Source organism: Erythrobacter litoralis (assembly GCF_029760855.1).
Taxonomy (GTDB): domain Bacteria; phylum Pseudomonadota; class Alphaproteobacteria; order Sphingomonadales; family Sphingomonadaceae; genus Qipengyuania; species Qipengyuania litoralis_A.
This window is the reverse complement of the sequence record NZ_SOSI01000002.1, coordinates 285850-398553: the sequence shown is the minus strand read 5'-3', so window position 1 is coordinate 398553 and position 112704 is coordinate 285850. Positions and strand designations below refer to the sequence as shown.

Below are 112704 nucleotides of genomic sequence, written 5' to 3'. Positions count from 1 at the left end.
TGATTCTCGGGGCGGGAGCTCTCATCGCGCCCGTGCTGATTCACCGGACGGTCCTGTGGCGCGACGGGTTGGTCGGTCTCGGCGGTGTCCTGCTGCTGATCGTCGCTTCCGTCACCTTCGGCCTCGACCGTATCGTCGGCAGCGTATTCCTCGTCATTCTCGCCGCCTATCTATGGATCGCCTATCGGCAGGAAAGGCAGGGGGCGGAGCAGACCGCCGCGTCCAGCCGTGCCGCTGCCGTGGAGGAAACGGATGGCTCCCTTCGTCCGCATGAAGAACCCACCGGCTCGTTCGCGCTGGCGGTGGGGACCTTTCTCGGCGGCCTCGTGCTGATCGTGGCCGGCGGGGTTGTGCTGATCGACGCCGCGGTCGCGATTGCGTCCGATCTCGGCGTGTCGGACGAGGTGATCGGCCTGACCATCGTGGCCGCCGGCACGAGCTTTCCCGAACTCGTCACCACGGTCGTTGCGGCGGTTCGCAAGCAGGGCGACATCGCACTGGGCAATGTGCTCGGCTCGAATATCTTCAACATCTTCTTCATCGGCGGCATCACCGGCTTGGTGGCCCCCGGCCCGATCCCCGCATCGATCGCGGCGGTCGACCTGTGGGTCCTCTTCGGCGCTACGGTTGCGGCGTTGATCTTCGCCTTCACCGGCGGGAGACTCGGCAGGCGCGAAGGCGGCGTCTTGCTGGCGGCTTACGTCGCCTTCATCGCGTCCACCGTCGCCTCGGCATAAGCGGGAAACAGCCGCGGGTTGGTTTTCGCGGACCGCCAGCGCGTACAATCGCACTCGCATTTGTTTGATTCCGTCTTTGATGCACGACCGATAGCGTGCTAAAACCTACGCTGCGTTCCTGTCTGATGGAGGTGGGCCATGGACGCGGCTGCGAAGTATCATCGATACGAACTGGTCTTCGACGAGCGTGGGTTGCACCGCAAGGTCGCGTTCGAGTCTGCCGATCGCTCGGCGCTATTCACCGAACATTGCCGCGTAGGCGGGACCTACGAGATCGTCGAGGACGGCGTATGTATCGGGCGCGCATCCTATGACGAGCAAGGCGGCTTCTGGGTGCTGCACGGGCAAACCCCGGCTTAGCTGCATTCCGGATTGACGACGCGCGGTCCTGCGGGATGGAGATATGCGGGGTCGAAACTGGAAAGCCGTTTCATTGCCTCGAAATCGTCGATCGAGAATGTGCGGCCGATCGAACTGATCATGCCGTGTTCGCGCAATTGCTGAAGCGACCGGTTGGTATGAACCGCACTCAGTCCGACGGCGTCGGCAAGATCGTTCTGGGTGATCGGCATGACGAATTTGTAGCCCTCGGTCCGTCCGATTCGCGACAGTTTGTGAAAGATTTCCAGGATGAGATGGCCGACCCGCCCAACCGCCACGCGGCGCCCGACATTCAACATCCATTCGCGGAAGACGGCGGCATCGACAAGCGTATCGAACCAGAACGCATGGGCCCATTCGGGTTGATCGATCGTGAGTTGCAGCACCGCATTGCAGTCGATACGCAGGACCGTGGTCGGCGAATGCGTGCGTATCCCGTGATCCGATACGAGAAGAAGCGCGGATTGGAGATCGACCATATCGTTGTCGAAATGGAACGAGTTGATCTGGCGCTCGCCATTGGGAAGGGTCTTGAAGCGGCTGACGCATCCCTGAATAATCAGGCAGCACCGTGACGTGCGGTCGTCCTCGCGCACGATCTCTCGATAGATGTCGTAGTGTTCGGGCTCCACCGGCAAGGCAAGAAAGGCGTCACGCGCGTCTTGGGATAAGGGCCGCCTTGATTCAATTTTTGCGAGATAACCTTCGAGCGGATTGTCGCGTTCAATCAAAATGTGCTCCTCACGAAGGGGGGGAGCGCAATTCAGTCTCTCAGCCACCGGTTCCCGCGTAGATGCCCGATGATGGGGCTGGAATATACTGATCCGGGTTTGAATCCAACAAAGGTTGCGAACTTCAAGGCAACGCACGAAAGCAGGCTGCGCAAGGGTGACGCTGGGCCTGCTCGGCACGTCGCAATTGACTTAAGCGTAATAAGCGACCACATGCCCTCCAACCGAAGCGCTGTACGCCAGCGTGAAGCGGCGGATTCAATGATCCGCCCCGGCGCGCGCTTCGACCGATTTTCTCAAGCTTCCCTATTCACGCGGGCGGTTTCCACCCCCGCGCCGCGCATGGTGCGATTGCCCATGCGCGCCGCATGTAATGCGAGTTTTCATGACCACGACATTCAACGACCTCGGGCTGTCGCAGCCCGTTCTCCAGGCGCTCGACCTCAAGGGTTATACCGAGCCCACCCCCATCCAGGCGCAAGCCATTCCCCCTGTGCTCGAAGGGCGCGACCTTCTCGGCATTGCGCAGACCGGTACCGGCAAGACCGCCGCCTTCATGCTTCCCAGCATCGACCGGCTGCGCAATGCGGATAAGCAGACGCCGTTCAAATCCTGCCGCATGCTGGTGCTCGCCCCGACGCGCGAGCTTGCCGGGCAGATCGCCGACAGCGCGAAGGATTACGGCGCGCTCGCCGGCCTCAAGGTGCACAGCATCGTGGGCGGCACGTCCGTTAACAAGGATCGCAACAAGCTGCACCGCGGAACCGACATCCTCGTCGCCACGCCCGGCCGCCTGCTCGATCTGATCGACCAAAAGGCGTTCACGCTGGACAAGGTGGAAATCCTCGTCCTCGACGAAGCGGACCAGATGCTCGATCTGGGCTTCATCCACGCGCTGCGGCAGATCCACAAGCTGGCCCCGGCCGATCGGCAGACGCTGTTCTTCAGCGCCACCATGCCCAAGCAGATCAAGGAACTGGTCGGCCAGTACTGCCGCAATCCGGCGCAGGTTTCGGTAACGCCCGAAAGCACGACGGCTGAGCGGATCGAGCAGTATCTCTTCATGGTCCAGCAGGACGAGAAGCAGGACCTGATTGAGCTGATCCTGTCCGGTCGCCATCAGGTTCCGGGCAAGATCGAGCGTGTGCTCGTTTTCACCCGCACCAAGCACGGGGCGGACCGGGTGGTGAAGAAGCTCGCCCAGAAGGGCATTCCCGCCAACGCCATCCATGGCAACAAGAGCCAGCCGCAGCGCCAGCGCGCGCTCGACGAGTTCAAGCGGGCGAAGACGCCGGTGCTCGTGGCGACCGATGTCGCCGCGCGCGGGATCGACATCCCGGGCGTCAGCCACGTGATCAATTACGAGCTGCCGAACGTGCCCGAGCAGTATGTCCATCGCATCGGCCGTACCGCGCGGGCCGGGGCGGACGGCGTCGCCATCGCCTTCTGCGCCGAGGACGAGCGCGCCTATCTGAAGGACATCCGCAAGACCACCGATGCCGAGTTCGAGCGCCTGCCGCTGCCGGAGAATTTCCGTGCGGTGGTGGAAGGTGTCGGCCCGACCAAGCGGGAACAGAAGCCGCGTCTCGCACGCCCGAAGGTTCGCCCTGCCGGCAATGCGGCGGCGAAGAAGGGCCCGCCGAAGAAGAAGCATCCCGCACGTGCCGGCCAGCCGAAGCGCGAAGGCGGACAGGGCGGCGCGTCGCAAGGCAATGGGCAGGGCGGGGGCCAGGGCAATCGCCCCGCGCGCAATCGCAGCCGCAGCCGGCGTAGCGCGGCGCGGTAAGCACCGGTTGCCCTGAAGCGGCCCCGTCGCCATATCGCGCGCTCACAACGAAGCGGAGCGCGCACATATGGCCGACGAATACGATTACGACCTTTTCACGATCGGTGCCGGCTCCGGCGGGGTTCGCGCCAGCCGCGTATCCGCGGCGCACGGCGCGAAGGTCGCGATCGCGGAAGAACACCGGATCGGCGGCACCTGCGTCATCCGGGGATGCGTGCCGAAGAAGATGCTCGTTTACGGTGCACAGTTCGCCGAGGATTTGGAAGACGCGCAAAAATTCGGCTGGACAGTCGGTGAGACCAAGTTCGACTGGAAGGTCCTGCGCGACAACGTGTTCGAGGACGTGGATCGCATCAACGGCGCGTATACCAACACGCTCGAAACCCACGACGTCAAGATTTTCCACGAAAAAGCGCGGTTGACCGGCCCGCACGAAATTACACTGGATAGCGGCAAGGTCGTCACTGCGAAGCATATCCTCATCGCCACGGGCGCGACGCCGCATGTACCCGAATGCCCGGGGCACGAGCTGGGCTTCACCAGCAACGAGGCCTTCCATCTCGACGAATTGCCCAAGCGCATCCTGATCGCGGGCGGCGGCTATATCGCCAACGAATTCGCCGGCATCTTCAACGAGTTCGGCACCCACGTCACCATTATCAACCGCAGCGACAAGATCCTGCGCGGTTATGACGAGAGCCTGCGCGATCGTCTGCTGCAGATCAGCATGATGAAGGGCATCGAGTTCAAGTTCCACGCGGAATTCCGCGGGATCGAGAAGACCGACGAGGGTTGCCTGCGCGTCTCGATGACCAATCACGACGATATCGAGGTCGATGCCGTCATGTTCGCTACCGGCCGCGTACCGCACACGAAGGACTTGGGCCTCGAGGACGTTGGCATCGAGATGGGCGAGAAGGGCGAGATCAAGGTCGACCGGTTCTCCAAGACCAACATCGATCACATCTACGCCGTGGGCGACTGCACCGACCGGGTGCAGTTGACCCCCGTCGCCATCCGCGAAGGGCAGGCTTTTGCGGATACCGTGTTCGGCAACGATCCCACCAGCGTCAGCTACGATCACATCCCCAGCGCGGTCTTCAGCCACCCCCCGATGGCGGGTGTCGGCATGACCGAAGGCGAAGCGAAGAACCAGCTTGGCAGCGTCAAGGTCTACCTGTCGGACTTCAAGGCGATGAAGAACGTCGTCGCCGGACGGAACGAGCGCAGCCTCTACAAGATGATCTGCGACGGAGATTCCGGGCGCATCGTCGGGCTGCACATGATCGGGCCGGAAGCGCCGGAAATCATGCAGGCGGCGGCGATCGCGGTGAAGGCCGGGCTGACCAAGAAAGATTTCGACGCCACCGTGGCCCTGCATCCGACGATGGCCGAAGAACTGGTCCTGATGCGCTGACGAAATTGATCGCTCCGGCGGACAATTGCTCCGCCGGGGCACGGTTTTGCGCGGCGGATTGCGCGCAAGGCAACCCGCCGCCAAAAGGCGGTCTGGGCGAATCGCAGGGGGATTGCGGACATGAACATGCTGGCATCGCGCGCGCAATTGCGCGCGAGCTTCATCAGATGGGCGCTGTTTACCGTGCCGCTGTGCGTGTTGCTCGGCTTTCTGGCGGGACAACTCGGCGGTCCCGATACGGAGTGGTTCCGTAGCCTGGAAAAGCCGGCGATCTATCCGCCGCCCGCGACATTCGGCATCGTGTGGACCATTCTGTACATCATGATCGGCCTTGCGCTGGCGATGATTTGTGCCGCTTGGGGCGCGAAGGGGCGTGGGGCGGCGATCGCGGCGTTCGCCGTACATTTCGCCCTCAACCTCGCCTGGACGCCGACCTTCTTCGGGGCGCAGGAAATCACCGCCGCGCTCGTCGTGCTGCTGCTGGTCGACGTGACGCTGCTGGTCGTGATCGCGCTGTTCTGGCGTATCCGGCGCGCGGCGGGGCTGCTGCTCCTGCCGTATCTCGCATGGGTGCTGTTCGCGACCGCACTCAACTGGCAGTTCCTGCAGCTCAATCCGGAGGCCGATGGTGGGCTTCCCGGCGGCGCGCAGGATCGGGTGCAGATCGGCGCCTGACGCGCCTACTGGACAAACGGGGCGCGCCGTCCCATTTCTGCCCCATGCAGAGCCAGAACCCCCTCATCGCCGACTTCGTCAAACTCGCCAATTCCGCCGCCGGTACGCTGGCCGGCATGACCCGCGAAGCGCGCGAGACGGCGCGCGAGCGTGCCAAGGAAGCGTTCGGCGGAATGGACTTCGTCACGCGCGAGGAATTCGATGCGGTGAAGGCGATGGCTTCGCGCGCTCGCGAAGAGACGGAAAAGCTTGGCGCCCGCGTCGCTGCTCTGGAAACGGCCACTGCCGCGAAGGGCGACCAACAAAGCTAAGTTCTGAAACGCAAACGCTTTCCGGTCGTCTGGCCGGTGAAAGGCGTTTGCTATGTTCACACAGCTCGACACTCCCATTCCCCTCCACGTCCTCGGCAAGGGCGATGGCTATGCGCTTGCGGTCATCGATTACGGACAGGAGCACAACATTTTGTGGGTCACCGCGATCGACGAGACCGGCGAGATATGGTGCGCGCCCAACCCGCAAGTGCGGATGCAGGCGAACTGGTCGATGAGCCGGGGCAAGAGCCTCGCCGTCGCCGCGTCCAAGGAAACGATAGCCTGATCCGCTGGCCGCGCTAAGGCTGCGGCCATGCAGCTTCGCGCGCCCGCCATTCTCGTATCCGCCCGCTCGCATGGCGAGACGGCAGTGATCGCGCGCCTATTTAGTGAGGAAGCGGGCATCGTCGCCGCCTATATCGCCGGGGGACGGGGGCGGCAGCTTCGCCCCGTCGTCATTCCCGGCAATCTCGTCGCGGCGGATATTCGCGCGAAGAGCGACAGCCAGTTGCCGTTCGCCCGGCTCGAACTCGTGCGAAGTCGCGGGCCTTGGCTGTCCGAACCGCTGCCTGCCGCCGCCATCGCCTGGGTCTGCGCGCTGACCGCCAGCGCCTTGCCCGAACGCAACGTCTATCCGCGCCTCTATTCCGCGCTCCTCGCGCTGCTCGATGCGATCTGCAACGCGCCCTCGGCACGGGGGTGGGCGGGCGCGCTGGCGAGCTACGAAGTGCTGCTGCTGCGCGAACAGGGCTATGGCGGCGAGCGGCCCGAGATAGCGGACCTTGACGGCGCCTTGGAAATTCTGGGCCGCAGCGAACCCCTGATCGCCCGCTATCTGCTTGCGGACACCCGCGCCGACGTTCTAGCCGCGCGGACGCTGCTCGTGCAGCGGCTGAATCGGATGACGGCATGAAAATCGCGATCTTTCCCGGAGACGGCATCGGGCCCGAAGTGATCGAACAGGCCCGGCGGGTGCTCGATACACTGTCGCTGCACGGCCTTACGCTGTTCGAGGGCGATGTCGGCGGTATCGCCTATAAGCGCCATGGCCATCCGCTGCCCGCCGAAACGCTGGAAATGGCGAAAGCGGCGGACGCAGTGCTGTTCGGCGCGGTGGGCGATCCCGAATGCGACGATCTGCCGCGAGAACACCGGCCCGAACAGGCGATCCTCGGCCTGCGCAGCGAACTCGGCCTGTTCGCCAATTTGCGCCCCGCCGCCGGGTTCGCAGGGCTGGAAGACCTCTCGCCCCTGAAGCCCGAACTGGCGCGCGGGATCGACCTGCTGGTGGTGCGCGAACTCAACGGCGACGTTTATTTCGGCGACAAGGGCGAACGACAAAGCGACGGCGGGCGCGAGGGGTGGGACGCCATGTCCTACAACGAGGCCGAAGTGCGCCGCATCGCCCATCTCGGCTTTCAGGCGGCGCAGAAGCGGCGCAAGCGGTTGACCAGCGTGGACAAGGCCAATGTCCTCGAAACCAGCCGCATCTGGCGCGAAACGGTTATTGAGGTGGCGCGCGACTACCCCGATGTCGCGCTCGATCACATGTATGTCGACAATGCAGCGATGCAGATGGTGCGCAGCCCCGGCCAGTTCGACGTGATGCTGACCGGCAATCTGTTCGGCGACATCCTCTCCGACCAGGCGAGCGCGGTGGTCGGCTCCATCGGCCTGCTCGCCAGCGCCAGCCTCGGCGAACGTAAGACGGAGTATGGCACGTTCGGCCTGTACGAACCGATCCACGGCAGCGCGCCGGACATTGCGGGGCAGGGCGAGGCGAACCCCATCGCCACCATCCTCAGTCTCGCGATGCTCCTGCGCCATTCGCTGGGGCGCGAGGAGGATGCCCGCCGGATCGAGCGAGCCGTTTCTCAAGTCATTGCGTCGGACACGCGCGGCGCCGACCTCGGCGGCAGCGCTACGACAGCCGAAATCGGGGATGCGGTGCTAAGGGCGCTGCAATCTGCTTGAGGTTTGCGCGATATAAGGCATGAGCGCCCGCGATGACGCCGGACGCCGATCTTTCTCGCGACACACGCCGCCAAACGCTCGAACTCGCCATCGTCCTGCCGACGCTGAACGAGCGCGACAATCTTGCGCCGCTGATGACGCGGATCGAGGACGCGCTCGGACCGCAGGGGTGGGAAGTGCTGGTTGTCGACGATGATTCTTCCGACGGTACGGCCGAGGAAGCCCGCCGTCTCGCCCGCACCGATCCGCGTATCCGCGTGTTGCACCGGATCGGCAGGCGCGGCCTTTCGAGTGCCGCAATCGAAGGCTTCTGCGCGACCGCAGCCCCGTATGTCGCGGTGATGGATGCGGACCACCAGCACGATCCCGAGCTCCTCGTATCCATGCTGGACGCGGTGCGCGCGGGCGGGGCGGACGTCGCCGTCGCCAGTCGCTTTGCCGAAGGCGCAAGCATGGCGGAATGGAACCGGCCCGACCGCGAAAAACTCTCCGGCATGGCGAACACATTGGCGCGCAAGCTGACGGGCGTCGAACTCAGCGATCCGATGAGCGGCTTCTTCCTCCTGCGGACCGAGACCGCGCGCAGCCTTGCGCCGAAACTATCCGCTATCGGCTTCAAGATCCTGCTCGATCTCCTCGCCACCTCTCCCGCGCCGCTCCGCGTCAAGGATATCCCGATGAACTTCTCCGCCCGCCGCTCCGGCGAATCCAAGCTCGACCGCGCAATCGCGCTCGATTTCCTTGCCGGTCTTTACGACAAGAGCTTCGGGCGGTTCATTCCCACCCGCTTCGCCTTGTTCGGTACGGTCGGCGGGCTGGGCGTGCTGGTCCACATGGCCATCCTCTATGCGCTGATGGCGGCGACCGGATCGCAGTTCGGCTGGAGCCAGACGGCGGCCACCTTCGGCGCGATGACGTTCAATTTCTGGCTGAACAACTGGCTGACCTACCGCGACAAGCGGCTGACGACGCCGGGCAAACTGTTCGTCGGCTGGCTCAGTTTCATCGCGGCCTGTTCGATCGGCGCCTTCGCCAATGTCGCGGTGGCCACGACACTGTACGATAACGGCATGCATACCTTGCCCGCCGCCCTGGTCGGCATCGCGATCGGGTCGGTCTGGAACTTCGCGCTGTCGAGCCGCTTCGTCTGGGGCCGGTACAAATAGTCAGCGCCAGCCCGGCAGCCAGGTCCAGAATTCGAAAGCACGCGGCCCGGAGAGGGGCAGGGCGCTGAGGATCGGGAAGAAGACCGCAAACAGTCCCACGCTGAGAATTAGCACCCCGCCGCTCGTCTTGCGCCAGCCCGCGTTGCGCAAATCCGCCAGTGCCAGAGCCAAAGCGGCAAGCAGGAACATGCTCGGCAGGCTATAGTGATAATAGAACTGGATCGGCTTCGGGGCGACGACCCATAGTCCGAGACTGGCAACGTAGAGGAAGGCCACGGCGCCGTGTGCAGGCCAACGTTTCCAGGCGCCCGTCACGGCGCACCATAGCAGCGCCGGCAGGCCGAGCCACATCGTCAGGGGATTGCCGACGAGAAGGACGCCGCGCTGCGCCCCGTCGACGGGTTCGTAAAGGTACCAGATCGCCCGCGTGTTCAGCACCCATTGCTGCCACGTCGATTGATAGGGATGCGCCTTCTTTACCTGTTCCTGAAGGTCCAGCATGAAGCGGTGATGCGCGATCAGGCCTTCGGGGATCGCTTCGCGCGCATACAGGAAACCGGGAATGAAGGTCGCGGCATAGACTGCGAGCGGAACGACGCCGAGCCAGAGAGCCGCTTCCACCAAGGTTATTCCCGGCACAGGCATCCCGCGGCGGCTGAGCAGCAGGCGTCGCCGGCCCGCGCGCCATCGCAGCACGAGGAAGGCGAGGCTCGGCACCATCGCCAGCGGTATCGCATTCCATTTCGCACCCATAGCGAGACCGAGCGCGATACCCGCCAAAGCCAGCCGCCAGCGGCCCTTTTCCGGTTCGCGCATCGCCGCAGCCAATTGCCAATAGGCGACGGCGACGGCGCAGAGCATGAAGATATCGAGCATCGCAATGCGCGAGGCGACGAACAGGTGGAAGCCGGAGGCGATCAGGAGGCCGGTCGCGACCGCGGCAAAGCGGTCGAGCGTTCCGAACCAGATCGCGCGCATCGAGGCGAACAGAGCGAGCGTGCCGGCGAGCGACGGTATAAGGCGCCAGCCCCAGGGGTTGTCGCCGAACAGCGCGATGCCCAGTGCAAGCATCTCCTTGCCGAACAGCGGATGTTCGCGATTGGCGAAGCGGTTCAGCGTGAGCATTTCGCGGGCGGCGGGCAGGTAATGCACCTCGTCGAAATAGTCGGTCGACGGAATGGCGAGGTTCCACAGGAGCAGTGCCCAGAAGCCGAGCGCAATCGCCCAGCACCAGATCAGGGGATCGCGAGGTTGCTCTGGTGCGCGGGTCATCGGGCGGGGGGATTAAGCGAGCGTTTGCAGCGAGACAACAGCCTTTCCTTGCCGCTCGCTGCGCATGTGCCTAACCGCGTCTGCCATGAAGAAGACAACCGGAACCGACCGCACGATTACTTCCCGATGGCGCCCTGCGACGCAAGCCGTGCGCGGCGGCACCTGGCGCAGCGAGCATGGCGAGACGAGCGAGGCGCTGTTTCTCACCTCCGGCTATACCTACGACGATGCGCAGACCGTGGCCGACAGGTTTGCCGGCAACGCGCAGGGCATGACCTATTCGCGCCTGCAGAACCCCACCGTGGGGATGCTGGAAGAACGTATCGCCCTGATGGAAGGGGCGGAGGCGTGCCGCGCGCAGGCGAGCGGCATGGCAGCAATGACGACCGCGCTTCTGTGCCAGCTACAGGCGGGCGATCATGTTGTCGCCGCGCGTGCGGCGTTCGGTTCGTGCCGCTGGCTGGTCGACAACCTGCTGCCCAAGTTCGGCATCGCGACGACGGTGGTCGACAGCGCGGTGAACGAACAGTGGGACGCGGCGATCCGGCCCGAAACCAAGGTCTTCTTCTTCGAGACGCCCGCCAATCCCACGCTCGACGTGGTCGATCTCGAATATGTCTGCGGCCTCGCGAAAGCGCATGGGATCACCACCGTAGTAGACAATGCCTTCGCCTCGAGCGCGCTGCAGAAGCCGATGGACTTCGGCGCGGACGTCGTCGCCTATAGCGCGACCAAGCTGATGGACGGGCAGGGCCGTGTGCTCGCCGGCGCGGTCTGCGGTTCGCAGGAGTGGATCGACGAGGTGCTGCTGCCGTTCCAGCGCAATACCGGCCCGAATTGCGCGCCGTTCAATGCGTGGGTCGTGCTGAAAGGCCTCGAAACGCTTGAGCTGCGCGCGATGCGGCAGAGCGAGAACGCCGTCGCGCTGGGCCGGTTCATCGAGCCGCGCGTGCCGGAAATCCGCCACCCCGGCCTGCCGAGCCATCCCTCGCACGCGCTCGCCATGAAGCAGATGCGCGCCACTGGGCCGATCTTCGCCTTCGATGTCGGTAGCCGGTCCAAGGCGTTCGCGCTGCTCGACGCGCTGGAGCTGATCGACCTGTCCAACAATATCGGCGATGCGCGCAGCCTGATGTGCCATCCGGCCAGCACCACCCATGCCGGGATGAGCGAGGAGGCACGCGCTGAAATGGGCGTGACCGAGGGCCTGCTGCGCATCAATGTCGGGCTGGAGGATGTCGAAGACGTGAAGGAAGACCTCGACCGGGCGCTCAAGGCCGCTGGGTTCTAGACCGGGCAGCAATCCGTGATCGCCGCGCCCAGCGCCTCGGCGGTTGCATAGGCGGAGCGGCATTCGGAATCGTCGGTCAGCGCGGCAAGGGTGGCCAGGCCGCCGCCGCCGATGAGGTCTACGATCAAGCCTTCGTCGCGCGTCATGCCGAGCGCGCAACAGGGCGCGAGCTCGATCCGCCGGCCCGACGTGCGTGCCAGTTCCACGACGAGACTGCGGGTGAGGAGAAGCGGCCGCTGGAATTGCGGCCCGAACACGTCGAGCGCCAGCATCGCGGCGCGCGCATCGCGCAGGCCGTGCGCCGCCATCCGCCGGATCATGACCAGCACGATGCGCGTCGCCGTATGGGTGGGTAGCGCCAGCGGCAGGGGATCGGCGTCGCGGTTTCCGGTCGGTTCGGTCATGGGCAATTCCTCGATTCGATTGCCCCAAGATATGCTATTGAAAGTCATTCGCAAGTGAGAATACTGGCGGAGCGATCCTTTCGTACCTAATCTTGGACGATAGGCAGGAGAGCGTATGACGCAGACGGTGGAATTCATTCTCGATGTGGGCGCACCGAACGGGTATCTTGCATGGTATCCGCTTCACGACCTTATCGCGCGGACGGGGGCCGAACTGGTCGTCACGCCGGTCTTTCTCGGCGGAATGCACAAGCTGACCGGCAATGCGCCGCCCATGCATCGCGATGCCGAGGTGAAGGGCAAGGTCGAATATGCCGAACTGGAGTTCCACCGTTTCATCGCGCGCCACGGGCTGACGCATTTCCGCATGCACCCCGATCTGCCGTTCAATTCGATCCTGCCGCAACGCTGCCTGGTCGCCGCCGATAGCGAGCAGGAGCGACAGACGATGGCCGACGCACTGCTGCGCGCGATATGGGAAAGCAACATCGACTGCCGCGACCCGGATGCGGTGCGGGCGTGTCTCGACGAAGCGGGCTTCGACGGGCTAGCCCTGATCGCACGAACGCAGGACGACGCGATAAAACAGACGCTTGCCGACAACACCTCGCGCGCCGTCGAACGCGGTGCCTTCGGCATCCCGACCTTTTTCGTCGGTGACGAGATGTGGTTCGGGAAGGAGCGGCTCGAACAAGTCGAACGCTACCTAGATTGCGGCAAAGCCTAATCCGCTACGGCGGGACCGTTTCGCTTGCGCCGCGCGGGCGAGGCACTAGGTTGGAGGGGTGATCAAAGAGCTTTTCCAGCATAGCGCGACCACCGAAGGGATAACGGTTCGGGTTTCGGTCAATTACCTTCCCGAGCAGTCCCGCCCCGAAGCGGGCAAGTGGTTCTGGGTCTACCATATCCGGATCGAGAACAGCTCGCACGAAACGGTGCGGCTGATGCTGCGGCATTGGCGGATCACCGACGGAAAGGGTCTCGTCGCGCATGTCGACGGGGAAGGCGTTGTCGGCGAACAGCCGGTGCTCCATCCCGGCGAAAGCCATGATTACGTTTCCGGCTGTCCGCTCGATACGCCCTACGGCTCGATGGAAGGGTTCTACACCTTCCACCGTGACGACGAGACGCCGTTCGAAGTGCGCATCCCGTTCTTTCCGCTCGCCGCCCCGGCAACCGCGGACTAGCGCCTACTCGTCGTCCAGTTCGTCGAGCGGATCGTCGAATTCATACGCACCGATCTTGATGCGCGGCTCGTGGCCGAGCCATTGTGCAAGGCTGTCGAGATCCTTGGTCAACGGATAGGTCGCCAGCGCGGCACGGCTTTCGTCGAGATACAGCGCCAGCGTCTTTTTCTTAAGGCGCATCCGGCTGTTGGCGAGCGATACCTGGCTTCCCGCGCCGAGACGCCGTGCGAGGCGGAAGCTCAAGCCCCAGGTCGTGCCTTCGCGGATATCGCCTTCGTTCGCCAGCGCGGCCAGCGACGCGGGCGGATCGGTCTTGCCGATGCTACCGTAAAGCGCCGCGCAGATCATCGCCCGCTCATGCGCTTCGCAAGCGATCCAGCGCTTGTCGAGTGCCCATTCCGAAGCGTGACTGGCACGAAGGTTCGGCTCCACCCGTTGGAGGGCAAGCGAGAGATGCGCTGCCGCCAACCGCAACCGTTCGTTCCTCGCACCGTCCCCGCGTGCGACATCGGCCGTCCATCCGGCCATCCGCGCAGCATCGGTGACATGCGCGTCCCGCGGTTCGGCGAAGGCATGCACACTTGCGAGCAGCGGATCGATCGAGAGAATGCCGGACGAAAGCCGGGACACGAGAAGCCCCTCGCGCAGCCCCCAGCTCGAGAATACCAGTTCCGTAGGCTCCAGCCGTTCGATCAGGTGCCGCAAAAGAGCCGCTGCATCTGGAAGGTAGCAGGCGCGCATCGACGAAATACCGGATATCGTTTCCAGTTCTTCGGCGCTGGTATCGGCGACGGCCTTGGCCAGTCGTGCGGCGCTTTTTACCGAAATGCGGAATTCGTGCGGATCGGTCAGGGGGAAATCCGTGCGACGCATCGCGTAATGGGCAAATGCACGCCATGTCCCGCCGATCATGTAAAGCGGGCCATGCGCCTGCGTTTTCCAGTCGGCCGCATCGAAGGCGGCGGCGATGCCCTTACCGATCTTGCCCCGTTCGCGAAGTTTTATCAGCCGCAATGTGCCAAGGGGTAAGCTTACCGCTTGATGAGAGGTGCCGTCCCCGATTGAAACCAGTTCGAGGCTGCCGCCGCCAAGGTCTGCCACCACGCCCTTCGCTTCGGGGAACGCTCCGATCGCACCCATGGCCGAAGCTCGCGCCTCTTCCTCCCCGCTCAACAAGCGCGGTTGCAGGCCGAGTTCGGCTACGCGGGCCAAAAATTCCGCGCCGTTTTCAGCCTCACGCGCCGCCGCGGTGGCGACGACCTGGACCTCTGTAACGTTACGGTCGGCGACCAGAAGCTTGAAGCGAGCAATGGCATCGAGCGCTTCGTTCATGGCCTCGTCGGGAATGCGACCCGTGGTATTGAGATCGCGGCCAAGGCGCGCCGCGACCTTCTCGTTCCATACGACTTCCGGCGCACGGGCCGGGCCTTCGTAGATCACCAGCCGAACAGTGTTCGATCCGATATCGATCACCGCGCGCGGCGGGTGGATCAGCCGGCGCTGCCATTTGGCGCTGCGGATCTTCGCACTGCTCATTCGTTGATCGTCGTGAGTTTCAAGTGTGGGACCTCGTGTTTCTGCAAGGCAGAGCCGCGCCCGGACAGCGAGGGGTTCGACATGAAATATTCATGGCAATTGAAGCCGTCGCCGCCGGTGCGGATACGCCGATACTGTCCGTCCGGATCGAGCGACCAGCTTTGTTCGGTGTCGAGAATGTTCGCCAGCATCACCTGCCCCAGAACCTGATCGTGCACCGTCTTGTTGAGTATCGGGACGAGGACTTCAACCCGTCGATCGAGATTCCGGCTCATGGCATCGGCACTGGTCACGAACAGCCTGGCCTGCCGGCTCGGCAGCGTCTTGCCGTTGGCGAAGGCCCACATCCGCGCATGTTCGAGGAAGCGGCCGATGATCGATTTGACGCTGATATTCTCGCTCAGGCCCGGGATACCGGCGCGCAGCGAACAGATACCGCGTACGATCATGCGGATTTCCACGCCCGCCTGGCTCGCTTCGTAAAGCTTGTCGATCAGGGCGCGATTGGTGATCGAATTCAGCTTCGCCCAGATGCCCGCCGGCTTGCCCGCCTTCGCATTCGCGATTTCCGCATCGATCAGCTCGTAGAGTTTCTCGCGCAGGCTGAGCGGTGAGATTGCGATGCATTCGAGATCGTCGGGTTCGATATAGCCGGTGATGAAATTGAACATCTTGGCGGCATCCCGGCCGAGCGCGGCATCGGCCGTGAAGAAGCTGAGATCGGTATAGATCTTCGCGTTGATCGGGTGGTAATTTCCGGTGCCGAAGTGACAATAGGTGCGATAGCCGTCTTCCTCGCGCCGGACGACAAGGCTGACCTTGGCGTGCGTCTTCCATTCGGTGAAGCCGTAGATAACCTGCACCCCCGCGCGTTCCAGTTCGTTCGCCCAGTGGATGTTGCGCTCTTCGTCGAAGCGCGCCTTCAATTCGACCACGGCAGTCACGGCCTTGCCGTTCTGCGCCGCCTCGATCAGGGCGGCAATGACAGGGGACTGGTCGCCCGCACGGTACAGCGTCTGCTTGATGGAAACGACGTTGGGATCGACCGCCGCCTGGTGCAGGAAATCGACCACCACCTCGAAGCTCTCGTACGGATGGTGGATCACCATGTCCTTCTCGCGAATGGCGGAGAAGCAGTCGCCGTCATGCGCCAGCACCCGCTCGGGGAAGCGGGGCGAGAAGGGCTTGAACTTGAGATCCGGCCGCGGTTCGCCGCAGATCGCATCGAGATCGCGCACGCCCAGCATGCCGCTGGTCTTCACGATCATCGCCGCATCCACGTCGAACTGTTCGCGCAAAAGGGTTTCGGCTGCCGCGTCGCAATCGTCGTCCAACTCCAGCAGGACGGCGCGGCCCCGGCGGCGGCGCTGGATAGCGGTGCGGTAAAAGCGGACGAGGTCTTCGGCTTCGTCCTCCACTTCGATATCGCTGTCGCGCAGGACGCGGAACAGGCCGTCGCCCAGGATCTTGAAGCCGGGGAAAAGGTGTTCGGCGAAGGCGACGACCAGCTGTTCGATCCCGACATAGATCGCGCGATCGCCCGGCACACGCACGAAGCGCGGGGCACCGCTCGGGATGAGGACCATCTCGACGAGGTCGGGCTGGCGCCGGCCGCGCTTCAGCCGGAAGAGCGCGCCCATCCCGCCATTCGCCACGAAGGGGAAGGGGTGGGAGGGATCGATCGCCTGCGGCGTGATTAGCGGGAGGATGTCGGTGTTGAAATAGTTCTCCAGCCAGCTGCATTCGTCGGCGGCCAGATCCTCCATCCGGGCGATCAGAATGCCTTCGTCCTTCAGCTGCTGGCGCAGCCTGTCGAGGCTGTCCTGCTGGCGGTCTTCCAGAGTGAGAACCTGCTCGCGGATCGCTTCGAGCTGCTGGCGGGGGGAGCGGCCGTCGATCCCGGTGGTCTCGATCCCGCGCTGCACCTGTCCTTCGAGCCCGGCGATGCGGACCATGGTGAACTCGTCGAGATTGCTGCCCGAGATCGACAGGAAGCGCAGGCGTTCGAGCAGGGGATAGCTCTCGTTCTCGCTCTCGGCGAGGACGCGGCGGTTGAAGCTGAGCCAGCTCAGCTCGCGATTGACGTAGCGGTCCTGCGGGTCTTCGGGTTCCGGCAGGTCGGCGGGGCCGGTGTCGGTATCGTCCGCCTGCGAAGGGGGCTTGGCAGTCTCGAAGTCCACGAAACGTCTCTCTATAGCATTGAGCGGCAGGAAGGGATGCTAGGTCAAAGCGCCGCGTCCCGCCAGCCGTTCCAGCCGAATGTTACGTCTCCGTGGCAATCCGCGGCCCAGCGAGGCGCTTGTCTATGCGCCGTGCATTGCCTAATCGGCTGGCATGAAGCGCACGCACCTGCCCCTCAACGCCCTCAGGGTTTACGACGCCGCCGCCCGGCATCTCTCCTTCACCCGCGCGGCGGACGAGCTGGCGGTGACGCCCGCCGCCGTCGGCCAGCAGATCCGCGCGCTGGAGGAGCATCTGGGCACCGTCCTCTTCCGCCGCACCAGCAAGGGGCTGGAGCTGACGCAGGAGGGCGCCGCTGGGCTCGATGCCTTGCGCGAAGGGTTCCTCAAGTTCGAGGAAAGCGTCTCCGCCATGCAGGCGGGGCAGGCGTCGGACAGTTACACTATCGCCGCCCCGCGCGAATTCTACGCCCAGTGGCTCGCCCCGCGCCTCGCCGAATTCGCCGCCGAGAGGGCGGACACCAGCTTCACCTTCGTCGCCGACGAGAATGCCGACTTCACCGAAGTCAATCTCGACTGCGCGATCCGCCTGGTCGACGGGCCGGGCGACCTCGAAGGCGTCGAGCTTGCCCCCGCCAGCCGCGTCACCGTGGCGCGGGCGGAGGCGATCGGCGGGGCGCCCGCGCGCTGGATCGACTGGGGCGTGCCGCTGCCCGAGGGCGAGAAGCCGGTCGTCACCGTGTCCAATGCGGGGCAGGCGCTGTCGGGCGCGTTGGCGGGGCTGGGCCGTGCCATGCTGCCGGAACTGCTGGTGAAGGACGCCATCGCGGAAGGCCGGCTCGATGCGCTGGACGGCCCCGAACCCGGCCGCCGGGCGTACTGGCTGGTCGCCCCCACGCCGCAATGGCGCACCCGTAAGGTGAAGGCGCTGGTGGACTTCCTCACCGCATAAAATGAAGCCCCGCCGGTGGAGCGGGGCTTCAAGGGTGGAGGCGGCGTTATAGGGAAGAGACGCCGACTCCGGGTCGAGGCCGCCTGTTTGCACGGATCGCCGCCGCCCACAACTAAAATGTGACTATATATCGTCGCCCACCGTATCGTCCTCCGCGATCAGCCGCCGCTCCTCCTCGGTCGCGGGCTCGATCTCGCCCGCGATGATCATGCGGTTGCGCATCAGGGAGAGCTTGGCGTTGATGCCCTCGATAAGCTCGTCCTCGTCGGGCCGCGCCGCCTCGATCTCGGCCAGCACCTCGGCGCGGATGCTTTCATACAGGGGATGGCCCGGCTTCACGTCCTGCACGCCGTAGCGGGCCGGCAGACGATGCTGGAGGAGGAAGCGTAGCAGCGTATTGTCGGGCTTGTCCCACGTGCCGAGCAGCTTGCCGGCCGAGACGATCGGCGTCGGCGTGCCTTTCAGCGCGCGTTCGAGCGCGCAATCCTCCAGCCGCTGCACCCCGCGCTCCAGCGCCGCATCCCACGCGCCCGCAAACCCTTCCGCCCCGGGCCGCGCGCGCAGCTTGTACAGCGCCTCCATGCTCTTGCCGATGGAGCGGGCGGCCTGCGTCACGATGCCCGTGGCCGCGAGCGTGGCGACGAAGCGACGCTGCAGGTTGGGCGTGATCGAATTGCGACGTGGCGCGGTGTGGAGATAGGGGTCGAAGGCGAGCAGCGGATCGTCGTCCTCCGGCGCTGGTGCAACATAGGCGACGGCGGAGGTGGCCTGGCGAGCGATCTTGCGGGTGGGCTGGGTCATGGCCCCGCGCAGGGAGCAGGTTTTGGCGGGGTAGGAAAATGGGAATTGGGGTTTGCCGCCCGCGGGTCTATAGTTTCAAATGCCACCGGAAATAATGTAACTCAGGCGTAGTGGGTATTGTATGCAGCGTTCTGCACCAATTAGACGGATTGATGACGACGAACTTGGATTGTCAAATTTGGCGATCCATTTGGCTACGACACTTGACAACCTTAATGCGAAATCAGGTTTCGTTCTAGGTATCTCAGGAGGTTGGGGAACCGGAAAAACAAGCCTTTTGAATATGATTTTTGCTTATCGCGAACGGATAACCTCAAGCAAAGACGCTGTTATTACAATCAGCCCGTGGGCGATCCCTCCCGGAGACGATGTAGTAGGTTTTTTTCTCTCTGAATTCGCTCGACAGCTTCGCGAATTCGCTAACGATAATGGGGGGAAAGCGGAGGGCGCGTGGTCGGAACTGCGTAACGTTTCGCACAGCCTAAGCCGGTTTGCACAAAAACTGCGTCCAGCGACTAATCTTGCCAGGTTCGCTGGAAAAATGGGTGTTCCAGGTGGTTCCCTTGTAGCTGACGCTATGGATGTATTTTCAGAGAACGACAAGGCTCCATCGTTTGCGAAAATGAAGAAAAATATATCTGACGCTTTACTCCTAATCGACAGTCCAATTTTTGTAATTGTGGATGATCTTGATAGAATCGAGCCTGAAAGGGTTTCTGATATTTTAACAACAGTCCGGGCAATTGCAGATTTTCCCAATCTGATCTATATCCTGCTTTATGATAGAGATAAGATCAGCCATTCAGTAAGGGAAACCTTGAAATACAAGGACGGCCAAGATTTTCTCGAGAAAATCGTGCAATTTGAATTATTGATGCCAGCGCCTGAAAGTTTTGCACTTCGCAGAATGTTCCGAAAAAAATTAGCTTTACGACTTGCGGAAATTGGGTTCGATATCGCTATTTCGGATAGCCAGCTTATCGAAAGCGTTATAGGAAGATGGGGGAGTCGATACATAACTAATCCGCGCCGTCTTGATCAAGCAATAGACTATGTACTCTTTCTCTTAGGAAACCATGACCTATATCTCCCCGATGCAATTTTTGTATCTATTTTGAAAGCGGGTTGCAGTCCCTACTACGAATGGTTGGAGCAATATCTAATTTCCTTCTCCGTAGTGGCAGTTGGTAAGGCTTCACTTACGGACAATCATGAAAAAAACGCATTCGACAGGTTGAAAGAGATACTCAGCAAGGAGAACTTGGACCTTAATCACGAGCTCCTCGCTTTGAGTTCCATAGTTCCGGGTATCAATAGGCTAGATGCGAATTCCGATACTCGGAATCATTTATTTAATACGGAAGTAAGAGTTCTTGATGCTGGTCGTCTTCAGAGGATCGGTTCTCCTGACCATTATCGAATTTACTTTGCAAATACATTTTCTTCTGATGCTCCAGATCAGGAACTGTTCTCGTCGCTCATTTCATCCATGGAGTCTGAAGAAACAATATCGGATTTATTGCTTAGCGCCTTTGATCAAGAGAAAGTCGATCAAATTGAAGCTTGCTTCAACCGCCTTGCAGGCGAAAGACAATACTTGATGTCTGAGAAGGGGGCGGCCTCCCTGTTTAAAGCGATGACAATAGTGGGAGACCATTCTGCGGTGACTTCCAAAATTGACGAACTGTTCCGTGAGCCTTTATTGTGGCCTGAAGCGAGGCGAGTTTTCAAATACAGCCATCCGAAGATGATAAGTCCTGCAGAATTACAGAATTTGTTTAGGGAAAGTCCATCTATCGGATGGATGACAAGCGTTTTGAGGTCAGAAACCTTCTCTCATGGGCGCGTAAATGATCAGAAAGATTCTGAGAAAGTTTGGATCTTGTCGGAAGATCAACTTGATTATGCGCTAAACGGATTCAACGAGAGATTGAAATTATCAAAAATTGATGATCTTATTGGGTCACCTGTCTTCAATCAAATAATATTCGCGTGGGCGCAGGGCGGATATGCGCACAACGTGCGCGCGTTTATTAAAAGGGAAACAGCTAAGATCGAAGATTTTTTTAGGTTTCTTGAGGCTTTTGATACGGGAGGGTCTGGTGATCACCGTGTTATCACTCGAGAAAGTTGTTTGGACATACTTGATTTTGACAAAGTTGTAGAGAGACTACGTAAATTGCAACGCATTCGAAAGTTTTCTGCGAGGTCCGAAAAGCTTCTGAAAAAACTTCGGGTCGCGCATTGACAATGCTCCCTTGACCCACACTCCCTCTCCCTCTAATAGCGCACCCATCCGGTGTAGGATTCGTCCAACATCGGGCAGATAGAGCTGAACATTGCCGGTTATGTCCCGGGAGCCTGTCGCGCTTGCGATTGGGCTCTTTTCTATTGGACCTCCGGCTTCGCGCGTCCTTCGGGGCCAGCGGGGCGAGGGCGTTCGGGGCAGCCGTCAAAGTAACCCGGTGGCCGTGTGGGCCGATGGGTGGAGCGTTTCAGGCTCGTGCGAACAGACCGCCCCGGTGCTTCTTTGCACCGCGCGCGTCGCAACCGCATGAACCCGACACACCACCTTGTCACCCGCTAGTCGCCGCCATCACACGGTGAAGAGAAAGAACTCACATGCCGACGATCAACCAGCTGGTCCGCAAGGGCCGCACCCCGCAGAAGGCCAAGAGCAAGGTCCCTGCGATGGAGCAGAACCCGCAGAAGCGCGGCGTCTGCACCCGCGTCTATACGACGACCCCGAAGAAGCCGAACTCGGCATTGCGCAAGGTTGCCAAGGTCCGCCTGACCAACCAGCGCGAAGTCATCTCCTACATTCCGGGCGAAGGCCACAACCTGCAGGAACACAGCGTCGTGCTGATCCGCGGCGGCCGTGTGCGCGACCTTCCCGGCGTTCGCTACCACGTCCTTCGCGGCGTGCTCGATACGCAGGGCGTGAAGGACCGCAAGCAGAGCCGTTCCAAGTACGGCGCCAAGCGTCCGAAGTAAGGTGCTGCCTCGCGGCAGGGCCGTCATCCTGAACGCGGTTCAGGATCCATGGCTCCGCCGATGCAGGTTCGGTTAGTTCAGAGCGCCGCCCGTTCCGCCCGATGGACCCTGAACCGAGTTCAGGGTGACGGTGTGGGAAGGGTGCAATGCTCCAAGAGAAGGAATTCGTGCCATGTCACGTCGTCGTCGTCCCGAGAAGCGGGAAATCCTGCCCGATCCCAAGTTCGGGGATCTGGTGCTGTCGAAGTTCATGAACAACCTGATGTATGACGGCAAGAAGGCCGTCGCAGAAGGTATCGTCTATTCCGCGCTCGACGTGGTCGAGGAAAAGGCCAAGGCCAATCCGGTCGAGGTGTTCCACGCCGCGCTCGACAACATAAAGCCGCAGGTCGAAGTGCGCAGCCGCCGCGTCGGCGGTGCGACCTACCAGGTGCCGGTCGAGGTTCGCCCCGAGCGTGCCCAGGCGCTGGCCATCCGCTGGATGATCACCGCCGCGCGCGGTCGCCCGGAAACCACCATGAGCGCGCGCCTTTCGGGCGAGCTGATGGATGCCGCCAACAATCGCGGCAACGCGGTCAAGAAGCGCGAAGACACGCACCGCATGGCGGACGCCAACCGGGCGTTCAGCCACTATCGCTGGTAGGCGTTAGCCTGCGGCATCGGGGCAGGGCGGGGCCGCGCGGCGCTATGGCGTTGGCGTTCCCGTCTTAAACCCGTCACACAAATCACCATATGGGGGGTGAGACGTCTCACCCCTTACACCTCGAGGAAATCCTTATGGCCCGCGATTATCCGCTGGAGCGGTACCGCAATATCGGCATCATGGCCCACATCGATGCCGGCAAGACCACCACGACCGAGCGTATCCTGTATTACACCGGCAAGTCCTACAAGATCGGCGAAGTCCATGACGGCGCCGCCACGATGGACTGGATGGAGCAGGAGCAGGAGCGCGGCATCACCATCACGTCGGCCGCGACGACCACGTTCTGGACCGCCGAAGACGCGACGATGGATCCGATGTCGGACCCCGAAGCGCTGCGCGCCGACCAGCCCAAGCACCGCATCAACATCATCGACACGCCCGGACACGTGGACTTCACCATCGAAGTCGAACGCTCGCTGCGCGTGCTGGACGGCGCGGTAGCCGTTTTTGATGGAGTTGCCGGGGTCGAACCCCAATCGGAAACCGTATGGCGCCAGGCCGACAAGTACGGCGTTCCCAGAATGTGCTTCATCAACAAACTAGACCGCACCGGCGCAGACTTCTATTACTGCGTACAGTCGATCATCGACCGCCTCGGCGCGACCCCGCTGGTGCTGTATCTCCCGATCGGCGCGGAAAGCGACCTCAAGGGCGTCGTCGATCTCGTCAACAATCGCGGCATCGTGTGGCAGGCCGAAGATCTCGGTGCGAAGTACGAGTTCGTCGAAATCCCCGCCGACATGGCCGACAAGGCTGCGGAATATCGCGAGAAGCTGATCGAGACCGCCGTCGAGCAGGACGACGATGTCATGGAAGCTTATCTCGAAGGCACCGAGCCCGACGCGGCGACGCTCAAGCGTCTTATCCGCAAGGGCACAATGGCGCGCGCCTTCGTTCCGGTGCTGTGTGGTTCGGCGTTCAAGAACAAGGGCGTCCAGCCCCTCCTCGACGCAGTGGTGGATTACATGCCGTCGCCGCTCGACGTTCCGGCGATCAAGGGCGTCTTGCCCGATAGCGATGTGGAAGAAACCCGTCCGTCTTCAGACGACGCGCCGTTCTCCGCCCTCGCGTTCAAGATCATGAACGATCCCTTCGTCGGCTCGCTGACATTCACCCGCATCTATTCCGGCAAGCTCGCCAAGGGCACGGTGATGAACTCGGTGAAGGACAAGAAGGAAAAGATCGGCCGCATGCTGCTGATGCATTCCAACAACCGGGAAGACATCGATGAGGCCTTTGCCGGCGACATCGTTGCGCTGGCTGGCATGAAGGACACGACCACGGGCGACACGCTGTGCGATCCGGCAAAGCCGATCATCCTCGAGCGGATGGAATTCCCCGAGCCGGTTATCGAATTGTCGGTGGAACCCAAGACCAAGGCTGACCAGGAAAAGATGGGCGTCGCGCTCAATCGCCTGGCTGCCGAAGATCCGAGCTTCCGCGTCACCACCGACCACGAGTCGGGTCAGACGATCATCAAGGGCATGGGCGAGCTTCATCTCGACATCCTCGTCGATCGCATGAAGCGCGAGTTCAAGGTCGAGGCGAACGTCGGCGCACCGCAGGTTGCGTATCGCGAATATCTCGGCAAGCCCGTCGATGTCGACTACACGCACAAGAAGCAGTCGGGTGGTTCGGGTCAGTTCGGCCGCGTCAAGGTAAAGGTCACCCCGGGTGAGCGCGGCCAGGGCTTCGTGTTCGAAGACAGCATCAAGGGCGGTAACATTCCGAAGGAATATATCCCCGCGATCGAAAAGGGCTTCCGTGAGCAGGCCGAAAGCGGTCATCTCGTCGGCTTCCCGATCATCGACTTTACCGTCGAGCTTTACGACGGTGCGTACCATGACGTCGACTCGAGCGCGATCGCGTTCGAAATCGCGGGTCGGGGTGCGATGCGCGAAGTGGCAGATCGTTCGGGCATCAAGCTGCTCGAGCCGATCATGAAGGTCGAGGTCGTGACGCCCGAGGATTATCTCGGTGACGTAATTGGCGACTTGAACAGCCGTCGTGGCCAGATTCAGGGCACCGATACGCGTGGCAATGCGCAAGCGGTCGAAGCGAACGTGCCGCTTGCGAACATGTTCGGCTACGTCAACGAACTGCGCTCGTTCACGCAAGGGCGTGCGCAGTATTCGATGCAGTTCAGTCACTACGACGAAGTGCCGGCAAACGTGGCGCAGGAAGTCAAGGAGAAGCTTGCCTAAGGCGGCTTCACCGTTTAGGGGCGGCGCCTGATTCCGCGGGCGCCGTTTCCTCCCCGCAGAAATTCATCTTCAAGACAAAGGTTATTGGAAAATGGCGAAGGAAAAATTCGAGCGTAACAAGCCGCACGTCAACGTCGGCACGATCGGCCACGTCGACCACGGCAAGACGACGCTGACGGCGGCGATCACGAAGGTGCAGGACGCACCGGTTGATTTCTCGAACATCGATAAGGCGCCCGAAGAGCGTGAGCGCGGCATCACCATCTCGACCGCTCACGTCGAATACGAAACCGATGCGCGCCACTATGCGCATGTCGACTGCCCGGGTCACGCCGACTATGTGAAGAACATGATCACCGGTGCCGCGCAGATGGACGGTGCGATCCTGGTCGTGAATGCCGCCGACGGTCCTATGCCGCAGACTCGTGAGCACATCCTGCTCGCCCGTCAGGTCGGTGTTCCGGCGCTGGTCGTGTACATGAATAAGGTCGATCAGGTCGACGACGAGGAAATCCTCGAACTCGTCGAACTCGAAGTTCGCGAACTGCTTTCGAGCTACGACTTCGACGGCGACAACATTCCGATCATCAAGGGTTCGGCACTTGCCGCTCTCGAAGGTCGCGATCCGGAAATCGGCGAAAACTCCATCAAGGAACTGATGGCGGCCGTCGACGAGCACATCCCGACTCCCGACCGTCCGGTCGACAAGCCGTTCCTCATGCCGATCGAAGACGTGTTCTCGATCTCGGGTCGTGGTACGGTCGTCACCGGCCGTGTTGAAACCGGCGTTGTGAATGTCGGCGACGAAGTCGAGATCGTCGGCATCAAGGACACCAGCAAGACGACCGTGACCGGCGTCGAAATGTTCCGCAAGCTGCTCGATCGCGGCGAAGCCGGCGACAATATCGGTGCCCTTATCCGCGGCGTTGCGCGTGAAGACGTGGAACGTGGCCAGGTTCTCGCCAAGCCGGGTTCGGTCACGCCGCATACCGACTTCAGCGCCGAGGTCTATGTCCTGTCGAAGGACGAGGGTGGCCGTCACACGCCATTCTTCGCCAACTACCGTCCACAGTTCTACTTCCGCACGACCGACGTGACGGGCGAAGTGGTTCTGCCCGAAGGCACCGAAATGGTGATGCCGGGCGACAACGTCACGATCGACGTCAAGCTCATCGCGCCGATCGCGATGGACGAAGGTCTGCGTTTCGCTATTCGCGAAGGCGGCCGTACCGTCGGCTCGGGCGTCGTCAGCTCGATCTCGAAGTAAGCCGCTTCGCGCTTCGGCGCGTCGCTCCAGAGATGGCCCGCTCCCTTTATCGGGGGCGGGCTTTCGCTTTTTGTGGAAGGACGAACCTGCCGTCGACACGGCTCGACGTATCTTCGGCGGATTTTACCCAAAACGGGGGTTGTCAGGCGGAAATGTCCTCCGTATAGGCCCTCCAACAGACGCGGGATTCGTCCGGCGTCCTTCGAATTTCCAAAAGGCCGCCCGTACCGGGAAACCGGACATAGCGGGGCGGGCCTTTTCTTTTTGTTTGCGGGCCACCCGCTGGTTCGCATGGCTCTTTCGCATCGGTGTAGGTAATGGAAGCTCAGAATATCCGCATTCGCCTCAAGGCGTTCGATCATCGCGTTCTCGACCAGGCGACTGGCGAAATCGCCGACACGGCCCGTCGTACGGGCGCGCTTATTCGCGGTCCCATTCCCATGCCGACGCGTATCGAGAAGTTCACCGTGAACCGCGGCCCGCACATCGACAAGAAGTCGCGCGAGCAGTTCGAGGTGCGTACCTACAAGCGGCTGCTGGACATTGTGCAGCCGAACGCCCAGACGGTCGATGCTCTGATGAAGCTCGACCTTTCGGCCGGCGTTAACGTCGAGATCAAGCTGGCTTGATATTGATTGGTCCGCGGCGGGACTGAAAACCGCCGAGAGTTCTGGGGCTCTCGATTCCCCCGCCGGTTAGCGATAATCGGCAAGACATCGGGATACCGCCGGATCTGATCCGGGTCTGCGTCCCCCGTCTCGCTTCCCTTCTCTTCGGATATGGGAGGCATTTTGGCCCGGGCGGGGCGACGCATCACAAACGGGCCAAGCACGCACCTCGGATGGGCCGGGGTGCCTCTGTCGAGGAGTTTGACGATGCGCACAGGCGTTATCGCAAAGAAAGTCGGGATGACCCGCCTCTTCCAAGAGGACGGTCGGCACGTGCCGGTAACCGTTCTGGCGCTGGAAGATTGCCAGGTCACCGCGCACCGCACCGGCGACAAGGACGGCTATTTCGGCGTTCAGGTCGGCTCGGGCGAAGCGAAACAGAAGAACGTGAGCAAACCGCAACGCGAAGCTTTCGCCAAGGCGGAAGTGGCATTGAAGATGCGCGTCGCGGAATTCCGTGTCGAGAACGAGGAGGGTCTCCTCCCCGTCGGTGCGTTCATTTCTGCCGAACATTTTATCGCCGGCCAAAAGGTCGACATCACCGGACACACGCAGGGCAAGGGCTTTGCCGGCGCCATGAAGCGTTGGGGCTTCGGCGGTTTGCGTGCGACGCATGGCGTCTCCATCTCGCACCGTTCGCACGGTTCGACGGGTAACCGCCAGGATCCGGGTCGAGTGTTCAAGGGCAAGAAGATGGCCGGCCACATGGGCGACCGTCAGCGTACCCAGCAGAACCTTGAAATCGTTCGCACGGATGCCGATCGTGGCCTTCTCTTCGTCAAGGGTTCTGTGCCCGGTGCGAAGAATGGCTGGCTCTTGGTCCGTGACGCCGTAAAGGCAAAGTCGAGCGACGACCTGCCGTTCCCCGGTGTAATGCGCCGCAATCGCGATGAATTCGATCATCAGGAAGCCGATGCCGGCTTGGTCGAGAGCGGCGCGGAGCATGAGGTCGGAACCGAGGTTTCCACCGAAGAGCAGGAACGTCTGCTCAAGGAACAGGAAGCTGGCGCCGAGACCGAGAACACCACCGATACGCCTGCCGCCGATACCGGCGACGGCGAGAGCAAGGAGGGCTGATCGCCATGAAGGTGAAGGTCCAGAAAATCGACGGAGCCTCTTCGGGCGATATCGAGCTGAACGACGACGTGTTCGGTATCGAGCCGCGCGCCGACATTCTCCACCGGGTTGTCACGTGGCAGCTCGAGAACCGGCGCGGTACCGCCCGCCCAACGCGCGAGCGTTCGGATGTGGCGCGTACCGGCAAGAAGTTCGGTCGCCAGAAGGGTTCGGGCGGCGCACGTCACGGCGATCGCGGCGCTCCGATCTTTATCGGCGGCGGCAAGGCGCACGGTGCGCGCAAGCGCGAGTTCGAGCAGTCGCTGAACAAAAAGGTCCGCGCCCTCGGTCTGAAGATGGCGCTTTCGAGCAAGGCGAAGGACGGCTTGGTCGTCGTCGACAACCTCGACCTCGTCGAAGCCAAGACGAAGGCGCTTAAGGGCCATTTCGAGAAAAATGGCTGGAGCGGCAAGATCCTGGTGATCGACGGCGACAGCGTGAACGACGGCTTCAAGAAGGCCGCCGGCAACCTTCCGGGTGTCAACGTGCTCCCGGCGATGGGCGCCAATGTCTACGACATCCTGAAGCACGACACGCTGGTCCTCACTAAGGATGCGGTCGAGAAGCTGGAGGGCCGTTTCAATGGCTAAGAAGCAGAAAGCCGAGATCGACGCGCGTCATTACGACGTCGTCCTTGCGCCGCACATCACCGAGAAGAGCACGATGGCGTCGGAAAACAACGCCGTCGTCTTCAAGGTCGCGAACACCGCCACCAAGCCGCAGATCAAGGAGGCCGTGGAGGCTATCTTCGATCGGAAGGTCGCCGCGGTGAACACGATCGTGGTGAAGGGCAAGACGAAGCGCTGGCGGGGTAAACCCTACACGCGCAGCGACATGAAGAAGGCGATCGTCAAGCTGGCCGAAGGTCAGGACCCGATCGACGTGACAGAGGGTGTGATTTAAGATGGCACTCAAGAACTACAAACCGACGAGCCCCGCACGCCGCGGCCTCATCCTCGTCGACAAGTCGGGCCTGTATAAAGGCAAGCCCGTCAAGTCGCTCGTGGAGGGTAAGCGCAAGACCGGCGGCCGGAACAACAAGGGCCACGTCACATCGCGCGGCATGGCTGGCGGCCACAAACAGAAGTATCGCTTCGTAGACTTCAAGCGCCGCAAGTGGGACGTCGAAGGTACGGTCGAGCGGATCGAATACGATCCCAATCGCACCGCCTTCATCGCCTTGGTGAAGTATTCGGACGACGAGCTTGCTTATATCCTTGCACCGCAGCGGCTTGCCGTCGGCGACAAGGTAATCGCGGGCGAGCGCACCGACACGAAGCCTGGCAATGCGATGCTGCTCGGCCAAATGCCGGTCGGTACGATTTGCCACAACGTGGAAATGAAGCCGGGTAAGGGCGGCCAGATCGCCCGTGCCGCCGGCTCCTATGTCCAGCTCGTGGGTCGCGACCGTGGGATGGTCATCGTGCGTCTCAACAGCGGCGAGCAGCGTTACCTGCGCGCCGATTGCATGGGTACGGTTGGTGCGGTGTCGAACCCCGACAACCAAAACCAGAACTTCGGCAAGGCCGGACGCAAGCGTTGGATGGGCGTGAAGCCGCTAACTCGCGGCGTCGCGAAGAACCCGGTCGATCACCCGCATGGTGGTGGTGAAGGCCGGACCTCGGGTGGCCGTCATCCGGTCACTCCTTGGGGCAAGCCGACTAAGGGTGCTCGCACCCGCAACAACAAGCAGACGGACAAGATGATCATCCGTTCGCGCCACGCCAAGAAGAAGAGGTAATTCGGACATGGCACGTTCCGTATGGAAAGGTCCGTTCGTCGAACTCAGCCTTCTGAAGAAGGCGCAGGACGCACAGGAAGCGAGCAATACGAAGCCGATCAAGACCTGGTCGCGCCGGAGTACGATCCTTCCCGACTTCGTCGGCCTGACGTTCAACGTCTATAACGGTCACAAATTCATTCCCGTATCCGTCTCCGAAGAGATGGTCGGCCACAAGCTCGGTGAATTCGCGCCTACGCGCACCTTCCCGGGCCACGCCGCCGACAAGAAGGGTAAGCGCTGATGTCTAAGCAGAAAGCAACCCGTCGCGTCGCCGACAACGAGGCACTGGCGACGGGTACGATGATCCGTGGTTCGGCGCAAAAGCTGAACCTCGTCGCGGAACTCATCCGCGGCAAGAAGGCAGAAGAGGCGCTGAACATCCTCGCCTTCTCGAAGAAGTCGATGGCTCGCGATGCGACCAAGGTTCTCGCCTCGGCGATTGCCAATGCGGAAAACAATCACAACCTCGATGTCGATGCGCTTGTCGTCGCGGAAGCGTCGGTCGGCAAGTCGATCACGATGAAGCGCTTCCACACGCGGGGCCGTGGCAAGTCCACGCGCATCCTGAAGCCGTTCAGCCGGCTGCGCATCGTGGTTCGCGAGCAGGAAGAGGCGTAAAGATGGGCCATAAGAGCAATCCGATCGGTCTGCGCCTGCAGATCAACCGCACCTGGGACAGCCGCTGGTACGCCGAAGGGCGCGACTATGCCAAGCTGCTCAGCGAAGACATCGAAATCCGCAAGCATATCGTGAACAGCCTGCCGCAGGCTGCGATCTCCAAGGTCGTAATCGAGCGTCCGGCTAAGCTGTGCCGCATCTCGATCTATGCAGCGCGCCCCGGCGTCATCATCGGCAAGAAGGGCGCGGATATCGAGAAGCTGCGTACGAAGCTCGCTAGTATGACCGAGAGCGAAGTGAAGCTGAACATCGTTGAAATCCGTAAGCCGGAAGTCGACGCGAAGCTCGTCGCCCAGGGCATTGCCGATCAGTTGATCCGTCGTGTGGCGTTCCGCCGGGCGATGAAGCGCGCGATGCAGTCTGCCATGCGTCTGGGTGCCGAAGGCATCAAGATCATGTGCGGCGGCCGTCTCGGTGGTGCGGAAATCGCACGCGTCGAACAGTATCGCGAAGGTCGCGTTCCGCTCCATACGCTGCGTGCCAATATCGACTATGCCGAAGCCGAAGCGCTAACCGCATACGGCATCATCGGCATCAAGGTTTGGGTCTTCAAGGGCGAGATACTCGGCCACGACCCGACCGCGCAGGATCGTCTGATGATGGAATCGCAGACCTCCGGCGTGCGTCCGGCCCGCTGATTGCAGATATAGGAAAGAACCATGCTGCAACCGAAGAAAACCAAGTACCGCAAGGCGTTCAAGGGCAAGATCCATGGCAACGCCAAGGGCGGCACCACGCTGAACTTCGGGTCGTACGGCCTGAAGGCGCTGGAGCCGGAGCGGATCACCGCGCGTCAGATCGAGGCGGCTCGTCGTGCGATCACACGCCACATCAAACGTCAGGGCCGTCTTTGGATTCGCGTATTCCCCGATGTGCCGGTATCTAAGAAGCCTGCTGAAGTCCGCCAGGGTAAGGGCAAGGGTTCGGTCGAATACTGGGCCGCGCGCGTGAAGCCGGGTCGCATCCTGTTCGAGCTCGATGGTGTCGCGGGACCGCTTGCCGCCGAAGCGTTCGAGCGTGCGGCGATGAAGCTGCCCGTGAAGACCAAGGTTATCGCCCGCTTCGGCGATTCCAGCCACCTGGGAGGCGAATGATGGCCGCCAACGAAACCAAGATCGACGATCTTCGCCAGAAGAGCGACGACCAGTTGACCGAGCAGTTGACCACTTTGAAGCGCGAGCAATTCAACCTGCGCTTCCAATCGGCCACCAACCAGCTCGAGAACCCGTCGCGCATTCGCGAAGTGCGCCGCACGATCGCCAAGATCAAGACGCTGCAGACTGAACGCGCGAAGAGCGCGACGGCCAAGGCGTAAGGAGTAGACCATGCCCAAGCGTATCCTGATCGGGACCGTCACCTCCGACAAGACCGACAAGACAGTGACCGTGCTCGTCGAGCGCAAGGTGAAGCACCCGCTTTACGGAAAAATCATCCGTCGCTCGAAGAAGTACCATGCCCACGATGAAGCGAATGAGTACACGCTCGGCGATATCGTGCGCATCGAAGAGACAAAGCCGATTTCGAAGACCAAGACCTGGACCGTGAAGGACCGGGTGACGGCCGGCGGAACCCAGGCGGTCGAAGCCGATCTCGATGTCGAGGCGGCCGGCAACTGAGCCGCGCGGCTCGGAACTGAGTTAGACGAAGGAACTGCCGGGCGGGTCCCGGCAAGCCAATGAGAAGGAACCGGATCGATGATCCAGATGCAATCCAATCTCGACGTCGCGGACAATAGCGGCGCCAAGCGCGTCCAGTGCATCAAGGTACTGGGCGGCTCCAAGCGCCGCACCGCGTCCGTCGGCGACGTGATCGTGGTTTCCGTAAAGGAAGCACAGCCGCGTACGAAGGTGAAGAAGGGCGACGTGCACCGCGCCGTTATCGTTCGCACCAAGAAGGACGTCCGCCGTCCCGACGGCAGCGTCATTCGCTTCGACAGCAATGCCGCCGTCCTCGTCAACAAGAACGAAGAGCCGATTGGCACGCGTATCTTTGGCCCGGTGGTGCGCGAGTTGCGTGGCCGCGGTTTCATGAAGATCGTCAGCCTGGCTCCGGAGGTGCTGTAATGGCGTCCGCAAAGATTAAGAAGGGTGACAGCGTCGTCGTCCTGTCCGGCAAGGACAAGGGCAAGACCGGCACTGTGTCGCGGGTGATGCCGAAGGACGGCAAGGTCGTCGTAGAAGGCGTCAACGTGGCTGCCCGTCACCGCAAGCCGACCCAGCAGAACCCTCAGGGTGGCATCGACCGCTTCGAAGCGCCGATGAACATCTCGAAGGTCGCGCTGGCCGATCCGAAAGACGGCAAACCCACCCGCGTCCGCTTCGAAGAGAAGGACGGCAAGAAGGTGCGTGTGGCCGTGAAGTCCGGGGAGACCATCGATGGCTGATTATACGCCTCGCATGAAGACCCGCTACGACGACGAGATCGTCAAGGCGATGACCGAGAAGTTCGGCTATAAGAACCGGCTCGAAGTCCCGCGTCTGGAAAAGATCACGCTCAACATGGGTGTGGGCGAAGCCAGCCAGGACAAGAAGAAGGTTCAGACCGCCGCCGAAGAAATGGCACTGATTGCTGGCCAAAAGCCGGTTATCACCAAGGCCAAGAAGTCGATTGCTCAGTTCAAGCTGCGCGAAGGCATGCCGATCGGTGCGAAGGTCACGCTACGCCGCGAACGGATGTACGAATTTCTTGACCGTCTCGTGACCGTCGCCATGCCACGCATCCGCGACTTTCGCGGCCTGAACCCGAAGAGCTTCGACGGGCGCGGCAACTATGCTATGGGCCTGAAAGAGCAGATCATTTTTCCTGAGATCTCCTATGACCGCATCGAAAAGGTCCGCGGCATGGACATCATCGTAACCACCACGGCGAAGACCGACGAGGAAGCGCGCGAATTGCTGCGTCTCTTCGGTTTCCCGTTCCCTGCCGACCAGCAGGCCGAAGCGAAGGAGGCGGCGTGAGCCGCCCCGTCGCAGACAGTTAAGAAAGGAACTTAAGTCCAATGGCGAAACTGAGTTCAATCAACAAGAACGAGCGTCGCAAGAAGCTCGTCAAGCAGTATGCCGACAAGTACGCGAAGCTGAAGGCTATCGCGGACGATAAGAGCCTCGATGAGGGCGAGCGTCTGATCGCGCGCCTCAAGATGGCCGAACTGCCGCGTAATGCGAACCCGACCCGGGTGCGTAACCGCTGCTCCACCACCGGCCGCCCCCGCGGCTATTACCGCAAGTTCGGCCTCAACCGCATCGAACTGCGCGACCTCGGCAACAAGGGCCTCATTCCTGGCCTGACCAAGTCGAGCTGGTGAGGAATCGATAGATGGCTATGACCGATCCTTTGGGTGACATGCTCACCCGTATCCGCAACGGCCAGCAGGCGAAGAAGGACAGCGTCCTTTCGCCCGCCAGTAAGCTGCGTGCGAACGTCCTCGAAGTGCTCCAGCGCGAAGGCTACATCCGTGGCTACAGCGACGATGCTTCGGGCAAGCATCCGCAATTGCGGATCGAACTGAAGTATTTCGAAGGCGAGCCGGCGATAAAGCATGTCGCGCGCGTCTCGAAGCCCGGCCGCCGGATTTATGCCGGTTCGAAAGAGCTGCCGACGGTCCGCAACGGCCTCGGCATCACCATCGTTTCGACGCCGCGCGGCGTGCTTTCCGACGCGGAAGCCCGCAGCGAGAACGTCGGCGGCGAAGTGCTGGCGGAGGTGTTCTGATGAGCCGTATCGGTAAACGTCCGGTCGCGATCCCCAACGGGGTGACCGCTAACATCGAAGGCGATACGCTGAGCGTGAAAGGCCCCAAGGGGACTCTCACCATGGGTATGTCCGACCTTGTCGACTACAAGGTGGAAGATGGATCGATCGCCGTGAACCCTGCGAACGACACCAAGGCAGCACGCAGCCACTGGGGTATGCAACGCACGCTGGTTTCCAATCTCGTCGAAGGTGTGACGGAAGGCTACACCAAGGTTCTCGAGATTTCAGGTGTCGGCTATCGTGCGCAGGCGCAAGGCAAGAAACTCAAGCTTCAGCTCGGTTATTCGCACGATGTCGATCTCGACGTGCCGGAAGGCATCGAGGTGAAGACGCCGGATCAGACCACGGTCGAGATCAGCGGGATCGACAAGCAGGCGGTCGGCCAGTTCGCCGCCAACGTCCGCCGCTGGCGCAAGCCCGAACCCTATAAGGGCAAGGGTATCAAGTATCGCGGCGAGTACATCTTCCGCAAGGAAGGGAAGAAGAAGTAAGATGGCAAAGCTTTCTCTTTTCGAACGTCGCCGCCGCCGCGTGCGCACGGCGCTTCGCAACCGCGCCGCCGGCAAGCCGCGCCTGTCCGTGCACCGCACCGGCAAGCATATCTATGCGCAGGTCATCGATGATGCGCAGGGTAAGACGCTAGCTTCCGCTTCGACGCTCGGAGCCGACAAGTCCGGTGCGAATGTCGATGCCGCAAAAAAGGTTGGCAGCGAAATTGCCGAGGCGGCGAAAAAAGCTGGCGTGACCACCGTGGTGTTCGACCGCGGCGGCTTCCTGTTTCACGGCCGCGTGAAAGCGCTGGCCGACGCCGCCCGCGAAGGCGGGCTGGAGTTCTGATGATGGCTGACGAAAACAAGACCCCCGAAACCGAAGGTACGCCCGAGCAGGCGCCCGGCGTTCCCGAAACTCCCGAAGTTGCCGCCGCCAAGGCATCGTCCGGCGTCGCCGAGGCGGAAACCGATCACGGCGTGACGAACGAGAAGCCGGCGATTGCCGATACTCCGTCCGAAGCTGCCGACAACCAGAGTGCAGCCCAGGGTGCCGAAGGGCAGCCGCGTCAACGCGGCGGTCGCGGCGGCGGCAGCGGCCGCGACAATCGTGGCGGCAACGATCGTGGCGGTCGTGGCCGTGGCGGACGTGACAACCGTCGCGGTGGACGCCGTGAGGAAGAAGATGATGGCATCATCGAAAAGCTGGTCCACATCAACCGCGTCTCGAAGACGGTGAAGGGCGGTAAGCGCTTCGGCTTCGCGGCTCTCGTGGTTGTCGGCGACGGTTCGGGCCGGGTCGGCTTCGGCAAGGGCAAGGCCCGCGAAGTGCCGGAAGCGATCAGCAAGGCGAGTGCCGCCGCGCGCAAGCACATGGTTCGCGTTCCGCTCAAGGAAGGACGTACTCTGCACCATGACGGCAATGGTCGCTTCGGCGCAGGCAAGGTCACCGTTCGTACGGCACCTCCGGGTACCGGCATCATCGCCGGCGGTCCGATGCGTGCCGTGTTCGAAAGCTTGGGCGTATCCGATGTGGTGACCAAGTCGGTCGGCACTTCGAACCCCTACAACATGATCCGCGCCACCTTCGATGCGCTGACCGACCAAACGTCGCCGAAATCAGTGGCGCAGCGCCGGGGCAAGAAGGTCGCCGATCTTCTGGGCCGTGGCGGCGCGAGCGAAGCCGAGGCGGAAGCCGACGCTGCCGCGATTGTGGAGTAAGACAGATGGCCAAGAACAGCACCATCAAGATCAAGCAGACCGGATCGCCGATCCGACGTCCGAAGGATCAGCGCAAGATTCTCGTCGGTCTCGGCCTCGACAAGATGCACAAGGTCGTCGAGCGCCAGGATACGCCGGAAGTTCGTGGCGCGATCGCGAAGATCCCGCATCTCGTGACCGTCGTCGAGGATTGATCGACACTTTATTTGACATCGGGCGGCCTGCTAAGCTAGCGGGCCGCCTTCTTCTTTTCAGCGCGAACAAAAGCGAAAGCGAGTGCAAGACATGACTATGAAACTCAACGACATCCGTGACAACGACGGTGCGCGCAGGGGCCGCATTCGTGTGGGCCGGGGGATTGGCTCGGGCAAGGGCAAGACCGGCGGTCGTGGCCAGAAGGGTCAGAAGAGTCGTTCGGGCGTCGCCATCAAGGGCTTCGAAGGTGGTCAGATGCCGCTTCACATGCGCCTGCCGAAGCGTGGGTTCAACAACCCCTTCGCGAAGGATTACGCCGAAGTGAACCTTGGGATGGTCCAGAGGTTTATCGATGCGGGCAAGCTCGATGCGAAGGCCGACATCGATCATGAGGCGCTGAAGGCAGCGGGTCTCGCGCGCGGCGGCAAGGACGGCGTGCGTCTGCTCGGTAAGGGCGAACTGACCGTGAAGGCAAAGTTCATCGTAGCCGGCGCGTCGAAGGGCGCGATCGAAGCGGTCGAAAAGGCCGGTGGTAGCGTGGAAACGACTGCGCCGAAGAAAGCCGAGAAGACCGACAAGGGCGAATAAGCCTTAGAAATAGGGCGGCGGGGTTCGACAAGTCGAGCCTCGCCCCCTATCTAGCTTTCCTGTGCCGGGAGGGACCGGCGTCACACCAGGACCGAAACGCAAGCAATGGCTACACGCGCCGACAATCTCGCGAGCAATCTGAGCCTCGCCAACTTCTCCAAGGCGACCGAGCTCAAGAAGCGCATCTGGTTTACGATCGGCGCGCTGATCGTCTTCCGGTTTCTGAGTTTCGTTCCCCTTCCGGGCATCAATGCCAGTGCGCTCGCGCAACTGGCCGATCAGACCCGAGGCGGCGTGCTCGACATGTTCAACATGTTCACGGGCGGAAGCCTCGAGCGCATGAGCCTCATCGCGCTTGGCGTAATGCCGTACATTACGGCGTCGATCGTGGTCCAGATGGCCTCGGCGCTTCACCCCACCCTCGCAGCCCTCAAGAAAGAGGGCACGGTCGGTCGGCAGAAGATCAACCAGTATACCCGTTACGGTACGGTCTTGCTGTGCACCATCCAGGGCTGGTTCCTTGCTGCGGGCCTCGAGAGCTTCGGTTCGTCGAGCGGCATCGCCGCGGTCGTCGATCCGGGGTACATGTTTCGTGTGGGCGCAGTGATCAGCCTCGTCGGCGGGACGATGTTCCTTCTGTGGCTGGGCGAACAGATCACGAGTCGCGGGATCGGCAACGGTGTGTCGCTGATCATCATGGCGGGCATTGTCGCCCAGTTCCCGACCTTTGTGACCAATATGACGGCGGGATACAGCGAGGGCTCGATCGGCACGGGCGTCCTGCTCGGCTTCATCCTGATGGTCGTCGGTTTGATTTTGCTGATCTGCTTTTTCGAGCGAGCGCAGCGCCGGCTCCTGATCCAGTATCCCAAGCGGGCGACGCAGCGCGGGATGATGCAGGCTGATCGCTCGCATCTTCCGCTCAAGCTTAACACTGCGGGCGTTATTCCGCCCATCTTTGCTAGCTCGTTGCTGCTGCTGCCGCTGACGATCACGCAATTCGCAGGCAACTCACTCGACACCGATAGCAGTCTGGGCGGGGGCCTGCAGACGACGCTGCAGTATCTGCAGCACGGGCAGCCGCTCTACATGACGCTGTATGCCGTCGGCATTATCTTCTTCTGCTTTTTCTACACGGCGGTGGTGTTCAATCCCGAAGAAACCGCAGAGAACCTGAAGAAGAACGGCGGTTTCATCCCCGGCATCCGTCCGGGCAAGCGGACCGAACAGTATCTGGACTATGTTCTGACCCGCATCACCGTGATCGGTGCGATCTACCTGACATTCGTTTGCGTGGTGCCGGAATACATGATTGCCCAGACAGGCGTTCCGCTGTTCCTCGGCGGGACCAGTCTGCTGATCGTCGTGAACGTGACCGTCGATACGATCAGCCAGATCCAGTCGCACCTTCTGGCGCACCAGTATGGCGACCTGATCAAGAAGGCGAAGCTCAAGGGCCGCATGCGCTAGGGCCGCGCGAAAAAGGGGACGAGCGCGATGGACATCATTCTTCTTGGCCCCCCGGGCGCGGGCAAGGGCACGCAGGCGCACCGCTTGGTCGAGCATCACGGCATGCGCCAGCTTTCAACCGGCGACATGCTGCGCGCCGCGGTCAAGGCGCGCACACCCGTGGGCATCAAGGCGCAGGCGATCATGGAAAAGGGCGAGCTCGTTTCCGACGATATCGTCTCTGAATTGATCGACGCCGAGTTGACGGCGATGGGTTCTGCGACTGGCGCGATCTTCGACGGCTATCCCCGTACGGCGGCGCAGGCCGAAATGCTGGACGATATTCTCGCCAAGCACGGTCGCAAGCTCGATCATGTGATCGAGTTGAAAGTCGACGAGGATGCACTGGTCGAGCGGATCACCGGTCGCTTCACCTGCGCCGAATGTGGCGAGGGTTATCACGACACGTTCAAGCTTCCCGCGAAAGAGGGCGTATGCGATGTTTGTGGGGCGACCGAATTCAAGCGGCGTCCCGACGATAACGAGGAAACCGTACGGCACCGCATGGACGTCTATCGCAGTGAAACGGCGCCGATCCTGCCCGGATACGAGAAGCGCGGCATCGTCCATCGTGTGGATGGCATGGCTTCGATCGAGGATGTGACGGCCGCCCTCGACGATATTCTCGTCTGAGGGCGCTTTTCTTCGAACTCATCGCTGGATAGTCTATCTTCCCATTCAGGGGGGAAAAGATCATGCGCTGTTTATTTTTTGTGTCGGCGTTCGTGGCGGCGGCGGCGGTGCCTGTAGTGGTTCATGCCGAAGTTGTGGCGACGTCCGAAGACGGGTTCGTAACCCGCGATACGGCCACGGTCGCTGCTTCGCCCATGCAGGTCTGGCTTGCTCTGACCAAGCCTTCGGGATGGTGGAACGACCGGCACACCTGGTCCGCCGATGCGGGGAACCTGACCCTCGTCCCGCAGGCCGGCGGCTGCTTCTGCGAGCGCATGCCGGGCGAGGATCGGCAGGACGGATCTTCGCTCGACGGAAGCGCGCAGCATGCGGTCGTCGTTCTCGCCGATCCTCTCAAAACGCTCCGCCTGCGCGGGGGACTCGGTCCGTTGCAAGGTGAGCCAGCCGAGGGTGTGCTGACCGTAACCCTCAAGCCGATCGAGGGCGGCACAAAGATCTTGTGGGAATACAATGTCGGAGGTCCGATGCGGTACGAGGTTGCGGAAATTTCGCAAGCTGTCGACAGCGTGATGAGCGAGCAGCTCGCCGGTCTGCGGGATCTTCTCGGTGGATTGGATGAGGCGGAAGGGGAAGGTTAGCGACCTTTCGGTGAACGATTGCGCCATCTGCGCGTAGGAAGAAAAACCGACGCATTCCTGCGCGTGGGGTCCTCTTTCAGCGGAGCGAATATTTTGGCGAACACCGACGTGCCCGATCTCGATACGTTTCTCGAAGGCTTGCGCAAACGCAATCCAGGCCAGGAAGAATTTGCGCAAGCCGTAGGTGAAGTGGCCGAAGACATCCTGCCTTTCATCGCTGATAACGAGAACTACCAAGAGGCGGAAATTCTCCGCCGCCTCGCCGAGCCCGATCGCGTTGTTTCGTTCCGCGTGTGTTGGGAGGACGACGACGGCAACATTCACGTCGAACGTGGGTGGCGCGTGCAGAACAACAACGCCATCGGTCCGTACAAAGGGGGTTTGCGCTTTTCCGAGAGTGTTACCGAAAGCGTGCTCAAGTTCCTGGCGTTCGAACAGACTTTCAAGAACTCGCTTACTGGCCTGCCAATGGGCGGCGGTAAGGGCGGCTCGAACTTCAACCCCAAAGGCAAGAGCGATCGCGAAGTGATGCGCTTCTGCCAGAGCTTTATGACTGAACTTTACCGCCATATCGGCCCAAGCGTGGATGTGCCCGCCGGCGATATCGGCGTCGGCAGCCGCGAGATCGGTTACCTATTCGGCCAGTACAAGCGCATCACGGGCCGCTGGGAAGGTGTGCTGACGGGCAAGGCGCTCGAATATGGTGGCTCGCGCCTGCGTACCGAGGCGACGGGCTACGGCGTCGTCTACTTCCTGCGCGAGATGCTGAAAAATGCGGATGAAGAACTGGATGGCAAAACCGCGGTTGTCTCCGGCTCCGGCAACGTGGCGCTTTATGCGGCGCAAAAGCTGATCGATTGCGGTGCGAAAGTTCTAACGCTGTCGGACAGCGACGGCTTCGTCCACGATCCTGACGGGATCGATGCGGAAAAGCTCGATTGGGTAATGAAGCTCAAACTGGAACGGCGTGGGCGCATATCCGAGTATGCCGACGAATTCGACGGCGCTGAATATCATGAGGGCAACGCCCCGTGGCACGTCGATTGCGACATCGCGCTCCCTTGTGCGACCCAGAACGAGCTCGACGACGATGCGGCCAAGGCACTCTTGGACAATGATGTGATGGCGGTGGTCGAGGGTGCGAACATGCCGAGCACGCGCGATGCGGCGAAGCGGTTTCGCAAGTCGGATATTCTCTTCGGGCCGGCCAAGGCGGCGAATGCAGGTGGTGTTGCGGTGTCGGGACTCGAGATGACGCAGAACTCGCAGCGGATGAGCTGGGAATGCGATAAGCTCGACGACATGCTGACGCAGTTGATGGCTGAAATCCACGAAAAGTGCAGGAGCGATGGCGAGAGCGACGATGGTGCGGTCGACTATGTGCGCGGCGCAAATATTGCCGGTTTCCGCAAGGTCGCCGACGCCATGCTCGACTTTGGCGTGATGTAGGGGACTTCGCATGGACCTTGGAATTGCAGGACGTCATGCCGTCATCTGTGCTTCGAGCGCGGGCCTGGGCCATGGCTGCGCACTGCACCTTGCGCGCGCAGGATGCAGCATCGTCCTCAATGGGCGCGACGAGGAAAAACTCGAACAGGCGGCAGCCGTGTTACGCAAGGAAGCCGGCGCCGAGGTAACCGCGATTTTGGGCGACATCACTGAGCGGAAGACACGCGAGAAACTGCTGTCCGTCAAACCGGTCGATATCCTGGTGAACAATGCTGGCGGCCCGCCGCTCGCCGACTTCCGCGACTTGTCGGACGAAGACATTCACCGCGGGCTGAACAGTAATATGGTGACGCCGATCATGATGGTGCAGGGCGTGATCGACGGGATGGTGGAACGTGGGTTCGGCCGCATCGTCAACATAACCTCTGCCAGCGTGCTGACGGGCATTCCCAAACTCGATCTGTCATCGGGCGCCCGGGCAGGGCTGACGGCATTTTTGTCCGGCGTCGCACGGCAGGTCGCGGGATCCAACGTCACGATCAACAACCTCTTACCCGGCAATTTCGATACCGACCGGCAGGATGCGATCATCGCAAATATCGCGAAGCAAGCCGGCAAGGCAGAGGACGAGGTCCGCAAAGCGCGCGAAAGCTCAGGTCCTGCCGGGCGCTTCGGCACGCCGGACGAATTTGGCGCGGCCTGCGCATTCTTGGCCAGCACACACGCCGGATACATTACTGGCCAGAACCTGCTGATGGACGGCGGGGCTTTCACGGCGAATTTCTAGCCGCATGTGCAACCCGATTGACATTTTCCGCTCATCACGGCACCCCTTGAACATCGAACCTGCGGCGCCATATGGTGGCCTCGCCATGTTGCGCGCATGGGTTGTTGACGTACCTCGCGAATCCTATTAAGCGCGCCTTTCATTCGGCATCGTTGCTAACCGGTTAGCGGTCGCTCTTTTGCACGCCACCCGGCTTTTCGCGTTCAGGCGCGATGTCAGCGTGCCGAATGTTTTTGAGCGATGAGATGGGGTGATCGCATCCGCGATCCGGCCCTGTGGAGCATGGAGAAGTAAGTGGCTCGTATTGCCGGGGTAAATATCCCCACCAACAAGCGCGTGATCATCGCGCTTACCTATATTCACGGTATCGGCCGGACCAAGGCCGTTGAGATCGCCGACAAGCTCGGCATCGATCACAGTGCCCGCGTGCAGGACCTCTCCGACGAGGAAGTGCTGCGTATCCGCGAGACGATCGACGCTGATCACATGGTCGAGGGTGACCTTCGTCGCGATACGGCGATGAACATCAAGCGCCTTATGGACCTGCGGTCCTATCGCGGCCTGCGTCACCGTGCCGGTCTGCCCGTTCGCGGGCAGCGCACGCATACCAACGCCCGTACCCGCAAGGGCAAGGCCAAGCCGATCGCCGGCAAGAAGAAGTAAGCGAGGGCTCGTCCCTTCACGCTTTTTCCTTCTTTCTAAGTTTATAAGGAATACGACCAATGGTACGCGAACCAGGCCGGGTAAGGCGGCGCGACAAGAAGAATATTTCTTCGGGCGTCGCGCACATCAACGCCAGCTTCAACAACACCATGATCACCATCACCGATGCGCAGGGCAATGCGATCAGCTGGTCCAGCGCCGGCATGATGGGCTTTAAGGGCAGCCGCAAGTCGACGCCCTATGCCGCGCAGGTCGCGGCCGACGATGCCGGTAAGAAAGCCGCCGAACACGGCGTCCGCACGCTCGAAGTCGAAGTGAAGGGTCCGGGTTCGGGCCGCGAAAGCGCGCTGCGCGGTCTTGCCGCCGTCGGCTTCACCATTACCTCGATCCGCGACGTCACGCCGATCCCGCACAACGGTGTGCGCCCGTCCAAGCGCCGCCGCGTCTGATCCGTCTCTGTCCGGCGGGCCGCCTTTAGGTCCGCCGAACCCATTCACGGACCGGAGGCTGCCGATCAAGCGCTCCGGTCCCGCCCGCACCTAAGCCCCAGGGGAAATCCATGTCCGTCAACACCAAGAACTGGCAGGAACTCAAGAAACCCAATACTCTCGACATCAAGGAAGCCGGCGATAAGAAGCGCAAGGCCACCTTCGTCGCCGAACCGCTCGAGCGGGGCTTCGGCCTTACGCTCGGCAATGCGCTGCGCCGCGTACTGCTCTCCTCGCTGCAGGGCGCCTCGATCACCGCGATCAAGATCGAAAACGTGCTGCACGAATTTTCTTCGCTTGCCGGCGTGCGCGAGGATGTGACTGACATTGTCCTCAACGTGAAGCAGATCGCCCTCAAGATGGAAGGCGAAGGTGCAAAGCGTTTGCAGCTTTCCGCCACGGGCCCCGGCGCCGTGAAGGCGGGCGACATCGCCGTTTCGGGCGATATCGAGGTGATGAACAAAGATCTCGTGATCTGCCACCTCGATGAGGGTGCGACGCTCAACATGGAACTGACCGCGGATATCGGCAAAGGCTATCGCCCCGCCGTCATGAACCGCCCGGTCGATGCGCCGATTGGTCTAATTCCAGTCGACAGCCTGTATTCGCCGGTTCGTCAGGTGAGCTACAAGGTCGAGAACGCCCGTGTTGGCCAGGAACTCGATTACGATAAGCTCAGCCTGACGATCGAGACCGACGGTACGGTTACGCCGGAAGATGCCGTGGCCTACGCCGCGCGCATTCTCCAAGATCAGCTCAGCCTGTTCGTCCATTTCGAGGAAGGCATTCCGCAGCCTACCGGCGGCACCATCGGTCAGGCGGCCGAACCGCAGGAAAGCGACACCAATCAGCTCAATCGTTACCTTCTCAAAAAGGTCGACGAGCTGGAACTGTCGGTGCGCAGTGCCAACTGCCTCAAGAACGACAATATCATCTATATCGGCGACCTGGTCCAGAAGACCGAAGCCGAAATGCTTCGCACGCCGAATTTCGGCCGCAAGTCGCTCAACGAGATCAAGGAAGTCCTGAGCTCGATGGGCCTCCGCCTTGGCATGGACATCCCCGGATGGCCGCCGGAGAACATTGAGGAAATGGCTAAGAAGCTCGAGCAGGAGCTGCTGGGCTAAAAAGGGCGATGGCGGCGGGCCCGAACCGCCGCCGGCTACGGGCTACCTCGTACGGGCCCATAACGAACGAAGGACAATACGATGCGTCACAAGATTTCTGGTCGCAAGCTTCAGCGCAAGACCGGCCACCGCAAGGCCCTGTTCCGCAACATGAGCGCCGCGCTCATCAAGCACGAGCAGATCATGACCACCGCCGCGAAGGCGAAGGAACTGCGCCCTTACGTCGAGAAGCTGATCACGCTGGCGAAGCGCGGCGGCCTGTCGAACCGCCGGCTCGCCATGAGCAAGCTTGGTGACGAGACGCAGCTCAAGAAGCTGTTCGACGTTCTGGCCGAACGCTATTCCGACCGTGAAGGCGGCTATACCCGTGTGATCAAGGCCGGCTATCGCGGCAGCGATGCGGCGCAGATGGCCGTGATCGAATTCGTCGACCGCGACGAAGAGGCGAAAGGCCAGGATTCCGGTCCGGTGATGAACGAGGAAGAAGAATACGAAGACGCATAAGCGCTTCGTTTCGCAAACACGCAGGGCCGGAGGGGAAACCTTCCGGCCCTTTTATTTTGCACGACACCGGAGTCGTGCCACAAGCCAGCGCATGATCCGCCAAACCCTCAGCGCCGCCGCGCTTTTCATCGCCCTTCCCCTCGCCCCGCAGGCAGCAGCGCAATCGGTGTCGCAGGAGGAGATCGAGGATCGTTACGACCGGGCACTGGCAGCGGGTTACAAGGCCCTGTTCCTGTGCAGTGCGATTGGCAATGCCGATCCTTCCGGTTTGCGGCGCGCTCCTCGTTCGGTCGAAGCTATGGAGTTGTTCGGCATTCAAGCGCCGCTCGACGATATTGTCGGAACGCTGGAGGCCAAGGTTGAGACTGGCCAGGACAGAGCATTGGATTACGTCAGCGTCATATTTGCCGACGAGGTCGAACCGCGCGTCGCGGTCTTCAAAGGAAGTGGGCAAGGCTGCTCGCTTCTTCCGATTGGTGCGAATGTTCCGGCAGGCGAAACGCCGTTTCGCCAGTTGATCGATACTGTCATTTCTCCGGGTACCCAACGGCCGCAAGATCCACAGACCAATACCGCTGCCGCGAAAATTGCGCGTACGGGTTTCGACCCCGCATACGGTGAGGGCACGCGAACGACAGCAGTTCTCATCCAACGCGATGGACGCATTTTGGGCGAGGCCTTTGCGCCCGGCTACGATAGCGGTTTGCCCCAACGCACGTGGTCAGTTGCCAAGAGCATCGCGTCTACAATAATCGGAGCAGCGGTGCAGCGCGGTGCGGCGGATACCGAAGCATCCGCGGGACTGGGCGCGAGCGACATCGATCCGCGCCGCGCAATCACCATCGACCATCTCCTGCGAATGGCTTCGGGTCGCTATCAGGATACGCCAGGCAACCGCACCGATGCGCTCTATTTCGGCGGCTCCACCGTTAGAGAAACCGCGTTGCATTGGCCATTGGTCTTCGCACCCGGTACGGTTTTTCGCTACGCCAATAACGATACGCTCGCGGCCGTCATGGCGATCGACGAAACGTTCGACGCGTATCCACCCACTGACTTGTTCGCCAAGCTGGGCATGGATGCGACCGTCGCCGAAACCGACTGGCAAGGCGATTACATCCTGTCCAGCCAGGTGTGGTCGACCGCACGCGATCTTGCGAAACTCGGCCAGCTTTACCTCGACGACGGCGTACTTCCTTCGGGCGAACGCATCCTGCCCGAAGGCTGGGCCGAGTATGTTGCTACGCCTTCGGGTCCGCAGCCCGATGGTCCGTTCGGCTACGGTGCGGGGTTCTGGCTGTTCGACAAGTCGAAAGGAGTACCGGCAGACACTTATGCGATGATGGGCAATCGCGGGCAGTATGTCGTTATCGTGCCGAGGCGTGATATTGTGATCGTGCGACGGGGCGAAGATCCTGTCGGTGCACGGTTCGATATCGCCGCGTTCACGAGGGACGTTCTCGCCGCCACACCCTGATATTCATAAAAAGACCGTAATTTATGAACAACTCCTGTCGTCGGAGTTCAGTCTCGTCTCACGCCATCTGCGTATAACGGGACCGTAGCCGAGGCAATCCCGCCGCGGTTCCGACGAGGGAGGACCTCACATGACAAATAAAATTACGAAGTTCGCGAAGGGTGGGATCGCGGCTGCAACAATGGGTGCAATGGCGTTGGCCGGAGCCACCCCGGCAAGCGCGCAGCGCTACGACCGAGACAACGACGGAATCTCCGCCGGCGAGATTATTGCCGGCGCGGTCATCATCGGCGGCATCGCCGCTATCGCAAGCTCGTCCAAGCGCGACCGCGATTATTACAGGGGCGACCGCTATTACCGCGATGGCCGATATTATCGCGACGGGAATGAATATCGCCGCAATGCCTATCGCGCTCGCGGAAATCCCCGTGGCGCGGTCGAACGCTGCGTGAATGCGGCGCGAAGCGAGGCGGTACGTTATGGCGGGTATCGCTACGCCCGGGTCACCGACATTCGCGATGTGGACGACACACGCTATGGCTGGCGCGTAAAGGGCCGCATCGAAGTCGATGGGCAGCGTGGTTATGGACGCCGCGGCTACAATAGGGGCGATCGCGGCACTTTCACCTGCACCGTCGAGCGTGGCAGGGTTCGCGATGTAAATTTCGGTAGCGTTCGCGGTCTGCGCTGATCCGAGACAGAGGACGAAGCGGTTCAGGCGTTCGACAGTCTGAACCGCTTACCTTCTGTCGACTTTTTGTGAGGATTTCACCCCATGCCCAATATCGCGTCTCTCCGAAGCCTTCCCGCGCTTGCGGCCGTAGCGGCAATGATCGCGACGCCCGCGGCCGCGGTATCGCTTCCGGTAAAGTCCGGCGGTGCGAGCGAAAGCGCCGTGGTTGCCTGGAGCGAGGACGATACTGTCCAGAACCAGTACCGCCGCTGGCACCGTCCGCGCTACAGGCGTGATCGCGGGATCGACGGCGGCGATGTAGTGGCAGGCGTCCTGATTCTCGGCGGCATTGCGGCGATTGCGAGCGCTGTTTCCAAGAACAATCGGCGGACCCGAGAGCGCTATCCCGCGCCGCCGCCGCGGCCCACGCAGCAGGGTGAGTATCGCCAGACCTATCGTTCCGGCGATGGATTGGGCAATGCCGCAGACATGTGCGTCGAGGCAATCGGCCGAGACCGACGGGTCGAGAATGTGGATCAGGTGCAGCGCTTGGCGACGGGCTGGGTCGTAACCGGAACGCTGGCCGATGGTCAGGACTTCGTATGCACGATCGGCCAAAACGGTCGTATCGAAACCATTGATTATGCCGGCGGCGAGCCGACCCAAGGGTATTCGGACGACGACGAAACCTATTACCGTCAGCGGGAAGAGGATTACTATGCCTCGCGCCCGGAAGACGATCGGCAATACGACGATGATCGTTACGCTGCCGAACGCGCGCAGATCGACGACGAGGGCGCGCCAGAATATCGCAGCGAAGGACCGCAACCGGCCTATCCCGGCGGTCCGCTGCCCGGTGACGACGATCGTCCGGTATACGATTACGGCGAGGACTGATCCGAACCGTTTGCTTCCCCATAGGCGGGAAGTGACAGGTTCCAGCGGATGGCGGCGAGGCGCAGTCCGAAACCCGCGGCTGTTGCCGCTATCCACGCCCACCAGCGTTCGATACCGGCGATGTCGCCTAGAACGGTGAGGCTGGCGGAAAGGGCGGCGGCGGTCACATACAATTCGGGCCGCATGAGGATCGAGGGACGGCCAGCCAACACGTCGCGGATGATGCCGCCGGCACAACCGGTTACCACGCCCATCATGAACGCGGCGACCGGCGGAACTCCGTATTCGAGTGCTTTGGCGGTGCCGAGAACGGCATAGGCGGCAAGGCCGAGACCGTCGGCAATCGAAAGGAAGCGACCCTCCACCCAACGGGTTGGTGTGAACCAGGAAAACAGCGCGATGCCGAGACAGATTGGCGCCACCCACGGATCGGCGATCCAGAACACGGGTGCTTCGATCAGAAGGTCGCGGATGGTGCCGCCGCCGACCCCCGTCACCAAGGCGAAAAAGCAGAGCGTGACAAGCGTCTGGCGTTCCTTTGCGGCGACCAGCGCACCGGTCAGGGCGAAGATCGCGACCCCGGCCAGATCGAGCCAGTCGAGGACCGGGGTGAGGACGGCTTCGTTCACGACTGTTTCGCTGCCGAACGACGACGGCGAAAGAGCAGGATCATACCGATCAGCGTTCCGAGCAAAGCCAACCCGGTGAACAGAACGAGGGTAGGGTGGCTCGTATCCTCGCGCTCTTGCAGATCCATGATGTGGAGGCTCCACATGAAGTCGAAGATACGCCACCACCGCGTGCGCACCGCCTCGATCTCGCCCGTCTCGATTCCGACATAGACATGCGTCCCATCGGCGAGCGCGACTTGCCACACGGCTTCGGGTCTGCGAAAATCGCGCGGAGGATCGTCGGCATCGAAGCGGCGGGCATCGATCACCTGATCGCCGCCGACGATCGTTTCGGCTACGATCAGGCGCGCTTCGATCTCGGAAAGGGGTGCCATCGGATTTCCATCGGCGCGGAAGCGTTCGCTGGTCCCGTCCAGATATATGATGCGGGTGACCGGCTCGCCACGCTCGATTTGGGTGCTGACAGAACGGACCGGCTTCGTGCCGTCTGACGGCAAGGATACGGAAATCTGCGTATCGCGGGGCAGGGGCGTTTCGGCGATCTCCTTGCGCAGGTGGTTGCCGCGTACCTCTTCTATCGGCTTCAGCACCATCACGAAACCGCTGAGCGTCCACAGTAGCAACGGGACGCCGATCAGCCAGCCGAGCCAGATATGCCAGCGTGCGAGCTTTCGCATGAGGGTGCGGGTATTCATTGCGCCGCCGCCCATGACGAAGCGGCGCGAAGCACGCAAGGTCTCAATCCGAGCGAAGCTTGCGCCATGAGCGCTCGAGACCAAGACCGACCAGGGGGCGGACGACGAGACCGATAAGGTCGATCAAGATGTGCAGCACGATCGCGGTCCACAGGCTGAAGGTCGTGGCATAGGCGGCGGCGAGAACCAGTCCGAGCACGCCCGTCGCCAGAACGCCGACCCATCCCTGGTAGGTATGGCAGGCGGCAAACAGGACGCAGGAGATGAGAAACCCCCACACGATCGGTACGCCGAGGGCCGCCAGACCGAGCGGGATCAGGGCCCGGAACAGCAGTTCTTCGCCAAAGCCCGCACCGAGCGAGAGCACCGCTGTCCAGCGCGCTTCACGCATGTTTCGCGGCAGCAGCGATCCGACGTTCCCGAGCATGAAGCTGCGGCCTTTTCCGCGAAGGACGGGGATCAGCTCGAGTACAAGGATGAGCGAGGCCACCCCGAGCACAGGCCCCCAGTCCAGCGAGAAGGTGAACGCCTCGCCGGTCAGTCCGGTCGCCATGAAGACTTCGTAGGCAAAGGGCGCGACAAGCGCGCCGGGATCGAACGCGGGGAACAACAGGCCACTGAGAGACAGGGCGACGAGCGGCGCGGCGACCATCACCACCCACTGTTCGGCAGCCTTTCGGCGATACCAAGAGATACGCGGATCGCCATGCGCCGCCGCGCCCAACCGGACCATCCCGCCAAAACCGTTGCGGATATAGAACCACAGCAGGATCAGGCAGACGATCAGACCCACCGCCGTCGCAATCGTTCTGAAGACTTCGGTCATCCGGCCCGGCTGCTTTCCGCAAGGCCCAAAGCCAGTCCGAAGCCGAGGATCGGCGCGGCACCGTAACCGATCAGCGGGAACGGGTTGTGTGAGACGAGGGCCATGATGATGAAGCCAAACAGGCAGCCTGCAAGCGCATAGGATGTCGCAGCGTCTGCCCTTAGTCCTTTGAGGACAGTGAAGAAGCTCGCGGCAAGGGCGCCGAACAGCAGAACTGCCCAAACGAGGCTTTCTCCCATAGCATCGCCGATCACGCGCTCGACGAAGGTCTGTGGCGGCAGTTCGCCGCGCAGAGCCATCGAGATAGTGAGGAAGAAGCCCGCGATGCAGACGATCCCGTAGCGCCAGTCCTTCGTGCGGTCGTGAATGCCGACGGCGGCGAAGGTGACGGCGAGACCGGCGGCTGCATCCGGCTGGGCAGTGAGCGGGAGGAGGGCCGCGCCCAACAGGTGAGGCCCCCATGCGCGGTCCCGCACCGCTGCAACGGCAAGGGCCGGGATCGCTATGGCGCCGCTATTGAGACCGACCGGTCCGAAGGATATCCATCGTGCGACGCCATTGACGCCAGGACCGGTAAGGAAGGGCAGGCACAGAGCGAATAGTGCAGCTATCGCGAGGATACGCCATTGGCGAACGGTATTCGGTGCACGCGCAAACACGAGCCATATGCTTGCGAAGCCAAGCGCGGCAGCGTTCAGTATGCGATAGCTTTCCGGCGAACCCGCCCACGCCATCCAGGCGAGGCCGACAAGGACGGGCACCGCGAGCGCGAACAGCGCGGCGACAGGCAGCGCCGCTCTCGCCGCCCCTGCCGCGCCCATCTCAGACGTGGATCGGTTTACCCTGCACCGCCATCGCCGCTTCCTTCATCGCTTCGGAATGCGTCGGGTGGGCATGGCAGGTATAGGCGATGTCCTCGCTGGTCGTGCCGAATTCCATCGCTTGTGCAGCCTGTGCGATCATCGTGCCAGCAACGCTGGCGATCGCCCAGACGCCCAATACGCGATCGCTTTCCGCCTCGGCGATGATCTTCACGAAACCGTCGGGCTCATGATTGGTCTTGGCGCGGCTGTTGGCCATCATCGGAAACTTGCCAACCTTGACCTTGGCCTTGTCACCCATCTTCTCGACCGCTTCCTCGGTCGTGAGGCCGACCCCGGCAATCTCCGGCCAGGTGTAGACGACGCTTGGGATCAGGGCGTGGTTCACGATCCCGGTCTGTCCGGCGATGTTTTCGGCGCAGGCGATGCCTTCGTCCTCCGCCTTGTGGGCGAGCATGGGGCCGGGAATCACGTCGCCGATGGCCCATACGCCGTCCACCTTGGTGCGGAAGTCGTGGTCGGTTTCGACCTGGCCCTTCTTGTTGAGTTCCAGCCCGATATTGTCGAGGCCGAGACCGTCGGTGTTCGGTCGCCGCCCGATCGAGACGAGCACGCAATCGGCCTCCATCGTCTCCGCCTCGCCGCCAGCCGCGGGTTCGAGCGTCAGGGTCGCCTTGTCGCCCTTCGTCTCGACACTGGTGACCTTTGTCGAAAGCTTCAGTTCCATACCCTGCTTCTTGAAGATCTTGCCTGCTTCCTTCCGGACGTCGTCGTCCATGCCGGGCAGTAGCTTGTCGAGATATTCGACCACGGTGACCTGCGCGCCAAGACGCCGCCAGACCGATCCCATTTCGAGTCCGATCACGCCGCCGCCGATGACGACCATCTTTTCCGGCACTTTAGATAGTTCGAGCGCGCCGGTGCTGTCCACCACGACGCCCTTTTCATTGTCGATCTCGACATTGGGCAGGGGGGTGACGCTCGATCCGGTGGCAATGATGACATTCTTCGCCGTCACTGTTTCTTCGCCGACTTTTACCGTATGCGCATCCTGAAAGGTAGCGCGGCCCTTCTTCCAGTCGACCTTGTTCTTCTTGAACAGGAACTCGATCCCGCCGGTCAGGCCCTTCACCGCATCGCGGCGCTGATCGTGCATCTTCTCAAGGTTGAGCTTCGGGGTAACCTCGATCCCCATTTCCGCCATCGCGCCGTTGGCCGCCGCGTCGAAATATTCGCTGGCGTGCAGCATCGCCTTGGAGGGAATGCAGCCGACGTTGAGACAGGTGCCTCCCAGCGTCTCGCGGCTCTCGGCACACGCGGTCTTGAGGCCGAGCTGCGCTGCGCGAATGGCGGCGACATAACCACCGGGGCCTGCGCCGATAACGAGGACGTCGTAGTCGTACTGGGTATTGCTCATCAGGTTTCAGTCCTGCTTGAAGTGGGGGTCGCGCCGCCGAGACCGAGCGCTTGATCTGCGCATTGGGCGACACTATCCTGAAGGCCGTTCGCTTCGCCTGCCATGAGGTCGGCGACGCTCAAATCTTCGCGCGCGCGTTCCGTCGCGCAATCGCAAATTTGCGAAGCGGCGGCGGAAAGCGTCGCATTGTTCTCGACCTGAGATACACACGTGGCCCGCAATTGCGCGGCAAGCGAGCCGGAGCCCTCTTCCGCACCTTCGCCGATGCTCACGTCGCTCTGTCCGCAACCGGCCAAAGCGAGCGTCGCAGCAAACAGGAGCGATATGGTCGGTCGAAACATGGGCATCACAAGTCGATCAGCATTCGGGTCGGATCCTCGATCGCTTCCTTGATGATCTTGAGTGCCGTCACCGCCTCGCGGCCGTCGATCAGACGGTGGTCGTAGGAGAGCGCCAAGTACATCATCGGACGGATAACGATCTCGCCGTTAACCACGACCGCGCGGTCCTCGATGCGGTGTAGTCCGAGCACCGCGCTCTGTGGCGGATTGATGATCGGGGTCGACATAAGGCTGCCGAACACGCCGCCGTTGGAGATGGTGAAGGTGCCGCCCTTCATGTCTTCCATCGTCAAAGTGCCATCGCGTGCGCGCTTTCCGAAATCGGCAATGTCCTTCTCGATCCGCGCGAAACCCTTGTCCTGCGCATCGCGGATAACCGGGACCACGAGGCCGTTCGGCGCACTCACCGCCACCGAGATATCGACATAGTCGTGATAGACGATCTCGTCGCCTTCGATATAGGCGTTGGCGGCCGGCACGTCCTTCAGCGCAAGGCACGCGGCCTTCGCGAAGAAGCCCATGAAACCAAGCTTGATATCGTGCTTCTTCGCGAACAGATCCTTGTATTTCTCGCGGGCTTCCATGACCGCGCTCATGTCGCAATCGTTGAAGGTGGTAAGCAGTGCCGCGTTGTCCTGCGCGCCTTTCAGCCTCTTGGCGATGGTCTGGCGCATCCGCGTCATCTTGACGCGTTCCTCGCGGCGCTCGCCGGAGGCAGCAGGCGAGGAAGCAGTTGTCGCCTGATCAGGTGCGGCATCGGCCACGGTGCCGCCGCCGCCCTTCTTCGCCTTCGCAGCGGCTTCGACGTCTTCCTTGGTTAGGCGCCCGTCCTTGCCGGTGCCCTTGATAGTGGAAGGATCGAGCCCAGCCTCCAGAACCGCACGGCGAACGGCAGGCGAGAGGGTTTGCGCGCCGTCTTTCGGCTGGCTCGACGGGGAGGGCGAAGACGAAGGAGCAGACGTCTCTTCGCGCTTTTCCTGCCCTTCCTCACGTTCCTGCTTCGCACGGCCAGCTTCTTCACCTGTGGCGGCGACGGTGCCGCCTTCCTCGACGATAGCCAGCACGGCGCCGACTTCCACCGTATCACCGACTGCCACCTTGAATTCCTGGATGACGCCGGCAACGGGCGAAGGCGCCTCTACCGCGACCTTGTCAGTCTCCAGGCTGACGATCGGCTCGTCCACCGCCACGGCATCGCCGGGCTGCTTCAGAAACTCCCCGATAGTCGCTTCGGTGACGCTCTCGCCGAGCGTGGGAACTTTGATTTCAGTGGCCATGTGTTCGTCGTTCCTTAAAGCCTGCGATCAATCGCAATCGCTGCGTACCTTGGCGGTGTTGCCACCGTTGAGGCCGAGCGCGATGTTCACGAGCGCTTCCTGTTGCATCTTGTGGCGGCTGGCGAAGCCCGTCGCCGGCGACGCGGCGACTTCGCGGCCGGCGTAGCACGGGCGCATACCTGTCTTTCCCGCCTTGTCGGCGGCATCCTCGATCAGCCGGTCGACGAAGAACCACGCGCCGTTGTTCTTCGGTTCTTCCTGGCACCAGCAGATTGTTTCGAGACTCGTCATCCGCTCCAACCGGACCGCCAGTGGTTCGCCGGGGAAGGGGTAGAGCTGCTCGATCCGCACGATGCTGACATCGTCCAGCTCAGCCTCGTCGCGCCGCTGCATGAGATCGTAGGCCACCTTGCCGCTGCATAGAACGAGGCGCTTCACCTTTTCGTCCGCGATCTGCTTCATGTCGGACTTGATCCGCATGAAATGGGTATCGCCCTGAAATTCCGATGCATCGGACTTTGCAAGCGGATGGCGTAGCAGGCTCTTGGGCGTCATGATGACGAGCGGCTTCCGAAACGGACGCAGCATCTGACGGCGCAGCACGTGGAAGTAATTCGCAGGCGTGGTGATGTTGCACACCTGGATATTGTCGTTCGCGCACAGTTGCAGGAACCGTTCGAGCCGGGCCGAGCTGTGTTCCGGACCCTGACCCTCGTAGCCATGGGGCAGCAGCAGCACGAGGCCGTTGGCGCGCAGCCATTTGACTTCGCCGCTGGCGATGAACTGGTCGATCATGATCTGCGCACCGTTGGCGAAATCGCCGAACTGGGCTTCCCACATCACCAAAGTCTTTGGATCGGCCATGGCGAAGCCGTATTCGAAGCCGAGAACGCCGTATTCGGACAGCGGACTGTCATACACTTCGAACTTGCCGTGGGGCAGGGTGGAGAGCGGGATGTACTTGTGCTCGTCCTTCTGATCGACCCAGACGGCATGGCGCTGGCTGAAGGTGCCGCGCCCGGAATCCTGCCCCGACAGGCGAACGCCATAGCCTTCGGTCACGAGGCTGCCGAAGGCCAAAGCTTCGGCAGTCGCCCAGTCGAACCCCTCACCCGAACGGAACATCTCCTTCTTCGCATCGAGCACGCGGCCAAGCGTCTTGTGGATGGTTAGATCGTCGGGAACGGCGGTAAGCGTACGGCCGAGACTGTCGAACAGCTTGGGCGCGATAGCGCTTTCGATATTGCGGCGCGCGGTTTCGGGATCGGCCGGCTTGCTGAGGCCCGACCAGCGCCCGCCGAACCAGTCCGCCTCGTTCGGCTTGTAGCTCTTGGCCGCTTCGAATTCTTCTTCCAGCAGCGCGTTGAATTCTTCGCACAAACCGTCCGCAAAACTACCGTCGATCACACCTTCTTCCTGCAGCCGCTTCGCATAAAGCGAACTGACTTTAGGATGTTCGCGGATCGCGTCGTACATCAGCGGCTGGGTGAATTTCGGCTCGTCCCCCTCGTTGTGTCCGAAGCGGCGATAGCACCACATGTCGATCACGATGTCGCGCCCGAACGTATGACGATACTCGATGGCCAGCTTGCAAGCGAAGGTCACCGCTTCCGGGTCGTCACCGTTGACGTGGAGGATCGGCGCCTGGACGCCTTTCGCCACGTCGGACGGATATGGGCTCGACCGTGCGAACTGGGGCGAGGTGGTGAAGCCGATCTGGTTGTTGATGACGAAATGGATGCAGCCGCCGGTATTGTAGCCGCGCACGCCGGAAAAACCGAAGCATTCCCACACGATTCCCTGACCCGCAAAGGCAGCATCGCCATGGATGAGGACCGGCAGTACCTGCTCGTGCTTCTTCAGATCGTCACGGATCGCCTGCTGCGCGCGCGCCTTGCCCAGCACCACGGGATCGACAGCTTCGAGGTGGCTGGGATTGGGTACGAGGCTCATATGCACCTCGATCCCGTCGAACGAGCGGTCCGTGCTGGTGCCGAGGTGATACTTCACGTCGCCCGAGCCGCCGACATCGTCAGGGCTGGCGCTGCCGCCCTGAAATTCATGGAAGATTACCTTGTAAGGCTTGGCCATGACGTTCGCGAGGACATTGAGCCGCCCCCGGTGTGCCATGCCGTAGATAATCTCGCGCACGCCCGTCTGGCCGCCATACTTGATGACCGCCTCCAGCGCCGGAATCATGGATTCGCCACCATCGAGGCCGAAACGCTTGGTGCCGACGTATTTCTTGCCGAGGAACTTCTCGTACTGTTCGCCCCGGATCACCGCGCCGAGGATCGCGCGCTTGCCTTCGTCGGTAAACTGGATGGTTTCTTCCGGCGTTTCGAAGCGTTCCTGAAGGAAGCGGCGCTCTTCGATATCGGCAATGTGCATGTATTCGAGGCCGACATTGCCGCAATAGGTGTGGCGCAGGGCATCGAAAAGGTCGCCGATCGTGACCCAGCCGAAGCCGAACACGCCGCCGACGAACACTTCCAGATCCTCTTCCCCCTCAAAGCCATGCCCGGCCAAGGTCAAGTCTTCGGGGATTTCGCGGTGGGAAAGATTAAGCGGATCGAGATTGGCGGCAAGGTGCCCACGCACGCGGAATGTGCGCACCAGCATCATCGCCCGATTGGAATCGTCCGACGCCTTTTCGAGCGCCTTCTCGTCGACAGGCTTGCCAGCCTTTTCCGCCGCCTGCTTCACCGCCATGCGCATCTGCGTGGGATCGAGCGCGGCGACGAGATCGGCACCGCTGTCCACCACTTCGGCGAGCCAGTTCGGATTGGCCCAGCTAGGGCCGGGCTGCGGGCCTTCCTGATCGGTCAGCTCGGGAAGGAAATCGTGGCTTTCGTTACCCATCGGGTCACCTTTCGCGCCGACTTTCCTGTCGGCTCATATTGCCAATGCCTCGGCGGCGCGGAAGGCTCCCGGGGAGGATAAAACCTTTCCGCGTTCCGGGGTCAGGCAAGCTCCTTCAGCATCGCGTCGAGCGTGGTACCGAGCTCGCTGGGCGAAGGGGAAACGCGAATGCCCGCATCTTCCATCGCCGCGATCTTGTCGTCTGCGCCGCCCTGGCCGCCCGACACGATAGCGCCGGCATGGCCCATGCGGCGACCCGGAGGCGCCGTGCGGCCCGCGATGAAGCCGACCATCGGCTTGCGGCGACCCTTGGCGGCCTGTTCCTTGATGAAGGCAGCGGCTTCTTCTTCCGCGCTGCCACCGATTTCGCCGATCATGATGATCGACTTGGTCTCGTCGTCGTTCAGGAAGAGATCGAGCACGTCGATGAAATTGGTGCCGTTGACCGGATCCCCGCCGATGCCGACCGCGGTGGTCTGGCCGAGGCCGACCATGGTGGTCTGGTGCACGGCTTCATAGGTCAGCGTACCCGAACGGCTGACGACACCGACGCTGCCCTTCTTGAAGATCGAGCCGGGCATGATGCCGATCTTGCATTCGCCGGGCGTCAGCACGCCGGGGCAGTTCGGGCCGATCAGGCGCGACTTGCTGCCGACCAGCGCGCGCTTGACACGGACCATGTCGAGCACCGGGATACCTTCGGTAATGGCGACGATGAGTTCCATCTCGGCATCGATCGCCTCGCAGATCGCGTCGGCGGCGAAGGGCGGCGGCACGTAGATGCACGAAGCGGTTGCACCGGTTTCGGCCTTGGCTTCTTTCACCGTATTGAAGTTCGGCAAGCCGATATGCGTCGTGCCGCCTTTGCCCGGCGTCACCCCCGCAACCATCTGCGTTCCGTAATCGAGCGCCTGCTGCGTATGGAAGGTGCCGGTATCGCCGGTCATCCCCTGGGTGATGACCTTGGTGTCTTTGTTTACGAGGATGGACATGAGCGGTCTCCGAAATAACTAATCGTGTTTCGTGAGCCTACGAGAGGCAAAAGCGAGTGCGAAAAAAATCCAGCCGAGAAAGATTGGCCCAACTATCATCGCAAAAAGAAGTGGTCCGTAGGGGTCTACCCAAATCGGCGGTCCCGCAGTGTTGAATTCAACCCAAACGAGCAGAGCAACGAACGGAGCGGTAAGCGCTAATGCAAACCGCCATTTGCCTGTCAGACCAAAGCGAATCATCGCAGTCCAAACCGCAATCATCGCCAGGATGGAGACCCAGCCGGTGTAGGTTAGCGGCCCGATCACGCCAGCGAGCTATCCAGCCCCTTGCAAGCCTCGAGCAGTTCCTCGACCGCGTCGGTCGAGACCTTGAGGTTGCTCTTTTCCTCGTCCGACAGCTCGATCTCGATCACTTCCTCGGTGCCGCCTGCACCGATTACGGTGGGGACGCCGACATAGAGACCGTCGAGGCCATACTTGCCTTCGACATAGCTGGCGCAAGGCAGGATCCGCTTCTGGTCGCCGAGATAGGCTTCCGCCATGCTAATCGCGCTGGTGGCAGGGGCGTAATAGGCCGAGCCGTTGCCGAGCAGGCCGACGATCTCGCCGCCGCCCTTGCGAGTACGGTCGACGATTTCGTCGATGCGGCTTTCCGACACGCCCTTGATCTTCGCGAAGTCCTTCACCGGAATGCCGTTGACCGTGGTGTAGCTAGTGACGGGGACCATGGTATCGCCATGGCCGCCGAGGACGAAGGCGTTCACGTCCTTCACACTCACACCGAATTCCCAGGCGAGGAAGGTGGCGAAGCGCGCGCTGTCGAGCACGCCCGCCATGCCGACGACCTTGTTGTGCGGCAGGCCACTGAATTCGCGCAGCGCCCAGACCATCGCGTCGAGCGGGTTTGTGATGCAGATCACGAATGCGTCGGGGCAGTTGTTCTTGATGCCTTCGCCGACCTGGCTCATCACTTTCAGATTGATGCCGAGCAGATCGTCGCGGCTCATGCCGGGCTTGCGCGGCACACCAGCAGTCACAATCACGACATCGGCGCCGGCGATATCGGCATAGTCGTTCGTGCCGGTGATCTTCGCATCGAAGCCTTCGACCGGGCCGCACTGCGAAAGATCGAGCGCCTTGCCCTGCGGCATCCCCTCGGCAATGTCGAACAGGACGATGTCACCCATTTCCTTCTTCGCGACGAGATGGGCGAGCGTGCCGCCGATCATGCCTGAACCGATAAGGGCGATCTTCTTGCGTCCGACGTTCTGGGCCATGGGTGCGGGCAGTCCTTCCAGTGCGCGGGACGAAGCGAAACAGACCGATAGCCCCGACCCGTCCCGCCGGGAGGGGGTGTCCGGAAGTTGCCCGAGCGACCTAGGCCTGCCCACATATGATTGCAACCGCGAAAAGGACAAATTCTCCGACGCTTAATGCAATCGGTTCGCATTAGCAATAAAGGTGCGGCAATTCAGTGAACCATGAATTGAACGAGATCGGCCAGTCGTCGTTCCACGCGCACGGCCAGCGCCCGGTCGAGCGTGGCGCAGATGCCGAGCCACCAGCGGTGCGCCGCCTCGTCTCCGTCCTGGTGCGCGCGCTCCGCCTTGCGCGCCGCGATAAGGGCCGACGCCATGCCGTGGCCGGCGAAATGGCGCAGCGCCGCGCGCATCGTATCGTCGAAATCATTGGCGGGCGGGGGTGTACCGTTGTCGTTCGCCGCACGCTTGACGGCGCGGTTCGCCAAAGCGCGAGCAATAGGGGAGCGAGCCGTGGAGCGGGCGGCGGCGAAACGGACGGCCATGCGGGAAAATCCTCGGATAAGCCCGCTGCGGAAGTGCGCGGTCCGGATGCTGTACAGCGTCGCCTGCTAAACATCGGTTTTCCAGCATGATTGACGGACGGTAAAGCCGCGCCTAAGCGCGCCGCCAAGGCACGGGTTGGCGCGCTTCGGTGCGCCCTAAGAGGGAACGGGGCAAACAACCCCGGCTGCCCCCGCAACTGTGACCGGGGAGGCGCGCTCCAACATGCCACTGCCACGCTTTCGGGCCGGCGGGAAGGCGGGGCGAGGCCTGTGATCCGGGAAGCCAGGAGACCTGCCCATGCCTGTCGTTCGGCCGCGGGCGGGGTGTACCGAGGGCACGCGTGGATGGAGCAATTCCGCTCCCTCCCGTCATGAGCGGCATCGCTTGTGATCGGAGTGACACGTGTACAAATATCCGTTTTTGCTTTCCGCCGCGCTGGCCGCGCCTCTGTCTGCGCAGGATGTCGCCGAAAGCGACTCGGTCGACGAAGAGATCGTCCTCACGCCGCTTGCCATCGAGCCGACCATAACCGTCACCGCCAACGGTCTCGGCACTGACATTCGCAATACCGGCCAGCCGATCACCGTGATCGAGCGCGAGGAAATCGAGGACGTGCAGGGGGCGGACGTCACCCGCGTCCTCCGGCGCACACCCGGCCTTTCCTTCTCGCGCAGCGGCGGCCTCGGCAGCCTGACCAGCGTCAATGTGCGGGGTGCCTCGCCAGAGCAATTGCTCGTGCTGATCGACGGGGTGCGTGTAGCCGACCCGGCCTCCACCTCCGGCGCCTACGATTTCGGCAACCTCCTTTCACCCACCGTCGCCAAGTTCGACATCCTGCGCGGCTCGAACAGCACGATCTGGGGCTCGGACGCGGTGGGCGGGGTGATCGACATCACCACCCGCGCGCAAACCGGCATGGAAGGGACCGTGGAATACGGCGCGCGCGACACCTTCCTCGCCAATGTCTCGGCAGGGGCGGGGAACGATGGCCTGTTCGTCGGCCTGATCGGGTCGTGGCTCCAGACCGACGGCTTTTCCGCCGCCGAAAGCGGCACGGAGAATGACGGGTACGAACAGTTCGCGGTCGGCTCGACCACCTTTGTCGATCTCGCGCCGACCTTGGAGTTGTTCGCCCACGCCAACTATCGTTCCTCGCGGCTAGACATAGACGGCTTCCAGTCGGAAGCGCCTTTCGCCCTTGTCGACAGTCTCGACACACAGGAAACCGAGGAGGCGTTCGGCGATATCGGTCTCGCCTATTACGGCAACGACCTCACCTTGCGCGGCGCATACAGCCTCTCGCGGACCGAGCGCGACAACCTGGATTCCGAGAACCAATCGACTTTCGCGAGCAACGGGCGATCCGACCGTTTGCAACTGCGCGGCGAATATCGCCTTCTCGGCGGCCTTTCGGTGGCATTCGGCGGCGAGCACGAATGGACCAGCTACGACGTCGACTTCGAAGAAGCGGCGGATGTCGAGATCACCGGAGCCTACGCCCAGCTCGGCTGGGTGATGGGCAATCTTGCGGTCCATGCCGGGGGGCGGGTGGACGATCACGAACTCTTCGGCAGTCATACGAGCTTCGGCGGCGATGCAAGCTATCGCCTTTCGCCCGAATGGCGTGTGCGCGCGAGCATCGGGGAAGGGTTCAAGGCGCCCTCGCTCTACCAGCTCTATTCCTTCTACGGGAACCGCGACCTTCGGCCGGAAGAAAGCACGAGCATCGACATCGGGGTCGAGCGGGGGGAGCGGGATCGCGGCGTGTATGTCGCGCTTACCGGATTTCGCAGGACAAGCGACGATCTCATCGGCTTTGCCTTTACCGAGGCGCGGCCGAACGGGGTGTATCAAAACACTGCCGAGGCTCGCGCGCAGGGCTTGGAAGCCGAGGCAGGTATCGATTTGCTAGAGGGTCTGCGTATCGCCGCAGTCTACGCCTTCGTCGATGCCGAGGACCGCTTAACGGACCTTCGCCTCGCCCGCCGGCCCCGTCATTTCGGAACCCTGTTCGCCCACTGGCGGACCGGCTTCGCCCTGAAGTTGGGTGCGGATTTGCGCATATCGGGCGCGAGTTACGACAACGCGGCAAACACACGCCGACTGGACGGATACGAAGTGCTCGACCTGCGGGCGGCTTACGAATTCGGCGAGAACCTGGAACTGTATGGCCGGGTAGAGAATGTGTTCGACGCGAATTACCAGACCGTGTTCGGCTACAACACGCCGGGGCGGGGCGCGTTCGTCGGGGTGAGGGCGCGGATGTGACGCGGCTAGCGGCGGCGCTGGCAGTGCTGCTCGCCGGATGCGCGAGCGGTGCGCCGACGCCGCCTGCCGAGAGGGCATCGCCGACCATTGTCAGTCTCAATCCCTGCACCGATGCGATCCTCGCGCGCGTGACCGAACCGGGCCAGCTGCTCGCCATCTCGCACTACAGCAAGGATCCGCGGAGCACCTCCATGCCCGCTGCCGAGGCGGCGCGCTACCCGGCGACGGGGGGTACGGTGGAGGAGGTGCTAGCCTTGGATCCCGATGTGGTGGTCGCCTCCACCTTTATCGCGCCCGCGACGAAAGCGGCGATGGACGATCTCGGCTTGCGGGTCGTCATGTTCGGGGCAGCTTCGTCCATCGCTGAAAGCGAAGCGCAGGTGCAAGACCTTGCAGCGCTGGCGGGGCATCCGGACCGGGGTGACAGACTGGTTCGGAGTATTGAGCTGGCGCTGGCGGAGGCGCGATCCAGCGCGGAATCTGTCGAGGCTGCTTTGTGGCAGCCCGGCGGGATCGTCCCAGGAAAAACCTCTCTTATTATTGATTTGCTGCGCAGCACGGGTTTCTCCAGCTACTCCGCGAACCGCAACATGGCACAGGCTGACTACCTCCCGCTGGAACAGGTCGTCGCCGATCCGCCGGAGGTTTTGCTGGTTGCCGGAAGCGAGGAGGGGCAGCGCCATCCGGTATTGGATAATCTACCCGCGATGCGGCGCGAAATGCTCGATACGCGCCTGCTGTATTGTGGCGGGCCGACCATCATCCGCGCTGCCGAGCGGCTTGCGGAAATCCGCCGCGCGGTCGCGCCGTGAGCCGCGCCACCCTCGTCTTCGCGATCCTGCTGTTGTTCGCCATGCCGCTTTCGCTGCTCGCCGGCCGTGTCTGGATCGATCCAGCCGTCACTCCGAACGCTGCGCTGATCCTCGGTGAACTGCGATTGCCGCGCGCCGTCCTGGCGATCGTCGTCGGCGCGGGACTGGGCGCAAGCGGGGCGGCCATGCAGGGCTATCTACGCAATCCGTTGGCCGACCCCGGCCTGTTCGGCATCGCCCCGGGCGCAGCGCTAGGCGCCGTTACAGCGCTGTTCTTCGGCTATGCAGCAAGCCCCTATCTGCTTCCACTTTTCGCGCTCGTCGGAGCGGGCGGGGCAATGGCGCTTCTCGCCGCGATTGCCGGACGAACGGGTGGGATCGCGCTGTTCACTCTCGCCGGCCTGATGATCGCAAGCCTCGCAGGCGCGCTGACCGCATTCGCCATTTCGATGGCACCCAATGCTTTCGCGATGAGCGAGATCGTGCTCTGGCTAAACGGCGCACTGACCGATCGCAGCTGGCGCGAAGTGGGAATAGCCGCGCCGCTCGTTTTGTTTGGAATAGCGATCCTGTGGCGAGCCGGAAAAGCGCTCGACGCGCTCACCCTAGGCGATGCGGCGGCGCGCTCGCTCGGTGTCGATACCGGGCGCCTGCTCTGGCTGCTGGTTATCGGCATCGGCCTGACGGTCGGGGCCGGCGTCGCGGTTGCCGGTATTATCGGCTTCGTCGGGTTGATCGTGCCACACTTGGTCCGCCCACTGACCGACAGCCGGCCATCGCAGCTTATCCTGCCAAGCGCTCTTGCAGGGGCACTACTGGTCCTCGTTGCCGATAGCGTGGTGCGGATCCTGCCGCTGGTTACCGAACTACGGTTGGGCATCGCTCTAAGCCTGCTCGGCGCGCCATTCTTTCTCTGGCTTTTGCTGCGGATGCGCAGGGGACTCGCATGACCCTCGAAGCAAAGGGCCTAACCCTCGGAACGCGGCTGGACGGCGTTTCGGCCAAACTCACGCCGGGTTCGATCACCGCAATCTGCGGACCCAACGGTGCGGGAAAGTCGTCGCTTCTCGAATGCCTTGCGGGTCTGCTCTCACCGACCTCCGGCACCGCTGCGTTGGACGGGCAAGACGTACTCGATCTTACACCGAGGCACCGCGCCCACCGGATCGGATACCTACCGCAGCAACCCGAAATTGCGTGGGACGTGCCTGTGCGAAATCTCATCGAACTCGGCCGATTTCCGCACGGAGATCGAAAACAAGAGCCTGTCGATGCTGCAATCCGTGCGCTGGACCTCAACGCCTTCCAGACGCGGCGTGCCCAATCTTTGTCCGGCGGAGAAACGGCGCGCGTTTTGCTGGCACGTGTGCTGGCCGGCGAGCCGGACTGGATCCTCGCCGACGAACCGCTTGCGGCGCTCGACCTTTCGCACCAACTGATCCTCATCGGTCATCTTCGCCGTGTGGCAAACGCAGGAGCCGGCGTCGTCATCGTGCTGCACGATCTGGCGATGGCACGGAATCATGCGGATCATGTCCTGCTCTTGGATCGCGGTAGGATTGCGCAGAACGGTCCGCCCGAAGCAGCGCTATCCGAAGAAGCGATCGGCGCGGTTTTCGGGGTCTCCTGCGAATGGATCGGCGAGCCCGGGCGGTGGGCGCTTTCGACCTTTCCTAATTAGCTCGAGGGCGGCAGCTTCCGGGCCTTTCCGCGCGTCGCACCGCGCGCCTTAAAGGCAGGAACGGCATGGATTCGATCGACAGGCAATTTTTCTTCGCTCGCATTCGGATGCGGCCCTTCGGTGGCCGCCTTATTGCTTCGCAAGTCGAACGATGCGCAACAATCCTCGATCACTGGGAGAGAGGCCATGCGGGCGAAGATGATCGCTGGCTCGCCTACCTTCTCAGCACAGCCTATCATGAAACTGCGGCCACTATGGCGGCGATCGACGAATATGGCGGAGCGGCCTACTTCGAGCGCCGCTATGGCCCGCAAACTGCTGTAGGTCGCGCGCTCGGAAACGTAGAGCCGGGCGACGGGGCGCGCTTCCATGGTCGCGGCTTCGTGCAGTTGACCGGCCGGGCGAACTATGCGGACTGGAGCGAGCGGACCGGCTTCGATCTCGTCTCGGAACCCGACATAGCCCTGTACCCGAACGTCGCCGCGCAGATACTGATCGATGGGGCGATCCTTGGAACCTTCACCGGAAAGCGGCTCGGCGACTATCTGAACGACACCACGAACGACTGGTTCGGCGCGAGGCGGGTTATCAACCGGTTGGATCGTGCCGCCGATATCGCTGGTCTGGGCAAGCAATTCTGGGCGGCGATTTCGCACGAGGAAAGCGGACAGAGCGGGCAGGCCGCCCATCGAAGGACGATACGTATAGGTGATCGGGGCGAGACCGTGCGTTTCCTGCAGACGCAGCTGGGCCTGCGCGAAGACGGCGAATTCGGACCGGTTACCTCGGCTGCGGTTCAGCTGTTTCAAGTAGATAAGGGTATGGCTTCTGACGGTATTGTCGGGCGGATAACCTGGGCCGAACTTCTACGAAGGTGAACCGAACGGCACCTCCAAGCCGCAAACGCGTTTTTTCGCCATGGCCAGCGATAAACTTATCGAGGAGTGGTTCGACCTCACCCGCGAAACAATGCCCAGCCTCGCTTCCGACCGTGGCTGGCCGGTGCAGTTCGACCACTGTTTTCAGCGTATTCTGCTCGACAATGCCGTAGGCGGCAAATGGAAGGACGCAATCGCCTCGCCCGCCTATCGCAACGCTACAGATGTTCAATTGCAGACTGCGATAGAGCTTGGACGTAAGGCGGTCAGCGGAGAGAAGGAACTGGGCGAACTCAACCGCAAATCGCTCGCATGGCGCGGCAAGCTGGGCGGTTGACAGCTTTCGCTGATTCACGCGCGAACGTTGGCGAGTTCTGCGTTGGCCGGTAAGGCGGGGTCATGCCCTCCTCGTCAAACCCTTTCAGCAATCCGGAATGGCTACCGCATCGAGTCGATGTTTCCGCCAGGACAGTGGAGTTCATTCGAATAGCGCGTGATGATTTCGACGCGCCCGCTTTTCTGGCCGACCGGCAGGTCTCGCCATCAGATCGCCTAACCGTGAGCTGGGAAAACGTGGAAGCGTATGGCGCGGAAACTTCGAGAATCTGCTTCATTTTTCACACCGCCTTCTGCCGGTCGACTCTTCTCGTTCGTGCGCTCGACAATCCCGGCAGCGCGCTGGGATTGAGCGAGCCGGGTATCATCGCCAGTATCGTCAACGCGCGTGGAGCGGCCGACCATCTTATTCGACCGCTCGTTGCCCTTCTAGCCCGTCCGCATGCCAATGAAGCGGTCGCGTTCATCAAGCCGACCAATCATGCGAACCGCCTGATGCCCGCATTGCTCGGCGCATTGCCCGGGTCCCGGGCCATCCTCATGACGAACAGCCTGCCCCAGTTTCTGCGGGCGGTTGCGCGAAAGGGATTGATGGGGCGTCGCTGGGGTCGTCAATTGTTGTTAGAGATGCAGAGCTATGCCGGCGTCGATCTGGGCATGGATGCGCGGGAAACGTTTTGTATGACCGACATGCAAGCTGCTGGTATCGCTTGGTTCCTAGCACAACGGTGGTTCGCCCTTCATCTTGCCGGGCAAGTGAGGAATGTTTCCAAAGACCGTCTGTCGGTCTTGGACGGCGACCGTTTCGACGGCGAACGTGCGCGGACGCTGAAGGCGGCTAACGCTTTTGCTGGCGCACGTATCTCTGAAGAAGATGCAATTGCGCGCGCGAATTCGCCCCTGTTTGCAAGTCACGCAAAATCGGGCGTTGTATATGCGGGCGATAATACGTCCAGCGATCCGCGCTTCGAAGAGGAACTCGAGCAGGTAGGGCAGTGGATCGGCGCGATAATCGAGCAGTCCGGCCTAGACCTTCCGCTGCGCCACGAACTTTTCTGATCGCCGAAAAAAGGCCCGCCGTGGCAGAAACCACGGCGGGCCTTTTCAAACAAGTTCAGGACATCAGTTGCCGATCGTACCGCTTCCGGCATCGGTAGCAGTGGCGGGGCCGTCATCGGCGACCGCGCCCGTTTCCTCGTCGCCCGGGACTAGTCCGCGCGCTTCGAGCATCGGCTGCACGTCGGGACGCCGGCCCGCGAAGTTTTCGAACATCTTGAAATAGTCCATCGTTCCGCCGCGGCTCAGCACGGTTTCGCGATAATGGTCGCCGTTCTCACGGGTAAGGCCGCCATTTTCCATGAACCACCTGCGGCTGTCGCGATCGAGCATTTCGGTCCACAGATAGCTGTAATAGCCGGCACTGTAGCCCGACGGCGAACTGAAGATATGGTTGAAATAGGTGCTGCGATAGCGCGGCGGCACCAAGTCGATCTCGAGGCCCAGTTCCTCCAGCGAACGCCGTTCGAAAGCGTCAACTTCCTCCGGCGTATCGATCGCGGCGGCTTCTTCGGCCGACAGGGCGCTCCACTTCATGTCGAGCAATGCAGCTTCGACGACTTCGCCGAAATCGTAGCCCTGGTTGAAGCGGCCCGCCGCCTCGATCTTTTCGATCATCTCGTCGGGGATGGTCTCGCCGGTTTCGTAATGCTTGGCATAATTGCTCAGCACCGAGGGGTAGGTCGCCCACATCTCATTAACCTGGCTCGGATATTCGACGAAGTCGCGCGCCGTCGCCGTACCGGAAAGGCTGGCATACTTCTGATCCGCGAAGAAGCCGTGCAGGGCGTGGCCGAATTCGTGGAACATGGTGTTGGCGTTGTCGAAGCTAACGAGCTGCGTTTGGCCCTCAGGTGCCTTCGGGATGTTCAACACGTTGTAGATAACGGGCTTCGTACCGCGCAGATGGCTCTGATCGACGAAGTTCGACATCCACGCGCCGCCGCGTTTCGAAGGCCGTTGGAACGGGTCGAAATAGAAGATGCCGAGAAGCGATCCATCGCGGTCATTGATTGTATAGGTCGTCACGTCCGGGTGGTAGACCGGAAGATCGGTGCGCTTTTCGAAGGTGAGGCCGTAAAGCTGGTTGGCGGCATAGAACACGCCGTCTTCCAAAACCTTGTCGAGCTGGAAATACTCCATCACCGCGTCTTCATCGAGGTCGAAGCGCTGTGCCTTCACCTCGTTGGCATAGCGGTACCAGTCCCACGGCTGAACATCGAAATTGCCGCCTTCGCTAGCGATGACTTCATTGAGCATGGCCGCCTCGCGCCGCTGGGTGGCGGCGAGGGCGGGGACCATCTGGCCCATGAAATCGAGCGCGGTCTGCGGGTTTTCGGCCATCCGATCCCACATCGCATAGGTCGCCCAGTCGTCCTCGCCGAACAGTGCGGCCTTCTCCGCGCGCAGCGTGGCGATGCGAGCGACCAAAGTGCGAGTGTCGTATTCAGGATTGGTGCCGTCTGCCCGATGGTAGGACTGCATGAACAGCTTCTCGCGCGCTTCGCGATCATCCATCGCCGGAAGGAGCGGCTGCTGGGTTGTGTTCTGAAGCGCGATGGCGAACTTGCCCGGCATGCCGCGTTCCGCGGCGAGATCGGCAGCCGCCTTGATATCGGCATCGGACAGGCCGGCAAGCTGGTCGCGGCTGTCGAGGATCAGCGGTTGTTCGTTCGTTGCCGCACGAAGCGTCTGGCTAAATTCAGTTGTCAGCGTGGTCAGTTCAGAATTGATCGCCTTCACCCGCTCACGCTGCGCATCGGTCAGCATTGCCCCGGCGTGGACCATGCCTTCATAGGTATCTTCGAGCAGCTTGGCGTCTTCCTGCGACATATTCATCGCGGCGCGGTTGTCGTAGACGGCCTTGACACGCTCAAAGAGGGCGGGGTTGAGCGAGATCGCATCGTAATGCGCGGTAAGCTTCGGCCCGATTTCCGTATCGATCTCGTCGAGCCGGTCGGTCGTATTCGTGCCGGTGAGTGCGTAGAACACCGCCGACGTACGGCCGAGCATCCGCCCGGATTCCTCGAGCGCGACGATGGTGTTCTCGAAGGTCGGCGCGGCCGGATTGTTCACGATCGCGTCGATCTCGGCGGACTGGATTGCCATGCCCTGCTCGAATGCGGGGATGTAATCGTCTTCGCTGATTTTGGTGAAATCGGGCGCTTGCAGCGGCAATGTGCTGTCGGACGCGAAATAGCCGGTTCCCTGCGGAATGGCGGCGGCGGCACTTGGGCGCGTGTCGCTGACGGATGCGGTATCCATGGTGCCTCCGGGCATTGTGGAGCAGGCGCCTAGCAGGGCGGCGCTCGCGAGAAGGGGGGTGGTGCTGGCCAGGAAATGGGCCTTCATGATCTCTCCAATATTCTGTGACAGGGCGGCACGGGGCAGGATGCCCGCCGCCGAAAACATCCGTTGGTTAACAGGGCGCGGTTGAACCGCAGATTTAGGACAAAGGCAAGCAGGGTTTGCGGCTCCCGCACCGGCAGCTTCACTCGGCGCGCTCCAGCGCCCGACCGGTACCAGCTTGCGCTTCGCGTTGCGCAGCGCGCGCCGCTTCCTCCAACGCTTGCCGGTTCACCGTAACGAGGCGCGGCCGGCCGCCTTGCTTGTCGACAACCAACCACAGCGTACCAAGCTGGAAATATGCGCCTTGGCGATTCTCGACCGTAATGTCCGACAGATCGAGCTTGCGCAGCGCCATCAGCATCTGCTGATCGAACACCTCGTCGAACACGGTATTGATTTCGTCTTGTGAGAGCTCCCGCCGCGCTCCTTCGCCATCGATATAGAGCAGTGGGATGCCGACCTGTTCGAGCAGCCGCGCTTTGTCGCCGCTCCGGGCTGCTTCTCGCAAGGTTTCGATAGCGGCGCGGAACTGGCTCGGCGTCGTACCGGTGGCGCAGGAGATCGCGCCGCCGCGGGCAGTATCGTTGGCACGGTCGAACGTGATGTCGGGCGCATCTTGCTCCGACCACAACAGCAGCAGGCAATTGTCCGACGGATCGGGCTCGGCATTCTTCTCGAGCGTCTCCAGCAGCGTTGTATCGTCCGGGGTCACGTCGCGAGACGTTTCCATGCATGCGCTAACGCTTAACATGGCGAATGCGCCGAGAACCGTCGATCCAAAGACGCGTCTCATTGTTTTGCTGCCGGATAGGTCATCACTGGCTCGTACAGTGAGCCGCCGGGGCGCAGATGGCTTTCATACAGGCGGAACGCGTCGCAAATCCATGGCGCCAGTTTGAATTCGCTCGTCCTGCCGAGGAACGGGGTGAGCGATCCGCTGCTGGCATTGAGCCGTGCGATGGTGATGTGGGGTGCGTATTTGCGATGTTCCGGTTCGCATCCGCACTGGACGCACACCCTCTCGACGCGCTTGCGCAAGGAGAGAAGTTCGGGGTTGGGATCGATGTCGGCGTACAGCGTGTGCGCACGGCCTTTCCGCTCGAAGAAGGCGGTTCCGTCGATCGCGATGGGGAAAGGCGCGAATTCGACGGCGGCGAGCGCACCAGCCAGTTCGTTCGCCCGGTGCCGGTCGGTTTCGCCAATATAGCGTAAGGTTAGATGGAGTTGGTCGTCGTCTTGCCAGCGCACGTCGGACACGCCTTCCATCAGATCTATCAGGGCGTCGCGAACGGGCTCGGGCGGACGGATTGCCACGAACAGGCGATGAGACATGACGGAAACTCGCGCCGGAAGCGTCAGGCGGTCGTTCGACCCGCAGAGGTTTCGCGCGGGTTCTCGTAGGAAGCGTTCATGAACATCTGCGCGCGTCGCTCGCTGCGATATTCGAGGCCGAGCGCGAACTGGCCGCGCGCCGTCGTATAATGCAATTCGTCCGCGATGGCGTCGTAATCCGCGTTGGCGATAGCTTCATTCAGTCGCGGGCTCTCGTCGGGCGCGACATTGCCTGCGCCGACATTGTAGACGAGATCGAGCAGGGCGTCGAATTCGTGTTGGTACAGCGGCAAATCGCCCACCAGTTTGCGCACGCCCTCCGCCGCCTGGCGCATATCCTGCTCCAGAAATTCAAGGATGCGCTGTTCACCGATGCGATCACCGACGCGAAGGTTGTCCTTCGGCTGCACGAGATGGCCGACGCCGACCGTCGGATATCCTGCAACATCGCGGTAAACCGTGTAGCGCACACCCTCTTCCTCGATCAGCGCCTGCTTGAACGCGTCGCTCGCGGTCAGCAGGACGGCGGGCTTGCGAATGTTCTCAAGCTGTTCCTGCTGTGCATCCGACAATGTAATGTTACCGTCCATTTGGGGCGCGGTAAACGCTGCAAGACCGACGGCTCCGGCGCTCATCATCACGCTGACCTTGCGCCGGATTGATTTATCAGGATCGACGCCAAGCGCCTTTTTCGCAGATTCCCGTGCCTTGTTCAGCATTCTGCGGTCTTCACGGTATGTTTTTAGTCGACCGAGAAATTTGTCCGATCCGGCATCGTCGTTATCGTCCAGAGGCCTGTTCAACTCCTCGAGCAACGCCTTCAACTGGGGCCCGCTTCGCTTCTGCGAGGTGCTGCTGTCCGGTTGTGGGTTCGACATCGTTTTCGCCCTGTTGCGTAATCTGGAAGCTGCCCGTTACCGCGAACTTATCGCGATTCACGGACAGCGCATTTCTTCCAGAACGCATCAGGGCAGGAGATCGGTCCCGTTTTTCGGAGTCACAGGATGAAATCGGTGCTTTCGAGCGATACGCTGCCGTTAAGCAGGATTGCGAAGTCCGCCACGCCATCGCCGTCGAAGTCGGCCTCGATCAAAGTGCTTTGACCATCGACCGAATAGCGAAGCTCGCCAGCTGTCCGGCTGAACGCCGCATCATCGACGAAGACAAAGGCCTGAGCGCCTTCGAGGCTGGCATCAGCGTCGATTGCGGAGAGATCGATCCTGTCCCCTTCGCCTTGGCTGAAATCTAATATCTGGTCGAGATCAGCCAATCCACCTCGGCTATCATCAGCGGCGAATACAAATGTGTCGGCGCCGAAACCCCCAGAGAGCAAATCCTGACCGATACCGCCTACAAGCGTATCGAGGCCATAACCGCCCTCGAGAATGTCGTTGCCTATGCCGCCTATCAAGGTGTCGCTGAAGATGCCGCCGACAAGGACATCGTTCCCTTCGCCTCCGTCAAGAAGGTCGTTGCCGGACCCGCCCCGCAGGAGATCGTCTCCTTCGAACCCTTCCAACGAATTGTTCTTATGGTCGCCTGACAGAACGTCATCAGAGCGCGTTCCGCCAAGGTTCTCGACGTTCACGACTGTACCGTTGTCGCCAAACCCATCTGATAAGATTTCTCCGGTTTCCAGGTTAACGGCAACGCCTTCGGTTCTTTCGACAGTATCGGCAGCACCGTCGCCATCCAAATCTGCAACCAGTTTCTGATCAGCAAAGTAAACGAGATCCGTGCCAAGGCCGCCGTCAATGAAGGACGCGGTACCGCCTAACTGGAACCGGTCGTCGCCAGCGAAACCGTAGAGAATATCGCCCCCGTCTCCGCCCAGGATCAGGTTATCGTAATCGTTACCGTAAAGCTCGTCAGCGAATTGGGTGCCGCCGCCAATTGCCTCTATCCCGGACATCTGCTCGATATTCCCAAAACCGTCATTGGTGACGATCTGCGTCCTCAAGTCCACAAAGACGGCTTGTGTGGCTTCTTCATTGTAAAAGCTGACCCGGTCGAATCCTTCTCCGCCAATATACTCATCGACGTTTACACCGCCTCGGAAATAATCGTCCCCAGAGCCGCCATAGAACGATGTCGTGCCATAGAGCGAATACATCGTGTCGTTTCCGGCGCCGCCGAAAAAGCGGTTTATTCCCCCACTATAGCTATTTATTTCCAAAATGAAGTCGTCACCTTCGCCACCGAATAAGGTATTGTTATTCCGATCGCCTACAACATCATCATCATAGTTTGATCCGATGACATTCTCAATATTAATTAGCCTATCTAATACGAATCCATCTCTGTTGGTCGAACGCCCGGAGACCAAATTGATATTGATACCAGCAGTTTCGCCCTCGTAGCTTGCGGTATCCACGCCATTACCGCCGTCGAGAAGGTCATTTCCCAAGCCGCCGATCAACAGGTCGTAACCCGCCCCACCATACAGGGTATCAGCACCGCCGCCTCCGAAGAGGGTGTCGTTCCCACCCAATCCCACGACTACGTCTGCTTCTTCGGTTCCATCGATCCGATCGTCTTCCGTTGTTCCCGCGATTTGGGAAGTTACGATAGGTTCGAACGTGCCCAAGGTTTCGAAATTCGAACTAGTAAGGTCAGCTGCATTGACGTTCAGTAGCGTCAATGCTGTTGAATAGCCGGACAGGCCGCCATCTTCTGACAGTTGTAAAAGCACATCGTCTTCGACTTGGACAAGCCGGAGATAACCCCCTTCAAAGGGATCGTTATATACTTGCAGGTTCCGGAGAAGATCTGAAAGGTCAATCCTATCTGTGACAGAGAAATCGGTTACGACCATATTACCACGAGCATTCACGAAATTTGCCGCGTAATTCAGTTGAATAGTGTCGCTACCGGCACCGAGCGTTAAGGTAAATCCTCGGTCTCCAAAGCTCATCACTTCAACGCGATCGTCACCGCCTCCCATTCGCGCTACCGCGCTGCTGTCAGATCCGTTTTCTTGAAGGTATAGGTAATCGTCGCCTGCCCCGGCATAGACCTGGATGAATTCGGCGTTGAGGTTCGCAACCCGGTTTACAATGAAGGTATCGTTGCCCGAACCACCGAAGAGGACGTCGTTTCCACCAATTTGAGAGTCGAAATAATCGTCCCCATTTTCACCGTAGACGACGTCGTCTCCGGTGCCGTCGCGGATGGTATCGGATCCGTCACCTCCCCAAAGAATGTCGTCGCCGTATCCACCTTCGATCGTATCGTTGCCGGAATTTCCGAAAATCGTATCCGGTCCGACGGTGCCGATGAGAGTTTCGCTGTACAGCGTCCCTTCTATCGTTTGGCCGACAGGGTTCGCGCCATCAGGAGAGAAGCCGCCGAAATTGAAGGCCGTAAGATCAGCGACATCAACGCCGCTTAGTCGTGCTATCGTGCGGGCATCATTGCCCGAAGCATCGTGATTTATTCGAACCAAGACATCTGATTCGTCTTCCACCAAAGTGAGATAACCGGCGGCGAAAGGGTTTGTCGAACCGTCCCAGTTCTCCAAGTCGTTCGCGAGAGTAGCGAACTCGATCCGGTCACCGCCTTGACCCGCTTCGAAGTCGGAAATCAAAAAATCGCCGGTGCTTTCAAACCGGGACAGGTTGCGAATTATGACGGTATCCTGTCCTTCTCCCAGGCTTAATTGCGAGCCGCCAGTCGATATGCCCTCAAGCGTAATCGTATCGTTTCCGCCCCCCAAATTGGCTACCAGCGTGTTTCCGGTAAACTCTTCGACGGTGTTCCTGTAACTTCTGAAACGGACAGTGTCGTCTCCCGCTCCGGCATATATCTGAATGAAGTCACGCAGGGGTCCGGAACTTCGTGTTACGATGAAGGTATCCGCCCCCTCACCGCCAAACAAAACGTCATCGCCGCTTTCATCGGACTGGAAAAAATCGTTTCCGCTTCCTCCGTACACAGTATCGCTGCCAAGCCCATCGGCAAGGAAGTCGTCTCCGTTCCCCCCATCAATTGTGTCGTCCCCACCGTACCCAAAGATACGATCATTGCCGCCCATGCCATTGAGCGTATCACTCCGTTCGGTACCATACAGGTAATCTGTGTATTCATCGCCAACCACGGTAATGCCCGGGAGGTCACTGCCATCGGGGGGAACGCCGTCGAAATTGAAAGCCGTCAGCGCGGCCATTTCGACATCGCAAAGTTCTATGATGGTGACATATTCATCACCTCCACCATCTCTATCCAATTGGAACAGGGTGGACGATCCATCCTGAACGAGGCGCGCATGTCCAGTGGTAAATGGATTTGCAGATTCCAACCCTACGAGCGAGTATTCCAAGATCTGATCGATGTTCAATCGGTCGCCAGCATCTCCGACTTCAAAATCAAGAACACTAAGTGCCGACCTGTAGTTCGACAGACCGGATCCCAATACTATCGTATCTTGATCTGCACCGAGAGACACGGAACTGGACCCTGCCCCAACGCCGTGAGTGTAGATCGTGTCGCTTCCGCCGCCCATGCGAACAAGAAGATCGCTATCGTTATAGAGTTCTAGAGATAGCGTGTCGTTTCCACCCCCACCATAAACTTGGAGGAAGCCTTGTAGGGCATCCGAGGGACGGAACAATTGGAAGAAGTCGCGTCCAGCGTCGCCAATAAGCGTGTCACTTAGCCCATCGTACGACAGTAACGTATCGTCTCCAGCGCCGCCGTAAACAATATCTGTGCCGGTACCTCCATCTAGGTAATCCTCACCATCTCCACCGTACAAAATATCATCGCCACTGTCGCCGTAAATAGTATCCTGACCTGCGAGGCCCTGTATAATATCATCTCGAATCGTTCCAATGATATAGTCGTAATTTTCTGTGCCGATTATATCGTAAGGCGGCACATCGCTGCCATCCGGTGGCAAACCATCGAAGTTGGCGGTAGTAAAGCTATCGGCATTCGTATCGGCAAATTTCAGAAGGGTTCGAAATTCGCTTTCCGGATCGGCGCGGAGTTGAAGCAACGTATCCGACCCTTCCTGTGCGAGGACGAGGTAACCGGTCGCGAACGGATTCTCGCCCTCCGTCGCGTTTAAAATATCAGCAATGAGAGACCAGACCTCAATCTTGTCCCCGTCGTTCCCGGTATCGAAATCTGTGATAGTAAGCTGCGCTTCGGATCGAACCGCAGATCCTTCGAAGACAATACGATCCCGTCCCTCGCCAAGTGTTACCCGTACATTTCCCAATCCGAGATCGGCGATGCGAAGCTCGTCGTCGTCCCCGCCGAGCCTTACTTCCATGTCGGTCTTGTTGCTTAGTGCGAGGCGAACGCTATCGTTACCGCCACCGGCATATACCTGGACAAATTCCTCGGGAAGGTCGGCACGACGAGAAACGAAAATGGTATCACTTCCAGCTTCTCCATAAAGAACATCGTTTCCACCCTCGTATGAATCGATCCGGTCTGCGCCACGACCTCCATAAACGATATCGCTACCCGATCCATCTTCTATCAGGTCGTTGCCGTCGCCAGCATAGATCAAGTCTGCACCCGCTCCGGTGAAAATATGGTCATCACCCCCCATCGCATCGACGAAGTCGGGACGTGCAGATCCAGCAATGAAATCGTAATAATCGGTTCCAATAATCGTTTGATAAGGAACCTCGCTGCCGTCAGGAGGGAGCCCATCGAAGTTCTCGGTAGTTAAGCCCATAGCATCCGTGTCAAGAAGTCGTATCGCATCGACGTACTCATCTCCGCCACCGTTATGATCGATTTGAAAGATCGTATCGGAACCGTCCTGAATTAGTCTTAGAAAACCTTGGCTAAAAGGATTACCGTCATCCCAGCCTTCCAAATAACTATGGAGAAAGCTCCACGGGCTTATCACATCGCCGGTAGCGCCCTCATTGAAATCCCGTACGGTTATCAGACCTATACCGTTTGAAACCGAAAAATGAGGCAGGACAATTCGATCTCGGCCATCGCCAAGCGTGATATCAATTGCGGTAAAACCCGCATTCGAGATCTGAAGCAAATCGTCACCACCGCCTAGGCTAATCCTGAAAGATGACGAACCGGAGTTCTCAAGCATGACGGAATCGTTTCCTCCGCCAGCATAGATTTGAACGTAATCCGGTCCAAAAACATCTTCCCGATATACTCTGAAAGCATCTGCCCCTCTCCCGCCGAAGAGCACGTCGTTCCCCTGGTCGCTGTTCGAAAAGTAGTCGTTTCCATCTCCGCCATAAACGACGTCGTTGCCAAACCCATCTTCAATAAGATCGTCGCCGGCTCCACCATCTATAATATCATCCCCGCTACCGCCGTAGATATTATCATTGCCGCCAAGGCTTCTGATAGTGTCGCTTTCAGCGGTACCCCAAAGGTAATCTGAACGTTCAGTTCCGATGATGTCAGCCATTTTGCCCCCAACTTCTTTCATATTCGATCCGAAGTCGGATTGAAGGGGCGGTTTACGAAGGTCAAGCGAATACCAAATTAGTAAATCTGACTTAACGAAAGTTTTGTAGCGAACGATGTAGCGCAGCCCCGTGGAACGGCAGTAACGGGCTGGACACTCTGGATGGCAGAACCCATCTGCCCCACATGGCATTAACCAAAATTTCCGTGCGGGGCGCCCGCGAGCACAACCTCAAGGGCGTCGATATCGACCTGCCGCGCGACAGCCTGATCGTTATCACGGGGCTTTCGGGCAGCGGCAAGTCGAGCCTCGCGTTCGACACGATCTATGCCGAGGGGCAGCGGCGTTACGTGGAATCGCTGAGCGCCTATGCGCGCCAGTTCCTCGAGATGATGCAGAAGCCCGATGTCGAGCATATCGACGGGCTTTCTCCCGCGATCTCGATCGAGCAGAAGACGACCAGCCGCAACCCGCGTTCGACCGTGGCGACCGTTACTGAGATTTACGATTACATGCGCCTGCTATGGGCGCGGGTGGGGGTGCCGTATTCCCCGACGACTGGCCTGCCGATCGAAGCGCAGACCGTCAGCAACATGGTCGATCGGGTAATGGACCTGCCCGAAGGCACGAGGGCTTACCTGCTTGCCCCGGTGGTGCGGGGGCGCAAGGGGGAATACCGCCGCGAGCTGGCCGAATGGCAGAAGGCCGGCTTCACTAGGGTGCGGATCGACGGCGAGATGTATCCGATCGAGGAAGCCCCTGCGCTCGACAAGAAATACAAGCACGACATCGAAGTGGTGGTCGACCGGCTGGCGGTGAAGGCGGACCTCGAAACGCGGCTGGCGGATTCGTTCGAGACGGCGCTCAAGCTGGCGGACGGGTTGGCCTATGTCGACCTCGCCGATACGACCGTGGCAGAGGCGTTGGCCGACCGGCAGGACGTGCGCCCCGCCGTGATCGGGCCGGATGCGGGAAAGGCCAATTCTGAAAAAGGAGGCGCCATGAAAGGCGCCGGCCTGCCGGACAACCGCATCGTTTTTTCCGAGCGGTTCTCCTGCCCCGTCAGCGGGTTCACCATCGAAGAGGTCGAGCCGCGCCTGTTCTCGTTCAACGCCCCCCAAGGTGCGTGCCCGACCTGCGACGGGATCGGCGAGAAGCAGCTGTTCGACCCGCAGCTGGTCGTCCCCAACGAAGCGCTCAGCCTGAAGAAAGGCGCGGTGGTGCCGTGGGCGAAATCGAACCCGCCGAGCCCCTATTACATGCAGGTTCTCTCCAGCCTCGCCAAAGAGTTCGGCTTCGACCTTACGACGCCGTGGCAGGACCTGAAGCCCGAACACCGCGACACCATCCTCTACGGCACCAAGGGCAAGTCCGTGCCGCTCACCTTCAAGGACGGGCGCAAGCAATATACCGTCCGCAAGGCGTTCGAGGGGGTGATCGGCAATCTCAACCGCCGCATGATGCAGACCGAGAGCACCTGGATGCGCGAGGAGCTGGCCAAGTTCCAGACCGCGCAACCATGCGAGACCTGTCACGGCAAAAGGCTCAACGAAAAGGCGCTGGCGGTGAAGATCGCTGGCACCGATATCGCCACGCCCACCCAGATGAGCGTCGCCGATGCCAAGGCCTATTTCCTCGACCTGCCGGAGAAGCTCGGCGATACGCAGCAGCAGATCGCCCGCGCCATCCTCAAGGAAATCAACGAGCGGCTGGGCTTTCTCGACAATGTCGGGCTCGACTACCTCAATCTCGACCGCACGAGCGGCACCCTGTCGGGCGGCGAGAGCCAGCGCATCCGTCTCGCCAGCCAGATCGGCAGCGGCCTTTCCGGTGTGCTCTACGTCCTCGACGAGCCCAGCATCGGCCTCCACCAGCGCGACAACGACCGGCTGCTCGAAACCCTCAAGCGGCTGCGCGATCTCGGCAACACCGTCATCGTGGTGGAGCATGACGAGGACGCCATCCGCGCGGCCGACCATGTGGTCGATCTCGGCCCCGGCGCGGGCGTGCACGGGGGCGAGGTGGTGGCGCAGGGCACGCTGAAGCAGGTGCTCAAATCGAAGAAGTCGCTCACCGCCGACTACCTCACCGGCCGCCGCGAGATCGCCGTCCCGCCGCAGCGCCGCAAGGGCAACGGCAAGAAGCTCACCGTCCACGGCGCGCGGGCCAACAATTTGCAAAACGTCACCGCCAGCCTTCCTCTGGGCACCTTCGCCTGCATCACCGGGGTCAGCGGCAGCGGCAAGTCCTCCTTCACCATCGACACGCTCTATGCCGCCGCCGCCCGAACGCTGAACGGCGCGCGCATCGTGGCGGGCGCGCACGACAAGGTCACCGGCCTCGAACACTGCGACAAGGTGATCGAGATCGACCAGTCCCCCATCGGCCGCACCCCGCGCTCGAACCCCGCCACCTATACCGGTGCCTTCACCCAGATCCGCGACTGGTTCGCCGGCCTCCCCGAAGCGCAGGCGCGCGGGTACAAGCCGGGGCGCTTCAGCTTCAACGTGAAGGGCGGCCGGTGCGAGGCGTGCCAGGGCGACGGCCTCATCAAGATCGAGATGCACTTCCTGCCCGACGTTTACGTCACCTGCGAGGAATGCGGCGGCAAGCGCTACAACCGCGAGACGCTGGAAGTGCGTTTCAAGGGCCTCTCCATCGCCGACGTGCTCGACATGACGATCGAGGATGCGGAGGAGTTCTTCAAGGCCGTCCCCCCCATCCGCGACAAGATGCATATGCTGAACGAGGTGGGGCTGGGCTACGTCAAGGTGGGCCAGCAGGCGACCACGCTATCGGGCGGCGAGGCGCAGCGGGTGAAGCTCGCCAAGGAACTCGCCCGCCGCAGCACGGGGCAGACGCTCTATATCCTCGACGAGCCGACCACTGGCCTGCATTTCGAGGATGTGCGCAAGCTTTTGGAAGTGCTGCACCGGCTGGTGGAGCAGGGCAATTCCGTGGTGGTGATCGAGCACAATCTCGACGTCATCAAGACGGCGGACTACGTGCTCGACCTTGGGCCAGGCGGCGGCGTGCGCGGCGGCGAGATCGTCGCGAGTGGCACGCCGGAGGAAGTGGTCGAGGTGGCGGAGAGCTATACCGGGCACTACCTCAAGCCGCTATTGGAGCGGCAGCGGGAGGCGACGGAGTAGTTTCAACCCTCCCTCTAATACCGCTCCAATCTAGAAACGTTAAACGCCTCTTTCCGGCCATCATTCTTTGTTCGAACGGAAAACTCGACAGGATTGTTTTCGTTCAACCAACGCCATACAGTAGGGCTGGTGTTTGCAGCCGCGATAAAAAACTCACGCCCATTGGTATCGACCAGAAAGCCAAAATTATCTCGACGACCTTTTTCCTTCAAACCTCCAATAAACTTTCCATCTTCAAATCCAAAATTGTGTTTTTCGAGAATGTTTAAAGCTATCCACTCATCAAGCTGAAAAGCGTTACGGTTTTCGATCCTTGTTTCCATTTTTAGGGTCCGTAAAGACGGTTCTATCTTTAGGATATGGTCGATTATAACACGATCAAAAAGTCGCAAATCCACTTTCTCAAGATAGATTACCATTTCTCCGCACGTATAATTGGCGCTTGTTAAAGCATCATTATTAACCAGGTAATCTGTCTTTCTCTGAAAATATTGTACCCACAGGTCGATTATCAAAACAGATTCTTTCAGAGAATCACCTGATAACTCATCAGCGCGACTGAGATAATTAAAAGCTACGTCGAAGTTCGTCCGGCGCATTTCACATCGGGCTGCCTCCCTCAAAACAGGAGAGGCCTCCGGATCGAGTTCTAGAGCTTTTGCAAATTCTTCAGCGGCTCTATCGGAGTCATCAGACCGAGCGAGCATTCCTGCAAAGAAAAAATGCAATTGGGGCTGGCTTTCGCCATATTCGAGAGCCGCTTCGTAAGCATCAATCGATCTTGGGATATCAGACCACGTAAAGGCAGCGAAAGCTTCAAATCTATAAATCTCAAAGTAGCCGGGATCAGATATCTTTAGTTGCGAAATTCCCTCTTCCACTCCCGACAGATCACCCTGAAGAAGTTTCTTAGTTAGATGGCGGATTTTTTCAGATGCAACTGATTCACCGTGCGTTCTGACTATGAGATTGCTTGCTGTGTACTTATCGAATTTCTGACGGGCGCGGCTTTGCTCGAAACGAGCTTTAATTCGATTGTACTTTTTAAAGTACGACGAAAGCGTGTCTCTATTCGGACGAATAATCCGTATGACATAAGTGCGTACAAATGGACGAAGGCGAAATACTCTTTCAGAGTTTGGTAGATCCTGAACATCTACTAGCGTGTAGCGTGACAATTCAGCTAGCCCATCTTCAATGGCTTGAGGCGATGATCCCTGAATGGCACCTATGACTGATGGAGAAAGTCCATCAGAAACGGAGGCAAGGACATCCATTACGGCCTTCGAATTTACCGATAAACGGTTCATTACATTCTCTAGACAAAACTGTACCGCATCTTTCGGGTCTGCTAAAATCCTTTCAGGACTTGCGCCACTTTTCACTCCTAAAGCAAACCACTTTAATAAGAGTGGTTTGCAGCCTAGTCTTCTCGCTATTCCTCTAAGGTCAGCATTGGATTTTATTTCAAAGTTTTTAAGACCATGTGCTTTCACAAGGGACCTAAGGTATCGTAAGCCCTCCGATTCAGAAAACTCGCCCACTGAGATTGGAAGGTCACCGGAAACTGGGACACGTGATGTCAAAACCAGCTTACTATCGCCCGGAACATTTTTCACCAATCGTTCAATATGGGGACCTGTAACGGTTTCCAGATTGTCAATAATCAAAAGTATCTTGTTTTCTGTTAATACTTTCAATAAACTTTCAAAAGGCTCTTGTTTGTCGTCGCCATAAGTCGCAATTTCCCTCACAATAGATAAAGAGTCGACGTAGGAGGACTCTATTTCTTGGACGCCTTTAGCGGTCAATGATGAGGTTTTGGCCGAATACCACAGGACCAGGTCAAAATCGTGGTCGTCAGATTCTACTAGGTTCCAAACCGTTTGAAGAGTCAGGGCCGTCTTTCCGTTCCCGCCATCCCCTTGAACAGTAATTACGGGATAGCGTCCAAGTATTCTTTGCTTGAGCTCTCTTTCAAGATCGGGTCTTTTTAGAAAACCGGTATCCTCGTAATCTGGAATAGGAAGATTATGTAGAACTCCGAATTCTGTAGGATCATCGAGAAGACTGACTGATTTCGACCAGACCTTTTCTGGGTTTTGATTGTATTCCGAATAGGATTTTGAAAGTATCGGCCAAAATCCCGGACGACGAAGTAAATCTTGAGCAAAAGAAAATCCGAGACTGTATTCGTCAATTGTTAATGGCCGACCATGCATGATCGCGTTTCGTACTGGTAACGCCTTTCCAATATTCGGCTTTAAAGATTTTAGGTAATTAACGTAATCATCTTTCAGAGATACAGCATTCCGCAAAAGAATGTCATATTTCTGACCAAGGTCTAAACCATAAACAAGATCAAAAGAGTCTTCATGATCTAAATTACCTTCGAATCTCCTAATTAGAACACTTTTTGCTTTTTGCAATTCGTTCTCTGTAAGATTGAGGTCTTCGGGTGGAATAGATCGTAATGCTTCCACAAGGTCATTTTCAATCGAGTCGAAGAGGAGATAAAGCGCAATTCGCTGAAGGCTTGGCAAGACGAATAATCCGCAATTAAATTTGAGGGCGATTTCCTACAATCTATCTAGTTGGCAAGGAGATCAAATGACAACTGATATTTTGGAGCGCTTATGAACGCCCTCACCACCATCGACATCGCCGCGCCGCAGACCGAGCGCTTTACCGTCTTTTCCCCCCAGCGGCAGGCCGAGTTCCTGCAAAGCCTCCAGCTATCCGGCAATGTCCGGCTCGCGGCGCGGGCGGCGCGGGTGTCGGCGCAGACGGCCTATCGGGCGCGGCGGGGCTCGGCGGCGTTCGCGCGGGCGTGGGACAGCGCGCTGCTCGCGGCGCGGGACCATGCCGAGCAGGTGCTGGCCGACCGGGCGCTCAACGGCTGGGAGGAGGCGGTGTTCTATCACGGCGAGGAGGTCGCGCGGCGGCGGCGCTATTCCGACCGCCTGCTGCTCGCCCATCTCGCGCGGCTCGACCGGCTGGAGGCCCGCCCCGACATCGCTGCCGGTCTCGCCACGCTGGACGCGGCGATCAATAGCCTGTCGCGCGGAGAGGCGCTGGCGGAGCCGGTTTCGCCGCAGGACCGTGTTCCACCCGTTCCATCGCGTAGGGAAGCGGGGCGCGCGATCCTCTCATCGTCCAACACTGCCGCTTCCGAAGAAGACGACGGGGATGCGGCGGAATGGATCGAGCGGGAGGACGAGAACGGGGAGGGGGTGCTGATCGATCCGCTGGACGACCAGTTCTCCGAAGGCTCTTGGGCGCGGCGCATCCCGCCCGCCGGCTATCCCGAATGGGAGGCGGATATGGACGATCCTGCGCATTGGGAGAATGGCGAGTACATCCCGCCCCTGGGCCGCACGCTACGCGAAATGGACGCGAAACGCCCGCGCGGTGCGTCGCAGCCGTGGCAATTGGGTCGCGATGCGGAGGCGTGCCAGCTCACCGCGTTCGAGGCCGGGGTGCCCGAATGGTGGCAGATCGCGAACGAGGACGAGCTGTATGCGGCGCTCGACGATCTGGAAGGGTAGGGGTTAGGGGCGGCGCTCAGCTTTCGAGCAGCGCCAGTTCCACCGTGCCCTTGCCGCGGCGGGTGATGCCCAGTTCGTCGGCGGCGGCGCGGCTCACATCGATGATGCGGCTACCGTGGAACGGCCCGCGATCGTTGATGGTGACGACGACCGAGGCGCCGGTGCGCGGATTGGTCACCAGCACGCGGCTGCCGAAGGGCAGGGTGCGGTGCGCGGCGGTCATTTGGTTCATGTCGAACGCCTCGCCGCTGGCGGTGCGCCGACCGTGGAACTTCCGCCCGTAATACGAGGCGGTCCCGCTGCCGATCGGCGTGGTCTCCGGCTGCGTTTCGACGGGCGCATCGAAGCTGTCGAGGTTGACGACATTGCGCCCCGGCAGCGGCGCATCGTGCAGTTCGGCATAGGTCGCGAAATGTTGCTCGAATTGCGGCACCGCGGCGCGCGGCGCGGCGTCCTGCGAGTGCCCGGCAGTGCTGGGCAAAGCGACAGCCGCGGCAAAAAGCGCCGCGCGAAGCATGCGGTTGTTCATCGGGTAAACCCTCCGTTCGTCCGGGGAGGGGTTTACCCAAGCGTTCCGCGAGAGTCGTTAATTCGGCCCGCCGCCAGCCCCGGGAGCGCAACGGTTCGTCGCGCTTTGAGGCCGAATTGGGGCGAACCGAATTTACCGGTCCCGCTGTGCCAGGAGGCGGAGCCGCAAGGCATTGAGCTTGATGAACCCCTCCGCATCCTTCTGATCGTAGGCTCCCGCATCGTCCTCGAACGTCACGTGCGCCTCGGAATACAAGGAGTTAGGCGACTTTCGGCCCACCACGCTGGCGAGGCCCTTGTAGAGTTTCAGCCGAACCGTGCCGCCGACTCGCTGCTGGCTGAGATCGATCGCCGCCTGCAGCATCTCGCGTTCGGGGCTGAACCACAGGCCGTTATAGATCAGTTCGGCATAGCGCGGCATCAGCTCGTCCTTCAAATGCGCGGCGCCGCGGTCCAGCGTGATCTGCTCGATACCGCGATGGGCGCGGGCGTAGATCTCGCCGCCCGGCGTCTCGTACATGCCGCGCGATTTCATGCCGACGAACCGGTTCTCGACCAGATCGAGCCGGCCAATGCCGTGCTTGCGGCCGAGGTCGTTCAGTGCGGAAAGCAGGGTGGCCGGGCTCATCGCCTCGCCGTTCAGCGAGATGCCGTCTCCCTGTTCGAAGCCGATCTCGATATATTCGGGCGTGTCAGGCGCATCTTCGGGATGATCGGTACGGGAATAGACATAGTCCGGCGTCTCCTCCCAGGGATCCTCCAGCACCTTGCCCTCGGAGGAGGTGTGCAGCAGGTTCGCATCGGTGGAGAATGGGCTCTCTCCGCGCTTGTCCTTCGGTACCTGGATTTGATGATCTTCGGCCCAAGCGATCAGGGCGGTGCGGCTGGTAAGGTCCCATTCGCGCCACGGGGTGATCACCTTGATGTCGGGCGCGAGGGCGTAGGCGCTAAGCTCGAAGCGGACCTGGTCGTTGCCCTTGCCTGTCGCGCCGTGGGCGATCGCATCGGCTCCGGTTTCGCGTGCGATCTCGACAAGGCGCTTGGAGATCAGCGGGCGAGCGATGCTGGTGCCGAGGAGGTAGTCGCCTTCGTAGCGGGCATTGGCGCGCATCATCGGAAAGACGAAATCGCGCACGAACTCTTCGCGCAAATCCTCGATGAAAATATGTTTGTCAGGAATGCCCATCGCGCGCGCCTTTTCGCGCGCCGGTTCGATCTCCTCGCCCTGGCCGAGATCGGCGGTGAAAGTCACGACTTCCAATCCGCGTTCCACTTCAAGCCATTTGGCGATGACCGAGGTATCGAGCCCGCCCGAATAGGCAAGGACGACCTTTTTGATTTCCGGGCTACGAGTGTCGGACATGAGAGCACCTTTCAAGAAACGGCGCGGCGGCTAGCAGGGGGCGGGAGTGTAGGCAAACGCGATCGCGTTGCCGCAGGGCAAGTACTGCTTCGGACGCGAAACCTTTGGGGCGGTGAAGCGCTGACTCCACCAGCAAGGAGGACCAGAATGGCCGCACGCGCCTATTGGCAGGGACAGATCAGGCTCGCGCTGGTGAGCATTCCAGTGGAGATCTATTCGGCGACGAAGACCGGCGCGAAGATCAGCTTTCGCCAGATCCACGAACCGTCGGGTAAACGTGTGTCCTATGAAAAGGTCGTGCAGGGCATCGGCCCGATCGACCGCGACGATATCATTAAGGGCTACGAACTTTCGAAAAGCAATTACGTGCTGCTCGAGGACGAGGAGATCGAAGCGGTCAAGGTCGAGAGCAAGCGGACTCTGGAACTGGTTCAGTTCGTCGATGCGAGCGAAATCGATCCGCTCTATTACGAAAAACCCTATTACGTGGCGCCAAAGGACGACCTGGCAGAAGAGGCTTTCGTCGTATTGCGCGAGGCATTGCGCAAGGCGGGCAAGGTAGGGCTCGGCCAGCTTTCGATCCGCGGGCAGGAGAAACTGGTCGCGCTCAAACCGTGTGGCAAAGGGCTTTTGCTCGAAACGCTGCGCTATGCCGACGAAGTGCGAAAGGGGCAGGCCTTCTTTTCTGAGATCGAGGAGCAAAAACCGCAGAAGGAATTGCTCGATCTCGCCACCACCTTGATCGATAATAAAACGGCACCGTTCGATGCGAGCGAGTTCGAGGATCGCTATGTCGAGGCGCTGAGAAAACTGATCGATAAGAAGGCGAAGTCGAAAAGCGACAAACTGGTTCTGGAGGATACGGACGAACCGGAGGGTGGGAAGTCCGGCAATGTTATTGATTTGATGGCGGCACTGAAGAAATCCGTCGGCGACGAGAAGAAACCGGAAACGAAGAAATCGTCCAAGTCGAAAAAGTCGGCCTAGGCGATGGCGCGGTCCGATCCTCTTTCGGAATATAACGCTAAGCGGGATTTCAAGAAGACGCCCGAACCTTCGGGCAAGGCGAAGGAGAGCGACAGCGGCAATCTCTTTATCGTACAGAAGCACGATGCGACGCGGCTGCACTGGGATCTGCGGCTGGAGGTCGGTGGCGTCCTGAAAAGCTGGGCGGTCACCAAGGGACCATCGCCCGATCCCGATATCAAGCGCCTCGCCGTGCGCACTGAAGATCACCCCATGTCGTATGCCGAATTCGAGGGGACCATCCCCAAAGGTGAATATGGCGGCGGCACGGTGATGTTGTGGGACAGGGGAAGCTGGGCTCCGATCGAAGGCAAGAGCGCGAAGGATCTAGACAAGGGCCACCTTCATTTTACGCTCGATGGCGAGCGCATGAAAGGCGAGTGGCTGCTGATCCGCCTGAAGAAGAAACCGGGCGAGAAGCGCGAGAACTGGCTGTTGCGCAAATTGCAGGACGAGCACGCCGAGGAAGGCGATGTGCTTATTGAACGCGAGTTGACCAGTGTGCTTACCGGGCGCTCGATGGCCGAAATCGCGGCGGACAAGAAGGGTGAGTTTCCGCTCGCCGGGAAGAAGGACGATGCCTTTCTTGCGCAGATGGAGAAGGCCGGCGCGCATAATGCGAAGAAAGCAAAGGGTAGCAAACGCAAGGCTGCGCCGTTGCCGAGATTCCGTAAGCCGCAGCTCGCCATCCTGGTAGACGAGGTGCCCGCCGGCAATGGTTGGATGCACGAGATCAAGTTCGACGGTTATCGCGCCCTTATTGCCGCGAAGGGCGACGAAGTGCGCGTCTATACCCGGAGCGGAAAGGACTGGACTGACAAGTTTGCGCCGCTTGTTAAGTCATTCGCTGCGCTGGACCTGCCGTCATGCCTGATCGACGGGGAAATCGTTGCCTACGATGCGAAAGGTAATCCGGATTTCTCGACGCTGCAGGGCGTATTGAAGCGAGGTCACGGTTCGCAATCGCAATCCGACAAGCTCGCATTTCACGGGTTCGACTTGCTCGAACTCGATGGCGACGACCTCGCCAAATTGCCGAACATCGAGCGCAAGGAGCGGCTCGAAGCGTTGCTCGGTACTGCAGAGCCGCCGATCCACGTGGCCGACCATGTGATCGGCGCGGGCGAAACGCTTTACCGAAGCATGTGTGACGCCGGGCAGGAAGGGATCATCTCCAAGACCATCGACGGCCTCTATTCCGGCAGCCGGTCGAAGCGCTGGGTGAAGGTTAAATGCACGCGGCGACAGGAGTTCGTGATCATCGGCTGGAAGAAATCTGGCGCGAAAGGCAGGCCCTTCGCTTCGCTTTTGATGGCGCAGCACGAAAATGGGGAATTGGTCTATAAGGGCAATGTCGGCACCGGTTTCACCGCCGACGACCTCGATGATCTTGCGGCGAAAATGAAGCGGCTGGAGCGAAAGACGCCGCCAGCCGAGGTCGACAAACCGTCATCGCGGGGCGTGACATGGCTGACGCCTAACCTAGTCGCCGAGATTGCGTTCGCCGAATTCACTGGCGACGGAAATATTCGCCACGGCAGTTATCTTGCTCTGCGCGGCGACAAGGATGCGAGCGAGGTCACACCGGAAAAGAGCGACACCGCTCCGACCGAAACGACCGAGGTGAAGATCAGCAGCCGCGACCGCGTAGTTTTTCCCGAAAGTGGACAGACCAAAGGGCAGCTTGCCGATTACTACGAAGCGGTCGCCGGCATCATGCTGCCCTTCGCCGGTCATCGCCCGATCAGCCTGGTGCGCTGTCCGCAGGGGAGGGCGCGCAAGTGCTTCTTCCAGAAACACGATAGTGGATCGTTCGGCGACAGGGTGCGGCACGTTTCCATCGCGGAGAAGGACAGCGGCCACGAGGATTACCTGTTCGTCGAGGACGCACGCGGTCTCCTCCAATGCGTGCAGATGGGGACGATCGAATTCCATGGCTGGGCATCGCGCAGCGAGGCGGTCGAAAAGCCCGACCGCATGATCTTCGACCTCGATCCCGACGAGGACCTCAACTTCGATGACGTCAAGGCGGCAGCCACGGACATTCGCGATCGATTGTCGGACATCGGCCTCGTCAGCTTCGCCATGCTATCGGGCGGCAAGGGCGTGCATGTCGTCGTGCCACTGACGCCGGGGCATTCATGGGAGGCGCATAAGGACTTCGCCCGCCGCTTCGCCAAGGCCCTGTCGCTCGCCGAACCGGACCGCTTTACCGCAACGATGAGCAAGGCCAAGCGCAAGGGAAAAATCTTCATCGACTGGCTGCGCAACCAGCGCGGTTCCACTGCCGTCGTCGCCTATTCAGCCCGTGCCCGCGAGGGGGCGCCGGTTGCAGTGCCGATCGCTTGGAACGAACTCAAAGCGATGAAGGACGCCAAGCCCTACTCCATCGACGATGCGAAGCGCCTCCTCGACAGGGCACAGAGCAAGGCGCTGTCAGGCTGGGGTTTCGCCAGTCAGGATTTGCCCGATATCTAACCGACGGCCGAGTTCGCAGCGCTAAGTACGGCGCGCACGCTGGCGGTCGCGACATCTTCGTCGATCCCGCAACCCCAGATCGTGCGGCTATTCTGGTCACGGCATTCGAGATAAGCGGCAGCACGGCTGTCGCGCCCCGTGGTGAGCGCGTGCTCGGTGTAATCGACCACTTCGAGTGACAGGCCGAACGCTTCCTCGATCGTGGACAGCACGCTCGAAATAAGACCGTTGCCGCGACCCGACACTGTTTGCTCCTGCCCCTCCACGGCGATCGTACCTGTGAAAAGTCGCGTACCGTCCGCCGCCCGGCGTTCCTCGTAATCGACCAGCTGGAAGTGCTTGGGCGAAGACTGCACGTGATACGCCTCCCGGAATGCACGCCAGATATCGGCGGCGTTCAATTCGCGGCCCAGTTCGTCGGCCATACGCTGGACGTGCGGGCTGAAATCGGCCTGCATCCTCTTGGGCAGCTTGAGGCCCTGATGTTGCTCCAGCACCCACGCGAAGCCACCCTTTCCACTCTGCGAATTGACGCGGATCACCGCCTCGTAACTGCGGCCGAGATCGGCAGGGTCGATCGGGAGATAGGGCACGCGCCATTCGCGATCGTTCTGCGCTTCCCGCGCGGAAAAGCCCTTCTTGATCGCGTCCTGATGGCTGCCGGAAAAGGCGGTGTAGACCAGTTCGCCACCATAAGGATGGCGCTGGTGGACGGGCAACTCGTTACAGTATTCGACCGTCTCGATCACCCTGTCGATGTCGGAAAAGTCGAGTGCGGGATCGATGCCCTGCGTGTACATGTTGAGCGCCATCGTCACGAGACAGCAATTGCCGGTCCGCTCGCCATTGCCGAAAAGGCAGCCTTCCACCCGGTCCGCGCCCGCCATCAAAGCCAGTTCCGCCGCAGCGACCCCCGTGCCGCGATCGTTGTGGGTATGAAGCGAAATGACGGCGCTCTCGCGATTAGGGAGGTGGCGGATGAAATACTCGACCTGATCCGCATAGATATTCGGCGTCGCTGCCTCGACCGTGGCGGGCAGGTTCAGGATGATCGGATGCTCGGGCGTCGGTGCGAGAACCGTCATCACCGCCTCGCAAACCTCAAGGCTGAAATCCAGCTCTGCGGTCGAGAAGGTCTCGGGGCTGTACTGAAAATGCCAATCGGTATCGGGATGCGCCGAAGCCTCGTCGCGCATCACTTTCGCGCCTGTCACGGCAATGTCGCGCACCTGATCGCAGCTCATATTGAAGACCTGTTCGCGCCAGGCCGGGCTTACTGCATTGTAAAGATGGACGATCGCCGCACGCGCCCCGGCAAGACTGGCAAAGCTGGTGCGGATGAGGTCCTCGCGGCTTTGCGTCAGGACCTGTACGTTTACATCGTCCGGAATGCGGCCAGATTTCACAAGGCCGGAGATGAAGTCGAACTCGGTCGCGCCTGCGCTGGGAAAGCCGACCTCGATCTCCTTCACACCGATGTCGACCAGCAGATCGAAAAAGCGGTTCTTCTTGTGGGCATCCATCGGGTCGACAATCGCCTGGTTGCCGTCGCGGAGATCGGTCGAAAGCCAGCGGGGCGGGGCGGAGATGGTGCGTGTCGGCCACTGCCGGTCGGGCAAGGGGACTTGGGGGAAGGCGCTGTATTTGGCGCTAGGGTCGCTCAGCATGGGCATGGGATGTACTCTGATCGGGCAGGGGCTTCGAGGCTTGTTATCCCTTGGGCGCTCGGCACGCCGGTTCGGGCACGCCGCAGTTCACGCCCAAGGGCGCGTAAGTCGTAGAAGCAGGCCGGACGTTGCGATCACGCACCCGCTATGCCCAATGCTGGGAGGGGTTGTAAAGCGAAACGGTGCGCGGCATCGCAAGACATTATATTGCGCGGAATAGGAGAGGGACCGATGGCCGAAGGGCATTCGCTGTACGACACGATGGGGCTGGTGCGGATTGTTTCGACCGACCCGGAAGGACGGGCGAGCCTCGAATACGAGGCGAAGCGCGAGCAGTGCCATTCGGGCGGAGTAGTGCAGGGCGGTTTCATCACTGGCTGGATCGACGCGGCGATGGCGCACGCCGCCATTGCAAAGAACGGTAGTGGCATCGTGCCGATGACGCTCGAGATCAAGGTGAGCTTTTTCGCGCCGACCCGGCCCGGGCCGATCATCGCCGAAGCTTGGCTCGAGCGGCACGGCAAGCGTACCAGTTTTTACGAAGGACACCTCAAGGACGCCAATGGCGCGGTCCTGGCCAAAGCGACCAGCACGATCTTGCTTGCCGATGCGGGGCGGGTAGTCGCCGCCTCGCAGGCCGCGACGGGACGCTAGCGCCAGCGCAGCCGTTCGCGCGTCAGCTGATCCACCGAAGTGATGCCCATCAGGCGCATTCCCCGCTCGATCTCGTCTTTGAGGATACCGAGAGCACGCTCTACGCCGGCCTGTCCTGCCGCAGCCAGCGCATAAAGATAGAGGCGTCCACCACTCACCGCGGTCGCACCTGCCGCCATGCTTTTCAGGACATGCGTCCCCCGCCGCACGCCGCCGTCGAGAATGATTTCGATCTTGCCTCCGACCGCGTCGACTATTTCGGGCAACTGATCGAATGGCGAACGGCTGCCGTCCAGTTGACGTCCACCATGGTTGGAAAGCATGATCGCGTCCGCTCCGATCTCTACCGCGCGGCGGGCGTCGGCGGCGCTCATCACGCCCTTGAGAGCGAAGGTGCCTCCCCAGTCCTGCCGGATGCGTGCGGCGGTATCCCAATCCATGTTCGTATCGAGCATGGTGTTGAAATAATCCTGGATGCTCACCGCCTTGCCGGTCCCCTCCGCCACATAGCCGTCAAGCTGGGGAAGGCGGAATTTCGAACCGAATATATAATCGAGCGTCCAGCGCGGACGGGTGGCATAACTCCAGATCGAACGCGGAGTGAAGCGGGGCGGGGTGGTGAATCCCGAACGCAGGCATCGCTCGCGCTTGCCGGAAACGATGGTGTCGACCGTCAGCGCCAGCGCACCGAAGCGTGCCGCTTTGCAGCGTTCAATCATCGATGCGTTGAGCCCTTTGTCCTTATGAACGTAAAGCTGGAACAGCTTTGGCCCTTGCGTTGTCGTGGCAATATCCTCGATCGAATGCGTGGCGAGGCTAGAGATGCCGAACCACACGCCGAACTTTTCCGCGGCTCTTGCGACCGCCATTTCGCCATCGGTATGAAAGGCGCGTTGCAAGGCCGTCGGGCTTAGCATGAGGGGGAGCGCACTCTTTCGGCCCAGGATCGTGCAAGAGGTATCGATAGCGCCGACACCCGCCAGCACATCGGGCACGAGATCGGCATGGTCGAAAGCGCTGGTATTGCGCGCCTTGGTGGTCTCGTCGTCCGCCGCCCCGTCAATGTAGTCGTACACCGGAAAAGGCAGCCGCTTTTTGGCGAGGCGGCGGAAATCATCGATGTTGTGGCAGTCGGCAAGTTTCATCGCGACTGCCTATCCCGCCTCACTGCTTTTCGAAAGCCGCACTGATCTTGAGGTCGACCTCGTCGGCGACGTTCGGGATGCCGTAATCGATGCCCCACTGCGAGCGCTGGATGGTGGTTTCGGCTGTGAAGCCGACCGTTTCCGCCTGGTTCATCGGATTGGTGCCCGCACCGGTGAACTGCGTGACGAGCGCGACCGGGCCGCTTTGCCCGTTCATGGTCAGCGTGCCATTGATGATCGCGCGATTGGCACCGAGCGGAGTGACGCTAGTGGAAACGAAGCGCGCCATTCCAGGCTCCGCACCGAAGAAATCGGGATCGCCGCCATCCTTCCCGGGGCGTAGCAAATGGTCGCGCAGCCCTTCGCTCGGCACGGCAACCGAAGCGATGGGGATGCTGATATCGACGCTGGCGGCTCCGAGGTTCGCCGGATCGAGCTGCAACGTGCCCTCGATATCGCCGAACAGGCCGAAATAGGGATTGAAGCCGAAATGCCCGACGCTCCATTCGACCAGCGTATGGGCCGGATCGGTCGCATAGGTGCCGGCGGTGACGCGCGAGGCGTTCATTTGACCGGCGACCTCGGGATCTTGTGCCGAAAGATAGGCCGCGGGCGCAGCAATCGCACCCATCAGGGCAGCTGCCAAAATTGCTTTTTTCATCTCTTATTCCTTATGGGAAATTGACCGCCGAAAGACGCAACGGCTGCGCGCATCTTTCCCGCTGCAGATCGCAGCTACGAATTGAACCGCCGCAAGACTGCAACCGTTCCTTCCTCGGTTCCTAAAAGCGAAGTTTCAGTTCTTGTCTTTGTCGACCAGCTTGTTCGCGCCGATCCACGGCATCATCGCGCGAAGCTGCGCACCGGTCTTTTCGATCGGATGTGCGGCGGCCGCCTTGCGGCTTGCCTTCAGCTCCGGCTGCCCCGCCTGATTATCGAGCACGAAATCCTTCACGAACCGGCCCGACTGGATATCGGCCAGCACGCGTTTCATTTCGGCCTTGGTCTCGTCGGTAATGATCCGCGGACCGGTTTTGATGTCGCCGTATTCCGCGGTATTACTGATCGAGTAACGCATGTTGGCGATACCGCCTTCATATAGCAGATCGACGATCAGCTTGGTTTCGTGAAGGCATTCGAAATAGGCCATTTCGGGTGCGTAGCCCGCTTCTGTCAGCGTCTCGAACCCGGCTTGTATCAATGCGGTGATGCCGCCGCATAGCACTGCCTGCTCGCCGAACAGGTCGGTTTCGCATTCTTCCTTGAAGTCCGTTTCGATAATACCGGAACGCCCGCCGCCTACCGCGCTGGCATAGGACAGGGCGAGCTGCTTGGCATAGCCATTGCCGCCCGTCTGGCTGCTTTCCTGCGATACGGCGATGAGGCATGGCACGCCGCCGCCCTTCTGATATTCGCTGCGCACGGTGTGGCCCGGACCTTTGGGCGCGATCATGATGACGTCGACATCGCCCGGCGGGGTGATCAGGCCAAAATGGATGTTGAGCCCATGCGCGAACGCAAGCGCACTGCCAGGCTTCATCCTGCCCGCGATCTCGTTTGCATAGATGGCCGCCTGATGCTCGTCCGGTGCTAGGATCATCACAACGTCGGCCCATTCGGCGGCATCGGCTACGGTCTTGACCTCGAAGCCCGCGTTCTCCGCCTTTTTGCGCGTGGACGAACCTTCACGCAGCGCGATGACGACCTCGCCCACGCCGCTGTCGCGAAGATTGAGCGCGTGGGCATGGCCCTGGCTGCCATAGCCGACGATCGCGACCTTCTTGTCCTTGATCAGCTGCTGGTCGCAATCGGCATCGTAATAGACTTGCATTTCCACCTCGTTCGTCATCCCGGCTAAAGCCGAGATTTCGTGCCTCCAGGTCGCACGTTATGTCTGGAGACCCCGGCTTCCGCCGGGGCGACGTTATTCGGTTTGCGTCCCGCGCATCATGCCCACCACGCCGGAGCGACCGACTTCCACGAGGCCAAGCTCTCGCATCAAAGTGATGAAACTGTCGACCTTGTCCGGTGCGCCGGTCAGCTCGAAAACGAAGCTTGCAGTCGTGGTATCGACGACCTTGGCGCGAAACAGTTCGGCGATGCGCAGCGCCTCCACCCGCTTGTCACCCGTGCCGGCGACCTTAATCAGCGCGAGTTCGCGTTCGACGTGCGGACCGGCCTCGGTAAGGTCGATCACCTTGTGGACCGGCACCAATCGCTCGAGCTGCGCGCGGATCTGGTCGATTACCGGCGGCGGCCCATTTGTGACGACCGTGACGCGGCTGATTGCATGATCCTCGCTGATATCGGCCACGGTCAGACTATCGATATTGTAGCCCCGCGCGGTGAACAGTCCGGAAATCTTAGCAAGTATCCCGGCCTCGTTGTCGACAATCACGTTGAGGACGTGCCGTTCGCTAGCTTGTTCGGCAATTCTCATCAGACCAGCGCCTTCGCTTCGTCGTCCATCGTGCCGCCGACCTTGTCGCCGTAGAGCAGCATTTCGGTATGCGCCGCACCGCTCGGGATCATCGGGAAGCAGTTGGCGTCCTTCGCCACCATACAGTCGACGATTACGGGGCCATCATGGTCGAGCATCGCATGGATCCCGCCATCAAGACCGGCCTCCTCGGTGATGCGGATGCCCTTCCAGCCATAAGCTTCTGCGAGCTTCACAAAGTCCGGCAGGCTGTCGCTGTAGCTGTTCGAATAGCGGCTTTCATAGGTCAATTCCTGCCATTGGCGGACCATACCCATATACTCGTTATTCAGGATGAAGATCTTCACCGGCAAGCGGTACTGGCTGGCGGTGGCGAGCTCTTGAATATTCATTTGGATGCTGGCCTCGCCGGCGATGTCGATCACGAGCGCATCCGGATTGCCCAGCTGCGCGCCGATGGCGGCGGGCAGACCATAGCCCATCGTGCCGAGGCCGCCGCTCGTCAGCCACTTGTTCGGCCCCATGAAACCGAAATACTGCGCTGCCCACATCTGGTGCTGGCCGACCTCGGTGGTGATTATCGGATCGCGCGCGCGGGTCATCTCAAACAGGCGCTGCACCGCCTTTTGCGGCATGATCGTCTCGTGGCTTTCCGGATAGGCGAGGCATTCGCGTGCCTTCCAGCCCAGAATGCGCGCTTTCCATTCCGAAAGGTCCTGCGCCTTGCGGTTCTCCAGCGCGCCGAGCAATTGTTCGAGCACATGCGCGCAGTCGCCGACGATACCGAGATCGACGGGCACGATCTTGTTGATCTGCGCACGATCGATATCGATGTGTATCTTCTTCGCCTGCGGAGCGAAGGCATCGAGCCGCCCGGTCACCCGATCGTCGAACCGCGCACCGATGGCGACGATGAGGTCCGCGCGGTTCATCGCCATATTCGCTTCGTAAGTGCCGTGCATGCCCAGCATGCCGAGCCAGTCGGGATGGTCCGCCGGAAAGCAGCCTAGGCCCATCAGTGTGCTGGTGACCGGCGCACCGGTGCGGCGTTGCAGGTCGCGCAGCAAGTCGGATGCTCGCGGTCCGGCATTGATGACGCCGCCACCGGTATAGAAGACGGGTTGCTCCGCTGCGGCGAGCATTTCGGCGGCCTGCACTATCTCGTCATCCGTGGCGGCGAGGCGCGGTTCATAACGGTGCGAGGGAAGGGGAGCGGTGTCCTGCTCGTTCCAAGTTGCCATCGCGATCTGGACGTCCTTGGGGATGTCGATCACTACCGGACCCGGCCGCCCGGTTGTCGCGATGCGGAACGCTTCGTCGATCGTGGCGCGCAGCCGCTCTGGGTCTTTGACGAGGTAATTGTGCTTGGTGCAGTGGCGCGTGAGGCCGATTGTATCGGCTTCCTGGAACGCGTCGGTCCCGATCAGTCCGGTCGGTACCTGCCCGGTGATGACGACCATCGGGATCGAGTCCATGTAGGCATCGGCAATACCCGTCACCGCATTGGTCGCACCTGGACCGCTGGTGACGAGGACTACGCCAGGCTTGCCGGTCGAGCGGGCGTACCCTTCCGCCGCATGCGCCGCCCCGGCTTCATGGCGTACGAGGATGTGGCGAATGTCCCTATCTGCGAAGAGTTCGTCATAGATCGGTAGGACCGCGCCTCCGGGATAGCCGAAAACGAATTCGACACCCTGACGCTTCAGGCATTCGATCAGGATCGCGGCGCCGCTGCGCTCTTCGGACACGGGACTTCTCCGGTTACCAGACACAGATCGGCCCGGCGCTGGGGTCTGTAGCGCCGGGCCGACTGACGCCTGTTTGCGCAACGAGAGAGACGCTGTCAACCTTATTCGCGCAATAAAGAAACAAAACTTATTTCCATATCCAACATATTATTGCTCACACGGGGCCACCATACGGGTGGTTGATGCGCGAACCACGTGTACTGGCGCTTGGCGTAGCGCCGCGTGGCAGTCTGGCCAGCGACGATGGCTTCATCGCGCGATAGTTCGCCTTGAAGGAACGCCGAGATCTCCGGCACGCCAATGGCGCGCATGACAGGGAGCGCGGGATCGAGATCCCGGTCGAGCAATAGCGTGACTTCCTCGACCGCGCCGCCGTCGAACATTTGGCCAAAGCGGCGATCGCACCGCTCATAGAGCCATTCACGGTCGGGCAGCAGGACGAGAGGGTGAAGGGTGATCTTATCTCCGATGCCACCAGTCTTTTGTGCTTGCCAGTCTTTCAGTAAGCGCCCGGTTGCGCGCACCACCTCCAAGGCGCGCATCGTTCGCGCCATATCTGCGGGGGCCAGACGCCCCGCTGCCTCGGGGTCTTCCGCTTCGAGAGCTGCACGCGCCTCGGACTGCGTCAAGGAACGGACTGCCTTGCGAACATCCGAATTGATTCGTGGCACGGGCGCGATGCCTTCGAGCAGGGTGCGCAGATACAGGCCGGTACCGCCGCACAGGATCGGCACGACATCCTCGGCATGCAGCGCCGCGATCTCGCGCTTCGCCGACGCCGCCCAGTCAGCCGCTGAACAAGGCGTCGCTCCATCCCATGTACCGAACAGGCGGTGTTCGATGCCGCCCATCTCCTCTTCGCTCGGGCGGGCGGACAATACACGAAGGTCGGCATAGACCTGCGCGCTATCGGCATTGATCACTGCGGCCCGTTTTTCGCGTGCTTCCAACGCCTGTGCTAGCCGAACCGCCAAATCGCTCTTGCCGCTCGCGGTAGGCCCTGCAATGAGCGCGATAGGTGGCAATTCAGGGGAATTCACGATGCTCATCGCCCGGCTGATAGCAGAGCAGGAAGGGCTGGAAACCCGGCTCGACGCAGCCAGCGCCGCGCTTGCCGAAGCTGATGCGCCAGTAGCGATGGCGGCCATGCTCGATTTCTGCGGCGAGGCGCTGCAAATTTCCTTTCCGCATGGCGACCGGGCCGAAGTCGCGCGCATCCTGACCGAGCATTTCGGGCCATGCGACATGCTCATCGCCGATCACGAGATAGAGGTACCACGCCTGTTCGTTTCCGACATGGATTCGACAATGATTGGGCAGGAATGTATCGACGAACTCGCCGATTTCGCCGGCTTCAAGGACAAGGTTGCCTCGATTACCGAACGCGCAATGCGGGGCGAGATCGAGTTCGAGGCGGCTTTGCGCGAACGGGTCGCCTTGCTTGAAGGACTGGGCGAATTCGCGATCGACCGGTGCTTTTCCGAACGCATCCGGCCGACGCCGGGTGCGCGTACTCTCGTGCAGACATTGCGTGTCAGGGGATGCCGTACGGTGCTGGTCACGGGCGGCTTCCACCATTTTGCCGATCCGGTCGCACAGCAGCTCGGCTTCGAGCGTGTGGTCGGCAATCGCCTTGCGGTCGATAACGGCACGCTGACCGGCAAGCTTGCAGGGCGCATCAGCGACGCATCGACCAAGCGCGAAACGCTCGAGGAAGAGCGTGAAAAACTTGGTGAGGGCGCACGCATCCTCGCGACGGGCGACGGCGCCAACGACATTCCGATGATCGGGGCGGCGGATTACGGTATCGCCTATCGCGCGAAGCCCGCAGCGCAAGACGCTGCGAACGGTCGGATCGTCGGCGAGGATATTTCCGCCATACTCCTCCTGCTCGGCATTCCGCGCAAGGAATGGGTCGAAGGATAGCTTGCGTTCCGTTCGGCAACGGTTTATTTACATCAATGTAAGTAGTGGCGACCAATCAGCCGAGCGAGACCCGAATCATGCGCGAACAGACATTGCCCCAAACCGGTATCGAAGCCGCGAGCGACGGTACCCCGCTGCGCGATCCCGCGCGCGGGCGATTGAAATACAGTCTGCCTAAGGCCTATGGGCATTTCCGCGATCTCTTGAAGGACAAGGAAGAAACGAGCCACGTCTTCAAGATTTTCGAGTCCCTGCCGGCCAAGGATTTCGAGGACCGCGTGCGCCGTGTGACGCTGTCGCCCGAAGGCGAACAATTGCGGCGCGACGAACCTTATCTGCCGACGATTCTCGATGATCATGAAACCCTTCGCCAGTATCCCGAAGGCAGCGTGGCCCACGCTTACTGCGACTTCATGGAGCGGGAAGGCTTGTCCGCCGCCGGTCTTGTCGCTGAAGCCGAAAAGCTCGGTCGGCCGAAATACAATGATTTGATCCAGTGGTATGCCAACCGCAGCCGCGATACGCACGATCTGCTGCACATCCTCACCGGGTACGGGCGTGACGGGCTCGGCGAACAGTGTGTGCTGCTATTCACGCACGGGCAGCAGCCGAGCCACGGCCATCTACTTATCGGCTACGCAGGCGCGCATCATATCCGCAAGCTGCACAAATCGAAGGCGCCCGTTATCAAGGCGGTGCGCCAGGCGCATCAGACTGGCAAGGACTGCCCGATGTTGCTGCGTCTGCCGATCAAGCTGCTGCTGTCGATGCAGTTGGAGGATGCGCGCGCCGAACTCGGTATTCCCGAACCGACCTGGTACAATGAATGCCACCGCATCTGGCGTGAAGAGGGGATCGATCCTTACGACCTTCTCGCACCGGTACAGGAGCAGGCGGAAGCCGCCTGACCGCTTAGAGCCAGCTCGCAATTCGTTCGAGCGGCTTTTTGCGCATAGCGTGGTCCGGCACCGTCGCCCCTTTGGCGGCGTGTCCAGCAACGATAATCATCAGGGGCTTTTCCGTGTCGGGCCGCCCGCAAATCTCGCGCAAGAACCCCATCGGGCTCGGCGTATGCGTTAGCGTGGCCAGACCTGCCTCATGCAAGGTTGCGAGAAGGAGGCCGCAGGCGATGCCGACGCTTTCGTTGACGTAATAGTTTTGCGTTGTTCCATCCTCGTCGATCCCGCCCTTGCGCTGCGCGAAGCAGACGATGAGCCATGGCGCGGTTTCGAGAAACGGCTTGGACGCATCGGTGCCGAGAGGGTCGAGCGCGCTCAGCCATTCGTCACTGGCTTTCGCGGCGGTCATATCGTCGCCGTAAAAGCGCCGCTCCTCCGCCTCGGCTGTATGGCGGATGGTGCGTTTGGTTTCGAGCGAGCTAATCGCGGCGAAATGCCAAGGTTGATGGTTCGCGCCGCTTGGCGCGGTACCGGCAGCTCGGATGGCGTATTCTATGATTTCGCGAGGGACCGGCGCATCGGCGAACGCGCGGCAGGAGCGGCGGGTCGCGAGGCGCTCGAAAGCATGAGAAGCTTGGGCGATACGCTCGCTTTCGGTCAGGATGGGGAGGGCAGGGTAAGGTCGTTCCATAAGGTTTCGCTTACAGGACAAGCGGTATATTCCGCTGTAAGTTACCCCTCCATCCAATCGCGGAAGAAGCGATCGTTGGCCTCGCGCAACTCGGCGAGAGATACCGACCAATCTTCGCCCCGCACGGCATCGCCGCCGGAATTCGCAATGATCTCGCAACTCATTCCCTTGGCCATCGCCGCATCGTGCAGCGCGATTTCCTGACCCGACGGCACGGCGATCAGGTAATGCCCCTGCGGTTCTCCGAAGCAGCGATTGATGTCCGGCCTGCCGAGCACTTCGACCCCGATGCCGCCCGCCAGCGCCATCTCGGTGAGCGCGATCAAGACGCCGCCGTCCGATACGTCGTGGACCACGTCGACCTCGCCATTCGCAATCAGGTCGCGCACGAACTCGCCGTGCTTGCGCTCTTCGTTGAGGAAGACGCGCGGCGGAATGCCGTCGGTGCGACCGTGGATTTCACGCAGCCACAGGCTCTGCCCGAGCATCTGCATCGGTTCACCCAAAAGCAAAATCTTCATATCATCGCGCAGGTCTATCCGCGCCACTCTCGTATAATCGTCGATCAGGCCGACTCCGCCGATCGCCGGTGTCGGAAGGATAGCCGATCCGCCACCTGTCGCCTTGCTCTCGTTATAGAGCGAGACGTTCCCGCTCACGATCGGGAAGTCCAAGGCGCGGCATGCCTCACCCATGCCGTCGAGCGCGTGGACCAACTGCGCCATGATTTCGGGCCGCTGCGGATTGGCGAAATTGAGGCAATTGGTCACCGCAAGGGGACGTGCTCCGACCGCGCAGAGATTGCGATACGCCTCCGCAATCGCCTGCTTCCCGCCCTCGTAGGGGTCGGCGTAGACGTAGCGCGGGGTGCAGTCGGTCGTGATCGCCAATGCCTTGCCGGTACCATGAACGCGGACCACGCCTGCATCGCCGCCGGTCTGCAAGGTATCTGCCCCGACCTGGCTGTCGTACTGTTCCCAAATCCAGCGGCGCGAGGCAAGGGCGGGGGAGGCCATCAGCTTGAGCAGATCGCCCGCGATGTCGGTCGTCTCCGGCACGTCGCCGAGCGGCTCGATCTTCGCCCATTCCTTGTATTCGTCCTGCGAAAGATAGGGCCGGTCATATTCCGGGGCGTCCGCCGCCAACGGCCCGAGCGGAATGTCGCATACCACGTCGCCGCCGAATTCGAGTACCATGTGCCGGGTGTCGGTAACCTCGCCAATTACGGCAAAATCCAGCTCCCACTTGCGGAAAATCGCTTCTGCTTCCGCCTCACGTCCGGGCTTCAGCACCATGAGCATCCGCTCCTGGCTTTCGCTGAGCATCATCTCGTAGGGCGTCATGCCTTCTTCGCGACATGGCACCTTGTCCATGTCGAGCCGGATGCCCGCCTTTCCGTTGGTCGCCATTTCGACGCTGGAGGAGGTGAGGCCCGCCGCGCCCATATCCTGGATCGCGACGATGGCGTCCGTGGCCATCAGTTCGAGGCAGGCTTCGATCAGCAGCTTTTCGGTAAAGGGATCGCCGACTTGGACGGTGGGGCGCTTCTCTTCCGCGTCCTCGCCGAAATCGGCGCTAGCCATCGTGGCTCCGTGAATGCCGTCGCGGCCGGTCTTACTGCCGACATAGACGATGGGGTTCCCCACCCCGGTCGCAGCGGAATAGAAAATCTTATCAGCATCGGCTACGCCGACTGTCATCGCATTGACGAGGATGTTTCCATCATAGGCGGGGTCGAAATTTGTCTCGCCCGCGACGGTCGGCACGCCGACGCAATTGCCGTAGCCCCCGATCCCGGCCACCACGCCTTGCACCAGATGCTTCATCTTCGGATGATCGGGTCTACCGAAGCGCAACGCGTTGGCATTGGCAATCGGTCGCGCACCCATGGTGAACACGTCGCGAAGGATGCCGCCGACGCCTGTAGCCGCACCTTGATAGGGTTCGATATACGACGGATGGTTGTGGCTCTCCATCTTGAAGATGGCAGCTTGCCCGTCACCGATGTCGATCACGCCGGCATTCTCGCCCGGGCCACAAATTACCCACTCCGCCTCGGTCGGCAGTTTCTTCAGGTGCAGTCGCGAGGACTTGTAGCTGCAGTGCTCCGACCACATGACCGAGAAGATGCCGAGTTCGACGAGGTTCGGCTCACGGCCTAATGCGTTCAACACGCGCTCGTATTCGTCTTCGGAAAGGCCGTGCTGGGCGACGACGTCGGGGGTGATTTCGCTCATGCGCCGCCCTTTAGCGGGGCGGGCTCGCCACTGCCAGTCCGACTTCGCGTTTATGCCACCGCGACGAACCCACCCATACGGCGAGAAGGGTGATGACGGCGAAGGCGGCAAGGCCGGTCGCGATGAATTCTCCGTCAACGGTTGCCGGCGGCGGACGGAACCAGTTGACCCCCTGCGCGATAAGCAGGACCGCCATCAGCAGATAGGCCGGTACGATCGGACCCTTGGTGCGCTTCAGGTATAGCGCGAATGCGCCGAGCGTAATGGCCAGTTCTATCAAGATTGCGGCGGCGGGATGGTTCCACAGGCCGAGGCCGTAATGTTCACCGGTCCCCATCAGGGTGAGGTCGGGGCGATGCGAAATCCAGTCGAGCAGCCAGTGCGACATGACCACACCCCCTGCGAGCACTGCGCCGATTGCATTTCGGGACAGCGCGAAGACTAGTATTGCGAAACCGGCGGCCCATGCCGCCGTCCCAAGCAAACTGTGGGTGATCGGATAATCGAAGAAGTCGAGCGGGTTCATCGCCGTGATGCCCGGGACGATCCGCATCTGTTCCACGCCGAGCAGGACGAACAGGAAAAACGCCCAATCGACCAGTTGAGCCGCGACGAAGAGGACGCCAAGCTTTGGAGCATCGTCGCTGATCGCGCGTACGGCGAAGGCAGGCGCGAAATGGCCTATGAACAAAGCCGCTTCTCGCGCGTGCCGGTGGACATCTTCATAAACCTCCCGTCCGCTATTCTTGACCGCACCGCGATGCAGCGTCAATGCTCGCTAGCGATGGATCAGGGACCCGACACGCCGATCGCCGACATGAGTTTCGAGGACGCGTTGCGCGCGCTCGAGACGGTCGTTCGCAGGCTCGAGAGCGGCGACGTGCCGCTCGACGAAAGCATCGCGCTGTACGAACGGGGTGAGGAATTGCGAAAGGCGTGCCAGAAGCGGCTCGACGCGGCGCAGGCTCGGATCGAGAAGATCGTGCAGGATGCGGATGGCAAGCCGACCGGCACCGTTCCTTTCGATTCTGCGAACTGACGGCTCTGCGCCAGTGTCTGAAGCCATGCCACCTAAGCTTGCCGAAGCGTTCGAGCGTATCCAGCGTGAGATCGATGCAGCGTTCGATGCCTTCCTGCCCGTGCCCGAAGGCGCGCGCGCGCGACTGGTCGAGGCGATGCGTTATGCCGCGATCGGCGGCGGCAAACGCGTGCGCCCGCTGCTCGTATGCGCAACCGCCGGCCTGTTCGGGGTCGACCGCGATGCAGCGGTGAATGCGGGCTGCGCGGTGGAGGCGATCCACTCCTACTCGCTCATCCATGACGATCTGCCTTGCATGGACAACGACGACATGCGCCATGGCAAGCCAACGGTGCATAGGGCGTTCGACGAGGCGACGGCGGTGCTGGCAGGCGATTGTCTGCACGCGCTCGCCTTCGACATTCTCACTATGCCGGGCACCAGTTCCGACCCGTTCGTTCGCTCCGAGCTCGTCGCCACGCTGGCGAAAGCGAGCGGCCACGAAGGCATGGCGGGCGGCCAGATGATGGATATCGTCTCCGAAACGCGCGAATACGACCTTCGCCAGGTCACCCGGCTCCAGCAATTGAAGACCGGCGCGCTACTTGCCGCCAGCGTCGAACTGGGCGCGATCCTCGGCAAGGTTCCGCCCGGAGGTCGCACTCCGCTGCGCGCCTATGCCCGGGATGTCGGTCTAGCGTTCCAGATCGCCGACGATCTCCTCGACGTCGAAGGCGATGAGGAAAAGGCCGGCAAAGCGCTGCGGAAGGACGAGGAGCAGGGCAAGCAGACCTTCGTTACCCTCATGGGCCGCGAAGCCGCGCGGCAACAAGCGGAAGCGCTGGTGGATCAAGCGAGCCGACATGTGGCAGGCTATGGAAAGGATGCGCAGGTGCTGATCGATCTGGCTCATTTCGTCGTGAAGAGAGACCACTGATGGCGGAACGCATCGGAATTTATCCCGGTACCTTCGATCCGATCACGCTCGGTCATGTGGACATCATGCGGCGCGGGGCTAGGCTGGTGGACCGGCTGATCGTCGGTGTGACGACAAATCCATCGAAAAATCCCATGTTCACGACCGACGAGCGTTTCGCGATGGTGGAGCGCGAGATTGCGGCGATGGGGCTAAATAATGTCGAAGTGGTCGGCTTTAACGCTCTTCTGGTCAAGTTCGCGCGGAAGATGGGCGCGAATGTGCTCATTCGCGGACTGCGTGCAGTGGCCGATTTCGAATACGAATATCAGATGGCTGGAATGAACCAGCAGCTCGATGATGATATCGAGACGGTGTTCTTGATGGCTGATGTATCTCTTCAGCCGATCGCTTCTAGGCTCGTGAAGGAAATCGCCTTGTTCGGCGGTGACATCACCCCGTTCGTCAGCGGTTCGGTGCGCGACGATGTCGTTGCGCGGGTCAAGGAAAAAGGGCGGCTCGGCGACTATTGAGCCGCCACCAGCTATTCATTGAACGGACAGCGCGGCCAAGCTATCGCGCCCGTCATTCAAGATATATCGACGGGATTACCATGCTGAAGTCTTCGCTCGCCCTAGCCGCTGCCGCCCTTGCGGTCACGGCGCCGATAGCCGCCATGGCGCAGGACGCCGAGACCGTCGAAACGGTCCGGCCGACCTACGCTCCTATCAATTACGATGTGGCATCGGACCGCGAGAATGTGCTGCTTCTCGATCTGTCGAACGGCCAGCGGGTCGCAATCCGGTTGATGCCGAGCTGGGCACCCAATCATGTCGAACGCATCAAGCAGCTGACCCGCCAAGGTTTTTACGACGGGATCATTTTTCACCGCGTGATCGACGGGTTCATGGCGCAGACCGGCGATCCCACCGGCACTGGGCAGGGCGGCTCCTCGCTTCCCGATCTTGCCGAAGAGTTCAATCCCATGCCGCATGTCCGCGGCACGGTTGCCATGGCACGCGCAGCCAGCGAAGATAGCGCGAACAGCCAGTTCTTCATCGTATTCTATCCGCGGTTCAGCCTCGATAAGCGCTACACCAATTTCGGCCGCGTAATCGCTGGCATGGATGCGGTGGATGCAATCAATCGCGGCGAACCGCCTGCCGATCCGACGCGGATCGTCCAGGCCTCGATCGCCAGCGATAACAGGCCCGTTCCCGCCGTGACTGCGCCGCAGCCGCAGCGCGAGATGACGGTGGACGATCTGAACGCCCCCATCGGCTGATACTCCCCGTTGCGCGCAAGCTCTGCTAGGCGCGCTCGCATGAAGGTCGACCTTTTCGATTTCGAACTGCCGCCGGAGCGTATTGCGCTGCGGCCCGCCCGTCCACGTGACGCGGCGCGGATGCTTATCGTCCAGGAGCAGAGCGGTTTCCAAGATCGTACCGTCGCCGATTTGCCGGGTTGCCTGCAGAGCGGCGATGTTCTGGTGTTCAACGATACCCGCGTCATTCCCGCGCAGCTTGAAGGCAGGCGGGGGGAGGCGAAAATCGGGGCGACGCTTCACAAACGGGTGGACCTTCGCCGGTGGCAGGCGTTCATTCGCAATGCCAAGCGCGTAAGGGAGAAGGACCGGATCGAATTCGGCGGCGGCGTCAGCGCGATTGCAGAGCGACGATTGCCGGATGGCAGCCTCGTCCTCGCGTTCGAAGGCGACGAACCGGTGGAACTCCTCCTCGAGCGAGCAGGACGGATGCCCCTGCCACCCTATATCGCCGGCAAGCGCGCGACGGACGAGCAGGACCGCGAAGATTACCAGACGATGTTCGCGCGCGAGGATGGTGCCGTCGCCGCACCCACTGCCGCCCTGCATTTCACACCGGAACTCATCGCGGCGTTGGACGAGGCGGGGATCGGGCGGGAAACGCTAACGCTTCATGTCGGCGCCGGCACTTTCTTGCCCGTAAAGGCGGAAGATACCGACGATCATGCGATGCATTTCGAATGGGGTCGGATCGATACGTCGACGGCGGAGAGGCTCAACCGGGCGAGAGCGGCAGGCGGGCGGATCATCTCCGTCGGTACGACAAGCCTCCGCCTTCTCGAAAGCGCTGCGGACGAATGTGGGATCATCGCGGCATTCGAGGGGGATACCGACATCTTCATTACCCCCGGTTATCACTTCCGTGCGATCGACGGCCTGATGACGAATTTCCATCTGCCGAAATCAACGCTGTTCATGCTGGTGAGTGCGCTCATGGGGCGTGAACGGATGCACGACGCGTACGCGCACGCTATCGCGGAGAAATATCGCTTCTATAGCTATGGCGATTCGAGCCTTTTGCTGCCTTGAGGGGGGAATATCATGAAGTCAGTCATACTTGCCGCGGCCTGCGCGTTCGCCGCCTTCGCTCCTGCACAGGCGTCGGCCCAGATCGCGACGCCGAACGAAGCCTCGCTCAAGCTGGGGCAGTGCCTTGTCGGTAAATCGAACGGCGAAGATCGTATTCTCATCGCGCAATGGATGGGGGCGAGCATGGCCATGTCGCCCGCCATGCAGGAGATTGTTACCGTCGATCCGGAGGTGAAGGATCGTATCGATCGCGAAATGGCCGAAACGTTCACCCGCCTCATGGCGGAAGACTGCCGCGAACAGATGGCGACGCTGATAAAAGGGCGTGACGCCGCCGGCATCCAGGCCGCGAGCGGAATGCTCGGTCAGATGGCGATGCAGGAATTGTTGCGCGATCCCAAGGCCATGGAGGCGCTTATCGCGTATGCCAAGTACATCGATCCCGCGATGATGCAGAAGCTCGGCGAGTAGACCGGACTTGGAGCCGATCCTCGAACTCGATGGACTGTCCAAGGTCTATTCCGGCGGGCTGAAGGCGCTGGACGATGTCAATCTGACGATCCGCAAGGGCGAGATATTCGCGTTGCTCGGGCCGAACGGGGCGGGCAAGACCACGCTGATCGGTGCGGTGTGCGGCATGGTCACGCCAACCTCCGGGACGATCCGCGCATTCGGGCACGACATGGCGAAGGATTGGCGTAAGGCCCGTGCTCGGATCGGCCTCGTGCCGCAGGAACTCAGCACCGATATGTTCGAACCGGTGATGCGTGCGGTCAGCTATTCGCGCGGCCTGTTCGGACTGGCCCCGGACAAGGATCGAATCGAGGAGGTGCTGCGCAGCCTGAGCCTGTGGGACAAGCGCGACGAGCGGATCATGGCGCTTTCGGGCGGAATGAAGCGCCGCGTTTTAATCGCGAAGGCGTTGGCGCACGAACCCGACCTGCTGTTCCTCGACGAGCCCACCGCCGGAGTCGACGTGGAACTGCGCAAAGGCATGTGGCGCATCATCGACGAAATGCGCAGCCGCGGCGTCACCATCATTCTCACCACGCATTACATCGAGGAAGCCGAGGAAATGGCCGACCGCGTCGGTATTATCCGCGGCGGGAAGATCGTGATGGTGGACGAGAAAGACGCCATGATGGCGCGGCTCGGACGAACCGAGGCGCATATTGCTTTGGCGGCGCCGCTATCGCAAATCCCGCCAAGTATAGCCCGCTATCCCGTCGAACTCGAGCAAAACGGTAGCTCGCTCTGCTATCGCGGGGGCGACGGCGCAGGCAAAGGTAAGCAGGACGTTGCAGCCTTGACCAAAGCACTGCTGGCCGAAGGCATCGACTATACCGGCATCGACATTCGCGAAAGCAGCCTCGAGGATATCTTCGTAAGTCTGCTCGGCGAGGAGGAGGCGGGATGATCGGCTGGCGTTCGACTTGGGCGATCTATACGCGCGAGCTGATGCGTTTCCTGCGGACCGCGTTCCAGTCCGTCCTCGCTCCGGTCATCACCACGGCGCTGTACTTCATTGTCTTCGGAGCGGCGATCGGCAGCGAGATGCCCGATCTCGACGGGGTAGACTACGGCGCTTTCATTATTCCCGGCCTGCTGATGCTCACCCTGCTTGGAGAGACTACCAACAATTCGAGCTTCGGCATCTACATGCCGCGGTTCACCGGTACGATCTACGAATTGCTCTCGGCTCCGGTCGGCGTGGCGGAGACGCTCATCGGCTTCGTCGGCGCCGCGGCGACCAAGAGCCTGATCCTCGCCGCCATCATCCTGCTGACGGCGCGCCTGTTCGTTGATTATACTATCGTCCATCCGGTGCTGGCCGTCCTATTCATCATCCTCGTCGCCGCCAGCTTCAGCCTGTTCGGTTTCATTCTCGGAATTTGGGCGGACAATTTCGAAAAGCTCGGCATCATACCCTTGCTGTTCCTGACGCCGCTGACCTTCCTCGGCGGGACCTTCTATTCGATCGACATGCTGCCAAAGCCGTGGGACACCGTCGCACTGGCCAACCCAATCGTCTACCTCGTGAGTGGACTTCGCTGGACCTTCTACGGTCAGAGCGACGTGAACATATGGGTAAGCTTCGGAATTACGGTCGGTTTCCTTGTCGTTTGCGTGACCATCGTCACGCTCATTTTCAAAACGGGATGGCGTCTGAGGGCGTGAGCGGCACTGCGCTTAATTCCCCGCTTCTTTAAATGCCTCCATAATTTCGCTACCCGCTACGCCATGGTTTTTCGCTCTTCCTTCTTTCGGTTTTTAATCGCTGCTAGCGCGTTCCTCACTGCTATTCCCGCAAGCGCAGAACTTCCGATCGGGGTCAGGGAGATGATTGCTGCTGCCATCGAGACCGGTGACGATGCGAAGGTCAAGACGGTCGTGGAACTCGCCCGCACGACCTATCCCGACGACACCGCGGAAATCGATGCGCTACAGCAGAAATGGAGCGAGATGCTGGCCCTTCGCGATGCGGAAGCCAGCCGCATTCGCGAAGCGGAAATACGCGAGGCAGGTTTCTTCGATCTCTGGAGCGGCGAGGGCGAACTCGGCGGTTTCCACTCGGCCGGCAACACCGACAGCGTTGGCGCTTCAGCCTCGCTCGCGCTGAAACGCGAAGGGCTCGCCTGGAGTCACCGGTTGCGGCTACGGGGCGATTACCAGCGGCAGAACGGCACGACGAGCCGCGAACAGGTCCTTGCCGCGTACGAGCCGCGCTGGGAATTCGCCGACGACTGGTTCGCCTATGGGCTCGCGCAATACGAACGTGACACGATACAGGGATTCAAAGGACGTTATGCAATCTCCGGAGGTCTCGGCTACACGGCGATCGACCGCGAAGGTCTGTCTTTGTCGGTAAAGGCCGGGCCGGCTTACCGCGTCACCGACTATATCGATCAGCCAAGCGAAAGCCGCCTCGCCGCGCTCGCTGGATTGGACTTCGATTGGCAGGTTTTCGAGCGGCTCTCGTTGAACCAGTCGGCCAATGCCGTTGCCGAGACCGGGGGGCAGGCACTCGTAATCGTCGACAGTTCGAACACCACGCTCAACTTGGTGACGGGACTGGATTTCAAGGTGACTGACAGCTTGCGCTCGCGTCTGTCATATCAAGTCGATTACGACAGCAATCCGCCAGTCGGCGCCGTTTCCGCCGATACGTTGACACGTTTCACTCTCGTTTACGGTTTCTGACCGTGACGAAAGAGCGCTTCGCTTTCCATATCCATGCGCGTGACGGGAAAGCGCGTACCGGCGAGATTAAGATGCGGCGGGGGACCATCCGCACACCGGCCTTCATGCCAGTGGGCACGGCCGCGACAGTCAAGGCGATGAAGCCGGAAACCGTCCACAAGACCGGTGCGGACATCATTCTGGGCAACACCTATCATCTTATGCTGCGGCCGGGGGCGGAGCGGGTCGCGCGGCTTGGCGGGCTGCATCGCTTCATGAACTGGGAGCGCCCGATCCTGACCGACAGCGGCGGTTATCAGGTGATGAGCCTGTCCGACTTGCGCAAGTTGACCGAAGAGGGAGTCGAATTTCGCAGCCATATCGACGGCTCGAAACACATGCTGACCCCGGAACGCTCGATGGAAATCCAGCGCCTTCTGGGCAGCGATATTGTTATGGCGTTCGACGAATGCCCGCGCGCCGACCAGCCTCGCGATGTCATCGCAGCCAGCATGGAAATGTCGATGCGTTGGGCGAAACGCAGTCGCGAGGCGTTCGATAAGGGAGGCGACCATGCTGCAAACGCCGCACTTTTCGGCATTCAGCAGGGCGCGCTTGACGAAGAGTTACGCCGCCGCTCTGCCAACGCACTGACCGATATCGGCTTTGATGGTTATGCGATCGGTGGGCTGGCGGTAGGCGAGGGGCAGGACGCGATGTTCGCGACGCTCGATTTTGCACCCGACCAGCTGCCCGAGGACCGTCCGCGCTATTTGATGGGTGTCGGCAAACCTGACGATCTGGTTGGCGCGGTCGAGCGCGGCGTTGACATGTTCGACTGTGTCTTGCCGAGCCGCTCCGGGCGGAACGGGCAGGCTTTTACGTGGCACGGCCCTATCAATCTACGCAATGCACGTTTTGCCGAGGACCCGGAGCCGCTGGACCCCCGGTGTACCTGTGATACCTGCAGCATATATAGCCGGGCCTATCTGCATCACCTCCAGAAGTCGCAGGAGATCCTTGGCGCAATGCTGATGACCGAGCATAATATTGCATTCTACCAGCAGCTTATGCAGGCTATGCGCGATGCGATTGCGGGGGCGCGGTTCGATGAATTCGCGGTACAGTTCCGCAGGGATTATTGCGGCGGCCAATCGCAATGACGTGGCAGCACGCAGTTGTGATCGGCGCATCGGGCGGTATCGGCAAGGCGCTGGCCGATGAGCTGGAGCAGCGTGGTACGGAAGTCGTCCGTCTCTCGCGCTCTGCGGAAGACGCTGAGAGCCACATCGACCTTCAGGACGAGGCATCGATCGAAGCGGCGGCGGCATGGGTTGCCAAAGGCAAGGCGCCGGACCTTATTCTCGTCGCAACCGGCTATTTGCACGAGCAGGGCGAGGGGCCGGAAAAGGACTGGCGCCAGCTTTCCGCCGACCACCTTGCACGCAATTTTGCGATCAACGCAACGGGGCCCGCTCTGGTCGCCAAGCACTTCCTTCCATTGCTTCGCGATGACGGGCGTGCCGGTCTCGCCGCCTTGTCGGCGAGGGTCGGCAGTATCTCCGACAACCGGCTAGGCGGATGGTATGGTTATCGTGCGAGCAAGGCGGCGCTCAACATGCTGATCCGCACGTTTTCGATCGAGTTGAAGCGCAAAAAGAAAAATGCGTTCTGCATCGCTCTCCATCCCGGCACGGTCGACACGGCGCTCAGCGATCCCTTCCAAAAGAATGTGCCAGAAGGGAAACTGTTTTCGCGCGAGCATTCCGCAAAAAAGCTGCTCGAAGTCTTGGAAGGTTGCGACGCGGACTCCACCGGTCGCATCTTCGCGTGGGACGGAACGGAAATCGCACCTTGATCCGCGCGCTCAGTATCCAATCTTGAATGAATGTCGAAAGACGGATCACAGTGAGCAGGTGGAACAAAGGATCGGGTTGGGGCGGAGGTAAAAGCGCGCGTAAAGAGATCACGACGCTGATCGTTATCGCTGTCGTCACTATAATCCTTTGGCACTCGCCCTATGGCGGCTATCTGCTTTACCCCTTTACGATACTGTCGACATGGTTTCACGAAATGGGCCACGGCCTTGCCACGATGCTGTTCGGCCACCGTTTCGAAAGGCTCGTCATTTTCCCGAACGGCTCGGGCTACGCGCTGCATCTTTCGCCGGACCCTCTCTCGCGGATATCGATCGCCGCGATTTCTGCCGCCGGTCTGCTCGGCCCGACAATCGCCGGCTGCCTGCTGATCCTGAGCTCCCGCACGGCGAGGAACACAAAGCTGGCGCTTTACGTGCTTGCCGGTGCATTGTTGCTGTCCACGGTTGTCTGGGTGCGCTCCATGGTGGGCTGGCTCGTCCTACCTTTCGTCGGCCTCGCCTGTCTATTGCTCGCCTTCCGCGGACGCATGGGCACACAGCGCTTTGCCGTTCAGTTCCTCGGCGTTCAGGGATGCATCAGCATTTATCGGGACTTCGGATATCTGTTCAGTCCGGGGGGCGTTCTCGGCGGCGTGCCGCAGCTATCGGACACCGCGCAGATCGAGCAAGCGCTGCTTCTGCCTTATTGGTTCTGGGGCGGCGTGATCACGGTACTGATCGCGGGCATGGTCTGGTGGGCCCTAAAGCGCGCCCACAGATAGCTGTTACACGGCAGCCTTCTGCCGCATCTCCAGGATCGTGCCACGATAGGCGACAAAGGTGCCTGCTGCGTCGAGAAATCCCGCACCGATACGGCACGCGAAGGCCTGCGCATCACGCAAACTGTCATACCATTTGCCGCGTCGCTTAGGAGTGATGAAACGATATTGTGTCATGTCAGTGCACAAACGGAAAAACTCTGTCCCGGTTTCATCTAAGAGGCGGAAATTGCGACGAAACGTTGCTTTTATTTTCCGTTTGATCGAAACGGAATTCGGAAACTAGACGACGAGTAAGGGAAGACAATCCGCTCGATCGCGAACGTAGGGGGAAATATGAAACACTCTTATCTGATTCTACCGTTAGCTTTGATTACAGCGCCTTTGTCTGCCCAGGAAGAAAGCGTAGAGGAACTGGCGGCGCGCTACGGAGACCGTGGTGCGATTTTGGATATTAGCCTCTCTCCGTCGGGCAAGAAAATCGCTTACATATCCTCCAATCGTGGACACGGCGAACTCGTAAACGTTATTGAATTTAAAGGTGCTCAGGTCGATGAGCGACAGGTTACGGGGAATGACGAGAAAAATCTCGATATAACCGATTGCGAGTGGATTACGGAAAACCGTCTCGTATGCCAAATCTGGGGTATGGTCGAAGGCGAAGGAGGGTTACTGCTGCCTTTTAGCCGTACTTTCGCTTTAAATGAAGATGGGTCCGATCCCAAATTGATATCGCAGGGCCGAAGTCTGCGCGAACTCTCGTTCCGTCAAGACGGCGGGGATATCGTGGCGCTCGATGTTCAAGGGAACGAAGGCACGATATTATTTACGCGTGAGTACATCCCGGAACGAACCATCGGTACCAATCTAGCGAACACGGACAGCGGGTTAGGCGTCGATGCCATAGACACTGTTACTGGAAAAAGTCGCCGAGTTGAACGACCAGATGAAAATGCCTCTCATTACGTTGCCGATGAAAACGGCGATCTGCGGCTTAAGGTCCGAGCTCTG

At 60.9% G+C, this 112704-nt stretch carries 115 protein-coding genes and 1 riboswitch (2 of these 116 cut by a window edge); of the genes, 79 read left to right on the top strand and 36 right to left on the bottom strand.

What is annotated here, in order from left to right; translation table 11 throughout:
- Both E3U23_RS04845 and E3U23_RS04840 read left to right on the top strand, forming a co-directional pair.
- Positions 1 to 737, top strand: partial view of a calcium/sodium antiporter gene (locus E3U23_RS04845; protein WP_279350070.1) — the 3' portion only. Its footprint begins 250 nt before the window's first position; 737 of the gene's 987 nt are visible here — the last part of the coding sequence; the start codon falls outside the window, past its left edge; it ends in the stop codon at positions 735 to 737.
- Between the two features lie 138 nt (positions 738 to 875).
- Positions 876 to 1097 carry a hypothetical protein gene (locus E3U23_RS04840; protein WP_279350069.1) on the top strand — a complete coding sequence of 74 codons (222 nt, stop codon included), beginning with the start codon at positions 876 to 878 and terminating at the stop codon, positions 1095 to 1097.
- On the opposite strand, the gene E3U23_RS04835 is transcribed toward E3U23_RS04840, so the two are convergent.
- Positions 1094 to 1849, bottom strand: coding sequence for a Crp/Fnr family transcriptional regulator (locus tag E3U23_RS04835; protein WP_279350068.1), 756 nt, complete (start codon positions 1847 to 1849; stop codon positions 1094 to 1096). The two genes, E3U23_RS04840 and E3U23_RS04835, sit on opposite strands and share 4 nt — an antisense overlap.
- A gap of 385 nt (positions 1850 to 2234) precedes the next feature.
- Here E3U23_RS04835 and E3U23_RS04830 point away from each other — a divergent pair, with 385 nt between their 5' ends.
- The 8 genes from E3U23_RS04830 (at position 2235) to E3U23_RS04795 (ending at position 9178) form a co-directional block, all read left to right on the top strand.
- Positions 2235 to 3635, top strand: a complete 1401-nt coding sequence (locus E3U23_RS04830; RefSeq protein ID WP_279350067.1) for a DEAD/DEAH box helicase — start codon at positions 2235 to 2237, stop codon at positions 3633 to 3635.
- A 67-nt stretch (positions 3636 to 3702) separates the two neighbouring features.
- Positions 3703 to 5052: a glutathione-disulfide reductase gene (gene gor, locus E3U23_RS04825; protein WP_279350066.1), complete on the top strand. Its 1350-nt coding sequence runs from the start codon at positions 3703 to 3705 to the stop codon at positions 5050 to 5052.
- A gap of 120 nt (positions 5053 to 5172) precedes the next feature.
- Positions 5173 to 5727: a TspO/MBR family protein gene (locus tag E3U23_RS04820; RefSeq protein WP_279350065.1), complete on the top strand. Its 555-nt coding sequence runs from the start codon at positions 5173 to 5175 to the stop codon at positions 5725 to 5727.
- Between the two features lie 44 nt (positions 5728 to 5771).
- Positions 5772 to 6038: an accessory factor UbiK family protein gene (locus tag E3U23_RS04815; RefSeq protein ID WP_279350064.1), complete on the top strand. Its 267-nt coding sequence runs from the start codon at positions 5772 to 5774 to the stop codon at positions 6036 to 6038.
- A 52-nt stretch (positions 6039 to 6090) separates the two neighbouring features.
- Positions 6091 to 6324 carry a hypothetical protein gene (locus E3U23_RS04810; RefSeq protein ID WP_279350063.1) on the top strand — a complete coding sequence of 78 codons (234 nt, stop codon included), beginning with the start codon at positions 6091 to 6093 and terminating at the stop codon, positions 6322 to 6324.
- Positions 6325 to 6351: 27 nt separating this feature from the next.
- Positions 6352 to 6951: a DNA repair protein RecO gene (gene recO, locus E3U23_RS04805; protein WP_279350062.1), complete on the top strand. Its 600-nt coding sequence runs from the start codon at positions 6352 to 6354 to the stop codon at positions 6949 to 6951.
- A complete protein-coding gene (gene leuB, locus E3U23_RS04800) occupies positions 6948 to 8012 on the top strand; it encodes a 3-isopropylmalate dehydrogenase (RefSeq protein ID WP_279350061.1) in 1065 nt (354 codons plus the stop codon). Before recO ends, leuB begins: the two co-directional genes overlap by 4 nt.
- Positions 8013 to 8044: 32 nt before the next feature.
- Positions 8045 to 9178 carry a glycosyltransferase family 2 protein gene (locus tag E3U23_RS04795; protein ID WP_279350060.1) on the top strand — a complete coding sequence of 378 codons (1134 nt, stop codon included), beginning with the start codon at positions 8045 to 8047 and terminating at the stop codon, positions 9176 to 9178.
- Here the strand turns inward: E3U23_RS04795 and E3U23_RS04790 are convergent, their stop codons facing one another.
- On the bottom strand, positions 9179 to 10450 hold the full coding sequence (locus tag E3U23_RS04790) for a phospholipid carrier-dependent glycosyltransferase (protein ID WP_279350059.1): 1272 nt from the start codon (positions 10448 to 10450) through the stop codon (positions 9179 to 9181). It abuts the gene before it with no gap.
- Between the two features lie 85 nt (positions 10451 to 10535).
- On the opposite strand from E3U23_RS04790, the gene E3U23_RS04785 reads away from it, so the two are divergent.
- A complete protein-coding gene (locus E3U23_RS04785) occupies positions 10536 to 11741 on the top strand; it encodes a trans-sulfuration enzyme family protein (protein ID WP_279350058.1) in 1206 nt (401 codons plus the stop codon).
- On the opposite strand, the gene E3U23_RS04780 is transcribed toward E3U23_RS04785, so the two are convergent.
- On the bottom strand, positions 11738 to 12145 hold the full coding sequence (locus E3U23_RS04780) for a DUF6628 family protein (protein WP_279350057.1): 408 nt from the start codon (positions 12143 to 12145) through the stop codon (positions 11738 to 11740). The two genes, E3U23_RS04785 and E3U23_RS04780, sit on opposite strands and share 4 nt — an antisense overlap.
- Before the next feature lie 115 nt (positions 12146 to 12260).
- On the opposite strand from E3U23_RS04780, the gene E3U23_RS04775 reads away from it, so the two are divergent.
- A complete protein-coding gene (locus tag E3U23_RS04775) occupies positions 12261 to 12872 on the top strand; it encodes a 2-hydroxychromene-2-carboxylate isomerase (protein WP_279350056.1) in 612 nt (203 codons plus the stop codon).
- Between the two features lie 61 nt (positions 12873 to 12933).
- Entirely contained in the window at positions 12934 to 13332 is a 399-nt protein-coding gene (apaG, locus tag E3U23_RS04770; protein ID WP_279350254.1) for a Co2+/Mg2+ efflux protein ApaG, read from the top strand.
- Positions 13333 to 13335: 3 nt separating this feature from the next.
- On the opposite strand, the gene E3U23_RS04765 is transcribed toward apaG, so the two are convergent.
- Entirely contained in the window at positions 13336 to 14868 is a 1533-nt protein-coding gene (locus E3U23_RS04765; protein ID WP_279350055.1) for a Ppx/GppA family phosphatase, read from the bottom strand.
- Complete coding sequence (locus E3U23_RS04760; protein WP_431732658.1) at positions 14865 to 17048, bottom strand: RNA degradosome polyphosphate kinase; 2184 nt, start codon at positions 17046 to 17048, stop codon at positions 14865 to 14867. Before E3U23_RS04760 ends, E3U23_RS04765 begins: the two co-directional genes overlap by 4 nt.
- 154 nt (positions 17049 to 17202) lie before the next feature.
- Here E3U23_RS04760 and E3U23_RS04755 point away from each other — a divergent pair, with 154 nt between their 5' ends.
- Positions 17203 to 18000 (top strand): LysR family transcriptional regulator, encoded by a 798-nt coding sequence (locus E3U23_RS04755; RefSeq protein ID WP_279350054.1) that lies wholly within the window; start codon positions 17203 to 17205, stop codon positions 17998 to 18000.
- A gap of 123 nt (positions 18001 to 18123) precedes the next feature.
- Here E3U23_RS04755 and E3U23_RS04750 read toward each other — a convergent pair whose 3' ends face one another.
- Positions 18124 to 18801 carry a hypothetical protein gene (locus E3U23_RS04750; protein ID WP_279350053.1) on the bottom strand — a complete coding sequence of 226 codons (678 nt, stop codon included), beginning with the start codon at positions 18799 to 18801 and terminating at the stop codon, positions 18124 to 18126.
- Between the two features lie 121 nt (positions 18802 to 18922).
- Here E3U23_RS04750 and E3U23_RS04745 point away from each other — a divergent pair, with 121 nt between their 5' ends.
- The 38 genes from E3U23_RS04745 (at position 18923) to E3U23_RS04560 (ending at position 47307) form a co-directional block, all read left to right on the top strand.
- Complete coding sequence (locus E3U23_RS04745) at positions 18923 to 21049, top strand: KAP family P-loop NTPase fold protein (protein WP_279350052.1); 2127 nt, start codon at positions 18923 to 18925, stop codon at positions 21047 to 21049.
- A gap of 374 nt (positions 21050 to 21423) precedes the next feature.
- Positions 21424 to 21795, top strand: a complete 372-nt coding sequence (rpsL, locus tag E3U23_RS04740; protein WP_007164630.1) for a 30S ribosomal protein S12 — start codon at positions 21424 to 21426, stop codon at positions 21793 to 21795.
- A gap of 172 nt (positions 21796 to 21967) precedes the next feature.
- Complete coding sequence (gene rpsG, locus E3U23_RS04735) at positions 21968 to 22438, top strand: 30S ribosomal protein S7 (protein WP_279350051.1); 471 nt, start codon at positions 21968 to 21970, stop codon at positions 22436 to 22438.
- Positions 22439 to 22572: 134 nt separating this feature from the next.
- Entirely contained in the window at positions 22573 to 24705 is a 2133-nt protein-coding gene (fusA, locus tag E3U23_RS04730; protein WP_279350050.1) for an elongation factor G, read from the top strand.
- Positions 24706 to 24796: 91 nt separating this feature from the next.
- Positions 24797 to 25972, top strand: a complete 1176-nt coding sequence (gene tuf, locus E3U23_RS04725) for an elongation factor Tu (protein ID WP_279350049.1) — start codon at positions 24797 to 24799, stop codon at positions 25970 to 25972.
- 317 nt (positions 25973 to 26289) lie between these two features.
- Complete coding sequence (rpsJ, locus tag E3U23_RS04720) at positions 26290 to 26601, top strand: 30S ribosomal protein S10 (RefSeq protein WP_279350048.1); 312 nt, start codon at positions 26290 to 26292, stop codon at positions 26599 to 26601.
- 246 nt (positions 26602 to 26847) lie between these two features.
- The gene (gene rplC, locus E3U23_RS04715; protein WP_279350047.1) at positions 26848 to 27717 is read left to right on the top strand and encodes a 50S ribosomal protein L3; all 870 of its coding nucleotides are present in this window, start codon (positions 26848 to 26850) and stop codon (positions 27715 to 27717) included.
- A gap of 5 nt (positions 27718 to 27722) precedes the next feature.
- On the top strand, positions 27723 to 28346 hold the full coding sequence (gene rplD, locus E3U23_RS04710) for a 50S ribosomal protein L4 (RefSeq protein ID WP_279350046.1): 624 nt from the start codon (positions 27723 to 27725) through the stop codon (positions 28344 to 28346).
- Positions 28339 to 28659 carry a 50S ribosomal protein L23 gene (locus E3U23_RS04705; RefSeq protein WP_279350045.1) on the top strand — a complete coding sequence of 107 codons (321 nt, stop codon included), beginning with the start codon at positions 28339 to 28341 and terminating at the stop codon, positions 28657 to 28659. Before rplD ends, E3U23_RS04705 begins: the two co-directional genes overlap by 8 nt.
- Before the next feature lies 1 nt (position 28660).
- On the top strand, positions 28661 to 29497 hold the full coding sequence (gene rplB, locus E3U23_RS04700) for a 50S ribosomal protein L2 (RefSeq protein ID WP_279350044.1): 837 nt from the start codon (positions 28661 to 28663) through the stop codon (positions 29495 to 29497).
- A 7-nt stretch (positions 29498 to 29504) separates the two neighbouring features.
- Positions 29505 to 29780: a 30S ribosomal protein S19 gene (gene rpsS, locus E3U23_RS04695; RefSeq protein ID WP_279350043.1), complete on the top strand. Its 276-nt coding sequence runs from the start codon at positions 29505 to 29507 to the stop codon at positions 29778 to 29780.
- Positions 29780 to 30157: a 50S ribosomal protein L22 gene (gene rplV, locus E3U23_RS04690; RefSeq protein WP_279350042.1), complete on the top strand. Its 378-nt coding sequence runs from the start codon at positions 29780 to 29782 to the stop codon at positions 30155 to 30157. The genes rpsS and rplV overlap by 1 nt, the downstream gene beginning before the upstream one ends.
- Before the next feature lie 2 nt (positions 30158 to 30159).
- Positions 30160 to 30855 (top strand): 30S ribosomal protein S3, encoded by a 696-nt coding sequence (gene rpsC, locus E3U23_RS04685; protein ID WP_279350041.1) that lies wholly within the window; start codon positions 30160 to 30162, stop codon positions 30853 to 30855.
- Positions 30856 to 30876: 21 nt separating this feature from the next.
- On the top strand, positions 30877 to 31311 hold the full coding sequence (rplP, locus tag E3U23_RS04680; protein ID WP_279350040.1) for a 50S ribosomal protein L16: 435 nt from the start codon (positions 30877 to 30879) through the stop codon (positions 31309 to 31311).
- Positions 31311 to 31532: a 50S ribosomal protein L29 gene (gene rpmC / locus E3U23_RS04675; protein ID WP_431732657.1), complete on the top strand. Its 222-nt coding sequence runs from the start codon at positions 31311 to 31313 to the stop codon at positions 31530 to 31532. Before rplP ends, rpmC begins: the two co-directional genes overlap by 1 nt.
- 10 nt (positions 31533 to 31542) lie before the next feature.
- Positions 31543 to 31833, top strand: coding sequence for a 30S ribosomal protein S17 (gene rpsQ, locus E3U23_RS04670; RefSeq protein ID WP_279350038.1), 291 nt, complete (start codon positions 31543 to 31545; stop codon positions 31831 to 31833).
- 78 nt (positions 31834 to 31911) lie between these two features.
- Positions 31912 to 32280, top strand: a complete 369-nt coding sequence (gene rplN / locus E3U23_RS04665; RefSeq protein WP_279350037.1) for a 50S ribosomal protein L14 — start codon at positions 31912 to 31914, stop codon at positions 32278 to 32280.
- Positions 32280 to 32600, top strand: coding sequence for a 50S ribosomal protein L24 (rplX, locus tag E3U23_RS04660; RefSeq protein WP_279350036.1), 321 nt, complete (start codon positions 32280 to 32282; stop codon positions 32598 to 32600). Before rplN ends, rplX begins: the two co-directional genes overlap by 1 nt.
- Positions 32593 to 33174, top strand: a complete 582-nt coding sequence (gene rplE / locus E3U23_RS04655; protein ID WP_279350035.1) for a 50S ribosomal protein L5 — start codon at positions 32593 to 32595, stop codon at positions 33172 to 33174. The genes rplX and rplE overlap by 8 nt, the downstream gene beginning before the upstream one ends.
- 41 nt (positions 33175 to 33215) lie before the next feature.
- Positions 33216 to 33521 carry a 30S ribosomal protein S14 gene (gene rpsN, locus E3U23_RS04650; protein WP_279350034.1) on the top strand — a complete coding sequence of 102 codons (306 nt, stop codon included), beginning with the start codon at positions 33216 to 33218 and terminating at the stop codon, positions 33519 to 33521.
- Positions 33522 to 33532: 11 nt separating this feature from the next.
- The gene (gene rpsH / locus E3U23_RS04645) at positions 33533 to 33928 is read left to right on the top strand and encodes a 30S ribosomal protein S8 (RefSeq protein ID WP_279350033.1); all 396 of its coding nucleotides are present in this window, start codon (positions 33533 to 33535) and stop codon (positions 33926 to 33928) included.
- On the top strand, positions 33928 to 34461 hold the full coding sequence (gene rplF / locus E3U23_RS04640) for a 50S ribosomal protein L6 (protein WP_279350032.1): 534 nt from the start codon (positions 33928 to 33930) through the stop codon (positions 34459 to 34461). The genes rpsH and rplF overlap by 1 nt, the downstream gene beginning before the upstream one ends.
- 1 nt (position 34462) lies before the next feature.
- The gene (gene rplR, locus E3U23_RS04635) at positions 34463 to 34807 is read left to right on the top strand and encodes a 50S ribosomal protein L18 (RefSeq protein ID WP_279350031.1); all 345 of its coding nucleotides are present in this window, start codon (positions 34463 to 34465) and stop codon (positions 34805 to 34807) included.
- Entirely contained in the window at positions 34807 to 35679 is an 873-nt protein-coding gene (gene rpsE / locus E3U23_RS04630) for a 30S ribosomal protein S5 (RefSeq protein WP_279350030.1), read from the top strand. The genes rplR and rpsE overlap by 1 nt, the downstream gene beginning before the upstream one ends.
- 5 nt (positions 35680 to 35684) lie before the next feature.
- A complete protein-coding gene (gene rpmD / locus E3U23_RS04625; protein ID WP_279350029.1) occupies positions 35685 to 35873 on the top strand; it encodes a 50S ribosomal protein L30 in 189 nt (62 codons plus the stop codon).
- 97 nt (positions 35874 to 35970) lie between these two features.
- Positions 35971 to 36462 (top strand): 50S ribosomal protein L15, encoded by a 492-nt coding sequence (gene rplO / locus E3U23_RS04620; protein WP_279350252.1) that lies wholly within the window; start codon positions 35971 to 35973, stop codon positions 36460 to 36462.
- 105 nt (positions 36463 to 36567) lie between these two features.
- Positions 36568 to 37932 (top strand): preprotein translocase subunit SecY, encoded by a 1365-nt coding sequence (gene secY, locus E3U23_RS04615; RefSeq protein ID WP_279350028.1) that lies wholly within the window; start codon positions 36568 to 36570, stop codon positions 37930 to 37932.
- 27 nt (positions 37933 to 37959) lie between these two features.
- A complete protein-coding gene (locus E3U23_RS04610; protein ID WP_279350027.1) occupies positions 37960 to 38604 on the top strand; it encodes an adenylate kinase in 645 nt (214 codons plus the stop codon).
- A gap of 62 nt (positions 38605 to 38666) precedes the next feature.
- Positions 38667 to 39242 carry an SRPBCC family protein gene (locus E3U23_RS04605; RefSeq protein WP_279350026.1) on the top strand — a complete coding sequence of 192 codons (576 nt, stop codon included), beginning with the start codon at positions 38667 to 38669 and terminating at the stop codon, positions 39240 to 39242.
- 93 nt (positions 39243 to 39335) lie between these two features.
- Positions 39336 to 40691: an NADP-specific glutamate dehydrogenase gene (gene gdhA / locus E3U23_RS04600; RefSeq protein ID WP_279350025.1), complete on the top strand. Its 1356-nt coding sequence runs from the start codon at positions 39336 to 39338 to the stop codon at positions 40689 to 40691.
- Between the two features lie 10 nt (positions 40692 to 40701).
- Positions 40702 to 41478, top strand: a complete 777-nt coding sequence (locus tag E3U23_RS04595; RefSeq protein WP_279350024.1) for an SDR family oxidoreductase — start codon at positions 40702 to 40704, stop codon at positions 41476 to 41478.
- Positions 41479 to 41772: 294 nt separating this feature from the next.
- On the top strand, positions 41773 to 42141 hold the full coding sequence (gene rpsM / locus E3U23_RS04590) for a 30S ribosomal protein S13 (RefSeq protein WP_279350023.1): 369 nt from the start codon (positions 41773 to 41775) through the stop codon (positions 42139 to 42141).
- A 59-nt stretch (positions 42142 to 42200) separates the two neighbouring features.
- Complete coding sequence (gene rpsK / locus E3U23_RS04585; RefSeq protein ID WP_279350022.1) at positions 42201 to 42590, top strand: 30S ribosomal protein S11; 390 nt, start codon at positions 42201 to 42203, stop codon at positions 42588 to 42590.
- 110 nt (positions 42591 to 42700) lie between these two features.
- Positions 42701 to 43756, top strand: a complete 1056-nt coding sequence (locus E3U23_RS04580) for a DNA-directed RNA polymerase subunit alpha (RefSeq protein ID WP_279350021.1) — start codon at positions 42701 to 42703, stop codon at positions 43754 to 43756.
- Between the two features lie 81 nt (positions 43757 to 43837).
- On the top strand, positions 43838 to 44260 hold the full coding sequence (gene rplQ, locus E3U23_RS04575; RefSeq protein ID WP_279350020.1) for a 50S ribosomal protein L17: 423 nt from the start codon (positions 43838 to 43840) through the stop codon (positions 44258 to 44260).
- A gap of 91 nt (positions 44261 to 44351) precedes the next feature.
- Complete coding sequence (locus E3U23_RS04570; protein WP_279350019.1) at positions 44352 to 45737, top strand: serine hydrolase domain-containing protein; 1386 nt, start codon at positions 44352 to 44354, stop codon at positions 45735 to 45737.
- 130 nt (positions 45738 to 45867) lie between these two features.
- Complete coding sequence (locus E3U23_RS04565) at positions 45868 to 46428, top strand: hypothetical protein (protein WP_279350018.1); 561 nt, start codon at positions 45868 to 45870, stop codon at positions 46426 to 46428.
- A gap of 138 nt (positions 46429 to 46566) precedes the next feature.
- The gene (locus E3U23_RS04560) at positions 46567 to 47307 is read left to right on the top strand and encodes a hypothetical protein (RefSeq protein ID WP_279350017.1); all 741 of its coding nucleotides are present in this window, start codon (positions 46567 to 46569) and stop codon (positions 47305 to 47307) included.
- Here the strand turns inward: E3U23_RS04560 and E3U23_RS04555 are convergent.
- The 11 genes from E3U23_RS04555 to E3U23_RS04505 form a co-directional block, all read right to left on the bottom strand.
- Positions 47292 to 47936, bottom strand: coding sequence for a trimeric intracellular cation channel family protein (locus tag E3U23_RS04555; protein WP_279350016.1), 645 nt, complete (start codon positions 47934 to 47936; stop codon positions 47292 to 47294). The two genes, E3U23_RS04560 and E3U23_RS04555, sit on opposite strands and share 16 nt — an antisense overlap.
- The gene (locus tag E3U23_RS04550) at positions 47933 to 48634 is read right to left on the bottom strand and encodes a PepSY domain-containing protein (RefSeq protein ID WP_279350015.1); all 702 of its coding nucleotides are present in this window, start codon (positions 48632 to 48634) and stop codon (positions 47933 to 47935) included. The genes E3U23_RS04555 and E3U23_RS04550 overlap by 4 nt, the downstream gene beginning before the upstream one ends.
- 43 nt (positions 48635 to 48677) lie before the next feature.
- Complete coding sequence (locus E3U23_RS04545; RefSeq protein WP_279350014.1) at positions 48678 to 49460, bottom strand: CPBP family intramembrane glutamic endopeptidase; 783 nt, start codon at positions 49458 to 49460, stop codon at positions 48678 to 48680.
- Positions 49457 to 50281 (bottom strand): hypothetical protein, encoded by an 825-nt coding sequence (locus E3U23_RS04540; protein ID WP_279350013.1) that lies wholly within the window; start codon positions 50279 to 50281, stop codon positions 49457 to 49459. The genes E3U23_RS04545 and E3U23_RS04540 overlap by 4 nt, the downstream gene beginning before the upstream one ends.
- A gap of 1 nt (position 50282) precedes the next feature.
- A complete protein-coding gene (lpdA, locus tag E3U23_RS04535; protein ID WP_279350012.1) occupies positions 50283 to 51698 on the bottom strand; it encodes a dihydrolipoyl dehydrogenase in 1416 nt (471 codons plus the stop codon).
- A complete protein-coding gene (locus E3U23_RS04530) occupies positions 51698 to 52045 on the bottom strand; it encodes a hypothetical protein (RefSeq protein WP_279350011.1) in 348 nt (115 codons plus the stop codon). Before E3U23_RS04530 ends, lpdA begins: the two co-directional genes overlap by 1 nt.
- Entirely contained in the window at positions 52045 to 53316 is a 1272-nt protein-coding gene (gene odhB, locus E3U23_RS04525) for a 2-oxoglutarate dehydrogenase complex dihydrolipoyllysine-residue succinyltransferase (RefSeq protein WP_279350010.1), read from the bottom strand. Before odhB ends, E3U23_RS04530 begins: the two co-directional genes overlap by 1 nt.
- Before the next feature lie 27 nt (positions 53317 to 53343).
- Complete coding sequence (locus E3U23_RS04520) at positions 53344 to 56178, bottom strand: 2-oxoglutarate dehydrogenase E1 component (RefSeq protein WP_279350009.1); 2835 nt, start codon at positions 56176 to 56178, stop codon at positions 53344 to 53346.
- A 101-nt stretch (positions 56179 to 56279) separates the two neighbouring features.
- Entirely contained in the window at positions 56280 to 57170 is an 891-nt protein-coding gene (gene sucD, locus E3U23_RS04515; RefSeq protein ID WP_279350008.1) for a succinate--CoA ligase subunit alpha, read from the bottom strand.
- Positions 57171 to 57472: 302 nt separating this feature from the next.
- Complete coding sequence (mdh, locus tag E3U23_RS04510; protein WP_279350007.1) at positions 57473 to 58447, bottom strand: malate dehydrogenase; 975 nt, start codon at positions 58445 to 58447, stop codon at positions 57473 to 57475.
- Between the two features lie 194 nt (positions 58448 to 58641).
- A complete protein-coding gene (locus tag E3U23_RS04505; protein WP_279350006.1) occupies positions 58642 to 58974 on the bottom strand; it encodes a hypothetical protein in 333 nt (110 codons plus the stop codon).
- Positions 58975 to 59090: 116 nt separating this feature from the next.
- Positions 59091 to 59288: riboswitch (cobalamin riboswitch) on the top strand.
- Between the two features lie 89 nt (positions 59289 to 59377).
- Between E3U23_RS04505 and E3U23_RS04500 the strand changes: the two genes are divergently transcribed.
- From E3U23_RS04500 to E3U23_RS04470, 7 genes are all read left to right on the top strand, one after another.
- Positions 59378 to 61243 carry a TonB-dependent receptor plug domain-containing protein gene (locus E3U23_RS04500; RefSeq protein ID WP_279350005.1) on the top strand — a complete coding sequence of 622 codons (1866 nt, stop codon included), beginning with the start codon at positions 59378 to 59380 and terminating at the stop codon, positions 61241 to 61243.
- Positions 61240 to 62055 (top strand): ABC transporter substrate-binding protein, encoded by an 816-nt coding sequence (locus E3U23_RS04495; protein ID WP_279350004.1) that lies wholly within the window; start codon positions 61240 to 61242, stop codon positions 62053 to 62055. The genes E3U23_RS04500 and E3U23_RS04495 overlap by 4 nt, the downstream gene beginning before the upstream one ends.
- Positions 62052 to 63005 carry a FecCD family ABC transporter permease gene (locus E3U23_RS04490; RefSeq protein ID WP_279350003.1) on the top strand — a complete coding sequence of 318 codons (954 nt, stop codon included), beginning with the start codon at positions 62052 to 62054 and terminating at the stop codon, positions 63003 to 63005. Before E3U23_RS04495 ends, E3U23_RS04490 begins: the two co-directional genes overlap by 4 nt.
- The gene (locus E3U23_RS04485; protein WP_279350002.1) at positions 63002 to 63736 is read left to right on the top strand and encodes an ABC transporter ATP-binding protein; all 735 of its coding nucleotides are present in this window, start codon (positions 63002 to 63004) and stop codon (positions 63734 to 63736) included. Before E3U23_RS04490 ends, E3U23_RS04485 begins: the two co-directional genes overlap by 4 nt.
- A gap of 65 nt (positions 63737 to 63801) precedes the next feature.
- Positions 63802 to 64614 (top strand): peptidoglycan-binding protein, encoded by an 813-nt coding sequence (locus E3U23_RS04480; RefSeq protein ID WP_279350001.1) that lies wholly within the window; start codon positions 63802 to 63804, stop codon positions 64612 to 64614.
- Positions 64615 to 64654: 40 nt separating this feature from the next.
- A complete protein-coding gene (locus tag E3U23_RS04475; RefSeq protein WP_279350000.1) occupies positions 64655 to 64951 on the top strand; it encodes a GCN5-related N-acetyltransferase in 297 nt (98 codons plus the stop codon).
- 134 nt (positions 64952 to 65085) lie between these two features.
- Positions 65086 to 66009, top strand: coding sequence for a hypothetical protein (locus E3U23_RS04470; RefSeq protein WP_279349999.1), 924 nt, complete (start codon positions 65086 to 65088; stop codon positions 66007 to 66009).
- Between the two features lie 63 nt (positions 66010 to 66072).
- On the opposite strand, the gene E3U23_RS04465 is transcribed toward E3U23_RS04470, so the two are convergent.
- The 5 genes from E3U23_RS04465 to E3U23_RS04445 all read right to left on the bottom strand — a co-directional run bounded on the left by E3U23_RS04465 (position 66073) and on the right by E3U23_RS04445 (position 76087).
- On the bottom strand, positions 66073 to 68271 hold the full coding sequence (locus E3U23_RS04465) for a M3 family metallopeptidase (RefSeq protein WP_431732664.1): 2199 nt from the start codon (positions 68269 to 68271) through the stop codon (positions 66073 to 66075).
- Positions 68272 to 68497: 226 nt separating this feature from the next.
- The gene (locus E3U23_RS04460) at positions 68498 to 69085 is read right to left on the bottom strand and encodes a hypothetical protein (protein WP_279349997.1); all 588 of its coding nucleotides are present in this window, start codon (positions 69083 to 69085) and stop codon (positions 68498 to 68500) included.
- A 59-nt stretch (positions 69086 to 69144) separates the two neighbouring features.
- Entirely contained in the window at positions 69145 to 69687 is a 543-nt protein-coding gene (gene thpR, locus E3U23_RS04455; RefSeq protein WP_279349996.1) for an RNA 2',3'-cyclic phosphodiesterase, read from the bottom strand.
- Positions 69688 to 69710: 23 nt separating this feature from the next.
- Positions 69711 to 70565: a lysozyme gene (locus E3U23_RS04450; protein WP_279349995.1), complete on the bottom strand. Its 855-nt coding sequence runs from the start codon at positions 70563 to 70565 to the stop codon at positions 69711 to 69713.
- A 119-nt stretch (positions 70566 to 70684) separates the two neighbouring features.
- Positions 70685 to 76087, bottom strand: a complete 5403-nt coding sequence (locus tag E3U23_RS04445) for a calcium-binding protein (protein WP_279349994.1) — start codon at positions 76085 to 76087, stop codon at positions 70685 to 70687.
- Positions 76088 to 76272: 185 nt separating this feature from the next.
- Between E3U23_RS04445 and uvrA the strand changes: the two genes are divergently transcribed.
- Positions 76273 to 79239 carry an excinuclease ABC subunit UvrA gene (gene uvrA, locus E3U23_RS04440; protein WP_279349993.1) on the top strand — a complete coding sequence of 989 codons (2967 nt, stop codon included), beginning with the start codon at positions 76273 to 76275 and terminating at the stop codon, positions 79237 to 79239.
- 14 nt (positions 79240 to 79253) lie between these two features.
- Here the strand turns inward: uvrA and E3U23_RS04435 are convergent, their stop codons facing one another.
- The gene (locus E3U23_RS04435; RefSeq protein ID WP_279349992.1) at positions 79254 to 81782 is read right to left on the bottom strand and encodes a hypothetical protein; all 2529 of its coding nucleotides are present in this window, start codon (positions 81780 to 81782) and stop codon (positions 79254 to 79256) included.
- A gap of 93 nt (positions 81783 to 81875) precedes the next feature.
- On the opposite strand from E3U23_RS04435, the gene E3U23_RS04430 reads away from it, so the two are divergent.
- On the top strand, positions 81876 to 82787 hold the full coding sequence (locus tag E3U23_RS04430) for a hypothetical protein (RefSeq protein ID WP_279349991.1): 912 nt from the start codon (positions 81876 to 81878) through the stop codon (positions 82785 to 82787).
- A gap of 16 nt (positions 82788 to 82803) precedes the next feature.
- Here the strand turns inward: E3U23_RS04430 and E3U23_RS04425 are convergent, their stop codons facing one another.
- Together E3U23_RS04425 and E3U23_RS04420 are read right to left on the bottom strand one after the other, a co-directional pair.
- Positions 82804 to 83316, bottom strand: a complete 513-nt coding sequence (locus E3U23_RS04425) for a septal ring lytic transglycosylase RlpA family protein (RefSeq protein WP_279349990.1) — start codon at positions 83314 to 83316, stop codon at positions 82804 to 82806.
- Between the two features lie 132 nt (positions 83317 to 83448).
- Entirely contained in the window at positions 83449 to 84678 is a 1230-nt protein-coding gene (locus tag E3U23_RS04420) for an argininosuccinate synthase (RefSeq protein ID WP_279349989.1), read from the bottom strand.
- Positions 84679 to 84825: 147 nt separating this feature from the next.
- On the opposite strand from E3U23_RS04420, the gene E3U23_RS04415 reads away from it, so the two are divergent.
- Together E3U23_RS04415 and ligD are read left to right on the top strand one after the other, a co-directional pair.
- Positions 84826 to 85665 carry a Ku protein gene (locus tag E3U23_RS04415; protein WP_279349988.1) on the top strand — a complete coding sequence of 280 codons (840 nt, stop codon included), beginning with the start codon at positions 84826 to 84828 and terminating at the stop codon, positions 85663 to 85665.
- A gap of 3 nt (positions 85666 to 85668) precedes the next feature.
- On the top strand, positions 85669 to 88182 hold the full coding sequence (gene ligD / locus E3U23_RS04410) for a DNA ligase D (protein ID WP_279349987.1): 2514 nt from the start codon (positions 85669 to 85671) through the stop codon (positions 88180 to 88182).
- Here ligD and leuA read toward each other — a convergent pair.
- Complete coding sequence (gene leuA, locus E3U23_RS04405) at positions 88179 to 89855, bottom strand: 2-isopropylmalate synthase (RefSeq protein ID WP_279349986.1); 1677 nt, start codon at positions 89853 to 89855, stop codon at positions 88179 to 88181. The two genes, ligD and leuA, sit on opposite strands and share 4 nt — an antisense overlap.
- A 225-nt stretch (positions 89856 to 90080) precedes the next feature.
- On the opposite strand from leuA, the gene E3U23_RS04400 reads away from it, so the two are divergent.
- Positions 90081 to 90503 (top strand): PaaI family thioesterase, encoded by a 423-nt coding sequence (locus E3U23_RS04400; protein WP_279349985.1) that lies wholly within the window; start codon positions 90081 to 90083, stop codon positions 90501 to 90503.
- Here the strand turns inward: E3U23_RS04400 and E3U23_RS04395 are convergent.
- From E3U23_RS04395 to miaA, 6 genes are all read right to left on the bottom strand, one after another.
- A complete protein-coding gene (locus tag E3U23_RS04395) occupies positions 90500 to 91648 on the bottom strand; it encodes an alpha-hydroxy acid oxidase (RefSeq protein WP_279349984.1) in 1149 nt (382 codons plus the stop codon). The two genes, E3U23_RS04400 and E3U23_RS04395, sit on opposite strands and share 4 nt — an antisense overlap.
- Before the next feature lie 19 nt (positions 91649 to 91667).
- Entirely contained in the window at positions 91668 to 92309 is a 642-nt protein-coding gene (locus E3U23_RS04390) for a YceI family protein (RefSeq protein ID WP_279349983.1), read from the bottom strand.
- A 135-nt stretch (positions 92310 to 92444) separates the two neighbouring features.
- Positions 92445 to 93479 carry a ketol-acid reductoisomerase gene (gene ilvC / locus E3U23_RS04385; protein WP_279350251.1) on the bottom strand — a complete coding sequence of 345 codons (1035 nt, stop codon included), beginning with the start codon at positions 93477 to 93479 and terminating at the stop codon, positions 92445 to 92447.
- Between the two features lie 93 nt (positions 93480 to 93572).
- Entirely contained in the window at positions 93573 to 94088 is a 516-nt protein-coding gene (gene ilvN, locus E3U23_RS04380) for an acetolactate synthase small subunit (protein WP_279349982.1), read from the bottom strand.
- Entirely contained in the window at positions 94088 to 95836 is a 1749-nt protein-coding gene (gene ilvB, locus E3U23_RS04375) for a biosynthetic-type acetolactate synthase large subunit (RefSeq protein WP_279349981.1), read from the bottom strand. The genes ilvN and ilvB overlap by 1 nt, the downstream gene beginning before the upstream one ends.
- Before the next feature lie 101 nt (positions 95837 to 95937).
- A complete protein-coding gene (miaA, locus tag E3U23_RS04370; protein ID WP_279349980.1) occupies positions 95938 to 96885 on the bottom strand; it encodes a tRNA (adenosine(37)-N6)-dimethylallyltransferase MiaA in 948 nt (315 codons plus the stop codon).
- Between miaA and serB the strand changes: the two genes are divergently transcribed.
- Both serB and E3U23_RS04360 read left to right on the top strand, forming a co-directional pair.
- Positions 96878 to 97762: a phosphoserine phosphatase SerB gene (gene serB / locus E3U23_RS04365; RefSeq protein WP_279349979.1), complete on the top strand. Its 885-nt coding sequence runs from the start codon at positions 96878 to 96880 to the stop codon at positions 97760 to 97762. The genes miaA and serB overlap by 8 nt on opposite strands.
- Positions 97763 to 97839: 77 nt before the next feature.
- Entirely contained in the window at positions 97840 to 98670 is an 831-nt protein-coding gene (locus E3U23_RS04360) for a Coq4 family protein (RefSeq protein WP_279349978.1), read from the top strand.
- Between the two features lie 4 nt (positions 98671 to 98674).
- Here the strand turns inward: E3U23_RS04360 and E3U23_RS04355 are convergent, their stop codons facing one another.
- Genes E3U23_RS04355 through E3U23_RS04345 form a run of 3 tightly spaced genes read right to left on the bottom strand, consistent with a single transcriptional unit; the run spans position 98675 to position 102280 of the window.
- Complete coding sequence (locus tag E3U23_RS04355; RefSeq protein WP_279349977.1) at positions 98675 to 99352, bottom strand: nitroreductase family protein; 678 nt, start codon at positions 99350 to 99352, stop codon at positions 98675 to 98677.
- A 41-nt stretch (positions 99353 to 99393) separates the two neighbouring features.
- Positions 99394 to 101589, bottom strand: coding sequence for a phosphoribosylformylglycinamidine synthase subunit PurL (purL, locus tag E3U23_RS04350; RefSeq protein WP_279349976.1), 2196 nt, complete (start codon positions 101587 to 101589; stop codon positions 99394 to 99396).
- A gap of 10 nt (positions 101590 to 101599) precedes the next feature.
- A complete protein-coding gene (locus E3U23_RS04345; RefSeq protein WP_279349975.1) occupies positions 101600 to 102280 on the bottom strand; it encodes a hypothetical protein in 681 nt (226 codons plus the stop codon).
- Positions 102281 to 102373: 93 nt separating this feature from the next.
- Here E3U23_RS04345 and E3U23_RS04340 point away from each other — a divergent pair, with 93 nt between their 5' ends.
- The 12 genes from E3U23_RS04340 (at position 102374) to E3U23_RS04285 (ending at position 111696) form a co-directional block, all read left to right on the top strand.
- Positions 102374 to 102628 (top strand): exodeoxyribonuclease VII small subunit, encoded by a 255-nt coding sequence (locus E3U23_RS04340; RefSeq protein ID WP_279350250.1) that lies wholly within the window; start codon positions 102374 to 102376, stop codon positions 102626 to 102628.
- 25 nt (positions 102629 to 102653) lie between these two features.
- Positions 102654 to 103544 (top strand): polyprenyl synthetase family protein, encoded by an 891-nt coding sequence (locus E3U23_RS04335; protein ID WP_279349974.1) that lies wholly within the window; start codon positions 102654 to 102656, stop codon positions 103542 to 103544.
- Positions 103544 to 104056 (top strand): pantetheine-phosphate adenylyltransferase, encoded by a 513-nt coding sequence (gene coaD, locus E3U23_RS04330; RefSeq protein ID WP_279349973.1) that lies wholly within the window; start codon positions 103544 to 103546, stop codon positions 104054 to 104056. Before E3U23_RS04335 ends, coaD begins: the two co-directional genes overlap by 1 nt.
- 80 nt (positions 104057 to 104136) lie before the next feature.
- A complete protein-coding gene (locus tag E3U23_RS04325; protein ID WP_279349972.1) occupies positions 104137 to 104808 on the top strand; it encodes a peptidylprolyl isomerase in 672 nt (223 codons plus the stop codon).
- A 39-nt stretch (positions 104809 to 104847) separates the two neighbouring features.
- Positions 104848 to 105876: a tRNA preQ1(34) S-adenosylmethionine ribosyltransferase-isomerase QueA gene (gene queA / locus E3U23_RS04320; protein WP_279349971.1), complete on the top strand. Its 1029-nt coding sequence runs from the start codon at positions 104848 to 104850 to the stop codon at positions 105874 to 105876.
- A 12-nt stretch (positions 105877 to 105888) separates the two neighbouring features.
- Positions 105889 to 106347 (top strand): hypothetical protein, encoded by a 459-nt coding sequence (locus E3U23_RS04315; RefSeq protein ID WP_279349970.1) that lies wholly within the window; start codon positions 105889 to 105891, stop codon positions 106345 to 106347.
- A 7-nt stretch (positions 106348 to 106354) separates the two neighbouring features.
- Complete coding sequence (locus E3U23_RS04310; RefSeq protein WP_279349968.1) at positions 106355 to 107293, top strand: ABC transporter ATP-binding protein; 939 nt, start codon at positions 106355 to 106357, stop codon at positions 107291 to 107293.
- Positions 107290 to 108054, top strand: a complete 765-nt coding sequence (locus E3U23_RS04305; protein ID WP_279349967.1) for an ABC transporter permease — start codon at positions 107290 to 107292, stop codon at positions 108052 to 108054. The genes E3U23_RS04310 and E3U23_RS04305 overlap by 4 nt, the downstream gene beginning before the upstream one ends.
- A 162-nt stretch (positions 108055 to 108216) precedes the next feature.
- On the top strand, positions 108217 to 109077 hold the full coding sequence (locus E3U23_RS04300) for a DUF481 domain-containing protein (protein ID WP_279349966.1): 861 nt from the start codon (positions 108217 to 108219) through the stop codon (positions 109075 to 109077).
- A 2-nt stretch (positions 109078 to 109079) separates the two neighbouring features.
- Positions 109080 to 110219 carry a tRNA guanosine(34) transglycosylase Tgt gene (gene tgt, locus E3U23_RS04295; RefSeq protein WP_279349965.1) on the top strand — a complete coding sequence of 380 codons (1140 nt, stop codon included), beginning with the start codon at positions 109080 to 109082 and terminating at the stop codon, positions 110217 to 110219.
- Complete coding sequence (locus E3U23_RS04290; protein WP_279349964.1) at positions 110216 to 110914, top strand: SDR family NAD(P)-dependent oxidoreductase; 699 nt, start codon at positions 110216 to 110218, stop codon at positions 110912 to 110914. The genes tgt and E3U23_RS04290 overlap by 4 nt, the downstream gene beginning before the upstream one ends.
- A gap of 50 nt (positions 110915 to 110964) precedes the next feature.
- Positions 110965 to 111696: a M50 family metallopeptidase gene (locus E3U23_RS04285; RefSeq protein ID WP_279349963.1), complete on the top strand. Its 732-nt coding sequence runs from the start codon at positions 110965 to 110967 to the stop codon at positions 111694 to 111696.
- Positions 111697 to 111699: 3 nt separating this feature from the next.
- Here the strand turns inward: E3U23_RS04285 and E3U23_RS04280 are convergent, their stop codons facing one another.
- On the bottom strand, positions 111700 to 111870 hold the full coding sequence (locus E3U23_RS04280; protein WP_279349962.1) for a hypothetical protein: 171 nt from the start codon (positions 111868 to 111870) through the stop codon (positions 111700 to 111702).
- Positions 111871 to 112029: 159 nt separating this feature from the next.
- Between E3U23_RS04280 and E3U23_RS04275 the strand changes: the two genes are divergently transcribed.
- On the top strand, positions 112030 to 112704 hold the beginning of the coding sequence (locus E3U23_RS04275) for an alpha/beta hydrolase family protein (RefSeq protein ID WP_279349961.1). It continues 1314 nt past the right edge of the window; 675 of the gene's 1989 nt are visible here — the first part of the coding sequence; it begins with the start codon at positions 112030 to 112032; its stop codon lies beyond the right edge, outside the window.

Coding starts and splice junctions, on each gene's coding strand:
- E3U23_RS04840 (WP_279350069.1), top strand. CDS start 876: ATGGACGCGGCTGCGAAGTATCATCGATACGAACTGGTCTTCGACGAG.
- E3U23_RS04830 (WP_279350067.1), top strand. CDS start 2,235: ATGACCACGACATTCAACGACCTCGGGCTGTCGCAGCCCGTTCTCCAG.
- gor (WP_279350066.1), top strand. CDS start 3,703: ATGGCCGACGAATACGATTACGACCTTTTCACGATCGGTGCCGGCTCC.
- E3U23_RS04820 (WP_279350065.1), top strand. CDS start 5,173: ATGAACATGCTGGCATCGCGCGCGCAATTGCGCGCGAGCTTCATCAGA.
- E3U23_RS04815 (WP_279350064.1), top strand. CDS start 5,772: ATGCAGAGCCAGAACCCCCTCATCGCCGACTTCGTCAAACTCGCCAAT.
- E3U23_RS04810 (WP_279350063.1), top strand. CDS start 6,091: ATGTTCACACAGCTCGACACTCCCATTCCCCTCCACGTCCTCGGCAAG.
- recO (WP_279350062.1), top strand. CDS start 6,352: ATGCAGCTTCGCGCGCCCGCCATTCTCGTATCCGCCCGCTCGCATGGC.
- leuB (WP_279350061.1), top strand. CDS start 6,948: ATGAAAATCGCGATCTTTCCCGGAGACGGCATCGGGCCCGAAGTGATC.
- E3U23_RS04795 (WP_279350060.1), top strand. CDS start 8,045: ATGACGCCGGACGCCGATCTTTCTCGCGACACACGCCGCCAAACGCTC.
- E3U23_RS04790 (WP_279350059.1), bottom strand. CDS start 10,450: ATGACCCGCGCACCAGAGCAACCTCGCGATCCCCTGATCTGGTGCTGG.
- E3U23_RS04785 (WP_279350058.1), top strand. CDS start 10,536: ATGAAGAAGACAACCGGAACCGACCGCACGATTACTTCCCGATGGCGC.
- E3U23_RS04780 (WP_279350057.1), bottom strand. CDS start 12,145: ATGACCGAACCGACCGGAAACCGCGACGCCGATCCCCTGCCGCTGGCG.
- E3U23_RS04775 (WP_279350056.1), top strand. CDS start 12,261: ATGACGCAGACGGTGGAATTCATTCTCGATGTGGGCGCACCGAACGGG.
- E3U23_RS04765 (WP_279350055.1), bottom strand. CDS start 14,868: ATGAGCAGTGCGAAGATCCGCAGCGCCAAATGGCAGCGCCGGCTGATC.
- E3U23_RS04755 (WP_279350054.1), top strand. CDS start 17,203: ATGAAGCGCACGCACCTGCCCCTCAACGCCCTCAGGGTTTACGACGCC.
- E3U23_RS04750 (WP_279350053.1), bottom strand. CDS start 18,801: ATGACCCAGCCCACCCGCAAGATCGCTCGCCAGGCCACCTCCGCCGTC.
- E3U23_RS04745 (WP_279350052.1), top strand. CDS start 18,923: ATGCAGCGTTCTGCACCAATTAGACGGATTGATGACGACGAACTTGGA.
- rpsL (WP_007164630.1), top strand. CDS start 21,424: ATGCCGACGATCAACCAGCTGGTCCGCAAGGGCCGCACCCCGCAGAAG.
- rpsG (WP_279350051.1), top strand. CDS start 21,968: ATGTCACGTCGTCGTCGTCCCGAGAAGCGGGAAATCCTGCCCGATCCC.
- fusA (WP_279350050.1), top strand. CDS start 22,573: ATGGCCCGCGATTATCCGCTGGAGCGGTACCGCAATATCGGCATCATG.
- tuf (WP_279350049.1), top strand. CDS start 24,797: ATGGCGAAGGAAAAATTCGAGCGTAACAAGCCGCACGTCAACGTCGGC.
- rpsJ (WP_279350048.1), top strand. CDS start 26,290: ATGGAAGCTCAGAATATCCGCATTCGCCTCAAGGCGTTCGATCATCGC.
- rplC (WP_279350047.1), top strand. CDS start 26,848: ATGCGCACAGGCGTTATCGCAAAGAAAGTCGGGATGACCCGCCTCTTC.
- rplD (WP_279350046.1), top strand. CDS start 27,723: ATGAAGGTGAAGGTCCAGAAAATCGACGGAGCCTCTTCGGGCGATATC.
- E3U23_RS04705 (WP_279350045.1), top strand. CDS start 28,339: ATGGCTAAGAAGCAGAAAGCCGAGATCGACGCGCGTCATTACGACGTC.
- rplB (WP_279350044.1), top strand. CDS start 28,661: ATGGCACTCAAGAACTACAAACCGACGAGCCCCGCACGCCGCGGCCTC.
- rpsS (WP_279350043.1), top strand. CDS start 29,505: ATGGCACGTTCCGTATGGAAAGGTCCGTTCGTCGAACTCAGCCTTCTG.
- rplV (WP_279350042.1), top strand. CDS start 29,780: ATGTCTAAGCAGAAAGCAACCCGTCGCGTCGCCGACAACGAGGCACTG.
- rpsC (WP_279350041.1), top strand. CDS start 30,160: ATGGGCCATAAGAGCAATCCGATCGGTCTGCGCCTGCAGATCAACCGC.
- rplP (WP_279350040.1), top strand. CDS start 30,877: ATGCTGCAACCGAAGAAAACCAAGTACCGCAAGGCGTTCAAGGGCAAG.
- rpmC (WP_431732657.1), top strand. CDS start 31,311: ATGGCCGCCAACGAAACCAAGATCGACGATCTTCGCCAGAAGAGCGAC.
- rpsQ (WP_279350038.1), top strand. CDS start 31,543: ATGCCCAAGCGTATCCTGATCGGGACCGTCACCTCCGACAAGACCGAC.
- rplN (WP_279350037.1), top strand. CDS start 31,912: ATGATCCAGATGCAATCCAATCTCGACGTCGCGGACAATAGCGGCGCC.
- rplX (WP_279350036.1), top strand. CDS start 32,280: ATGGCGTCCGCAAAGATTAAGAAGGGTGACAGCGTCGTCGTCCTGTCC.
- rplE (WP_279350035.1), top strand. CDS start 32,593: ATGGCTGATTATACGCCTCGCATGAAGACCCGCTACGACGACGAGATC.
- rpsN (WP_279350034.1), top strand. CDS start 33,216: ATGGCGAAACTGAGTTCAATCAACAAGAACGAGCGTCGCAAGAAGCTC.
- rpsH (WP_279350033.1), top strand. CDS start 33,533: ATGGCTATGACCGATCCTTTGGGTGACATGCTCACCCGTATCCGCAAC.
- rplF (WP_279350032.1), top strand. CDS start 33,928: ATGAGCCGTATCGGTAAACGTCCGGTCGCGATCCCCAACGGGGTGACC.
- rplR (WP_279350031.1), top strand. CDS start 34,463: ATGGCAAAGCTTTCTCTTTTCGAACGTCGCCGCCGCCGCGTGCGCACG.
- rpsE (WP_279350030.1), top strand. CDS start 34,807: ATGATGGCTGACGAAAACAAGACCCCCGAAACCGAAGGTACGCCCGAG.
- rpmD (WP_279350029.1), top strand. CDS start 35,685: ATGGCCAAGAACAGCACCATCAAGATCAAGCAGACCGGATCGCCGATC.
- rplO (WP_279350252.1), top strand. CDS start 35,971: ATGAAACTCAACGACATCCGTGACAACGACGGTGCGCGCAGGGGCCGC.
- secY (WP_279350028.1), top strand. CDS start 36,568: ATGGCTACACGCGCCGACAATCTCGCGAGCAATCTGAGCCTCGCCAAC.
- E3U23_RS04610 (WP_279350027.1), top strand. CDS start 37,960: ATGGACATCATTCTTCTTGGCCCCCCGGGCGCGGGCAAGGGCACGCAG.
- E3U23_RS04605 (WP_279350026.1), top strand. CDS start 38,667: ATGCGCTGTTTATTTTTTGTGTCGGCGTTCGTGGCGGCGGCGGCGGTG.
- E3U23_RS04595 (WP_279350024.1), top strand. CDS start 40,702: ATGGACCTTGGAATTGCAGGACGTCATGCCGTCATCTGTGCTTCGAGC.
- rpsK (WP_279350022.1), top strand. CDS start 42,201: ATGGTACGCGAACCAGGCCGGGTAAGGCGGCGCGACAAGAAGAATATT.
- E3U23_RS04580 (WP_279350021.1), top strand. CDS start 42,701: ATGTCCGTCAACACCAAGAACTGGCAGGAACTCAAGAAACCCAATACT.
- rplQ (WP_279350020.1), top strand. CDS start 43,838: ATGCGTCACAAGATTTCTGGTCGCAAGCTTCAGCGCAAGACCGGCCAC.
- E3U23_RS04570 (WP_279350019.1), top strand. CDS start 44,352: ATGATCCGCCAAACCCTCAGCGCCGCCGCGCTTTTCATCGCCCTTCCC.
- E3U23_RS04565 (WP_279350018.1), top strand. CDS start 45,868: ATGACAAATAAAATTACGAAGTTCGCGAAGGGTGGGATCGCGGCTGCA.
- E3U23_RS04560 (WP_279350017.1), top strand. CDS start 46,567: ATGATCGCGACGCCCGCGGCCGCGGTATCGCTTCCGGTAAAGTCCGGC.
- E3U23_RS04550 (WP_279350015.1), bottom strand. CDS start 48,634: ATGAATACCCGCACCCTCATGCGAAAGCTCGCACGCTGGCATATCTGG.
- E3U23_RS04545 (WP_279350014.1), bottom strand. CDS start 49,460: ATGACCGAAGTCTTCAGAACGATTGCGACGGCGGTGGGTCTGATCGTC.
- E3U23_RS04540 (WP_279350013.1), bottom strand. CDS start 50,281: ATGGGCGCGGCAGGGGCGGCGAGAGCGGCGCTGCCTGTCGCCGCGCTG.
- lpdA (WP_279350012.1), bottom strand. CDS start 51,698: ATGAGCAATACCCAGTACGACTACGACGTCCTCGTTATCGGCGCAGGC.
- E3U23_RS04530 (WP_279350011.1), bottom strand. CDS start 52,045: ATGCCCATGTTTCGACCGACCATATCGCTCCTGTTTGCTGCGACGCTC.
- odhB (WP_279350010.1), bottom strand. CDS start 53,316: ATGGCCACTGAAATCAAAGTTCCCACGCTCGGCGAGAGCGTCACCGAA.
- E3U23_RS04520 (WP_279350009.1), bottom strand. CDS start 56,178: ATGGGTAACGAAAGCCACGATTTCCTTCCCGAGCTGACCGATCAGGAA.
- sucD (WP_279350008.1), bottom strand. CDS start 57,170: ATGTCCATCCTCGTAAACAAAGACACCAAGGTCATCACCCAGGGGATG.
- mdh (WP_279350007.1), bottom strand. CDS start 58,447: ATGGCCCAGAACGTCGGACGCAAGAAGATCGCCCTTATCGGTTCAGGC.
- E3U23_RS04505 (WP_279350006.1), bottom strand. CDS start 58,974: ATGGCCGTCCGTTTCGCCGCCGCCCGCTCCACGGCTCGCTCCCCTATT.
- E3U23_RS04485 (WP_279350002.1), top strand. CDS start 63,002: ATGACCCTCGAAGCAAAGGGCCTAACCCTCGGAACGCGGCTGGACGGC.
- E3U23_RS04480 (WP_279350001.1), top strand. CDS start 63,802: ATGGATTCGATCGACAGGCAATTTTTCTTCGCTCGCATTCGGATGCGG.
- E3U23_RS04475 (WP_279350000.1), top strand. CDS start 64,655: ATGGCCAGCGATAAACTTATCGAGGAGTGGTTCGACCTCACCCGCGAA.
- E3U23_RS04465 (WP_431732664.1), bottom strand. CDS start 68,271: ATGGATACCGCATCCGTCAGCGACACGCGCCCAAGTGCCGCCGCCGCC.
- E3U23_RS04460 (WP_279349997.1), bottom strand. CDS start 69,085: ATGGAAACGTCTCGCGACGTGACCCCGGACGATACAACGCTGCTGGAG.
- thpR (WP_279349996.1), bottom strand. CDS start 69,687: ATGTCTCATCGCCTGTTCGTGGCAATCCGTCCGCCCGAGCCCGTTCGC.
- E3U23_RS04450 (WP_279349995.1), bottom strand. CDS start 70,565: ATGTCGAACCCACAACCGGACAGCAGCACCTCGCAGAAGCGAAGCGGG.
- E3U23_RS04445 (WP_279349994.1), bottom strand. CDS start 76,087: ATGGCTGACATCATCGGAACTGAACGTTCAGATTACCTTTGGGGTACC.
- uvrA (WP_279349993.1), top strand. CDS start 76,273: ATGGCATTAACCAAAATTTCCGTGCGGGGCGCCCGCGAGCACAACCTC.
- E3U23_RS04430 (WP_279349991.1), top strand. CDS start 81,876: ATGAACGCCCTCACCACCATCGACATCGCCGCGCCGCAGACCGAGCGC.
- E3U23_RS04425 (WP_279349990.1), bottom strand. CDS start 83,316: ATGAACAACCGCATGCTTCGCGCGGCGCTTTTTGCCGCGGCTGTCGCT.
- E3U23_RS04420 (WP_279349989.1), bottom strand. CDS start 84,678: ATGTCCGACACTCGTAGCCCGGAAATCAAAAAGGTCGTCCTTGCCTAT.
- E3U23_RS04415 (WP_279349988.1), top strand. CDS start 84,826: ATGGCCGCACGCGCCTATTGGCAGGGACAGATCAGGCTCGCGCTGGTG.
- ligD (WP_279349987.1), top strand. CDS start 85,669: ATGGCGCGGTCCGATCCTCTTTCGGAATATAACGCTAAGCGGGATTTC.
- leuA (WP_279349986.1), bottom strand. CDS start 89,855: ATGCCCATGCTGAGCGACCCTAGCGCCAAATACAGCGCCTTCCCCCAA.
- E3U23_RS04400 (WP_279349985.1), top strand. CDS start 90,081: ATGGCCGAAGGGCATTCGCTGTACGACACGATGGGGCTGGTGCGGATT.
- E3U23_RS04395 (WP_279349984.1), bottom strand. CDS start 91,648: ATGAAACTTGCCGACTGCCACAACATCGATGATTTCCGCCGCCTCGCC.
- E3U23_RS04390 (WP_279349983.1), bottom strand. CDS start 92,309: ATGAAAAAAGCAATTTTGGCAGCTGCCCTGATGGGTGCGATTGCTGCG.
- ilvC (WP_279350251.1), bottom strand. CDS start 93,479: ATGCAAGTCTATTACGATGCCGATTGCGACCAGCAGCTGATCAAGGAC.
- ilvN (WP_279349982.1), bottom strand. CDS start 94,088: ATGAGAATTGCCGAACAAGCTAGCGAACGGCACGTCCTCAACGTGATT.
- serB (WP_279349979.1), top strand. CDS start 96,878: ATGCTCATCGCCCGGCTGATAGCAGAGCAGGAAGGGCTGGAAACCCGG.
- miaA (WP_279349980.1), bottom strand. CDS start 96,885: ATGAGCATCGTGAATTCCCCTGAATTGCCACCTATCGCGCTCATTGCA.
- E3U23_RS04360 (WP_279349978.1), top strand. CDS start 97,840: ATGCGCGAACAGACATTGCCCCAAACCGGTATCGAAGCCGCGAGCGAC.
- E3U23_RS04355 (WP_279349977.1), bottom strand. CDS start 99,352: ATGGAACGACCTTACCCTGCCCTCCCCATCCTGACCGAAAGCGAGCGT.
- purL (WP_279349976.1), bottom strand. CDS start 101,589: ATGAGCGAAATCACCCCCGACGTCGTCGCCCAGCACGGCCTTTCCGAA.
- E3U23_RS04340 (WP_279350250.1), top strand. CDS start 102,374: ATGGATCAGGGACCCGACACGCCGATCGCCGACATGAGTTTCGAGGAC.
- E3U23_RS04335 (WP_279349974.1), top strand. CDS start 102,654: ATGCCACCTAAGCTTGCCGAAGCGTTCGAGCGTATCCAGCGTGAGATC.
- coaD (WP_279349973.1), top strand. CDS start 103,544: ATGGCGGAACGCATCGGAATTTATCCCGGTACCTTCGATCCGATCACG.
- E3U23_RS04325 (WP_279349972.1), top strand. CDS start 104,137: ATGCTGAAGTCTTCGCTCGCCCTAGCCGCTGCCGCCCTTGCGGTCACG.
- queA (WP_279349971.1), top strand. CDS start 104,848: ATGAAGGTCGACCTTTTCGATTTCGAACTGCCGCCGGAGCGTATTGCG.
- E3U23_RS04315 (WP_279349970.1), top strand. CDS start 105,889: ATGAAGTCAGTCATACTTGCCGCGGCCTGCGCGTTCGCCGCCTTCGCT.
- E3U23_RS04305 (WP_279349967.1), top strand. CDS start 107,290: ATGATCGGCTGGCGTTCGACTTGGGCGATCTATACGCGCGAGCTGATG.
- E3U23_RS04300 (WP_279349966.1), top strand. CDS start 108,217: ATGATTGCTGCTGCCATCGAGACCGGTGACGATGCGAAGGTCAAGACG.
- E3U23_RS04290 (WP_279349964.1), top strand. CDS start 110,216: ATGACGTGGCAGCACGCAGTTGTGATCGGCGCATCGGGCGGTATCGGC.
- E3U23_RS04280 (WP_279349962.1), bottom strand. CDS start 111,870: ATGACACAATATCGTTTCATCACTCCTAAGCGACGCGGCAAATGGTAT.